We start from the raw sequence: 115343 nt of genomic DNA, 5'->3' as shown, positions 1-115343 counted from the left end.
GTTAAACCGACCATAGGTAAGAGCATAATAACCGCAGTTACTAAGCCGTTTTTCTTTCCATATCGTTTAGAAAAGTATTCTGGGACAGTTTTAACAAGGGCTTTCCGTAAGTGGGGAGCAATAAACGATAAAATGATAAAAGCTACCGCCATCGCAGTTACATACCAGAACGCCGAAAATCCCCAATCCCCATAGGCCATCTCTACAACTCCAAGTGAAGATCCTCCCCCAACTTCAGTTGCTGCTAAACTTCCAGCTAGTAGCCAAGGTCCCATTTTTCTACCTGCAACTAAGAAATCCTCATTATTTTTGATTTTCTTAGAAGCTACAACACCAATTAATACCATAATGGCTAGATAAACCACTACGATGCTGATAACCGTTGTATTTACACCCATTTTTGTTCCTCCTCAAAAGTTTAGGCTGATTGGCGGTTACGAATTAACATTAACTACTGTGGTAGGATGAGAACGGCGGAAAACATGACCTGCTGGCTTCCGATAAGCTCTTTCCTCATCGATAATTACTTGACCATTGACTATGACTCTTTGGATCCCTCTATTAAATTGGCGAGGGCTTTCATATGTAGCCTGGTCAATGATTAGATCAGGATCAAACACAACAATATCTGCAGCCATCCCTTCACGAAGTACACCCCGATCCTGAAGACCAATAATTCTTGCCGGTTGAGATGTCATGCGACGGATCATATCTTCTAGTGGCAGAACATTTTCTTCTCTTACATACTTTCCTAGTATTCTAGGGAAAGATCCATAGGCACGAGGGTGAGGTTCTCCTCCAAGCAAGCCGTCACTTCCAATCGTTCCTGACGGATGTGCGAGTATCATTTTCACAGACTCCTCATCCATTACGAAATCAATCATACCTACAGCATTCTTTTCTTCTAGTATTAGATCCAGTGCAAGTTCAGCATAATCATGTCGTCCCTTCATAGCACCGATCTGTTCAATAGTTTTACCTACAAACGAGTGATTTTCGGGTGAATTGACTGAAGTAATGACTATACCATTCCAACCTGCCCATTTCGACATACTGTCCCAACCTTTTAAAGCATTAGCCATTTCCTCCACGATACGCTTTCTTAGCTGTGAATCTTCTAGCCGCTCTAACATCTTTTCTGTGCCTCCATCATGAGCCCATGGTGGCAATATTGCACTTAGCATCGTACTTCCAGCTGTATATGGATATTGATCAAATGTGACTTCTAAACCATCTGAGCGTGCTTGATCGATTTTAGCTAGTACATCAGGTGTTTTATGCCAATTATCTTTTCCGCAGTTCTTTAAATGGGAAAAATGAAGGTGAGCTCCACAACGTTTCATCATATCAATCAATTCCTGCATTGATTCTAGAATCTCATCACCTTCACTGCGTTGGTGAATGACAAGTGGCACCCCATACTCAGCAATCACCTGACATAAAGCTTCTAATTCATCCATTTCAGCAAAACAGCATGGGGGATAGATTAGTCCGGTAGATAGACCAACAGCCCCTTCATTCAGCGACCGCCTCAGAACCTCCTGCATTCGTTTAATTTCTTCAGATGTTGCGGGCCTGTTTTCTAATCCCATTACTTTCATCCTAATATTGCCATGAGGAGCAAGCGTTGCTATATTATAACTCGGTTCATTGCGTTCGATTTTATCTAAGTAGTCTTGTACTGTGTTCCAGTCCCATTCTATTGGTGGTGTACCATCCAGTCCCGCCAGATTCTTCCTCCAAGGAGAAACATAGTTATCAGGTAAAGGCGCTGCTGCAATACCATCCTGGCCCAACAGGTCAGTCGTAATTCCTTGTCGTACTTTCGCTTCGATTAACGGTTCGTCAAGAATGACAAGATCTGAATGGGTATGCATATCAATAAACCCAGGACTTACTACCTTGTGATCTACATCAATCACTTCACGCGCTTCAATATTGTTAAGCTTACCGATTCTTGCGATCTTTCCATCTTTAATAGCAATATCACCGTAATACCACGGTGAACCTGTACCATCGATAACTTTTCCGTTAGTAATTAGCAGATCATACATATTTAGATTCCTCCTTATTAGTTTCTATCTGACTTAAAGCTTTCATAATAGACGAGTAACCAGCAGTGGCTTTCACTAACTGATCAATTTCAATGTACTCATCATCAATATGAGCAAGTGATTCCGGGGATGGACCAAAACCAATCGTTGGAATGCCCGCCTCTCCAGCAAAATGACTTCCATTGGTACAGAAAGAATAGTGAGAAAGCTGAGAATCTAAACCAAGTGACACCAATTCTTGATGAGAAGTTTTTACAAATTCTTCCTGCTCATCATATAACCACCCTGGAAAAAACCGTTCATCACCAATAATCTCTCCTGTATAGCAACGCTCTTCTCCTGTGGCATAACTCACCTTCGCCTTAAATGTCGAGTCTTCTTGCTGAAGTTTCTCTATCAAATCATTTATAGGAGATAACACTGTTTCTTTAGTTTCATCGACTAGTAATCTACGATCAAATGTTGCCACACAATGTGATGGAACTACAGAAGCTCCTGGATAAGGAGAAGATTTAATATCCGTCAACTCTAAAATTCCTTCTCCCATAATTTCATGAGTGGCAACTGGAAGCTCTCGAATTGCTGATATTAATTTATTCATCTGATACACAGCATTTAAGCCTTTGTCAGGGTTGGAGGAATGTGCAGACTTTCCAAATGTTTCAACTACTATTTCAGCTCGTCCCCGTTGTCCACGGTTTAAGTTCAAATTAGATGCTTCACCAATCACGACGTAATCTGGATTCACTTTTTCACTGACTAGTCGAGTAGCTACTCCTTCAAAGCATTCCTCATGAACACTACAAGAGACAACAATCCTACCCGGAAAAGATTGATTAGTATCTTGTGCAAAATTTAATGCAGCTGAAATCATTGCACTAACGGCACCTTTCATATCAGAAGTTCCACGCCCGTATATTTTCCCGTCCTTTATCTCTGCAGAAAGAGGTTTAACCGACCACTCTTCCTCCTGGATAGGAACCGTATCAATGTGTCCATCAAACAAAACAGTTGGACCAGGGCGGTCACCATTCCAAATAAGCAAAACATTTCCGTAGTAATCTGTGATGACTTCATCTGCACCATGTTCAGTGGCGTACTCTCGAATCGCATCTGCTACATTCTTTTCTTCTCCGGAATAGCTTTGAGTTTTCACTAATGACTGACATAATTCAATAACATCTTGTTTTCGCTGATTTCCTAACATATAAAATTCCTCCTTCATTTTTAATTCGGATAATGTCCCTTCCATACGATATCGCGATAATGTTGAGCATCTGTATCTCCTTCAGTACTAATGAGTAGAACTCGTGCATTCTCACCTAATCCAAGCTCTTCAGTTATTGATGTATAGGTGGAATCCTTTTTTAAATAATGGAGCAATCCGAGTGTTACTGCCCCTGACTCTCCTGAAATGACACGCGGGTCATCTCCCAATGGATTTCCGTAAATTCGCATACCAAGTGCCGAAACCTCATTGGAACAAGAAATAGCGGCACCTGCATATTGCCTTAGAACTCGGAATGCTCGAGTATTAGGTTCACCACAAGCAAGCCCTGCCATAATAGTGTCCATATCTCCAGTAACCAATTCTCTATCGCCATCCGCTGTTGAAAATGAACGGTAATAACAATCTGCTTCATGAGGCTCTACCACTACTATAGTTGGAGCATCTTCTCTATAGTGCTCAACCATATAGGCAGCAATAGCACCTGCAAAGGAACCAACACCGGCTTGAAGAAAAAGATGAGTAGGTGGTTTTTCTTCATGACTTACAAGTTGACCGGTGATTTCCTTGGCCATCGCTGCGTAACCTTGCATAATCCACAATGGAATCTCGTCGTATCCGTCCCAAGCAGTATCTTGTACCATTATCCAGTTATTCTTTTCAGCCAGATTGGCACAATAACGAACGGCATTATCATAATTCATGTCGGATATATAAGCTTCTGCTCCTTCATTACGTATGGCTTCTAAACGTGCTTCAGAAGAACCTTTTGGCATATAAATCACAGATTGATATCCGAGTTCCTTTGCTGCCCAAGCTACTCCACGACCATGGTTGCCATCCGTAGCTGATATAAAAGTAAGGTCACCTAACTGTTCTTTAACTCTTTTTGAATTCAAAACATCAAAAGATAGATTTTCAATTTCCTCACCAATTTTTTCAGCTATACACTTAGCCATAGCATAAATACCCCCCATTACTTTGAAAGCATTTAATCCAAAACGTTGGGATTCATCTTTCACATATATTTCACCAACGTTTAGTTCTTTAGCGAGATTGTTTAATTGGTATAATGGCGTTTCTGTAAAGCTGCTATGGGATTTTTGAAGATCATGTACTTTAGCTATTTCTTTTTGGTGAAAAAAAGATAATTCTTGAAAATTATACTCACTTGAATAAAATTTGTTTTTCGTGTAATTAATTACTTTCAAGTCTGTCTTTTGCATCACTTTACCTCCTAATTCAATTGAGCTATTACTTCGATTTCTATTAGAGCGCCTTTAGGTATTGCCGAAACCTCGACACAGCTCCTAGCAGGTTTATGATTCGAGAAGTAATCTCCATAAATATCATTGACTTGCTGGAAGTCATTCATTGAGTCTAAAAATATGGTTGTCTTTATCACATCAGTTAAATGAAGATTTATTTCTTCAAGTAAGCCAGTGATATTATCTAATATTTGCTTTGTTTGTTCTGCAACAGTGTCACCAGTGATTTCACCACTATCTGAATTTAGAGGTAACATACCGGAAAGATATACTTGTCCGTTAGATATAACTGCCTGAGAATATGGACCAACTGCAGATGGTGCTTTTTTTGTTTTTACTTGCTTGATCATGGTCAACCTCCTTTATTAGCTTTCATCTATATAACATGCAATTTCCATGCCAAAGTTTAGAATATTGAGAAAATAACAATCACAAAAAAATACCAGTGACTGATATCTCAAAATGAGACCAAAGCCACTGATATTCCCTTATACCTTAAAGGTATCAAAATGAGACGAAGTATCAATATGGTACTTCTTAATCTTCCTAAACAGAGTAGCTCGTCCTATATTTAATAATTCACTTGCTTGTTCAATTGGCAGCTCATTTTTTTTGACATAAATAAGTGCTTTTTCAATAGTTTCTTTCTCCATTTTTTCAAGAGAGAATGAAGGAGAGGGTGACTGCCCCTGTTTTTCGATGTCCAACTTTCGAGAAATGATTGATTCTGCTTCTTCTAAAGTAATCCACCCATTTTGAATAAAGTTAAACAAATATTCAATGAAGTTTTTCAATTCTCTGACGTTACCTTTCCAACGATGATTAAGCATTAATTCTTTTACTTCTTTACCAAAGCCGAGAACATTAGCATTGAATTGTTCATTAAATTGTTCTATAAAATAATCGCTCAAAGCAAGAATATCTTCCTTACGGCTGCGGAGTGCTGGAATCATCATAGGAATTACGTTTAGCCGGAAGTATAAATCTTCACGGAACATTCCATCTTCAACCATACCTTGTAAGTTCCGATTTGTAGCTGCAATTACTCTAATGTCCACCGGTTTTGTTTTAGTACTCCCAAGCCGCTCTACTTCCATCTGTTGGAGCACTCGTAATAGTTTCACTTGTAATTGAGTGGGCATCTCCCCTATTTCATCTAAAAATATTGTTCCTTTATTAGCTAATTCAAATTTCCCTGGTTTACCTGTTTGATTAGCACCTGTAAAGGCTCCCTTTTCATAACCGAATAATTCACTCTCTAATAAATGGTCAGGAATCGCACCACAATTCACTGTTATGAAAGGTTGATCGTTTCTTGGACTCGCTCGATGAATAGCTTTAGCAAATTCCTCTTTACCTGTTCCACTTTCACCTTGAATCAATATACTCGAATGTGATTGAGAAGCTTTAAAGGCATACTCTTTTACTTCCTTTTGCTGAGGACTAATTCCGATAATCGATTCGAAGGATTTTTTCTTCTCTTCCACAGCCTTGTCCGCAAGATGTTGAATTTCCTCGACAGCTTGAATGATTAAAAGATACTCGCTAGCACGCTGGGATGTAACTAAGTTTTGTAAAGTGACTAATAGCTGCTGCTCTTGACCATTTATCGTGAGACTTACGGTTTGACGTTTATTCTGATATGTAAAATCTATCTTTTTTAAAAACTTGCAAACTTTTTTTTGAAATTCAGAAGTTGTCTTTTCATTAATTCCAAGTAGCATTTTAGCCTTTACGTTCATTTCAGCTAAGTTTCCTTGTTCGTCCACCATGATGATTCCTTGTTCTACCAAGTTCATCATTTTTGTCATCTTTAAAGAGTTATTAGTCACCTGCTCAAGCATTTCATGCTCATGCAATTTACTTGCCAATAAATTAGCCATTTTTTCAAGAAATTTTAAGATATCATCAGTATTCTCAAATAAACGGATACGCTGATCCTCATTAAAAGCAAGAAGTCCTATAACTCCTATTGGATCACCCTTATATGTAATAGGAGAGCATATTTCACCTGTCTCTGAACAATCCTGATAAAACAAACATCTTTTACACACAGATTCAAATCCAGGATTCTCTATAATTACCGGAGAGCCAGTACGTACCGCTGATTGATAAACTAAATCGCCTTCCATTTGATGAAGGACACCGCTTTTCTGCTCTCCAGTTCCTGCTACTCTAATAAAGTTATGGTTAGCAATTTCCACTTCTATCTTTAGTACGGAAGCAATTGCATCTGCAATATTTTGAACGGTTGGTTGGATATCCATCAAGTCCACTCTAATCCCCCCTCAATTTATTACAGTATAGCATGAGGGGGTTTTGAATTTTCTAATAATTAGTCAGAAAATCTAACAATAATTCTTTATATACGTTTATATATGCTCAATACAAAATATGGACAAAGTTTGCATTAATTAAAGCATTAAAACTGTTAATAGGGGTTTGCGTAGTTTTGAGGACTGTCATAGATAAAGAGTCATAATTATTAAAAGTTGAGAAATAAGAAGAGTACAAAAATAAGAGCACCTAATTAATTTTAGGTGCTTTTTTCTTCTGGACATTTCGATTACGGTCAACAATTCGTCTACATATAGCTTAGAAGGCTGTTGGAGTGGGGGTATGGTTGCACAAGAGAAAATATAACTAAATACTATTAAATCAACGTTTTTCTTGATTAATAATGATGAAGACAAATAAAACCGGGGCAGTAATAAAGAAATTCTGCCCCATTTTCTGCCCCAATTCTGCCCCATTATCTAAAGTAAATCGGAGCAATTATAGTTACTCTTTTTAATCAGATTGACACTGGTGAGCTTGGCACTAAACAATAGTAACTTTCGTGAGGATAGAAGAGAGGATGACTTCTTCCAGGTAACAGATGGGAGCCTAGAATTCACAAACGAGTAAATCTTGAAGAAGGACGTAAAACGAATGGGGACAATGGTTGCTCCAGAGAGCAAATAATGACGGTACAGACAAGCCAAAAAAGGATCAGCTGTAAAACAGCTGATTCCTTAGATGTATTGCTTACGAAAGTTTAAACCCATCGGTTTGTGATGGTTAGATACCTGAAAGAGCATACCACTCTACTCCCTCATTACAGTTGGGATATTTTAAAAAGCGGATAATATTTAAGGTTTAGGTAACATTATAAATATATTTATCCATTTATAGGAGGTAGCTGTTGTTGAATTCACCTGAAACACGTTCCATAAATCAAGCTGTTCATACACCAATAATTAATTCCGAGAGAGTAGGTAATCATATTGAGGGTTTTAAACCTCAAATGCCATTTGTTAAAAATGTATTGCTAAGTTATGCTTTTCAAGATCAAAAAACCTCATTGTATACATTAAACCAATTAAACGAAACAGATAACCAAGATGTAATCTTCTCTGCAATTAAAAAGATATGGGAAGGTGATATGTATGCTGCAACTTCACTTCTTAGCAGCATTGAGATGGAAGAAATTGTTCAATTCTCCAAGAAAGTTTTAAGGGAAAGTATTTCTTTGTTGGACAAAGCTAAACAAGATGTAGAAGAAACAATCACACATATCGCTAAAAATAATGGGGTTACTTCTGAAACCATTAGTGAAATTCGCAAAGAGATAGCAAACTTAAGTAACACTTTACTTACAGAAATCCATAGCATCGGTAACCCCGTGTGGAATAATAATTTTCACAATCAACCATTAGAAGCAGTTGATCTTAACGGCTTAAATGAAGCAACCTTAGGTAGTCGACCTTTAGATAATATTAATACTTTAAGTTCACCCGCTAAGATAGAACTCAGTAAAATTAATAAAGAAATTTTGCATAGTGAGCTAAAAAAACGTTTTCCACAAACAGCCACATTTCTTAGTGAAATTAACTTTCTGTCTGTACCCTCAATAGCTAACGCAGCTGATGGCCTTCACCTAGCTACATTTACAGAACATAATAAACACATTTTTTCCAATTTAACAAAGATGATCGATAGTTTGGCTGAAATCCAAAAAGTAGAGCCCGTTGGATATTTGCATCTCGAACGTTTACAATTCACTCCAATAGGTTATGAGCGTGGTGAACTTGTGTACTCAGTTCCTTTAATACCAGGTGAAAAGATTCGTCTCTCCCATCGTGAATGGAGCCGAACAGAGAAAGAATTTACTGAACTGATTAGCACATCATTGGAAACAACTTCGGAAGAAGCTCTTAGCGAAAAATCTGAATTAACTGAATCGTTTAATACACAGAAACAGCACAACTCTTCACTCAATGCATCATTTTCAGCTAGTGGTGGATATGGTCCCGTTAACATTGCTTCAAGTGTTGGTTATAATTCTCGGGAAGCTGTGAGCAGTTCAGAAAAAAATTCTGCTGAACGTTCTAAAGAAATCACTAAAAGGGCCTCATCACGCTCTAAACAAGAACACAAAATATCTTTTAAAGTCACTAATGAATACGAAGTTGAAGAGCAATCATATCGAGAGTTTACTAATACTACAACCGACGCGGTACGTTGGGACTTTCATCGTTTAATGCAAAAATGGAAAATTGATCTTTATAGGTATGGCATACGAATGACCTACGACTTAGTTTTACCAGAACCAGGAAGTTATTTGTTGCGCAAACATCTTCAACTTAAGCAACTTGAAGATGAATTGAATAAGCCTAATCCCTTCGATATGAACCCTTCTAGTATAGACAAGGATAATTGGATGAGGTTGTCTGCAAAATATGACACTGCACTTGAAGCACCACCTAAAGAACCTATCTATGTCAGCACTCATGCAGAAAAAACTTTTACCGACAGAATTGTAGGATTCGACTACCTAGAAATAGCTATGCCTAATGGGTATGAAATTGTTGGTGTGGAAGCGAAAGGATCTAAAATCTTTAGAAAAAATGGTGATACTGATAATTATGAAGATAATGAAGATTTTAGTGAAAAAAGAGTATCAGGATATATTGAACCTAAAAAATCTTACAATATAGATAAAATTAGAGAATCCCCTTCCAATCGTTACATGTGGCGTTATTATTACGATTGGAGTGAAAATAGAAAAGCAAAACGAGGTGACACACTGACCATTACTCTGAATGCAATAGGAAAACCATCTGAGAGTCTATACAAAGAATGGCAAATGAGATGTTTTAAACGATTAGCAGATGCCGCGAAAGTGAATTATCAAAATAAGATAATGCGTTTGACCAAGATGCGTGATGACTTAATAGATGATCTGGATCGTGAAGATTCTCTTATGTTAAGAAAGATAGAGAAAGAAGAAATAATGAAAGGTGTTTTAAGGTGGGTTCTAGGACCACGCTTTTCTTTCTACCCATTGAATTTACCATCACTTTCTGATGATGAAACGGAGGATGATCTTGAATTTTACTTTCCCAGGACTCAGCAAGTTAAAGATCAGTACTATGAACCGGCAATTGAGCATGGGGAAATAATAAAATTCCTACACCAAGCTATTGAATGGGAAAATGTTAATTACGTACTTTACCCATATTTTTGGACAGATACGCGCAGATGGGATTTAAAACAATTTCTGTTTCATGATGAATCTATCCACCGTAACTTCCTCCGTGCAGGAGCAGCAAGGGTTGTACTTACAATACGTCCCGGCTATGAACAATCATTTCTTAGCTTCATGGAAACAGGTAAACTAGGAGAACTATTGAACGACCATCCATATATGACTATTGCTGAAGAAATGCAACAAATGTCAGAAGAAAAATACCCTTATACTCCGGGAGCGAATGAAGAAAATCCTGATAATCTTGTAGATACTTGGTATGAATATACACCAACTGGTGCTTTGGACGTTAGGAAGGGAGAACCCCTGTAAAAAAACACATCTTAAAAAGGGAATCATATCCAACAAGCTCTTACTCAATTAGTTAATTCTACTTTGAGTACAAAGGTTTATATCTATATGAGTAAAGATATAAATGTGCTCCATCAGTATCGGGGCATTAAAAAATCCTTGGCCTTTATTACTCAAAGGAGGTATGATGCAATGGGATTACGTCTCTATGATATAGGTCAACTTAATATATATGAACCACCACAACCACAATATGATAGTAGGTATGTGTCTTTTAATGTTTATCTACCTGGATTCAGTATTGATATGACCGTTGTCTATCACAAAGATTACAGAACACCTAAAGACCCAAACAAACCTCAAAAGTGGAAAATCGGTATAGTTCAGAATGTCCTCTTTGAACATATGCTGTTTGAGTATCACGACCAACAACCAATTTTTAAGACTTGGGCTCGCCCAATACTGGATCTCGGTAACAATGATTACAGACCTTTCTATAATGGTCCCGGTGAAGTGACAATTAAAAAAAGACATAGAGATACCAGAAGAAATTATACAGAAGAATCTAAATTTATGCTACCAATCCATCAAGTCAACTATGGGCCAAAGGGTTTTGAGGCAAGTGAGCCACCAACTGAGCTAATACATCCTTGGTCTTCTGAAGGAGATTCTTTTAGAAGCGAACTAATAGATCCTTTTGAGACTGACCCAATCAGGGACCTGATATTAGTAGACCAGCCCTCGCATACAGTACGCTTTTTGATGAACGGCAAAAAGTTGAAATGGCATCTTAGGTTAATGGTCTTTCGTTTTTGGGTAATAGCTATGGGTCCAAACACAAGCCGAAAAATTTTAGGTTTTTCAGAACCTTTTACTCTGTTCACTAACATAAAGTACCATGAAACCTTTACCCGAACACTCCGTATGCCACATTCGTTGACACATTTTTCTAAATTAATTCCCGGTAACCATGCGAAAAGGATATATACAGAGGGGGACTTTACAAGATGGTGGGGTGAAATCAACCAAAAAATCCAAAAAGGAAATATTAATGGTGGTCAAGTTTGGTCTACCAACAGATTTAAAGAAATAAATAGAAATAAAAAAATACCGGAGCCCGTCATTACCGATAATACAGCAATCCAGAGAGGCCACTGCTGGATGAAAGATCAGGGACTTTACACGAAAAAAAAATTAGAATCATTTAATGAAATAGATTTTTTTAGAAATTTGGATTGTTGACAGTATAAACTTTTAGGAAAGCCTAAGTGGATAAAACAGGGTTGATGGAGTAACAAACTGCAGTTATCATCATCTGGGATAGGGAGATGTTTGACTGGACATTGCTACGCGCGGTTACGGGATCTTCACGATCAGTAAAGAGAATTAACTGGTCACCATTCAGTTTCTAGTATAGATCCTGATCTTGATAGAAGGACTTTGTTAAGTTAATGTCTCAAACATCTCTGCTAAAGTCATTAACATTAAAACCGATAAGAATGTTTCCACTGATTAATCTCCCCTTATTTAGTTTTAAATATCTAATACTATTATATATCATGTCTAATGCCATGCTTTTCCAATAAATGCGTGTTATTTAAACTTTTTTAACCAGAAGAACTCTTTGACCGCCAAAATCTTCTTCTTCACTTCAAATTGCAGATATTCATTGGTTGCAGGTCCTCTCAAGGTCCTAAACTTAAACGAGCAAATGCCGTAGGGACAATTCAATTAGTTTCTGTTTGTTCTATTTCTTTAACATCAGGAGTTGATTCAAACAAAACAATGGAGGATAAAAAAATGAAAATGATGGATTTTTGGGAGGATGAATATCAAGAGTATCTTTACCACCTATCAGGACCCTTATTAACTACACCATAACCTAAATTTGGGTTACGCTATTTAAAGGTTAGCCCTCTATAATGTAATAAAATTCCATTCCCACCCTATGATCAAGATTCACACATATCTCGGTTCCATATCCACATACAAAAAGGTAGCAAAACCCTTCTTTTTTTCCAGGTTATGGTTCCCATTTAGATCGAGATGGTGATGGAGTTGCATGCGAATAATTTTTATAAACCGTCCTATTCTTGGACGGTTATTTTTTGTAGGAAACGAGTTCTATAACTATTAAACGGACGCTTATTCCTAGGCATTATAATATTGCTTGTAAAAATAATCTAATAAAATATAGGGCATTGTCATTGTATATAACCAGGAAATATCCACCAGGAGGCTATCGTAAAAGAAATTCAAATGCATAATCTAACTAATCTACTTGGTTTAATCCTGAAAACTTTGATATAAAACCATTAATCGAATTAACTATGGGGTAAAATCGGATAAGAAAGAATACTTGCAGACGAATTCGGTCAACAATTCGTCTACATATAGCTTAGAAGGCTGTTGGAGTAAGTAGGGACAGTTACAGATAGGTAGTATAAAGCCCTGTTAGATCAACATCTTCTAGGACTGTATATGATATAATCAAATAAAATTGGGGCAATAATAATGAAATTCTGCCCCATTTCTGCCCCAGGTCTTTATCTTTGCTTGAAAGGAGTTTCAGCCATCTTTGAATCAGGAAGAACTCTATTTATAACTAACTATTAATACAGTTTTAGAAAAGGATAGAGGGGTGTAGGAACCTCCTGCATCATACCTACATAACACTTATTGTCATATAAGTACATAGATAGCAAAAACCACATAAAATCACTTTTCTTTATAAGGAAATCATAAAACTCTCAAATTATAGATTATATCCAGTCATAAAAGAATTGATGTCATAAGGGATATAGAAGATGTTGCAGCTTTTCAGATTTCATCTTACCATTTACCCTCTATTTGTTTTGCCATGATCTAGCCAAGGAACCAGTTGTTAATCAACAATTGCACCCTCATGTTGAACAGGGTAATAATTTTCTCAGAGGTACCAAGTTAATTTAAACCTACACTTTATACTTTTGTTAGCGCTTTGCCCCTCAGATCATAGTTGAAACACTCCTCCAACTTCATTCTTAATAGGTGTACTTAAAGGAATTCTGCCATTGTTTTTTATGTACTCATAAATGAAGAGCTTGGAAATCCAAGCTCTTCATCAGTTAATATTACGATGTTAAGAAATACTAAGATGTCGCTTTGCCATTAATACCGTAAAGGGTTATGATCCGTTTCACAGATTCCTTTCGAAGAAAGGGTCTTTTTGATAATCACCAGCTATACCTTAATCTCGTCGAAAGCGAGGTAAATAAACCAAAAGTTATGCTTCCTGTTTTTCCGCCTTTGCAATCAAACGATCCAAACTCACAATAGAAGGTGACCTGGGGGTAGAAACCAACGGAAGCAAACGCGTACGTAATTCTTCTAGCTCTGACACAACCTCTTGATTTCCTAGCTTGACCGACACTCTTGCCGCCGCCAAAGCCACATCAGGTCGCGTATGAGGGTCACGTATCAATGCCCGAATCTGTGCGGGAAAAGGGGTCGAACGCCAGCGGCCAACTGCACGCAATGCGCGGAGTTGGAGGGGAGGCTCCTCTGTTTGTATAAGCTTTTGCAAAACCTCCAACGATGATTCATCTTCCATCCATCCTAATGCTAGAATGGCATTCCCACGAAGTTTGATATGCTCTACGGGCTGTTCTCCCTCGGCAATCCTATGCAAAACCTTTTTTCCTGCTGGCTCCAACTCTTTTAACTCTTCGCGTTGCTGCTGCACGGAGCAGACACCACTCTTTAAAAGCCTCATCACTTTTTGATCCACTCTACTTGCCATACGTGATTTCCTCCTTATAAATTGTGCCACAAACGGGCAACTCGACGGGCAATTCGTGCTTCTTCTTCTGTTAAGGTATTCCCCTTATTTTCAAAAATCCGAGTTATCAAACTGGTTGTCGGATACATCAGGTAATTGGCATCAGTTTCTTCATTACATACACGTCCAAAGGTCCCATCAGATTCATCTCCACAAACATGCGGCAAGCCAAATACATGCCCCAACTCATGGGCAGCCACGTGAGCTTCTTCCCAATCGTTTAAAAGTGGCGTATCTTCAAAAATCACAAATTCCGAACGCCAAGGCTCTATACCGGCGCAATTTCTTGTACCACAATAGGTATAAGCATGAGTCGTCCAATCATCAATATCATCGACAAAGTAAAAGTTGACCGCACCCTCTTCAAAGTGCAGAAAATTTCCATCCTCATCGACTGCTTTGATAATTTCTTCATTTTCTGCGTGCGTCACTCCCTCACGCGGCCAACTTGCTGCCCAATCTGCGGGAACGCCAGCCACCCCAATTTCAGGTTCAAATTGTAGAATTATGTGGTGGTCAATCCAAACTTCACGTGGCATCGGACTATTGGTAAACAACTCCTGAATATCGTCATTGTCGCGCCACGGTCCCGGTCCGCCAAAACCTCCGCCACCTCCAACCCAAATATCTGGGAAAACACGCCATGCCTTCACGCGCACCACCATATCTAACGTTAAATCAAACGTGAGCGTATTCGATTCACGCCCATCTGGATTAATCACTTCCACCTCTTTTTCCCCTGCATCAGTAGCAATATTTTCATGATCGGGCAATGTAAAACCAATTACCGTTGGGGTAACAAACGTAGGTTCATAGGTCGTTCCTGCAAATCGGATTTGCGCCTCTTCCATAAATGAGTTTCCATGCAAACTAATCGGCGTGCCAGGAACTCCTTCACGAGGAGAAAGCTCATCTAACCTTGGCAAGGCGCGGAAATGAACGGTATTGCTGTAAACATATCCATTCACACCCGAAATCCTTAATTGAATAGCATGACTTCCTCCTGTCGCATCGGTCGGGATCACAAAATCGATTTGTCCTGTTGTAACATCCAAAGAAGAAGGACGTAAATCCAAACCATCATACAATATCATGGTATCTGTGGTAAGATTGCGTGCTACCAGTTGAATCGTATCGCCAGCATACCCTTCCCATGGCTCCAGCCGCATAATCCAAGGCATGTTAAAGACCGCATTCCAGTCTGACAAGGAAAGAGGCTGTAATGTGAATATTCCATCATTTCCTTTCCCCCCATCCTCACCATAATTGCCCTCGGACCCACGGGACCCAATTCTTCCGACACGGCTCGGTTCTTGCTCACACCATGGCCAAGAATCATCGCCTGGTGCTCCTCCGCTGCCTGCTTCCCCTGCTGCTCCTGGAGAACCACCATTTCCGCCTGCTCCTCCTGACATATTGACAAAATATGGGCGCTCTGTAGTTAAACGGGTAATGTTGGTATCTAGTGTATAAATGGTTAGATTACCACCCGTTCCACCTGCACCACCACCACCGCCATCACCGCCTTTTCCTCCATCGCCACCATGTCCGCCATGACCTACTTCACGATGACAATAGCAAGCCCCGCTGCTGGCTTCTCTTCCACGTGCCCCATCACTTCCATTTCCTCCATGCTGTCCCTGCTGTCCACGCCCTCCTCGTCGACCACCAATATTAATATCTGGAAGTCCTTCTGGCGTTCGTTGCACATAAATGGTGACCTCAGGAGCCGCCCCCTGTTCATCTCCATTAATTCCAGTATTCCCATCCAGACCATCCGCTCCTCTACCGCCAAGACGTCCCCTATTTCCTTCACCCGGAGCATAAACATTACGATCATTGTGAGGCTGGCCTGTTGCTGCCCGTTGCGGACTGATCGAAGGACGAGTAGGTGGGACAATATCGTGATTTTCATAAACAATTTGATTCACATCGCTATAACGAATTTCCTCTGTAATAATCGTCAACGAAGTCACTTCTTTTCCAATCACCAAACGCCCATCTTCTACAAAATCAACAAGCGACCCAATAATCACCGCATCCGTTACGGGGTTCTCCACAAATCGAATCGCATCAGGAAAAGCTTCTATTCGTTTAAAATGATCACCATGGCTGAATAGCGTGGCAATTAAGCCTTCCGAAGCCAGGCGCGTTAAATTATTTCGGAAAGGGCGTGCCACATAAAAGCCAGGATGAATCACACGAGTCCCTTTGACCTCAAAGGTTCCCAACTCTGATAAATTATGAACGCCTGCCGTTTCCATCAGCGCCCGAACCTTTCCCATCGCTTGCAAACGATTAAACGGATTGAGCAGACCTGCCACGTTAATAATATCTATCCCTGGATTATATTTCTTGATTGCTTCTGACACCAGATTGGCATCACGGAGTACACTCCTTATATTGAAAGGATTGGCAAACAAAGTAGGGTCAAACCCCTTTGCAGCCCCTATCCACCCATACACCATAGACGTAGAAAACTCGCGACTCGGATCAATGACCTTCTCCTTTTGAGCCTGCTTGATGGCACGCATCAATTGAAAAGGCTGAGCGACAGTCATTTCCTCACGGGTTTTAACCCCTGCATAAGCGACAAAAGCACGCGCCACTCCGAGTTCAAAATCTTTCACATACGCCAGTTCAGCATGTAAACGAAACGCCTCCAGACGCTGCACCGATATGTTTCCCTTTTCTGCAATTAGCTCCAAATCTGCTTCAAACAACCGATCTCGCGTGGTAATCCCTGTTTTATATAAAATGGCGATTTCCTCTTTATAGGATTCTCGCAATACTTTAAACGGATTTTGTATCGGCGGTCCCTGTGGACGCTGTTGTTCAGGATGAATGTCTACATCTATCGCCATTTCCACAATCGGATCGGCATCGACCTTTAACTCTGTCACTTTCACTTCATGCCCAAAACGGTTCACCACCGTCAAAACAAGGTCAGGCCGCCCCTCTTCATTCACCTGTTCCCGCTTCGACTGCACAAAATCCTCTTTATCAAAGGCAATCAAGAACTCTCCATTCAAACGCGTCACAGTTTTTCCTAAAAAATCCGACGCATCTTGTTTGTCCATATCTATCGCCGTCACATGATACCCAGATAACCCACGTTTGGTTTTTGCATCACGCACCACACCACGAATCTCATAATCATGATCGGAATCACCTGGAAAACAGTCATTCTTTTTCTCCATCATCATCCTCCTCATCTAAACTCATCTACTTCCTGTCCAGTATTAACTTCAATATAAACAACTATACAACGAATGGATTCAGGGCATCCTTTTAATTAATAAATATTAAAATAGACTTCTCTTTCTTTATCTCCTTTTCCTTCTACAATAACCGATCTTGCCGAAAAATAAATATCCCCTCTATCAGCTTTACTAACTCCCAATACGTCATTACAGTTGAATAAAAAATTCGAATAGAGCCCTTTCTAAGGTTGTTAAGCATGAATCCCAAAGTTACTCAACTTCCATCTCCTTAAGAAACTTAGAGGTTCTTTTAATTTAATCGCTGGATTATCATTGCTAGCGCCTTGTTCAGCCACTTGAATAAAGACAGAAGGAAGCGAACCTTGTGTCCAAGACTAGTAGGTTTTAAATGTTCTCACGCACTGTTTGTTATAAACACAATTATCAATATATACGCGCACATTACTGAAAACATGGAAGAAATAGCCCCCCAAAAGTTCAGTGAACTTATGAGAGGCTTATTAGATCTATAGTGTTATTCCCGCCAGGTCTTTTAAGAGTATGTCAATTTGACTTTTGGGGTGAAGCAAGCTAAATCCTTGATATCAAATTAACATATTTCTTAAATGGAAATACTCTCCCCTGGTCCGATATTGTAATATTTCGGAATCCTATCTTCTTTCCCCCATATACGTAAAGTAAACTTATGGGTGGATTCTAAATGGCTTGCTAAAAGTGCTCGATTATTTGGAGAATATTCTGTTCCAAAGCTTTGGTTAAATCTTTGTACCCATTGGTGGCTGACACAATAGATCATATGTTGATTACAACCTGTAAGTCTGATGATAATTTCTTCATACGGCTGAATCGTACCTGTATTTAAATTTACCAACCACACCGTCAAAGTGTGTAACACTTTACTAATAAATATAGGTGGTTTAGAGAATACACTAGAAGAAGAGGAAAGAGCCTCTAAGATTCTGGCTAGTATACTCGACAGTGAAATCGATTAAGTAATTATGAAAAAATCGGTTTTAAAACGCTTAGATGTTTCTAAGCGTTTTTTTATGCAAATATAAGTGGGATCTTTATTTTATTTGGAACCAAGTCTTGTACAATCCTGCCCGTCAGCTAAAAGGGGATTGCTCATATTTAACAATTGCCCCTGATACAAGAAGACTTGATTTCAAGATATGTTGCGAGTAATTTTTCATAAAGTGAAACAAAAATCCTCATATATTACAAACAAACTTCATTAAATTAAGTGAGGTGGTCCTATGAGGAAAAGAAGCATTTACATCATTATTATTTTTTCATCTTTAATTACTGTGGCTATTGTCCTTGGAAATAGTAAGTCTTTTTATATCGGTGAGAACAATAATTGGAAAGCACAATTTAAATCAGAATTAAACTATCTAAACGTAAATCTTGCTATAAAGGTCACCCCAAAGATACGAAACGATGAACTTCCTAGCAATATAGAATACGTTATATATGAACGTGAGAAAGTGATAAGTCAGGGCACTTTACAATATAAGCAGCAATATACCTCTCTTCTCCCTAATTGTCCTGGTTGTAAGCACTTTAAAGTAGATAATATTGATTTACTTTTGACATACGAGGGCCATTTACCTGAAAAAATTAGCTTAAAGAAGCAATAAAATATTAATGTGCTTTATGGTTCTTATCTGCAATAAAGCCCCCTTTTCTATAAGACTCAGTTTCAAGATAATTATTCTTAAACTACATCAATCTATGGATAAATGGAGTATTTCATTAGCGTCAGGTGTTTTTAACAATATGGTCTTGTAAGTTCTCAACAAGTCCCCAATAAACGCTTCTTCATCTTCAGTGTTATTAGATTTAAGCACTAACTTCTCAGGCAAAAACACAAGGTATGAACCCAACAAATCATACCAGAGCATTTCTAAGTATTTTAAATCCCCTTTAGTAATTGTTTTCTGCTGTATGGTTGAGTTGAAAGGATAACTAATAAAATTATCAGAACAATTAAAATCGAGTTAAACCAAAATAAATGAAGAGCTGTTACTCTTTTATTGAAGGTTCGGGTAGAAATTTCAAATAAGTCATCTAGAACCGAATATTTCGGATTACCACCAGGAATTTTCCTAATTACATTAAGCACTGCCAACCTTCTTTCTTTTTCTGTTAATCCTATAATGTCTAAAAAGTCCTCCCAAGTTCCATCCTCCATAAATCAATCCCTCTTTTGACATACTTAAGTTAAGCCACCTATTCTTGAAGATAAGAGCTCAATTTATCTTGTACTAGATCTTTGATAAACGCTCCCTATTAGTTCAAAAATTAAGAGTCTAAGCCAGGATATATTCTCGCTGAAGAAGAAGGTGAAAAACTTACCATGTATCTTGCACCAAGTTCCTTCTTAACTTTCTCTGTGAGTACTTGACCAAGTTTATTATGTTCGCTTTCTAGTTCAATGACATTTGTACGCAACTTATCTTTACTCCATTCAATCCATTTACCATACTGCATTGCCCACTTCATCAGTTCATCTTTTAAATCCTCTGATATGGGAACTTCTTCAATATCTAAGTTACATCCACATTGGTTACACCAAATTGGGTCTATATCAACGTCACCTTCTACCTTTAAATCGAATGTTTCATTATTCTCACATAAACAACGCATAAGCACACTCCTTATCCATACTTATGATTAATTTTTACACTTCCTCTTTCGCTATCCTCCTCTATCAGATATACATTGATTACAGACCCTATTTCTATGTAATAAGGGCTAATACTTTTTTAGCAATCGCCACCCGTTTGTTTAAGACTCGAAACTGAAATAAATACTCATGGTCATCTGTGTTGAACTTCCCACTTTTTAAACTTACTCTTTTGACGTCCATTGTTATTAATAGACTAACGGGAAGTGTGTGTATCATCGTTAATAACAATATTTCCTACATATTGAGCAGCGTTACTTTCATTTTTAAAAGTAGCTTCTAAAATATAGTTCCCTTCTTCAGTCGGGAACCGAAATTCTCTATGCTGATTTAAATCGAGTTTGATTTTTTCTCCATTTTTCCATAGAACAGCTGTGATGGTTGGGTCGGTCCAAATATCTCCACCATTTTCTTTATTCTCTTTAAAATCTAAAGAAGCATCTTGACCTGGAAAAACCTTTATTTCATCTCGTGATTGTCCATATTCTTCGATATCATCTATTGTCTCTTCTACTTTCCCATTTGAGGAATACCAACTGATATTCGCTTCTGTTAATTGTACAGATTGACTAAGCACGTGAGCATCTATATTTAAATGAGCAGTTGGAACTCCAACATCATAATCTTCACCAAAACATCCTGCCAGTACTGAAATAAAAAACAATCCTGCAAATAATTTCAGAGTTTTGTTCATAACCATACTCCACTCCTTATATCGTTACTGCCAAACCTCTAATTTTCACACACATTGTTCAAGGTTCTGTTCTATCAGTCAAATAGCTCAATGCCTCGATATACTTCGCGCTTATGTAATTAAAGGGCTAAAGCTCTATTGAACAATAGCCCCCTTATCTTGAAGACTTGAAATTGAGATAATAAAAATTTTGATATATATTAGTGGATTTTTGTTTAATAATTTTGTAGCTTTGTGAAGTAGTTTTGTTTTCTGTAGGGGCCTTATTCTACAACCTTTTTCCATCTTTATACCAAATAAAACTTGGCAGTTTAGGCTTTAAAACACCAGTTTCAAATTCAATAAACAGACCAAATTTATATTTAAGACTATTTGGAGTAGAGTTTTCTGTGTAACATTGTAATTTCTTATGGTCATAAGAAAAGTCTAAGTTATTTGATGATTTCTTAATTTCAATTATTAGAAGGTTATTATCATTTCCTCCTCTTTTATGAATTACAATGTCTGGATAAATAGATATAACTGTGTATTCAATATCATCAAATTCTGTTTCCTGCTTTATTTTTCTTTTTAGTTCTTCTGCTTCATTTTTTACTATATATATGTTTTTAGCGCCATTATCTTCGTCTACGTTTTTGTTATATTCACAGTCAACATCATAATTATCAAACTCTACTTGAAGATAAGAGGCAAATTTATGAGCAATAGTTCTTTCATTTAAATTATTTATAAGCAAGTACTCATCCCTAGAATAAAACTTGCTAATGGCCTTATTTATTTTATTCAATATTAAATCATTCATTTGTTTTTTCCCTTCATTTCCATATAGAAGTATGACACCCGAAAATATTTAATTGATAATTGATATGAAATAAAGCATAAGCTTAAGATCTTCTTTCTATGTGTTCTTTACTTTTGCCCCCTTTACATGAAGACTTGAAACTGAGTTATCTAGAAGGAACGGTTACTTTAAATCGAGTGTTCCATCCAAACATTCGGTTCAATGTACTCCCAATAGTGTGTGTGAGGTTTTACGGTTCATTTTCTACCCTCACTCAACTGAAAGTCTATAATGGAACAAATTTACCTGAAAGCCTCTAATATAAGACTCCAGCCTTAACTCATAGTCTGGAATAATTGAAGATTGGAACGCTGAGAGTATGTTCTTTTTCGCATCCTTTGGCAAATTGTCTATAACTTCAGGAGAAAAATAGACATTCTCACTATACTCTGCCAGACAAAATGTGAGGTAACTAAAAAGAAGATCCACATCTGAATTCGAATGCAGCTTTTCAATTACTTGTTTATAACACTCATCTTCTTTAAATCTAGAGACAATGATCAATGTTGTATATTCTCTCGGGATTACAGAAATGTAAAGAGCCGAAATAAAAGTTTCTTTTTTATAGTCAAAGATATCTAATGCTTCATTACCACTTATATCCCACTTCACTGCCACAGCTGTTGTCCCAGTGAAACCCACTCTGTACGGTAGAACTTTAGTAAAAGACTCCAATTCAGAATAAGACCCCGATAAGTATGTCTGTTTAAAACGTTCATACTCTCTTGCCTTATCTCTTAAATCCAGCTGACACGTTCTGTAATTCATCTGTATATAAGGTAACCTCGTAGCATAAGGAAACTTAGCGAATAGTTTTGGGAAATGATTACCTAACCTTTTCTTTCTATGGTACTCAAAACTAAAAGCCCTAAAAGCATACCAAAAATTTTGTTCATCTGTTCCAGTATAGACAATGTCCTCGATATTAGAGAAATACACTTCGTCATGATATTTACAAAACCCATTGAATCTACTGGCTTGTTTTTTACCCTTCTTCTCAAATTCAAGAATGGGGGACTGTTCTGTCATTTCTACACTTAATTTATATACATGGTTGTCTGTAGCTATCTTATCCAAGACGCCGTTGTTCTGAAGAGAATGGGCTCCTATAATACCGCCCTTACATTCTTTAGTATCGAACCCAAAGCAAGTTTTGAAATCTGTCCCGTTGAAAATTTTATTCGCTTCAGCTTTAATTCTTTTCGGGTGGTGTTTCTCCTTTTCATTCTTGGGAAATGATTTACTTTTCTCAAAGCAACAGAATTTATATTTTTTCCCACTCTCACAAGGACATTTTTCATACGGTTCAAATGTATATCTTTTAGCCTCTTTTTTTGTAATAAACACTTGAAAGCACCTCGTTTTTTAGTTCATATGATTTGTTACACTTTGTAAGTTACCACATATCACCATACACCATAGCACAAACAAACGTTCTCATTATGTGAATTACTTATTAACTATTATTCCTTTGTATTTTTTAAAAGCTTAGTGTTTGAGGAGAAGATGCTTATATTAGTCATATTACAAATTATGTTAGAATTGTGGGTAGAAGTACTTCAGGAAAAAAGGTGGCTTATAAATGAGTGAGATAAGGTTGAATGGTGTCTAGTTGCTAATTACAGATCATTTGGTGAACAGAAACGGATAGTTTTTCCGGAAGAAGGATATAACAAACCTATTGCAATAGTTGGTTACAACAATGCTGGGAAGACTAATTTGCTAAATGCAATTTTATACGGAATTACGGAGAGATATGTCAATAAAAACACCTTTTCTATTGATGATTTTCATAATAGAGATTACAACAACATACCTTACATAGTTGCTGGAATTAAGAGTAGTTCTGAGACGAAATCAAATGGTAAGACTGCTGACTTAACTGGATATCACTTTTTAAATATCAAACTTGATGGAGAAGAAATTGAAAGTGCCAACATCGATTCTTATACTACTTTCGAAAAAGAAACTAAACTTTACACCTCTTTTGGGGCAGCTAAATTATATAAGATATTTTATATTAATTTTCATGAAATTAAAAAAGAAATCTCAACAAAAAAAAACAAGTTGGGGAAATTTGACTTCTTTTTTAGCTAAGCACATTCAGAGTATTGTTGAAACTGATGAAAATATGATTCAGAAAAAAGGTATCTTTAAAGATGAAATTAAAGAATCGACTGAAGAGGTTCTGAAGGATTCAGAACTTGATAGTTTCATTGATAGCATTAGAACTAATTATTCTAGAAATCTTAGAGATAATAATTGTTACATAGAATTTGGGTTGCCCGAGTATGAAGATATCTTTTTAGAAATGATGTTTAAAGTTGGCTTGAATGGTGATAATTCGAATTTAGTTCCTATAGAACAGTTTGGAGACGGATATATTTCGATGTTTGTTATGGCAGTAATCCAAGCAATAGCTGAGACCAACAATGATGATAAGTGCTTATTTCTGTTTGAAGAGCCAGAGAGTTTTTTGCATGAAAATCATCAAGAATATTTTTATAGTACTGTATTATGCGGATTGGCCGAGAGAGGGCATCAAGTGATATACACTACACACTCAGATAAAATGTTAGACATCTTCAATACTGAAGGCCTAGTGCGCTTGGAATATGATGAACAAAATAAGCAAACAGAAGTCAAATATAATAAGCCTAGAGATCATTTTGATCCTACAGTTGAAGTAACGAAAGTTCATGAGGGAGAGCTATTAAACGAACATAAAGACTATAATAATTATATCAAGATAATCGAACCCAACTTGAATAAAATAATCTTCAGTAAAAAAGTATTACTTGTAGAAGGACCGAACGATATGCTGGTATACAAAGAGTTAATTAGGAGGAAAGTGTATGAAAAAACCGATAATGAAAAATATGCAGAAACTTTCCTGAACTTTAACAATATTGCTGTCATACCTCACCATGGTAAAATTACTGCTCTTGTACTGATTAAATTGTGTAAGCATCTTGGTGTGGATTATTACGTTATTAATGATTTTGATTTTAGCAATGACTTCGTTAACGAGTTGAACTTTGATAGTGAAGAGGAGTACAAAAATAGTCACTTTTATCGTAATCAGATCAAGGACATTGAGGAGTATAATTCTAAAGGTGAGAGACTAAGTGAGCGAACCATGAAAGCTATGGTAACAACCAATTGGAGAATAGTAACTGAGTCTCAAGAAAGTCGAATACACTTTAACGTACCTAAATTAGAGAATGTAATTGGGTACGAAAGAAACGATAAAGACAGTATTGGGATTTGGGAGTCCCTAGGTAACATGGAAGACATAAGTGATACCGTTTTTCCGCAAAGTTTAAATCAGTTCCTTGAGATAGACAACTTATCTAATTGATTATTAAAATACATTAAGACCTATGAAGAAATCCGGTTAATATCTAACCGGATTTCTTCATACATAATCATATTTAATCGTTAATCCTAGTGGAGAAAATATAGTCAAGTCTTCTTTCATAATTCACCCTCCTAATGATATTACCTAAATCTTAAATCCAACACAAAAAACTGCAATCCTCTTACAAAATTATATTTCATGGATGTAATTATCTCGAAACTGAGTCTTCAACTAACCTGCCATTATCTTGAAGACTCAGTTTCGAGATTACTGTCCTTATATGGAATAAAGCCACTCAAAATACTAGAATAAATATATACCTATGTTCACTAAATAGCGTGTTTATTTATACCACTTCTTTTAGAAAACATGCTGCTAATTCCTACATAGAATAAATACCATATACATAACCAAAAGAGTTTTTGGTCTCATTTTACTTTATTACTTAATAATTAATTATTAAATCTATTTATTAGCATGATTCATTTCATTCCAGTAACTGCAAATATCACCTCTAAAATTGCAGTCTAACTTATAGAGTTGAAAACAAGAACTCTTGTTCGTATAATGAGTTCTAGAGGTGATAGGATGAATTTTCCACAATACACGACAACTGCATTAGAAGACTGGGTATCCAATTGGTACATAAAGCGCAAGTTCCAATACCCATTGGATCTAAAACTTAGAAAAATAGCGATGCAATATGAAATCTTTATTCATTACAAGCCTTTTGAATCAAGGTATGCCCGGTTTGGAAAATACCGAGAAATTGTTCTTAACTCCACATTAGATAGAGTTACCCAACGTGAACAGTTCTTCCATGAACTATGTCACGCTATTCGCCATGTTGGAAAACAGACAATGATGCCTGAGGCTTTTAGAGAGCTTCAGGAACGTGATGCACAGCATTTTACGCTTTATGCTGCCCTCCCCTTTCACATGGTTAAGAAATACGACCTTGATGATCCAGAGTTACTTGATCGGTGGTCGTATGACTTTAAGGTGTCTTATGAGCTTTGCGATGAAAGACTGGAGCAAATTAAAAGGCGTGCAGATTGTACCAAGATGTATACCTGAAATCATTAAGCTAGATTTAGGAGGTGCAACATGGGTAGTATAGAAAAGCGTGGAAAAGGATCATTTAGGCTGTCTGTGGTAACAGGATACGATGCTAAAGGAAAGGCTATTCGAGAACGAAGAAACGTTAGAGTTAAAAATAAAACACAAGCGAGACAAGAGTTAGCAAAATTTGAGGCAGAGGTTTTATCTGGAGATTACTCAAGACCCACATACACAAGGTTGGAGGACTTCTATAAAGAATGGAAGCAGAAGTTTGCTGAAGATCATTTTGCTCCGAGAACATTGCAAGAATATATCGGCATTATCGAAAAAAGAATCATTCCTCAATATGGTCACATGAAACTAAATGATATTAAGCCGATGCATATAGTTGACTTTTTAGACGGAATGAAGCGAGGTGAAGGAAGGTTAGACGGTAAATCAGTTCCTCTCTCACCTTCTACAATTAGAAACTGTTACAAGGCTTTTAACAGTCTACTTTCTGTCGCAACTGACTTCGGGTTAATTAAGAACAACCCAGCTCAGCATATTAAGCTTCCCGCCGCTCAGAGGAAGAAATCTGTAGCATATACAAAAGAGAACATTGATAAGATGATCAGCAGTATTTCAAATGAACCGTATATAAAGCAAGTCATGTTCTGGATAGCTTTTGTAACAGGATGCCGAGAAGGTGAACTAGTGGCATTAGAAGATAAACATATTCTTGAAGATAAAGGCACAGTTAGATTTGAACAATCTCTTACTCAGTTATCTGGAGGTGAACTTAGAGTAAAGTCTATAAAAAATGGAATGGATGGTACAGCTGCGATACCTAACGAGTTAATGGAAATGATACTTAAGATTAAACGTGAACGTAAAAGAGAATTTATGATGCTGAGAGATCGATGGTATGACCCTAACCGCATTTTCCTATTTGCTGACGAGGAAGGAAAACCCATGAGACCCGATAGTGTGAGTCAATGGTGGGCATGCTTCAGGAAACGTAATGAAATCGGGGATATTCGCTTTCATGATTTACGGCACTACTCGGTAACTTATCTGATCCAACAGAACGTACCTACAAAATCCATTAGTCAACGTGTACGTCATAGGAAGATTGGAACGACTATGGATATTTACGGTCATCATATTGAAGAAGTTGACCAACTAGCTGCCGACCATTTCAGTGTCTTCTTTAGTAATCAGAATTCATCCTAATCAAATAAGCAGGTCATTATTCATGACCTGCTTTTATAGAGTGATGCATGGACACCTTTTTAGGTTATACCGTATCTGGAAAAGGACTTGAAGAAATTCTGCCCCAATTCTGCCCCAATTGGAGTTATATCGCCCAAATAATTACAGTTTTACAGAAAAAACAAAACGCTGAATCCCTTGTCTGTCAAAGGTTTCAGCGTTAAATTAGTTAGCGTCCCAGGCAGGATTCGAACCTGCGACCCACAGCTTAGAAGGCTGTTGCTCTATCCTGCTGAGCTACTGGGACATCATATAAGATTTCATACAGCGTACAAACATTATACCATAATAATACTGTTTTGGTTCCAAAAATAGATGCAATCGAATCAGTACATTGAAGAGATCTCTTCGCAGCGGATTCAGTTATGCTCTATAAGGCTGATCTGAATTAATATGAGTAATGTTTGCATTTTGTACACATCGTTATATTCACTGTATGATGTGTCATTCGAAAATATGTATGGAGCGGGTGAAGGGAATCGAACCCTCATCATCAGCTTGGAAGGCTGAGGTTTTACCACTAAACTACACCCGCGTATGTAAGATTTCATTAGCGAAGTTCGGATGATTTCCAAACCATGCCTCTTCCTCTCCCCAGCTTATCCTTCGATACAAATCCGTCGAGGCAACTCGTAGCAGATTCGGTAGAAGTTACGCTCGTGGCTGAGGTATACCACTAAATTACACCCGCATGAAACAACAAAATCTTTGTTGAAATAATTGCTTTCGTTTGAAGCGGACAAGAATCATTATAGTAAGGAATGCGAACTTTGTCAACACTTAGCAGCAAAGAATTTATTCCTTTGCTGCTAAAGTTGTTTCAAGCATCAAATCAGCCATTGGCTCCCCATTCACATGGTAAAATTGCAGTTGAACGTCATCCTTTGTATCCCATTCCAGGATCGCATACGTCGGTTCTTCACGATCTCTTGGGAGTCTTAGACTTCCTGGGTTAATAAACAAGGTGCCATTTACTGTCTCCGCTCCTGCAATATGAGAATGACCAAAGCAGGCCACTTGGGCCCCTACTTCTTCTGCACGGTAAGATAAGGGCATCAGTGTTGACTTAATTTGGTATAGGTGGCCATGTGTGACTAAGAACGTAACGTCACCAACGGTTACTACCTGGTCATTTTCCATTTCTGGTTGGAAATCACAATTACCTTTGGCGTAGTGAAAATCCTGCAACTCAATCGAGTCATAAGAAAGTTCAGAGTCACCGCAATGAAGCATGGCATCTACTTCATCTCTGTGTCGCTCTTTTACTTCTGTTACTTCTTCTGTGAGTCCGTGACTATCGCTCATAATCAATACTTTTGGCATTCTATCACCTCTTTACGATTGATGTTTAAGCCACTCTTCGATTTGCTGTATGGCATGATGGCGATGACTGATTTCATTCTTTTCGTCAGAGGAGTGTTCGGCCATGGTCCGTTCTGATCCCTCAGGTATAAAAATTGGATCGTAGCCAAAGCCGTTTGTACCGGATGGCTCTTCTGCGATTAATCCTTCGCAATACCCTTTTTTAACAAACGTCTCTTCCCCAGGTCGAGCAACAGCTACCGCACATACGAAACGGGCTGTTCTTTCCTCCATAGGTACCCCCTCTAACTTTTGCATAACCTTCTGAAGATTCTTTTCATCATCTTTCTCTTCTCCTGCATAACGCGCTGAATAAACGCCTGGAGCTCCATCAAGAGCATCAATAACTAAACCTGAGTCATCAGCTACTACTGGCAGCTGGAACTGCTTAGAGATCGCCTCAGCTTTAATCGTTGCATTCTCTGAGAAAGTGGTTCCTGTTTCTTCGATATCTTCCATCTCTTCTTCAAAGTCAAGTAGAGATTTTACAGAAATGTTATACTTCGAAAACATTTGGCGGAATTCTCGGACTTTCCCTTCATTCTTCGTTGCAACAATTAATTCTTTCATAACTCTTTGGCAGCTCCTGATACTTGTTTTCCCGTAATGACGTCTGACCAATCTCCAATTGCTTCTTTTTGCAGCTTCACGAGATCATTGACGCCTTCTTGAGCCAAGGAAAGCATTTTTTGCAACTGAGGCATAGAGAAGGTTGCTTCTTCCCCTGTTCCCTGCAGCTCAACGAATTCACCTTGGCCAGTCATAACGACGTTCATATCTACCTGTGCTCGGCTATCTTCTTCATAGCACAAGTCAAGAATCTCTTCGCCTTCAGGAAGTACGCCGACAGAAATTGCTGTTAAGAAGTCCGTAACAGGGAGCTCTTTCAATGTGCCCTTCTCCACAAGCTTACCGAAGGCAATCACAACGGCTACAAACGCGCCTGTAATGGATGCTGTTCGTGTGCCGCCATCGGCCTGGATGACATCACAGTCTACCCACAAGGTGCGCTCGCCAATCTTGTCCAAATCAACAACCGCTCTTAGGGCACGTCCAATTAGACGTTGGATTTCCATCGTTCTTCCGGAAACTTTTCCTTTTGACGATTCACGGATATTTCTTTGCTCTGTCGCTCTTGGAAGCATGGCATATTCAGCTGTAATCCAGCCTTTTCCCTGCCCTCGTAAAAAAGGAGGTACGCGATCCTCTACACTGGCATTGCAAATAACTTTGGTATCCCCAAAGCTTATTAATACAGATCCTTCTGGATGTTTTACATAATCTGTTTCTATCTTAACTGTTCTTAATTCATTGACTTTTCGATGATCATTTCTCACCGACAATGACCTCCTTTTTCGTTCACCTTTATCCTAGCCCATCTTAACACAATTTATATGTCCTCGGTAGTGAACGCAACTTAAAAAAGGCACCTCAAGAGCAAGATCTTTGAGATGCCTTTTAGCACATGATATCTTATAAACTTTCTGCTTCAACAATATCCGAACGAGTCACTGGCTCAACGAGTGGATCACCCGATTCATTCATTACGTGTTCGACCCCTTCGACTTCTACGGAAACAGATTCAACATCAGCTAGATCTGTCAGACTCATAACGAGGCTGGATAAAGCTTCATCAGATAATGCTTTTTGCTCGTCCTGCCCTGTTAAGATCGCTTCATTGAACGATAGGGTTAGAACGCCTGAATCTAACTTTGTACTTACAACCTCAGCTCCTTCATTGAAAGGCTGCAATAAGGATGTCCCAAGCGCCGGTCCATTCAGAAGCGCTTGGACAACTGCAGAGTAAAGATCTTCTCCTTTTGCCACACGCGTTGTTACAGGGACCTGGTACACTTCTTCTCCATTTTGAGAAGGAAAATAGACAGTTACGGCCTGGCTATTCATGACGTCTGTTTCGTCGCCTACGTGATTATTAATCCCGTCTGAACGGGAAACCCCATTAGCGATAGGGGTTCCGTCCACGGGCATGACGTTTTGTTCGTGACCGTTAATCCATAGCTTAATTCTTTTCACATTATCATATTGTGTTAGCGTATAGGTCATTGCCTGAAGGATCTTTTCTTCATCCTTCGCATCGTAGTTTTTAAAGTCTTCGGACACATCCACGACCATCGTGCCATCCTCCTGAAGGTTTAACCCAAGGATCTCTGTGCCTGCCGGCAGGACAGCTTGGAATCCATTTGGAAGAAGCTCGGTAACTGGTCCATCCTTCACTAAGTACTCCAAAGATTGCTTGGCAACTTCTTCAGAAGCTGGAAGCTCAAGCGTTTGGGGCACAACCATCCCGCTTTCATCCATCAAATAAAGTTCACGAGTCACGGTTTCCGTAGATGCTTCACCTTCTGTGCCCTCTGGTGCTTCCCCAGATTGTTCACCTTCCGCACCAGGTTCCGGTTCTTCGGTTTCATCTAGCGGATCTGACGTTGCAGCCTGATCAGGTTCATCCATTTTTTCTAAGGACTGCTCCCCTTCAAATAAGCATCCCGAAAGAAGCCCTGTACTTAATAATAATAAAACCGCAAGTAAAATGGGTTTAACACCGAGCGTTTTCATACGATTCCCTCCTGAAGATAGATTGTACTACCATATATACGAGCCTCAGAAAGGATTAGACCAACGAATGAAATTTTGACAAATGTGGAAGCGCCTTTGGAGCCCCGACAAGCATAAGACAAGCGATTGAGTGTGAGGGCTTTTTTTCCACGAAGTCGATTGACTTATGACCTCGAGGGGCCAGACGCTTTTATTTCGTAAACAAAGAAAAAAGCCCTGCTTTACATAGCAGAGCTTTGAACGTGATGAAGTTCCACAGGTCTCAATATTTTGACAGGCTCATCGAACCAGCTGTTGGCTACAAGACGGAACTTCTCCATATCTCCCGTCGTGTAAAACTCATGGACAGGAGCTTTTGTATTCTTCTCGAGGAGGTTGTTGTAAGCTAAAATCAGACTTGCCTCTCTTGCCGTCTCTTCACCAGAGCTGATGACCTGGATATGGCTGCCCATTTCATTCTGCACCAGATCTTTAATAAGCGGATAATGGGTGCAACCGAGGATCAAGGTATCAATATGATTCATTTTCTTGAGCGGATTTAATGTGCGTTCAACGACTCCTTCTGCTTCAGGTCCAGACAGCATTCCTTCTTCTACCATCGGAACAAAAGGTGGACAAGCCAAGTCATTTACGCGAATACTGTTATCGATCGACATTAGCGCATTTGGATAAGCACGGCTGCGTATGGTTCCTTCTGTGCCTATGACGCCAATCCGTTTATTCTGACTCACCTTGATGGCTGCTCTTGCTCCAGGTTCAATGACTCCGATAACAGGAATCGATAATTTTTCCTGAAGTTCGTTCAATGTATAAGCTGTAGCTGTATTGCAGGCCACAACAAGCATCTTAATATTTTTTTCTAAAAGATAATTAACCATTTGCCACGTAAAAGCCCTGACCTCTTGTTCAGATCTTGGACCGTATGGACAGCGGAGGGTATCTCCTAAATAGATGAATGTTTCTTGTGGCAGCTGTCGCATAAGTTCCCGTGCTACGGTTAAACCGCCTACGCCCGAATCAATGACTCCAATCGGCTTTGTCACAATGCATCCCTCATTTTTCCTAGTTGATTTTTTCTTTATCCGCTTCACGCATTTTTTCATGAAGGACATGCAGCAACTGATTCAACGTGTTTACATCATCTACTGGAACGTCCTTTAATACTTCTTCTAAATAATCCTGGCGTTTCTCGATCACTTCATGAATGATCTGTTCTCCCTTTTCCAATACATGGATCCGTACCACTCGCCGGTCTTTGGGATCTCGGACTCTCTCCACCAATTCATTCTTTTCCATGCGGTCGACAAGGTCTGTAGTCGTGCTGCAGGCTAGGTGAATGTAATTGGAGAGTTCACCAATCGTCATGTCCCCTTTATCCATTAACCACTGTAATGCGACAAATTGCGGCGCCGTAATGGGGTAATTATTTAAGATTACTCGTCCTCTTTGTTTGATGATGCCAGATATGTATCGTAACTCTTTTTCTACATCTGCGATCATCGACGTCTGGTGTGATTTCGTCACATCAAGCACTCCTCACAAAAATACTCTGTAACCACCATTCTCACTGTTTACGAAAAAAAATTCAAGGTAAACGTTTGTTTGGTGACAAAAAACCCTTTCAGGTATTGCTTGCTTTTCCCAACACCTGAAAGGACCTTCATCTCAAAATTACAATCCATTTACTGATCTATGGAGATTATAATTCCAGTTCACCCATACGTAGCAGTTCTACAACTGCCTGCGAACGTCCTTTTACTCCCAGCTTTTGCATTGCATTTGAGATGTGATTCCGCACAGTCTTCTCTGAAATGAAAAGCTCTTTGGCGATCTCTTTTGTCGTTTTGTCTTGCACCAGAAGCTCGAAAACTTCTCGCTCCCGCTTGGTAAGAATTTGTGTTGGCCTATAGCCGTCCTCCTTCACAAGCGTACCCCTCCTTGTTGTCCTGAGCATCATCGAGGGGAATTATTTAGTCAATGTATCGTATGACTAGAAACTGAGCACTGTGCCAGTGTATTAAGATTTAGACACAAGCCCGAGTTCCTGTGCTTTAAATAATGCCTCCGTCCTCGACCTTACATTTAGTTTATTGAAGATCCCTGTAAGTGTGTACTCCACACTTCTTTGCGACATGTGAAGGCTCTGGGCAATTTCACGGTTCGTGAAGCCGGAAGCGACTTCCTTCAGAATCGATTGTTCTTTTTCGTTAAGCGACAAACTTGTGCCTTTCTCTGTTTCATTTTGCTGGCTGACACTTGCTTCTGCTCTTCTTAGCTGTTTAAACAAATGGAGAGGGATAACGACTTCGTCACGAAGGGCACATCGAATAACGGTAAGAAGTTCTTCACTCGTTGCTGTTTTACTGACAAACCCATTGATATCCGCTTCGACCAGCATATTGAAATGAGTACTCAAGTCAAAGCCGGTATAGATGAGCAAAATGAGGTCTGGGTAAGTTTTCCTGAGATTCTTGGCCAGCTCAATTCCGTTCATTCCAGGCATATACAAATCTAGTAAAAGAATATCATACTCATTTTCTTCTAAATGAGTTTCTACTTGATCACTTCGTTCGATGACATCAACTTTCGTATCAGACTCTTGTTCCAACATCGATTTTGTGCCAGCTCCGACGGCTGGGTGGTCATCAACAATTAATATTTTCGTCATACGTAAACCTCCTTCTTAACCGTAACGGGAAACGTAATCACTGCTTTAAAGCCCTCCCCTGGAGCTGTATCAATCTTCAAATGTCCATTTAATCCGTTCACACGCTGCTCGATTCCAGACAAGCCTATATGGGAAAACAAATCACGCTGAAATGAAAAGTCCATCCCTTTTCCGTTATCTGAATAAAGTAATACGACTTGGTCATCTTCCTCAGAAAGAGAAAGTTTAACTATTTTTGCCTGCGAATGCTTCATGGCATTCGTCAGCAACTCCTGGACAATCCGGAAGATTGCAAGAATATGCTCCTGATCCAGCTCTGCTTCAAACTTTTCCTCAGAAAAATAGACAGTAAAGTTGGAACGAAGCTGATATTGCTGAATTAGGTTTTTCAACGATTGCACGAGTCCTAATTCCTCAATAAAGGCTGGACGCAGTTCATTACAAGTTTCTCGAATTAAATGAATGCTGTCCAAGAGCGATTCCTTATACATAACAAGTTCGGCGTGCAAGGTAGGAGGCAGATCATTTCTATGACCGATTAAATCGTCCATTTTCCTGTACAGGTAAAGTTGTTCTTGAAGCACAGTGTCATGCAAATCAATCGACAGCTGCTTACGCTGGTTTTCAGCAATGGTAAACAGCAGCCTTGATAGCCAGGTCGGATATTTCTGAGTTTGATTATTTTTCAAACGGCGCAGTTCCTTAACAAGATCCTCAATGAGATTCATATTTTCTATCGCAATGTTGGCATTGTGAGAGATGGTTTGCAAATACGTTTTCTCATCACGATTCAAATTTGTATAGTCTTTCTTCCCTTCACACCACAACATGGTAAGCTTCTGTAAGGAAAATCCAACTATGACACCAAACCCCTTGTCTGTTTCAATAATAGAGCCTATATCATAACTGTGATCTGTCAGCTTTTCATCAAGTTCCATGAGAATATCATCAGGGACCTGATCATACACACAGTACATGTTCCGTTTATTGTGTTTAGAGAAAATATACATGTCGCGCACGTTCAGTACATTATTAATTTCACTTCTCATTACTTTCATCAAATCTACGGCATTCGATTGGTCTTTCATATCTTTAGCCATACGGTGCATGCTTTCCTGATAGCTGTATCTGGCAGAAAACAAGAATCGCTGCAACCGGGAGTCCAGCACTTCTTTTATGGACAGAAAAGCGATCAAGAAAAGATGCACAAGCAGGTAGACTTGAATATAAGAGATCATAGATTGTGGTGTAGACACTAGCCATGCAAAGACAACTGTCAAAAGAATGCTTGGCACGATCGATAAGAAAATATAATAGCGCACCCGGCTCATTACAAAATCGATATCGATCAAACGCTCTCTCGTTACTAAATACATAAACGTTATAGGAAGAGCTATTAAAAATACCGCTCCAACTTCCAGCGTAATGATTTTCTTTCCGATCGTAAGTGCAGGAATGAGATATAGCCACGTGTAAGGGAAAAAAGCTACAGTCATACCCACACTGACATATTTGAAAATAGAGCCTTGAGGCGTGTCTTTGAATATATAAAGTCCTCTATAAATAACGTAAAATAAAATAATATAAAGGCCTAAAAGCAACCATGGTGGTACAGGATTGAACAACTCAGGGTAATTTTGAGTGCTCAAAAAGTAACTTTCCAAAAGGGAGACGATTATGGTAAGACCATACAAAAAATATGGCAGCTTTTTAGAAAACCAATACGTATTTAACTCACGGAAATAGTTGTAAAGAAAGTGAATCAATATAACTGGAGCAATCAGAAAAAGCGATGTATTCAAAAATAAACTGTAAAGATCGTCCCGAATGGCGCCACTGTTGCTCATATAACCTGTAGCGATCGCAAGGAAGAACAAAATTAACTGGTTAGCTGAGTATCTTTTTGGCACCCTCTTATGCACTAGGTGTGAGATAGCTAGAATGGAAAGAAAGAACAAACTAGGAAATATGACGTACAGCGTCCAGTGCTGAGGACTGGACTGATGAAGATCATCATAGAAAATTTCCTGTCCAGATGCTCCAATAGTAAAAGAATCAGCCTTTTCAAGCTCGTTAAACATTGAAACAGAGTAATGGTCCTCTGGGGGAGCCCCTTCAACAGAGATTAACTCTGCATTTAAAGGAATACCGTGTCTTTCTGCCCAACTATCTTGATCGATGTTTGTAATCACCCATTGGTCCGACTGCTTTTTTAAATCAATCCCTATAAAGGGCTGAGTTATCCCAATAATGACTAAGTAAATTGATGATACTATAAAAAATAGTAATACGAATATATGAGACCATTTAAAATTATGCATGAAATCATCCTTACTAAATTGCAATCAAATCTATTATACTACGCACAGCAAGCCCTACAACCCCCTACCATCCAATAATTAATAGTTCTTTCCTTAACTGAGGCTAGCAATTTTATTAGAGAGTCCAATAAAAAATCCCCAGTGCATTTAGCATGCACTGGGGATTTTTTCATAGATTTACACTCGCTGGTCGCTTCCGAAGAAGCTCTTGAAGGATTCAATCGCTGTATCACGGTTTAATGCCGCGATAGAAGTTGTCAATGGTATGCCTTTAGGACAAGCTTGCACACAGTTTTGTGCGTTTCCGCAACCCATCAAGCCTTCTTCGTCCATGATTGTTTGCAGGCGTTCACTCTTGTTCAGTTCACCCGTCGGGTGGGAGTTGAACAGACGAACCTGAGAAAGCGCAGCAGGACCAATGAAATCAGATTTGCTGTTCACATTTGGACATGCTTCCAAACAAACTCCGCAAGTCATACATTTTGATAATTCATAAGCCCATTGGCGTTTACTTTCAGCCATACGCGGCCCTGGTCCAAGATCATAGGTTCCATCAATCGGAATCCATGCTTTTACTTTCTTCAGTGAATCGAACATGCGGTTTCTGTCTACCGCCAGGTCACGATTGACAGGGAAAGTTTTCATAGGTGCCAGGCGGATTGGCTGTTCAAGTTGGTCAACAAGGGCTGTACACGATTGACGCGGCGTTCCGTTGATCACCATTGAACAGGCTCCACACACTTCTTCAAGACAACCCATATCCCAGTAAACCGGAGTAGTTGATTCTCCGTTAGCGTTGACCGGGTTACGGCGGATTTCCATCAATGCAGAGATAACATTCATATTTTCACGATATGGAATTTCGAAAGTTTCTTCATAAGACGGTTCATCCGGGTGGTCTTGACGTGTAATTATAAACGTAATCGTCTTGTTTTCGCTCATCATCAATGACCTCCTTTATTTACTCTTCGAGTAGTCACGTTTACGCGGCTCGATGAATGATGTATCGACATCATCGTATCTAAAGACTGGCTTATTATTTTCTTTATCGTACGTTGCAACAGTAGTCTTCAACCAGTCTTCATCGTTACGATCAGGGAACTCAGGCTTGTAATGAGCGCCACGGCTTTCATTACGGTTATAAGCTCCTTGAGTAATAACGCGAGCAAGCTGAAGCATGTTCCAAAGTTGTCTAGTAAACATAGCTCCCTGATTGCTCCAACGGGAAGTATCGTTGATATTGATTCGTTCATAACGCTCCATTAATTCTACGATCTTCTCATCCGTTTTCAGAAGTTTCTCATTCTCACGTACAACGGTTACGTTATCCGTCATCCACTCTCCAAGTTCTTTATGGATTTGGTACGCATTCTCATCGCCGTCCATGGCCATGATCTTATCAAACTTCTCTTGCTCTTCTTTTACCCTTGCTTCAAATAAAGTAGATGACATTTCATCAGAGATTTTGTCCAGACCTTCTGTGTATTTAACAGCGTTTGGTCCAGCGACCATTCCACCGTAAATAGATGAAAGTAAGGAGTTGGCACCTAAGCGGTTCGCTCCGTGCTGAGTATAGTCACACTCACCCGCTGCGAAAATACCAGGGATAGCAGTCATCTGATCAAAATCTACGTGCATGCCGCCCATGGAATAGTGAACAGCAGGGAATATCTTCATCGGTACTTTACGAGGGTCATCACCTACGAATTTCTCATAGATCTCGATGATTCCTCCAAGTTTAACGTCAAGCTCTTTTGGATCTTTATGAGAAAGGTCGAGGTAGACCATATTCTCACCATTAATCCCTAGCTTTTGATTCACACACACATCAAAAATTTCACGTGTGGCGATATCACGAGGAACTAAGTTTCCGTAAGCAGGATATTTTTCCTCAAGGAAATACCATGGCTCACCATCTTTATACGTCCAGACTCTTCCACCCTCACCACGGGCAGATTCACTCATAAGACGAAGTTTGTCGTCTCCTGGAATAGCGGTTGGATGGATTTGAATAAATTCACCATTTGCATAGGCGACGCCTTGCTGGTAAAGAGCTCCGGCAGCAGACCCTGTATTGATTACTGAGTTTGTAGACTTACCAAAAATGATTCCCGGTCCGCCTGTTGCCATGATTACGGCATCAGCTGGGAAGGCTTTGATTTCGTGGTTACTCAGGTTTTGACCCATGACACCACGGCCAACACCTTCATCATCTACAATGGCAGATAAGAATTCCCAGTTTTCATATTTCGTTACAAGTCCATTCACCTCGTGGCGTCGTACTTGTTCATCTAGTGCATAAAGGAGCTGCTGTCCAGTCGTAGCACCTGCGAAGGCAGTACGGTGGTGCTGCGTCCCGCCGAACCGTCGGAAGTCCAATAGACCTTCAGGTGTACGGTTGAACATTACTCCCATACGGTCCAGCAAGTGAATGATTCCAGGTGCTGCCTCACACATCGCTTTTACAGGAGGCTGGTTCGCTAGGAAGTCTCCCCCGTAAACGGTGTCATCAAAGTGTTCCCAAGGTGAGTCACCCTCACCTTTCGTATTAACAGCTCCATTTATACCTCCTTGAGCGCAGACAGAGTGAGAGCGCTTAACGGGTACAATGGAGAGCAAATCTACGTGAACCCCTTGTTCTGCTGCTTTGATTGTTGCCATTAGGCCGGCAAGACCGCCACCGACAACAACGATGTTTCGATTAGTCATGATTGAAGCTCACTCCCTTAATTTCTATATATCTACAACGTTCATACAATTACTATTTATATGCCGTACGCGAATTGAATCAATGTACGTACACCAATGTAAGAAATAGCAACGAAAATAATAATACTCGCGTACGTCATGATCAATTGTGAGCGCGGAGAAACTGTAATTCCCCAGCTTACAAAGAAAGACCATAGACCGTTTGAGAAGTGGAAAGTAGTGGATATAACCCCTACTATGTAGAACCAGAAGAAAAATGGCTCCGTCAGGATACTTTCCATTAGCTGATAATTCAATTCAGCCCAGCCAAATCCGATGGCAATACGGGTTTCCCAAACGTGCCAAGCAACGAAAATCAATGTAATGATTCCAGTGACACGCTGAAGCATGAACATCCAATTCCTAAAATATCCGAAATTAGATAAGTTGCTTTTTGCTGTGAATGCAATATAAACCCCGTAAATGGAGTGAAATAGAAGTGGTAAAAAGATAATAAAAATCTCCAGAACATAACGATATGGCAAGCTCTCCATAAAATGAGCTGCATCGTTGAATGCTTCTGGACCACGTGTTGCAAAAAAGTTCACAGTCAAGTGCTGGATCAAAAAGATCCCAATAGGAACGACCCCTAGTAATGAATGTAGTCTTCGATTAACGTATCCGCGTGTTCCCGCCATATTTACCCCCCTCAAGATGATAACAGTTTAAATTATGTACATTATTCAGACAGTTAAGCGCTTTTATAAAACATTAAAATAATAGGAAAATCCCCTTTATTTTCCTAGCTAATCCTGCTGAATGTACAAATTGTGACATGTTTATTGTACTCCTACCCAGTTAGAGCGTCAAGAAACCACGTTCATAAAATGCTCAAAAATACACATTTATTTCCTATCTCTAAAATGTAACAATTATTATTGCGCCAAGTTCCATTTCAGGTGATAATAAAGGTGGAGAAAGGAATGAGCGTTATGCAACAATCTACTAAGTTAAACACCAACAACATCTCTTCGGTGGTTGGGACCGGGGCAGGGTTTGACCTCATGCGCTACTATACTTTACCCGACTTCCTTGGTAAGGATGCTCCTTATATGCTTTACTATATGGGGAAAAACATAGCACGCCAAACGGACATTTATGATTTTGATGATCTTTATGAATTCTTTCAATACATGGGATGGGGAGAACTGTCCCTAATTAAAGAAAAGAAAAAAGAATTGATTTTCCACCTTACTGGACATATCATTGAAAAGCGGCTGAACCAAAACCTCTTTACCGTAGATTTTCGATTGGAATGCGGCTTTTTAGCTGAAACCGTACAAAAGCTAACCGATGATACTTATGAATGCTTTGAAGAGATAAATGAAAAAGAAAATTACATAGAAATGAAAGCGATGAAAGGTTAAATCGCATTTTCATTAGGAAAAGAACCAGCTGTTATCCTTCAGCTGGTTCTTCTTCTTCCTCCTGATTCAAATGAATCAATATCGTATTGGCAACAGGTTCAGGTATTCCCAATTTCGTTATATCCTGAAGCTGTGCACTTTTAATCTCAGGTACGGACTTAAAATGACGAAGCAATAAACGTCGACGTTTTTGTCCTACTCCTGGAATTTTATCAAGCTCAGATTGGATAGCTCCTTTTCCACGTAGCTGTCTGTGGAAAGAAATCGCAAACCGGTGGACTTCGTCTTGAATGCGCTGTACGAGATAGAATTCTTGCGATTTGCGGTTTAGATCCATAGGTACAGCCGGATCCCCATAAAGCAACTCACTCGTCTTGTGTTTATCATCTTTAGCCAGGCCACAAAGAGGTATATCTAACCCAAGCTCATTTTCAATCACATCCAAAGCGGCTGACATCTGCCCTTTCCCTCCATCGATGACAATTAAATCTGGGAGCGGCAGTTCTTCCTTCAGCACTCGTTTATACCTTCGACGAATGACCTCTCTCATTGTTTCGTAATCATCCGGTCCTTCAACATCACGGATTTTATACTTACGGTATTCCTTTTTATTTGGTTTACCGTCTATAAAAACAACCATCGCAGATACCGGATCAGCTCCCTGGATGTTAGAGTTATCAAAAGCTTCAATTCGGTGAGGCGTTTCAATATTCATATGCTCCCCGAGTGACTCAACAGCTTTTATCGTCCGTTCTTCATCCCGTTCAATCAGCGCGAACTTCTCTTCAAGCGCTATTTCTGCATTTTTCATAGCAAGTTCGACAAGTTCTTTTTTACGTCCACGCATCGGAATATGAACTTTTGTATCCAGTGCTCCTTCTAATACTTCTACATTCGTCGCCACTGGCACGAGCACTTGCTTTGGATAAGGATGGTTCTGATGGAGATAAAAACGTCCAATATAGCTAATGAAGGTCTCTTCCGGGTCATCGAAAAATGGAAAGAGGGCTACGTCTCGTTCAATCAGTTTGCCGCGCCTTACGAAAAAGACCTGGACACACATCCATCCTTTATTGTAAGAATAGCCAAAGACATCACGGTCCATTTGATCGTTCATGGTCATCTTCTGCTGCTCCATTACTGACTCAATATGCTCGATCTGATCACGCAGCTCTTTTGCCCGTTCGAAATCCAACTCTTCCGATGCTTCATACATGCGATTTTTCAGATCTTTTTTAATCGCTGCATGACCTCCATTTAAAAAGGAGGTTATATTTTGTACGATTTCCTGATTTGTCTCTTTAGACACTGGAAACTCACAAGGCCCTAAACACTGGTGCATATGATAGTACAAGCAAACTCGATCCGGCATCGTATTGCATTTACGTAATGGATATAACCGATCCAATAACTTTTTAGTTTCTCTTGCTGCGATAACGTTTGGGTAAGGTCCAAAGTACTTTCCTTTATCTTTTTTCACATTCCTAGTAACAATCAACCGGGGATGACGTTCGGCTGTGACTTTCAGGTATGGATACGTTTTGTCATCCTTAAGAAGTACATTATATTTAGGATCGTATTTTTTTATGAGATTCATTTCCAGAATAAGAGCTTCAATCTCAGAAGTCGTTACTATATATTCAAAATCGACGATCTCTCTGACGAGGCGCTGTGTTTTTCCATCATGCGCTCCGTTGAAGTAAGAGCGGACACGATTTTTAAGCACTTTCGACTTTCCAACATAAATGATCGTACCATTTTTATCTTTCATCAAATAACAGCCAGGCTGATCCGGTAAAACAGCTAACTTCTCTTTAATTTTAGAATTCATCTGTTTCACTCCATTGTTTGAAGTCTATATAAAAAATTTACCATAAGTGGTGCCTCTTATACAGCAAAAAACCGCGCTGCGAGGCAACGCGGTTCTCTGCTCATGATTACTTCTATTCATTAGGAATGTTTTGTAATCAATTCAGCTAGCGCTTCTTTAGGTTGGAAACCGATCACTTGATCAACGACTTTGCCGTCTTTGAAAAGAAGGAGTGTTGGAATACTCATAACTCCGAACTTTCCAGCTGTTTCTTGGTTTTCGTCTACATCAAGTTTAACGATTTTCACTTGGTCGCTCATTTCATCATCAAGTTCTTCAAGAACCGGAGCGATCATTTTACAAGGTCCGCACCAAGGCGCCCAGAAATCCGCCAGTACTAAACCTTCATTTGTTTCTTCTGTAAAGTTTTGATCAGTAGCTTTTACAATTGCCATTTCGATAATTCCTCCTCGAACTCTAATCTGTTTAGAGTATATCACTCTTTTATTTTGAGTGACTAATAATTTGTTTATACCCTATTTAAACATGTTAAAAAGCCGAAGCCAAATAATTGGCTTCGGCTTTAAAGCAATTAAGCATTCACTTTCATTTCTTTTACTTCTTCGATAAGCTTAGGTACGACGTCAAACAAATCACCGACTATCCCGTAATCAGCAACATTAAAAATGTTGGCTTCAGGGTCTTTATTAATGGCTACGATTACTTTAGAGTTGGACATTCCAGCTAAGTGCTGAATGGCACCAGATATACCGCAGGCGATATAAAGATCCGGAGTTACAACTTTACCTGTCTGACCAATTTGTAAGGAGTAATCACAGTATCCAGCATCACATGCTCCGCGTGATGCACCTACTGTCCCTCCCAGTACATCAGCAAGTTCCTCTAATGGCCCGAAGCCTTCAGAACTTTTCACTCCACGTCCTCCGGCTACAATTACTTTTGCTTCAGATAAGTCTACACCATCAGAAGACTTACGGATAATATCCTTAATAATTGTGCGGATGTTACTAATTTCAACTTCCTTCTCTGTCACTTCTCCCGCTAAAGAATCATCACGATTTAGTGCAGGAATGTTATTTGGACGAATCGTTGCAAAGACCAATCCGTCAGTGATTTGTTTCTTTTCAAAAGCTTTACCAGAGTAGATCGGGCGAGTGAACACGATGTCCCCGCCTTCTGCTACAACTTCTGTCGCATCTGAAATAAGGCCAGATTCTAATTTACTCGCTAATTTCGGTGTCAAATCTTTTCCGATCGCTGTGTGGCCCATGATAATTCCCTCAGGGGATTCTTCTTCAATGACCTTGTAAACAGCTTGACCGTATCCGTCGGATGTATACGTTTTCAATTCTTCGTTTGAAACAGTGATGACTCGCGTCGCTCCATGGTAAACCATCTCTTGACCCATTTCACTCAAGTCCCCTGCTCCGCACAGTACTCCAACCACTTCACCGCCATCACTTACGATGTTAGCTGCAGCAATGGCCTCAAACGTAACATTACGTAATGATCCTTCTCTAGCTTCCCCGATCACTAATACTTTTTTACTCATAACGATTCTCCTTTCCCTTATCTATTTACAGTACTTTCGCTTCCGTTTTAAGTAAAGAAACAAGTTCTTTCACTTGATCGTCGACTTCACCCTCAAGCACTTTGCCGGCTTGTTTTTCAGGCGGTAGGAAAATTTCTGTTGTTTTTGTTTTTGGTTCAACATCGTCTTCATCTAAATCTAAATCATCGATTTCAAGCTCATCTAAAGGCTTTTTCTTCGCTTTCATAATTCCTGGAAGTGAAGGGTAGCGAGGTTCGTTCAGTCCTTGCTGACAAGTGACAAGCACTGGAAGGGAAGTATCGACTTTTTCGACATCTCCTTCAACATCGCGTTCGATATGAACATTTTCTCCATCAATTTCAATGCTTGTAATCGTCGTTACACAAGGAATGTTCAGACGCTCTGCTAATCTTGGTCCGACTTGTCCGCTTGCTTCGTCAATAGCTACATTTCCACCCAAGATAATATCTACGTCACGGTCTTCGAAGAAAGCTTCTAAGATCTTAACCGTTGTGAATTGGTCCCCTTCTTCAAGGTCATCTTCTGTGTTAATTAACACAGCTTTGTCAGCTCCCATGGCAAGAGCTGTGCGTAATTGTTTCTCAGATTCTTCTTCACCAATGGTTACAACTGTTACTTCACCGCCGTGCTCATCGCGAAGGTTAATTGCTTCTTCCACTGCATATTCATCGTATGGATTGATGATATACTCAGCACCATCATCTTCAATTCTTCCATTACTTACTGAAATTTTCTCCTCTGTGTCAAAAGTTCTTTTTAATAAAACGTAAATGTTCATGTCCAATCCCTCCTGAACTATTGATCGTTAAAATTAGGTTTTCTTTTCTCGATAAACGCTTGGATACCTTCTTTGGCATCTTCATTGCCAAATACTTGCCCAAAGGCTTCTGCCTCAGCATTGATCCCTTCATTAAACTGTGGCGTGTGCGCATAAGGAACAAGCTTCATAACATGCTGAATTGTCGGTCCGCTCTTGGATGCAATGGCATGAGCCAGCTTTACAGCTTCCTGGAAAAGTTCTTCAGAAGGAAAGCTTCTGTTCGCCAAGCCAGCTGTTACGGCCTCAGCTCCACTAATCGGAACTCCCGTCAGAATCATCTCATACGCCTTTGCTGAACCAACATATCGAGGTAAGCGCTGCGTACCGGCAAAGCCCGGAATAATTCCTAGATTAAGTTCTGGAAGACCAAGTTTTGCATCTTCAGCAACGTAACGGATGTGACATGCCATCGCTAGCTCCAATCCCCCTCCAAGCGCAGCTCCATGAATAGCGGCAATTACAGGGATATGGAAATTTTCTATACGATTGAATAGTTGCTGCCCTTTGCTTGCCAGACTTTGATAATCTGAAGCATCCTGTAGAGAAGTAAACTCCTTAATATCTGCTCCCGCAGAGAAGAACTTTCCTTCCCCTTTTAGCAAAATTGCTTTAATGGAAGGGTCTTGTTCCACCCTGTCCAGATCTTCAGATAAATCTTTTAAAATGTGAGTGGAAAGAGCATTAGCTGGGGGGCTTTCAATCGTAATTTCAGCGACATGTTCTTTCACTTGCATAGTTAACGTTGACAATGGCTCTCTCTCCTTTTTACTTATCAGAATGGGCTAATCCGTGAACGATCAAGCTATGGACTTCTTTCGCCTGGTCTACTATGTTATAGCGCTGATCTTTCATGACCCAATTGGTCACCGTCTCATCCATCGTTCCGAAAATCATTTGCCGAACGAGACGGCGATCCATGCCACTACGGAACAACTTTTCTTCCACACCCTCATCGACGATATGATCAATAACGTTCAAATATCGTTTAAGAACTTCATTGATCTTCTGCCTCAATTCTTTATTCGATTGACGAAGCTCCAATTGAGTAACAATCGCCAAATGATGGTCAGCAGCCAGCTGGGTGAAATGCGTTTCTATTAACGTAAGAAGCTTCTCCTCAGCTGTCTGCCTGGAAGTTGTTTCTTGCTCAATCTTTTCAATGAACTGCCCCATTTTTTCTTGAAAAAGTGATACGAGGATATCTTCTTTATTTTTGAAGTAAAGGTAAATTGTACCATCAGCCACTCCAGCTTTTTTTGCAATTTTAGACACTTGAGAGGAGTGGTATCCATTTTCCGCGATTACTTCAACCGCTGCTTCTATAATCTGTTTGTACTTTGGTTTGTTTTTTTTCAATAAAATCTCCTGCCTTATGAATCGTGAAAATGAATGAACGGTCATTCACCTATTATATTACAGCCCAAAAAATATTCTGTCAACTTTTCTTTAACAATCTTTTTTTACGTATTACACACTCTCTGACTCTTCTAATTTCCTCTTTTCCTCCTCTACGAGCGTACGGCGAAGAATTTTACCGACGGCTGTCTTAGGAAGTTCATCACGGAATTCATAGATTCTAGGAACTTTAAAAGCCGCCATGTGTTTCCTGCAGTATTCATTCAACTCATCTTCTGTAATATCGCTTCCTTGTTTTTTCACAATAAAAGCTTTGACCGTTTCTCCACGATAAGGGTCAGGAATTCCAACTACGACAGCTTCCTGAATCTCAGAGTGTTCATAAAGTACTTCTTCGACTTCTCTTGGATAGATGTTGTAACCTCCGGCAATGATCATATCTTTCTTACGGTCTACGACGAAGAAATATCCATCTTCATTCATATACCCCATATCCCCTGTACGGAACCAGCCATCATCACTGAGCACCTGTGCCGTTTCCTCTGGTCGATTCCAATATCCTCTCATTACTTGAGGTCCTTTAACAACGATTTCACCAATTTCTCCAAAACCGGCTTCTCCTTCACCATCCATATTAACGATTTTCGCATCTGTATTTGGCCAAGGAATGCCCACACTTCCACTCACCCGTTTTCCCCACACTAGATTGGAGTGGGTCACGGGAGAGGTTTCAGTCAGACCATAGCCCTCTACCAGTTTTCCTCCTGTCACTTTTTCGAACTCCTCTTGTACTTCCACTGGAAGAGGAGCCGAGCCACTTAGGCAAGCTTCAATCGATGATAAATCGTACTTATTTAAGTTTGGATGGTTCAATAAAGCAATATAGATGGTAGGAGCACCAGGGAATAACGTTGGTTTTTGTTTATCTATAACCTTTAAAACATCTTCAGCATCAAATTTAGGCATAAGAATCATTTTACTTCCCATCATGACGGAAAGGTTCATCACAGAAGTCATTCCGTAAACATGGAAAAACGGTAACACTCCAAGAACTATATCATTACCATCCTTAGATTTATACAACCAACGCTTAGACATTTGCGTATTAACGACAAGATTATAATGCGTGAGCATAACACCTTTGGGAAATCCAGTCGTACCTCCTGTGTACTGAAGTAGCGCCAGATCCTCAACAGGATCAATTTCAACAGGATCAAACTCACCCATGCTTTGATCGAGGATATGCGGCCAGAGGTGTGTATCGCTAGATTGCTCAGGTCTAACGAGTACTTGATATTGCCGCCTTTGTATAAAAGGATAGATTTTATTTTTGGGGAACGGAAGATAATCTTTAATGCCCGTTACGATGATATGCTCAAGAGAGGTTTCAGGCTTAACGTTTGCTGCCTTAGGGTAAAGGATATCAAGACAAATAATCATTTTTGCTCCAGAGTCCTTAAGCTGATATTCCAATTCGCGCTCCATATAAAGAGGATTCGTTTGAACGACAATTCCCCCAATAAGTAAGACCGCGTAGTAGGAAATAACAGATTGAGGACAATTTGGAAGCATGATAGAGACTCTGTCACCTTTTTCCAACCCTAAATCCTGCAAATAGTTGGCTAAAGCTTTGGACTGATCATAAACTTCTTTGTAAGACAATTCCTTACCCATAAAATAAAGCGCTTTCTTTTCGCCGTGTTTTTTTGCACTATTTTCTAAATAATAGTGCAGCGGGTGTTTATCGTATTCGATTGTAGCAGGGACTTCTGGTGGATAATGTGCATGCCAAGGACGATGAAAGGTTGCCATTCCAAAACGCCTCCCCTTTTAGTCTTATATAACTATTATAACGATAAAGGAAGGATATTTGAATTACAATTTATAATTTTGAGAAAATTACCACCTGAGACAAGTTCGAAAAAGTAAGAGAATAGGAGACAAGTGATGTAGAGGTGAAACGATTACAGGACAAGCGGAGCCAAGGATCCTGCAGGTAAACGGTCTTTCTGGACGGTGCTCGTAGAAATCAAAGAGTTTTACAGAGCGACTATTGAACCCCTTTCTTGATACAAAAAATCCGAACTGATTTCAGCAAAATCAGTTCGGAATTATTGTGTGTCATTCAGTTTGGTCCCAACTTATTCTTTTACAAAATAAAAAATAAGACACCTACAATTAAAAAGACCGCAGCCACAACTAATAATATTTTTGCTAAGGTTTCCATAAACGTTCTCCTTAAATGATATTCGCTCCGATAACATAAGAGAGGCCAACAGAAATGACTAAAGAGATAAATCCAACGGCACGGTTATCGGCCTCAATTTCTTCGTCAATTTTAAAGGAAGGAGTTAAAAATTCAAATATAAAATAACCGGACAACAAGAGAACAAATCCAAAAATACCCCACCCCATTGTTTGAAGAAGAGAATCATTATGTTCAATGGAAAAACGGAAAATATTAGCGATACCGAAGATCTTTCCGCCGGTCGCCATCGCTACCGCTAAATTTCCTCGTTTTATCTCTTTCCAATTATTGTAGGAGGTAACGATCTCGAAAACGGCCATAAATACGATCAGGCATAAAACAACGACACTATATCTTGCGGCAGTTTCGACTAAAGTGTATTCCCAAAAACCATCCATGTCTGTCCGCTCCCTTTACTCTATACTTAGTTAAGTTCTAAAACGGTGACACCGCTACCGCCTTCGTTCATGCCGCCCGCACGGTAATCCGATATGTTCCGATGATTCTTAGCATAGTTTTGAACAGCTGTCCTTAGTGCTCCAGTCCCTTTTCCGTGAATAATAGAGACTCTCGGGTACCCTGCCAAGACAGCATCATCGATATATTTTTCCAATCGATTCAAGGCATCTTCATAGCGCTCTCCTCGCAAATCCAGTTCTGTCTTCACGTGAAAAGCCTTTCCTTTCACTTTTGCCATCGGTTTCTCTTTGTATGGCTGTTCCGCTTTTATGAACTCCAGTTCCTTCCGCTTTGCCTTAACTTTCATAACGCCGACTTGGACCTGGTACTCATTTTTCCCTGTTTGCTCCACAATCGTTCCGTTCTGATTTAAGGTAAGGAGTTTCACTTCATCGCCTGCTTTCAGTTCGCGCATTTCTTTATTAGGTTTAGGGGCAGGCGCTTCCTTCTTTTTCTTCGCAAGCTCCGGTTTTGCTTCATCAAACATTTTCCGAGCTTCGATCCATTCGTGTTCCTTCATTTGCGCTTCTGATTTCATATTGCGAATTTGATTTACAATCTCTTCCGCTTCTTCTCTTGCCTGTTGGATTGCTTTTTCCGCTTTTTCCTCTGCTTTTGCATAAAGCTTCTCACGCTTGTCCTCGAATTGATTCCACTTTTCTTCCAGCTGTTTCTTCAATTCTTCTGCTTCTTGCAAAATTTGTTCCGCTTTTTCGTAATCCTGCTCTGCCCCCCGCTTGGACTCTTCAAGGGAAGCAATCATATTTTCTACACTTCGAGAGTCGACTCCAATTTGCTGTTTAGCTGATTCAATTATGGTCTCCTCTAAGCCTAACCGTCTTGAAATCTCAAAAGCATTACTTCTGCCTGGTACACCGATCAATAATCGGTAGGTTGGTCTCAAAGTTTGAATATCGAACTCCACAGATGCATTTACGACCCCTTCTCGATTATAGCCGTACGCTTTCAGCTCAGGGTAATGAGTTGTAGCGATTACTCTCGCCTGTCTTTGCACAACTTCATCTAAAATGGACATAGCAAGAGCAGCGCCTTCCTGTGGATCGGTGCCTGCTCCTAGTTCATCAAAAAGGACTAAAGATTTTTCATCTACATGCTTTAAAATGTTTACAATGTTTGTCATGTGAGAAGAAAAGGTGGATAGGCTTTGCTCAATGGACTGTTCATCTCCAATATCTGCATAAACCTCTTGGAAGACAGCCAGTTCACAACCATCCATAGCTGGAATCTGCAATCCAGACTGCGCCATGAGTGTACATAACCCTACAAGTTTCAATGTGACGGTTTTACCGCCGGTATTAGGTCCAGTAATGACAATGGATGTAAATTCTTCGCCAATTTCAACGTCATTCGGAACCACTTCATCTTCAGGAATCAGCGGATGACGCGCCTGACGCATTTTTATACGGCCTTCATCATTCATCTCAGGCATAGACGCTTTCATCAGTTTTCCTAATTTAGCCCGAGCAAACATGAAATCCACATGCCCAAGAATTCCAACATTGTCATATAACAGCGGCTGGTCTTCAGCAATCGCTTCAGATAGCTCTTTCAAGATTTTCTCAATCTCATGCTTTTCCTGTACCCGTGCTTCTTGCAGCTGATTATTCAAATCTACGACAGATTGAGGTTCAATAAATAAAGTGGCGCCAGAGGAAGACTGATCGTGAACAATTCCGCCAATAGATCCGCGGTATTCCTGCTTTACTGGCAGGACATATCTCTCGTTTCTTATCGTTACAATCGCATCAGATAACATTTTTGACTTCGATTTCGTGAATGTGTCCATTTTCTCCCGCACGCGGCTTTCATTTGTACGGATTTTAGAACGGATAGTCCGTAATTTATCTGAGGCACCGTCCATCACTGCCCCATGATCGTCGATACAGCTTCGGATCTGCCTCTCAAGATCTCGAAGCGGCTCAATTCCTGAAACAAGATCACGTAAAATAGTCATTTCCGGTTCTTCCATATCTTCAATAAAACGGCGAAGCTGCCTGCCTCCATAAATCGTGCTTGCGATATCAAGACATTCAAGTGCGCTTAACACGCCGCCTATAGTGGTTCGCTTCAAACTTGGTTTAATATCAAATATTCCACCAAGAGGAACATGGCCTTTTAATCGAAGCACTTGAGCAGCTTCATCTGTTTCTTTTTGTAAAAAGCGAACTTCTTCAAGGTCTGTAGAAGGCTTTAATGCGGCCACCTTTTCTTTACCTAGTGAGGAAGCTGCCTGCTCACTCAGCTGATCGATTATTTTTTTATATTCTAATACATGAAGGATTCGCTGATTCATTATGTCCGTCTCCTTTTACTGCTACTCACTTATTCCGAATTTCTTCATTAATTGTTCTTTTGTCCACGTATTGATTACATTCCCTTTTCTTAGCCATCCTTTTCTTGCTGTCCCTACACCGATTTTCATATGGTCGAGCATCCTGTAACTGTGGGCATCGGTGTTGATGGCAACATTCACGCCTTCTTCCTGAGCTTTCATCAACCACTCCCAGTTCAAGTCGAGACGATTTGGGTTGGCATTCAGCTCAAGAATGGTCCCTGTTTCTTTAGCTTTTTCTATCAACTGCTCAAGATTCACAGCATATCCTTCCCTACGACCGATCAGACGACCTGTTGGATGGGCAATCATATCCACATGAGGATTTTCAAGCGCATTGATTAATCGTTCCATAATTTTCTCTTCCGATTGGCTGAAGCTTGAGTGGATAGAGGCGATGACAAAGTCCATCTCTTGGAGAAAATCATCATCAAAGTCGAGTCTTCCATCTGGCAGAATATCCATTTCGATACCTGCAAAAATATGAAAGTCATTCATAGAGTTGTTTATTTTATCTATTTCCGCCCGCTGTAACCGTAAGCGTTCCTCATTGAGACCATTGGCCACTCTTAAATATTTTGAGTGATCCGTAATAGCGATATAATCATAACCTAGTGATTTGGCTTCTTCTGCCATTTCTTTAATCGATTGTGCCCCATCACTCCACGTCGAGTGCATATGGAGATCTCCGCGAATATCCGAATAATTAACCAAATCAACAGGCTCTTTGAACTTTTCTACTTCTCCGTAATTTTCCCTCACTTCTGGAGGGATAAAATGAAGATTGAAATGTTTGAAGAATTCCTCTTCCGTTTCAAAAGTTTTGACTTCTCCCGTATCTATGTTTTCAATTCCATATTCGCTGATTTTCTCATTTTGTTGTTTTGCCAGTTGTCGCATAGCTACATTGTGATCTTTTGAACCCGTGAAATGATGGAGGGTCGATGCAAACTCATTAGGGGCAACGATGCGAAAATCAATATTGATGTCATAGCCTTCACTGACAACTACAGAGACTTTTGTTTCTCCTGAAGCAATCACTTCTTTAATGTCAGGCAGCGCCAAAAGCTCATCTCTAGTTGCGGACGCGTTTTCTGATGCAATGATAAAATCAAGGTCTTTGATTGTCTCTCTCATTCTTCTCAAACTTCCCGCTCTGGAATATCGGGTGAAGGTTTTCGCTTCGCTTAAATAGCCTTCGATTTTTTCTGCCAGAGGGAGCATAAGTGCAATGGGTAAACGCTCAGGCCGGGTATGGGCCTCTTCTAACGCTTTAAACATTTTCTCGGCAGATTTTTTACCAAAACCTTCGAGTCCTTCTACCTTGCCAGTTTCCAGTGCCGTCTTTAAGCTTTCGGCATCCGTAACGCCCAACTGTTGATATAGTTTGGCCAGCTTTTTCCCGCCTAGGCCTGGTAAGTTCAGCAAAGGAACAAGACCTTCGGGAACTTCAGCTTGCAGCTGTTTTAATGTGTCAGATTCCCCATTTTCGATAAATTCGTCAATCACCGTTGCCGTACCTTTTCCGATTCCCTTCATTTTTGTAAAGTCATCGATTTCATTCAGTGACCGATCGTCTCGTTCAAGAGCCTGGGCTGCTTTTCTGTATGCAGAAATTTTAAACGGATTCTCTCCTTTTAACTCTAAATAAACAGCAATTTTCTCTAATAACTTGATTACTTGTTTTTTATCTACAGTCATCTTTATCGACTCCTCATTCTTATTCATTCCGAAAAAGCGCATAAGCCAGGCGATTAAATGGATGGTTTTTTATATCCATAACAGTCGATTGACTTATGACCCTCAAAGACCAGGTGTTAAAGCTAGATGTAAGCTTGCATCTTAAAAAGTAAGAAGCTTATCATTTCTTGACAATAAAAATGCCGCCATGATCGAAATCATAGCGGCTCATAATCTCACTATCCACACTTCACACTAGCCAGCTACATGTTCGATCCATAATGTCTTCAATTGCTCAGAAAACATTGGTGTATGTTCAATGATTAGTTGAGCAAGTATCGATCCATCCAATGCATTCTGTACCATTTCCAGTGGAACAAGTGCAGCTATATATAAAAGCACAAACAAAATGACGTAGTTTTCAACAAATCCAAGGGCACCGCCTAAGATCTTGTTTAAAGAGTTTAAGATCGGCAATTCAGCTACGAAGTCCAACATAGAAGCGATGATATGTAGGATGATTTTCACTCCGAAGAACAGGATCGCAAAAGCAACAGCATTATAAAAGGCTTGCTCTAATGGCAAGCTGTTCGTAAAAACTGCCCAGGAAGAGTCTTCCGGAAGTTCGGGGTAAGGTACCCAAAGCGTCAATTTCGGAGATAGATCGTCGTAATACATTACGGCTACAACGAAAGCCACTATAAACCCAATTAGGTGGAACAATTGAAGGATGAATCCACGTCTCAGGCCGGTAAATATTCCAATTATCAAAATGAGCAGCAACAGTAAATCAATCATTTTTCTTTTCGTCCTCTTCCTCTTTCTTTTCAATATAGTTCATTAATTCCGTGCATTCTTCTTTTAATTTTATATATTCATTCATAGTGTTCACAGCGGTCAAAACAGCGAGCTTAGCTGTATCCAGACTTGGATTCGCTTCATGGATTTCACGCATTTTCTGATCAACAAGGCTGGATACCATACGGATATGATGGGGCTCTTCATGACCAACTATAGTGTAAGAACGTTTATTGATCTCCACTGTAATTCTTTTTTTCTCTTGGTCTGATTGCGACACGTCCATACCCCCTAGTTTCTCAATCCTAAACATAATAGTAACACGACTGAGTTCAATTAGGAAACCAATATGGACGTTTTTAGGAAATGTTCTATTTTTTCCGTGACTTTGCTATACTGGATAGAAAATCAATACTTCATCAAACCTACATATATTTTAGTTTTTTAATAGAAAGGACACCATTATGCCACAAGTTGTATTAAAAGTGACACCTTCACGCGTCCACCAAATGAAGGATTATTACGATAAACAATTGAAAGCTACGCCGCAAAACGCGGTCTTTGCTGCAAAAACGAACAACTGCACGATTACCGCCTACAAGTCCGGAAAAGTTCTATTTCAAGGTAAAAACCCTGATGCAGAAGCGGCCCGCTGGGGTAGTGCAGAGCAAACCACATCACAGCCAAAAGCAAAATCAAAGAAACATCATGCCTTTCACCCGGATTCATCTTTATTCACCCGTTCCCATATCGGATCTGATGAGGCGGGCACAGGCGATTATTTCGGCCCGATCACTGTAGCAGCCGCTTACGTAACTGAAGACCAAATCCCCGTCCTGAAATCCTTAGGGGTAAGAGACTCTAAAAACCTTTCCGACTCCCAAATAACGGAGCTTGCAAAAGATATAGTCGCATTAAAAATTCCGTACAGTCTATTACGATTGAATAATAAAAAGTATAATCAATGGCAAAGAAAAGGATGGTCTCAAGGGAAGATAAAAACGCTTCTGCACCATCAAGCGCTTGACCGTCTCTTGGAAAAAATTTCTCCAGAAAGGCCAGAAGGCATTTTAATCGACCAATTCTCTCAGCCCGAGGTTTACCAGAAGCACCTGAGAAGTGAAAAGTTAAAGCTTCAAGAAAATGTTTACTTTATGACGAAAGCAGAAAGTTATTCGATTGCTGTCGCTGCAGGTTCTATTATCGCCCGCTCAGCTTTTGTTAAAGCGATGAATCAGATGGAATTTGATACAGGGCTTCCTATTCCTAAAGGAGCCTCTGGAAAAGTCGATCAAGCTGCCGCCGAAATCATCAAAGCGTACGGAGAAGAAAAGCTTGAAGAACTTGCGAAAGTTCATTTTGCGAATACGAAAAAAGCTAAAGCTCTTGTCCGTTGAATTTGAGATGATTTTTAAAAACTCAGCCATCTTTAAATATTCGCTCGTATTATAAAATAAGAATACTTAAATATAACTGTTTCATCTATAAAAAAGGATGCTCCGATTAAATCGGAGCATCCTTTTCATTTATCCGCGCAGTTCAGCTTCATGCTGGTCCTTAACGGCAGTTAAAATTTTATCATGCGCCTCTTCTACTTCTTCGTCCTTCAACGTACGTTGCGGATCTAGATATAGAAGGTTGAAGGCAAGAGACTTTTTACCTTCTGGCAAATGTTCGCCTTGATAAACATCAAAGACCTGAACATCTTTGACTAGTGGTGAGCCAGCTTCAGAAATCGTAGAAGCAATAGCCCCCGCTGAAATGGATTCGTCTACAACAAGGGCGACATCACGGGAAACAGAAGGGAAACGCGGAATCGCCTGGAACGCCTCTTCCTTAGTATATTGGCTGAACAATTCTTCTGCGTTCAAATCAAATACGTAGGTTTCTTTGAGACCTAATTCTTTTTGAAGCTTCGGATGCACTTGGCCGATAAAGCCGATTTCTTTTCCTCCGGCTTTAACAATGGCTGTTCTACCTGGATGCATTTGTGGAAGCTTTGCTTTTTCGTAAGTGAAGGATATATCAAGCTGATCGCTCAGCCCTTCTACAATCCCTTTAACGACAAAGAAGTCGACATTTTTCTTCTCTTGCTGCCACAAATGAGCGAGCCATGTTCCTGTTAAAGCTCCAGAAGCGCGCAAAATTTCCCTGGGCTGAGTTGTCACCTCTTCTTCTTGACTGACAAAGACTGTTCCTACTTCATAATAAGCGAGGTCCGTTTGTTTGCGAGCAACATTGTAAGAAAGAGATGTCAGCAATTCCGGTAGTAAGCTAAGACGAAGGTGGCTGTGATCTTCACTCATCGGCATAGCCAGCCCTACTGGGGACTTTGCCTGACGTTCTATTTCTGGACTAACAAGCATAGGCGCTTTTGATTCATGGGTTAGAGAATAAGTGATTGTCTCATGTAGTCCAGCGCCTTCAAAATAAGCTTTCATTTTACGCTTCAACTGCTGGTTTAATGATAAACCACCTGCTTGAGAGGCTCCCCCAGGTAATGTGAATGGAAGGTTATCGTACCCGTAAATGCGGGCAACTTCTTCAAGCATGTCTTCAAAAAGTTCAATATCTCCACGGCGAGTCGGTACGCTGACCGTGAACTTCTCTCCTTTTTCTTTATAGGAAAACTGGAGTCGGCGTAGAATATCTTTAATTTCTTCGTTAGAAATATCCGTTCCTAAGCGATCGTTGATGACCCCTGTTTCAATCGTTACTTGCTTTTCTGAACGATTCAATTTATCGAAGCTTACAACACCCTCTAATACTGTGCCATTTGCATATTTGGCAAGCAATTCACTGGCACGCTTCCCAGCACGTTCCACTCGATTAGGATCGATGCCTTTTTCAAAGCGAGTACTTGATTCACTTCGCAAGCCATGATCTTTGGAGGATTGACGCACAACAGCAGGATTGAAAAAGGCCGCTTCTAGAATAATGTTCTTCGTATCATCCTGAACTTCGGACTCTGCTCCCCCCATGACACCAGCAATGGCATGAGGTTGTTCACCATTTGTAATAACTAAATGTTCTGAAGTAAGCGTCCGCTCCTGATCATCCAGAGTTTTTATTGTTTCTCCATCTTTGGCACGTCGAGTTACAACTTTATTGCTTCCAAATCGGTCATAGTCAAAAGCGTGCAGCGGCTGCCCATATTCCATGAGCACATAGTTAGTAATATCAACAACATTATTAATCGGTCGAATGCCAGCAGCTGTAAGACGGTTCTGCATCCAAAGTGGTGAAGGACCGACTTCAATGTCTTTAATTACAAAAGCTCCATAATAAGGGTTTGCTTCAGGATCCACAACTTCCACAGCTATCGCGTCTTCAGCCTTTTCTTCTGCTGAAGGAACCTTCTCTTCTGCTAACTCATATTTACCATCAATGGCTGCCGCTACTTCATAAGCGACACCAGCCATACTCATTGCGTCCGCACGGTTTGGTGTAAGACCAAGTTCAATGATGATGTCATCTAAGTTAAGAAGAGAGATGGCATCTGCTCCAGTTTCAACATCCTCAGGGAAAACGTAAATGCCATCTGCATATTCTTTCGGCACATCTTTTTCATCTACTCCTAGTTCTTGAAGAGAGCAGATCATTCCATTCGATTCTTCTCCGCGCAGTTTAGTTTTCTTAATTTTAAAGTTCCCCGGAAGAACAGCCCCAGGTGTAGCTACAGCAACTTTTTGTCCCTGAGCTATGTTCGGAGCTCCACATACAATCTGTAATGTTTCTTCTCCTACATCTACTTGGCAAAGAGATAATTTATCTGCGTTTGGGTGTTGTTCACAGGATTTTACATAGCCCACAACGACACCTGTCACTTTTTCAGCAACAGGTTCAACACTTTCTACTTCAATTCCTGTTTTTGTAATGATTTCTGCTAACTCTTCCGGTGTATATTCGCTTACGTCAATATATTGTTGTAACCAATTTAAAGATACGAGCATAGGTTTTTATCCTCCTTTACGCCTTATGATACTGTTCTAAGAATCGGATATCGTTTGTGTAGAAGTTACGGATATCATCTACACCATACTTCAACATCGCAATACGCTCTGGACCCATTCCGAAGGCAAAGCCAGAATATTCTTTTGGATCATATCCGGCCATTTCCAACACGTTCGGATGCACCATACCTGCGCCTAGAATTTCAATCCAGCCTGTACCTTTACATACAGAGCAGCCTTCTCCACCGCAGACCTTACAGGAAATATCCATCTCTACGGAAGGTTCAGTGAATGGGAAGAAACTTGGACGAAGACGGATCTTCCTTTCTTCTCCAAACATTTGCTTAGCAAAAGCATTTAGAACCCCTTTCAGATCACTCATTCGAACATGCTTATCAACCAACAATCCCTCGATTTGCGTGAACTGGTGAGAGTGTGTCGCATCATCGGTGTCCCTGCGATACACTTTCCCAGGACAAATCATTTTTACGGGCTCGCTACCATTTTTAGCATTCATTGTTCTGGCCTGAACAGGGGATGTATGGGTACGCAGAAGAAGTTCTTCTGTAATATAGAAAGAGTCTTGCATATCACGCGCTGGGTGGCCTTTCGGAAGGTTCAGCGCTTCAAAATTGTAGTAATCTGTTTCAACTTCTGGACCTTCTTTGATTTCGAAGCCCATTCCGATGAAAAGATCTTCGATTTCTTCCACAATGCTTGTCAGAAGATGCGGGCCTCCGACTTGAACAGGACGGCCGGGAAGTGTTACATCGACACTCTCTTCTTCCAACTGCTTCTCTAGCGCTTCATCCTCCAGACGTGTCTGCTTGGATTCAATCGCTTCAGCAACTTGTTCTCTGACTTCATTTGCCAGTTGGCCGATAACCGGGCGTTCTTCCTTGGATAACTTGCCCATTCCTTTCAATACTTCTGTAATGGGTCCTTTTTTCCCTAAATATTCAACGCGAACATCTTTTAAGCCTTGCACATCATTCGCTTGCTCCACTTTTTGCAGCGCTTCTTGTTTCAGCTGCTCTAAACGTTCCTTCATGGAAAGACTCCTCCTTTTAATTGAAAATAAAAAAAGCCCCATCCCTAAAAAGGGACGAGACTTGTCTGGTTGTTTCGCGGTACCACCCTTGTTGACATACATACGTATGCCCACTTCAGTTTTAATAACGGAAATAAATCCGGATCACCGTTGTGATCAGCTCCAGAGTGAATATTCAATAACTGCCACGATAGAAACATTTCCAGTCTAAGATGCTTCTTCCCTTGATCGATTTACAATTATCTACTTAGCTCTATCCAAGCTTTTTTCATGTATAAAAAGTTTTTATCACTATTTTTAAATTATAGAGAAAGAATAAGGAGAATGCAAGCCTATCCTTTCATGTGATACATCAGAACAGCAGCTGCAATAGCAACGTTCAAGGATTCTGCCTGGCCGTAGATGGGGATGTGAACTCGTTTATCAGCTAAACCAGTGATCTCCTCTTGAATTCCTTGCCCTTCATTTCCCACGATAAGGGCTGCTTTTTCAGGTGAATTCAGTTGTTTGAATGACACGGAGTCATCCAAAGTGGAAGCCCAGACCTCAACTCCTTCATTTTTCAACTCAGAGATAAAGGCTGCAAGATCTCCTTGAATAAAGGGTGTGTGAAATAAAGACCCTTGTGTAGCGCGTACCACTTTATCATTATATGGATCAACGGTTCCTTCACCAAGAATGATCTGGTCAAAACCAGCGGCATCGGCTGTACGAATCAATGTACCGAGATTGCCTGGATCCTGGACAGCATCAATCATCAGGGTTAAAGGAGCTTGAGTGAATGTAAATTGTTTTTGTTCTACTACAGCTGCGATCCCTTGTGGAGTTTCTGTTTCTGAGATTGCTGCAAAGACTTGCCGGCTTACTTCTGTGGTTGGGATCTTGTCTGGCAATGGGAATTCAACGCCTTCTTGAACGATAAACTCCTGAATATCCCAATTGCTTTTTATGACTTCTTCGACTAAATGGTGCCCTTCTACTAAAAAGCGGCGGTTCAGGTTTCGATGTTTTCTTTTATGTAATTTTTTCCATTCTTTTACTTTTTGATTTTGTAATGAAGTTAACATACTCGTCCCTCTTCTATTTGGTTGATTTCTCACTTATCATACATAGCTTTCTGCCCATTGGTCAAACTAAGTGTGAAAATTTTTATGAGTTGACCTAAATGTAAAGGAGGACATCTGAAATGAATTTAAACCTTAGAAACGCGATTCTTTCCAACGTAAGCGGTCATAATGCTCAGCAATTAGAAGCTACTATTGATGATGCCTTGCAAAAAGGTGAAGAAAAAATGCTTCCTGGATTAGGAGTATTTTTTGAATTACTATGGGAAAATTCTGATGAGCAAGAACATCAAGAGATTTTAAACACTCTTGAGCAAAGCCTAAAACAACAGAATGCTCAATAACGGATAAGTAAAAAAGCCAACCCGCACTACATGCGAGATGGCTTTTTTATTTTTTACTGAAAAGTGATCTTCTGTACTTTATCTGCATCAAGGTCTTTGATACATGCAACAATCAAGTTCACTGCATTTTCGAAATCATCACGATGAAGCATCGCTGCATGAGAGTGGATATAACGGGTCGCAATCGTAATGGACAGTGCTGGTACCCCGTCATGACTCAAATGAATGGAACCTGAGTCTGTTCCGCCTCCAGCAAGGGAATCGAATTGATACGGGATGTCATTTTCTTCTGCTGTATCCGTTACAAAATCACGCAAGCCTTTATGAGACACCATGGACGCGTCATAAAGAATGATCTGCGGACCTTTACCCATCTTGCTTGAAGCATCTTTGTCTGACACACCTGGAGTGTCGCCAGCAATTCCGACGTCGACACCAAAGGCGATATCCGGGTTAATTAGGTTGGCAGAAGTACGTGCTCCGCGAAGCCCAACTTCTTCCTGAACTGTCCCTACACCATAAACAATGTTCGGGTGTTTTTCCCCTTTTAAGCGCTTCAGCACTTCAATGGCAATCGCACAACCAATGCGGTTATCCCATGCTTTAGCAAGAAGCATTTTCTCGTTTTTCATTTGTGTGAACTCAAAATACGGTACGACCGAATCCCCAGGCTTAACCCCGAACTCTTCTGCTTCTTCTCTGCTGGAAGCACCGATATCAATAAACATGTCTTTAATTTCTACTGCTTTCTTACGTTGGTCAGGCGGCAGAATATGAGGCGGCTTCGAGCCAATGATTCCTGTTATATCACCACTACGAGTCATAATCGTCACTCGCTGGGCAAGCATAACCTGACTCCACCATCCACCAACAGGCTGGAAGTATAGATAACCGTGATCGTCAATACGAGTTACCATAAAACCAACTTCATCAAGGTGACCGGCAACCATAATGCTCGGTCCTTTTTTGTTTCCTGTTTTCTTGGCGATTAAGCTGCCAAGGTTATCAGTAAATACTTCCTCCGCATAAGGTGAAATGTACTGCTTCATGACTTCTCTTGCTTCTTTTTCATTACCTGGTACGCCTTTAGCGTCTGTAAGATCTTTCAACATCATCAGAGTTTCATCTTTTTTCGCCATATGTATCATTTCCTCCTTTTTATCTCCACCTGCTATTATATAACTTTTGAAGCGATTTCACAAAGGTAGAGGTACGATTAATACCCCTTGTCTTGTCGTTCATAATTCACGATATTTTTGGAGTGATAAGCATCCATCAGTTCTTCTTCCTTAAGTCCCAGCGTTTCTCCTAATTTTAAATAACTATGAAAAGCATTTGAATAGGTTGCTTCATTTGTTGCATTCCGAAGCTGCTCAATGTGACTGTACACTTTGAGAAAAGCCTCAGTTTTTGTATTGCAGGGATGAACAGTTTGCGGAGAATATCGATAGCCGAGATCAAGCCCCAATGAAAGTAAGAAATGCAGGCCGTCTACATATTCTTCAAGGATCACGTGTTTTTCGCTAGCTGATTTTGTACTCCAGAATTTGAAGCAGCGCGTTTCATTAGCAAGCTCTCCCAGTTCAACAAGCAGGGCCAAGATTTTTTCGTCAACGACGTTCACATCCGTTAATTGGTGATTTTCCTCAATGTATTGATCTAGTGTTTTTTGCATTTGATAGAGCTTTTCCCAATTCACAGTAATATCTCCTTTAATAAATTTTTCATCATAAATGTATCATTTTTTGAAACGTAAAGACACTCTCACACGTATGTAAATTATCAAGCCATATGCAGGGAGACGATCCTATGATAATCATTTTGTTTCGCTTATTATTGTTAATTGCGATCGCTTTTATCTTATATACGGCCTACAAATTCATCATTAATCCCAGAAGAAAACTTGACCTTGCCCGTGATAAAAAAGAATTTTATTTCCACGACAACAAAGAAAATACGAAACAGAATTTTCTCATGACCTATAAAGGACTAGTATTCGAAGGAGAAAAATACTTAGGGACCACCGATCATTCATTTGAAGTTGTAAACATCAGCGTAAGCGCCCACACACCTGAAAAGCTGCAAGGACTTACAAGAGAAGATCTCTATTTCCTTGAGCAGGAGATTCTGATTCGTTATCCATATGCTTCGATTGAATGGAAATATCCCGTCAACAGGCTGATCATTCATCCTTTAAAAGATGAACAGCATGATTAAAAAGCTACCTTACAAGGATTGATCCTCAAAAGGTAGCTTTAGCTTTAAGCGCTTGTTTGAAAAAAATCTCTCCAAAGAAATACTTCATATTTTTTACGAATAAAGAAGCATAAAGCGATGAGCAGTGAAGAAAACAAGACCATTAATGGAATCGATAATAACGTGATCCACTGCCCGAGAGAGGTGTAAATAACAGCTAAAGGAAAATTAGCAAACAATGAAGACTTCGTGTAATCTTTAAAATCTGCACTGATTTCAATCAGACAATAAGACAGCAGATGAAAATGGATGAATGGAATCAAACGTAAAACGGCTACTTGCTTAACGGTCAATGTTGCATTCTTTTTCATCCACTTTTCTTTTAGAGACCGCAGCCTCTTCAAACCTGAAGGTACTAATCGAATGGTTCGATAGAACAATAAACTAGAAAGCATCGTCCCGATTACAGAATACGCCGTACCTGCAATTGGTCCAAACAATACACCACCTGTAATGCATACAAGCATGACAGGCAAAAATAAAAATGGACGTAATAAATGAATACCTATAAATAAGAGCGGTGCCCAGGCTTCCTGATGTTCTAACCAAGCTATTACAGCTGCTGATGTCTCGCCCATCCCATCCCCCTCCCTGTCTACATATTATGACAGAGCGGTCAGAGATAGAACCGGTTTAGAAGATACCCCCAAGCAAGAAGATGCATAATAGTTAGGACAGGGAGGCCCCTCTTGAATGAGCGATGCTTTGTCTTATGCCTAAACACGATCATCCCAAGCCATCCGCCTAAAGCTCCTCCTAGAAAAGCAAAGGTCCATAGCGTTTTTTCCTTGATTCGCCATTTTTCTCTCCGCGACCTGCGCTTATCCATCCCCATTAAAGTAAACAACCATAGGTTGATCAGCAGAATGTATGTAATGATGAACCCCGATACGATCTCCAAGATACGACCTCCAAATCCTAAGTAAAAAAAGTCATTTCCTGGCGATCGGAAATGACTTTTTCTCAAAAATATTTATACAGTTCTTATTTAAGAGCTGACTTAGCTTGTTCTGCTAGGCTTGCGAAACCTTGCTGATCATTTACAGCAAGATCAGCTAGCATTTTACGGTTCACTTCTACACCAGCTAGCTTAAGACCGTGCATCATACGGCTGTAGGAAATGTCGTTCATACGTGCCGCAGCGTTGATACGTGCAATCCAAAGTTTACGGAAGTCACGTTTTTTCTGACGGCGGTCACGGTATGCATACTGACCTGATTTCATTACTTGTTGTTTAGCTGTTTTGAATAGAGCGTGTTTTGAACCATAATAACCTTTTGCTAGTTTAAGGACACGGTTACGACGTTTACGTGTCACTGTTCCACCTTTTACTCGTGGCATTGGAATCCCTCCTATATGTTTCGTTCTTGATTAGTCTTTTGGAAGCATGTGCTTGATGCGGCGGTAGTCTCCAGCAGAAACTAGCGCATCTTTACGCAATTTACGCTTTTGTTTTGTAGATTTGTTAGCGAACAAGTGGCTTGTGAAAGCGTGGGAACGTTTCACCTTACCTGTTCCAGTCTTTTTGAAGCGTTTTTGAGAACCTTTATGGGTTTTCATTTTTGGCATGTGAATTTCCTCCTTTTACTTGGTTCAGAGACTTACTTCTCGGCAAGAGGAGCAAGCATTAAGAACATACTGCGACCTTCCATTTTAGGCTTGGTCTCAATTTGGGCGATGTCTTTACATTCTTCAGCCATACGCTCAAGAACTTCCTGCCCTAGTTCTTTGTGAGTGATCGCACGACCGCGGAAACGGACTGATGCTTTCACTTTATCGCCTTTAGACAAGAACTTGCGAGCATTACGCAGCTTCGTATTGAAGTCATGCTCTTCAATGTTCGGACTTAGACGAACTTCTTTAACCTTAATGACCGTTTGTTTCTTGCGAGCTTCTTTTTCTTTCTTCTGCTGCTCGAAACGGTATTTACCGTAGTCCATCACTCGGCAGACTGGAGGCTTAGCATTTGGCGCCACCATAACGAGGTCAAGATTTGCATTCGCTGCAATATCAAGTGCTTCATTACGGGATTTGATACCAAGTTGCTCCCCATTTACATCGATTAGACGAACTTCGCGGGCACGGATTTTTTCATTAACGTTCATGTTATCCTTGCTAATATTGAGCCACCTCCATCGTATTTTAGAAAACCTTATAGAGATCTGTCATCGACAAGATTTTTAAACATTAAAAAAGTGTCGGTACACATACTGCACCCACACGTATCCCATCGTTTAAAAAGGATTTATGACCTGCCAACTGCTTTTTGCGTCGATCAGGTGAGAAGCGGGTGCTTCTACTTGTCTCTAGATCCGTTCATTCAGTTACCTAATATATAGTAGCATGCCTTATGATTCCTGTCAACAATCAATTGACCATATCGAAGACTACTTTTAAAAGGATAAGGGATTAAAGCGGGAATTTCAAGAGATTTTCAGAGACAACTTCTTCCTCCTTTGATTTTTGGAGATCGGTTCATCAGTATGGTACGTGATTGATTAACTGGTGCGCCACCTTGCACCAAGCCAAAGCCAGCAAATATAAAAATGGCGCGAGAACAATCTCCCGCGCCAATTCTTACTTATTTTCTTAATAGCTTTTGATCAATTTCATTACGGATTTCTTCAATGAATTTCTCCACTGACTTCGTTTCCGAATCCTGTTCGCCATAGCGTCGTACGTTAACGCCGTGATCCTCGATTTCGCGATCTCCGACTACAAGCTGGAAAGGTACTTTTTGCATTTGAGCTTCACGGATCTTGTATCCGATTTTCTCATTACGCTCATCCAGCTCAACGCGTACGCCAGCTTGACGAAGTTCGTCTTCAAGCTTTTTAGCGTAATCTAAGTGGGCATCTGCGGAGACAGGGATAATTTTTGCCTGAACCGGGGCGAGCCAAGTCGGGAAGGCTCCTTTGTACTCTTCAATAAGGAATGCTACAAAGCGTTCCATTGTTGAAACGACTCCACGGTGGATAACCACCGGACGATGGTCATTCCCGTCTTCACCGACATAAGTCAGGTCAAAGCGTTCCGGTAAGTGGAAGTCCAATTGGACAGTGGAAAGAGTCTCGTCTTTTCCTAGGGCTGTTTTGACTTGGACATCGAGCTTCGGACCGTAGAAGGCCGCTTCGCCTTCCGCTTCCACATATTCAAGCTCCATATCTTCCATTGTCTCTTTCAGCATAGCTTGAGCTTTGTTCCACATATCATCGTTATCTACATACTTCTCTTTGTCTTCTGGATCACGATAGGAAAGACGGAAATAATAATCGTTGATCCCGAAATCATGGTAGACCTCTTGAACTAGACGGACTACTCGTTTGAACTCATCTTTCAGTTGGTCCGGGCGTGCAAAAATGTGGGCATCATTCAATGTCATGGCACGTACACGCTGAAGTCCTGCAAGCGCTCCGGACATTTCATGGCGGTGCATCGTACCTAACTCAGCAATACGTACTGGCAGGTTGCGGTAGCTATGCAGTTGATTTTTGTAAACCATCATGTGGTGCGGGCAGTTCATTGGACGAAGCACAAGATCCTCATTGTCCATTTCCATTGTCGGGAACATGTCATCTTGATAGTGGTCCCAGTGTCCACTTGTCTTGTAAAGGTCTACGCTTCCTAGCACAGGTGTATAAACGTGATCGTATCCAAGCCGCTCCTCAGTGTCGACGATATACCGCTCAATTGTACGGCGGATTGTCGCGCCCTTCGGCAGCCATAGCGGCAGACCTTGTCCAACTTTTTGATTTACTGTGAAAATGTCCAGCTCTTTTCCTAGCTTACGGTGATCCCGCTCTTTGGCTTCTTCTAGAAGATGTAGGTACTCTTCTAATCCGGCCTTCTTCTCAAAAGCTGTACCGTAAATTCGTTGAAGCATTTTGTTGTCGCTGTTACCGCGCCAGTAGGCACCGGAAATACTCAACAACTTGAACACTTTGATTTTGCTAGTTTGTGGAACGTGTACACCACGGCAAAGATCGAAAAATTCACCTTGCTTGTAGATTGTCACTTGTTCCCCTTCAGGAATATCATCAATAAGCTCAAGCTTCAAATCATCTCCGATTTCACGGAATTTCTCTTTCGCTTCTTCACGAGATAATTCAATACGCTCGATTTCATGATTTTCATCGACGATTTTTTGCATTTCTTTTTCAATTTTCGGCAAGTCTTCTGGAGTCAGAGACTCTTCCATATCAATGTCATAATAAAAACCATTTTCAATAACAGGGCCAACACCAAGTTTCACTTCGCCATAAAGGCGTTTAATTGCCTGGGCCATCAAGTGAGCTGTTGAATGACGAAGCACCTCGATCCCTTCTGGGTTTTTATATGTCAAAATTTCAATGGCTCCATCTTTTTCAATAGGACGTCTCAGATCATAAGGCTGTCCATCCAGCTTGATTGCTAGAGCTTGCTTTTTCAAGCCTGGTGAAATGGAATGAGCTATTTCTTCGCCAGTCGTGCCTTGTTCAAACTCCTTTGCATTACCATCTGGAAATGTGATTTGAATCGCATTCGCCACTTTCATACACTCCTTTTCTAATAAAATTAAAAAACGCCCGTCCCTTAGCATCAAAACTAAGGGACGAGCGTTGTCACTCGTGGTTCCACCCAAATTCCCGCATTACATGCGGCTTCGTTCATCCTTAACGCGGACCAGTCGCTACTCAATACTAGTAATCGTTCATAAGTAGAGCTCAAAGGTGGTAAACTGCTAAGTCGTCAAGAAGGAGCTTTCAGCCGATGACTCCTCTCTCTAATCATGCGTCTCTCAGAGTTCGTGTCCTTTTCATAGCCATGTATATGAATATGTAGGTTATTATATCCATTTATCTACGTTAAATCAAGACATTTTAAATGGAAATTCAGACTGGGCTTTCCAAGTAGCTTTTTCTTCAAAAATATTGCGTATTAATTCAAGATGTGGATCATCTGGTTTGTTTGTGTAAATGACCAGTTGATCAGGGGCGTGAACAAGCGCTGGAGTGATACACCAATGAAGTGGCAGATCTTTGATCGACTCATCTGGATACTGTTTCATATACAATAAAGTCTCCGACTCACTAATCGGGTTGCCTTCATCATGAAAATACGTGAGTCCATTGTTTTGATACAAGTGAAGAAGCGAGACCCCTGTATCCCGATTTTGTACTCGGTATCTCCATGAATCAAGCAAAAGCTGGTAAGCTTCCTCCTGTTTATACTCATCAATGATAAACCCTGTATATTCCACAATTAGACGGTGGCTATCCTTTAAACAGTCTACACACATATCATCAAAATTAATCACCGAATGGAGAGTCACGTAATTTTCCAAAAAGGATTGTATATTTCTATAGACAGGTGGCATGGCAAGCCCGGACGGCGGTTCTCCTTCAAACTCACGACCGATCTCCAGAATTCTCTCAATTTCTCGACGATCTTCGTAATAATAAGTATGCCGGAGCACACCTTCCATCCAGCCTAGCCACTTCCCCGCTCGTATGACCTGCAGGCAAGCTTGAACGATTTCACGATAGGTGGACTGGCTCTTATTTTCATTTTCTAAAGTAACTTCATAGTGTTCCAATTCATCCTTCAAAAGCCAAAGCTCTTGCTCTTTTACAACTGAATTATAGAACAAATCAGCTTCACGCCGTTTTGAAAATTGTAAGCAAATCACAGTGTTTCCCCCTCATCCCGACTTTCCTCTCCTGATTTATCCGAAGTGTGTTCCTGTATAAATCAACGATCAGAAACGCAATAAAATGAACTCTGGATGTCCACGTATAAGGTTGTCTTTTCCATCTTATATTTATGAAAAGGATGGGGGAAACATGCTTTTAAAGAATTAAAAGTTTTGCAATTAACTTCTACGGTTACGTCCTTTGACTTGAATCAACTCGCTCAGCTGCTTAATACGTTCGGTAATACGTTTTGCTTTCACTTGCTCTATATCTCCTCGATTACTTGTCATTAGTACTTTCTCGAGTTCTTCAAGGTTATAGTTTGAAGTGAAAAATACAGGCAGGCGCTCCATCATTCGGTACTGGAGAATGGATCCTAGAATCTCATCTCTGAACCAAGCGGATTGCGATTCAGCTCCAATATCATCCAGCATTAAAACAGGAATCTCTTTGAAAGCTTCAATCTTTTCATTCATTGAATCATCTTTTATGGAAGATTTGATTTCTCTCACTAATTCCGGCATGTAGATGATCATGGATGGAATGTTTTTAGAGCTTAGTTCATTAGCGATTGCCCCAAGAAAGTACGTCTTACCAACCCCAAAAGGTCCGTGAAAATATAGACCTTTACTTGGAAGCTCATCGCCGAGGTTTTCTATATAATTAACTGTGGCTTCTACAGCCTGTCCTCGTTCAGGATCTTGTAAATCGAGTCGATCTAAACTCGCTTCCAGAATTTCTCTAGGCATATGCAAACTTTTCACAAGAGACTTCTGGTGTTGGTGGTGCTCTTGTTTACGTTGACGGCGGCATTTATCGTAAGCCAATTTCACTTCCGTCCCGTTCTCCACTTCTAAACGCGGAACATATCCCGGTAGAATATTAATGCATTCTTCACGAGAGGGACATTTTTCACAGTTTTTTGACTGAGTTTGATATTCATAAAGTTTGATCAGTTGTTTTTCAAGCTCTTTTTCTGTTAAGGAGGGGTGTTCATTCATGAGGTTGATGACCTCTTTTGACTTAAAAACTTCTTCTTTCATTCGATTCATACGTTCTTGAAAAAGCTTATTTTCCCTCATCCACTTTTGCAGTGATTTTTGAATCGGCTCCATGATGTTCACCACCTTTTTTCATCAATTTCCTTTATTCGTCAACCGCTTAATCCGTTCAGCGATATCGCTTGTGTTCACAGGTGTTTCTGTCGCGTGCTCGTCAGAAGAAGCTTTTTTCTGTTCGTGGAACCATGCTGGAATCACTTCTTCCTTCTTACTTCGTTTTTGTGATTTCTGCTTACCCCACTGCTGGTATTTCTGATGTTCAGCTTTTGCTAAGTTCATAGCCTGTCTAACCGTGGTTACATTTTTTCTCGTCCAATGACTGGCGATTTTTTCAAGGTAGGCTTTCGATAATTTCATGTCCGTTTTTAATAAGACATAATGAACCAGAACGTTCATAACACCTGGAGTAAGTCCTTGCTCAGTCATCACATCACGAATCAGTTTGAGATCCTGGTCTGATGCACGATTGCCTCCAGACAGGTCCTCAAGCAGTTCTCGTGGTGAAATCTGCTCTAACATATCGACAAACTGCTCTTCCTTGCTCTGGGCTGCAGAGTCCGATGTTTCTTTTACTTTTTGTCGCTGATCCAAAGTATTGGTTTGATCCTTCGAAGGTTTTTCCTTCATAAAATCATGGCAGGCCGCTTTTAATTCTTCAGCTACTAGTTGGTGATTTTCATCAATCGCCCATGTGACAGCTTTTTCAAGTTCTAATGTTGTCAAATTATAGAGAGAAGCCAACTGAGCAATCAGCTTTTTGTTAGGACCAGTTAATATCCGTTCACTTTGGTACATCCTGTTTTTCAGAGACTGGTGCAGCCAATCAAAATCAACACGACTGAAATTAAGTACAGGACCACGTTCTTTCCTATCCTTCAAATCTTCTCGCTTCAGCTGGACCTCTGGAGGAATCCCTTCCGTAAAAGTAGAATGGAACACTTCATCAAATGTTACCGTTACTTCTTCGTATTCATCCATGGACACATATTCAGTCGTTAAGCGTTCCTTGATTTGTTTATATTTGTCTGCTCCCAGTTCATGAAAGAGAAGCAATGACAGCATATCATCCATAAAGAATTCATTCGGAGAAAAAGGCGGATAAACTTTGTATAAGTAAATGGATTGCTGGTCTTCACCACTTTTCTTATAGGTGCTTATCAATCCAATCGCTTCTAGCTTTCTCCTTGCATCGTACACTTTATCCAAAGGAGCCGAAAGGTAGGTCATCAGCGTGTGGTGAGACTGTACACTCTGTACATCCGTCAACTCTGATTCTGAAACCAAGATTTGGTATAAAGAAACGGCTAATTGACCAATGATTGGCTGATAAAGATGAGTAAGTGAATGATGAGCATTCGTAGGAAGTGCCCCACACTTCAGTATTCGAAACCCATCTACAGGAAGTAGTTTCCCTACAGAATGATTCACTCCTCTCCCCCCTTTTCGTAAAGTCTTGCTTCTTACTTTTAATTCTATAACGTATGCGTAAAAAAGAAAATGAGCCACGTCAGGCTCATTCATCATCCTCGTGTTTAATTAATTCTTTTAACTCATCAATGAAAACATTAATATCTTTGAATTGTCTATAAACAGAAGCAAAGCGAACATAAGCGACTTCATCTATAGAGGATAATCGTTCCATGACCATTTCCCCTATTTCTTTGCTCAGCACCTCAGATACGCCTCTGTTTCTTAACTCTTTCTCAATATCTAGCGTGACACTCTCTAATTCTTCAACAGCGACCGGGCGTTTTTCACAGGCACGAATAAGCCCACGCATCAATTTTTCACGACTGAACTCTTCTCGTGTTCCTTCTTTCTTTACAACAATTAAAGGAACTTCTTCGATTCTCTCAAATGTCGTAAAACGAAAATCACACTGTTCGCATTCTCTGCGCCGCCTTATCGACTGGCCTTCCTCAATGGGTCTGGAATCCAACACTTTCGTGCTCTTATAATGGCAATTTGGACATTTCACCTTGGATCAACTCCGCATCGTCTCATTTCTATCACTTCCTATGATCGATCGATAGTCGTGTACTGACTATCCAACTTTTCATAAAATTGCACAATGAGATTTCGGCTGAATCCAAAATCCACAGGTCCACCTGATTCGGTTGTAACCGAAAAATCTACGGCTGTTCGGAAAGGTCTTACCATAATTACAGTAGCAACAACGAATGCACGACGCTTCCCTTTATATTTGACCGTAATTTCTCCGCGTTCTTTCGACGAAGCGACTATCTTTGACGGATTGGAGAACATCTCCTCGATCGATTTAAATAATTCGTCATGTTTTGCCTTGTAATAATGAGTTACAAGCTGCGGATCTTTATGTTCTTCGCTTGATTCAGCATGATTACTGAAATATCTAGAAATAAAAGCCTTCACTTACCTAACCCCTTCAGTTCATTCGACATATACTTCCTACATTTTAACACGATTCAACAAAATAGGAAATGGTAATAGAAAGGTGGAAGTGAGCGTTTAAACCCCGTACGCATAAGACAAGCGATGATGTAGGGGCTTTTTTCCCTACAACAGCGATTGACTTATGTCGATAGGGGCTGCGAACTGGAACTAGATCCAGAAATAATGAAATGTGAAGTCCTCCTGGGAGACACGACATGCATAAGACAACCACCAGCGTGGAGCGCTCTTCTCCACGAGGGTGGTTGACTTATGTCACGAGTGTCTGGGGGACGGAGCTGGATCTAGAAAGAGAAAGGTGGAAGTGAGCGTTTAGCCCCGTACGCATAAGACAAGCGATGACATTGGCTAAATCACGATAATTAAAAAAGCCGCACAGGAACCCTGTGCGGTCTTGATATTTCATATTATAAAGCACGAGACTGTTGAACCTCAACAGGTCCCATTCCTCTCGGTACTTCAACCGTTTCATTACGGCCAGCTTCCAAAGCATTTACGATATATTCTGCAGCCACATTCGGATCAATTCGATCTCCGCATGTGTAAACATCGATACTTGCATATCCATGTTCAGGGAAACTGTGAATCGTCAAATGCGATTCGGAAATAATGACGACCCCGCTGACACCGTGGGGAGCAAACTTGTGAAATGCGACCTCTCTCACTTCCGCTCCTGCTTTTAGTGCAGCATCGACAAAAACTTGTTCTATATACGACATATCGTTCAATTTTCCTTCATTACAATCCCATAGTTCGGCAATTACATGTCTTCCCATTGTATCCATTGCTAGGATCCCCCTTTGTACATTAACTTCTTTATCTTCTAAATAACAGTCATGAGCTACCACGGGGGAAAGTTAGTCCTGAGAGGTCCTAACCCTTTGAGTAGACATGAAACCTTACGTAATTCAGAAGTTCAAAAAGAAGTATATACGGTTTACCCCCATTTTGCAAGATATATTTTTCCAGACTGGCTGGGGTTATATAAGTCTTGCACGTTGGTTCCTATTATAAGATACAAATGGGTGACTTTTCCACCTATGAGACTCTCGCAGTTGTTTCTTGTTTCATTAGATTACCGACATACTTAGCCAAATCAACGACGCGACAAGAGTATCCCCATTCATTGTCGTACCAGGCAAGCACTTTAACCTTCCGATCCTCTATGACTTGCGTCGACAAACTGTCAATGATCGCTGAAGATGGAGAAGTTGTGTAGTCAATAGAAACAAGAGGCTCATCATTGAACTCTAAAATCCCTTTCATTTCCCTGCGCGCTACTTTTGCAAAGGCTTGATTGACCTCTTCAACTGTAACATCTTTCTTAAGATCGACAACAAGATCGACTAAGGATACATTTGGTGTTGGAACTCTCAATGCCATTCCATTCAACTTCCCTTTCATACTAGGTATGACCTCTCCAAGAGCTTTTGCAGCGCCTGTGGAGGTAGGAATGATGGATTGAGTACATCCACGAGCTCTTCGTAAATCCTTATGAGGATTATCTAAATTCTTCTGATCATTTGTGAAGGCATGAACAGTGGTCATTAATCCATTTTCGATTCCGAATTCGTCTTCTAGCACTTTAACCACTGGTGCTAAGCAATTCGTTGTGCAGGAGGCGTTGGAAATAACGTGATGTTCATTCGGTTCATACGTTTCTTCATTTACTCCCATTACAATGGTTGCATCGACCTGTTTTCCAGGAGCCGTAATAATGACTTTTTTCGCTCCTGCTTCCATATGCAAGGAAGCTTCCTCTTTCGTTCTGAATTTCCCAGTTGCCTCTATGACAATATCTATATCTAATGTGTTCCAAGGTAATTCCAACGGGTTTCTTGTTGAACATAATTTAACTTTCTTTCCGTTCACAAGCAATCCGTCATCCGAAGCTTTGATTTCGCCTTCAAAGCGTCCATGAACGCTGTCATACTTCAACATATGAGCAATAGTTTCTGCTGGATAGCTCGCATTAACGGCTACAAGTTCTATCGACTCATCTACAGCCGCTTTTCTAAAAACCATTCTTCCTATTCTCCCCAAGCCATTAATGGCGATCTTTGTTTTCCCCATGATCCAGCCCCCTATATGTGATATACTTTTGAATCGTTTTTTCACGATTAGTATAACATATTGTAAGCGCTTTTTCAGTTTTGTTCATAACTTTTTATAAAAAAATAAAAAACACGCCAAAAACTAAAAAGTCCTGACGTGTTAATATACGATATTCCATTCGTGAAGTATGTCTTTTAATTGTTGAAAACTTTCATCAATCGTTCCGTTGTTGTCAATGACGGCGTCTGCCATTGCTGCTTTTTGTTTCACAGGAATTTGTGCTTTGATACGCTGTTCGGCATCTTCGCGACTAGATCGATCACGTTCCATCAGACGCTCAAGCTGAGTCTCTTCACTTACGTATACGACCACAACGCGGTCCACGTAATGACTGAGTTTACTTTCGAAAAGCAGCGGGATATCCAGAACCATTGCAGAATAATGTTCAGAAACATAATAATCACGTTTGGCAAGCATTTCTTTTCTTACTTGAGGATGAACAATTGAGTTTAGCTGCTTCCTTTTTTCTTCATCAGAAAAGACGACCTTTCCCAATTGCTTTCGATCGAGCGTTTTATCCTCTTGTAAAATGCTGTCTCCAAAGGTATCAACGATTTGTTCGTAAGCAGGCTCTCCTGGCTTTACAACTTCCCGAGAGATGTTGTCGGCGTCAATAACAGGAATGTTCAATTCTGTAAACATTTTGGATACTGTACTTTTTCCACTGGCAATACTGCCTGTCAAACCGATGACAAGTGTCATTCTACACATCCTTTACGCAAGCTTAATCATACCAATAATTATTAATAAAACCCCTGGAAGAATGGAAATACTTTCTGCTTTTTCACTAAATCTAGCCCCTCCTTTGATGCCCGCAAAAAGCATAAGGAAGGTAGCTAAGAAAATAAATAAGGATGTTATAAAAGGAGAAACCCCGATAAATGCCCCACTCACTCCTGCACCGATCGTGTCTAGAGATAAAGCTGTACCAAGCAGCCAAACCTCTTTACCTCTGATGCCTCCGGAACGATCGACATCTGCCGATTGCGGGTCATTGAGCACCCTCGAAGGCTTCAGCCAGGGCTCTCCGTTATCTTCAGCAGTATCGTGTTTCCTGAAATACTGCCATAAGAAATAAATGCCGATACAAATTAAAGCAATCGCTCCAAGTCGATCTGCGTACTCTGCAGAAACAAAAGGGAGCAGGAAATGCCCAACGTAAGAGGAAAGTAAGAACCCAATACCAGAGAAGAAAGCGATAAATAATACACCGGGAAGCGCGAGTCCAATACGCTTCATTCCGAGGACACATCCGATCCCAAAACTATCAATGCTAACTGCAGTGACAAACAAGATTGTAAATGTAACGATGCCCATACCATCCACCTCTGTTTTTAGCTGTGGATTAGTATATGGGCTCCTTACATTTTGGTGATTATTTCTGACATTCTGGACAGATATGCGTCCCTCTTCCACTCACTTTCAGCTTCACAATTGGAGAGCCGCATCCTATGCAAGGGGCGTCCTGTTTTCCGTAAACTCGGAGTTGTTGTTGGAACATGCCAATCTCACCCTGACTGTTCAAATAGGAGCGAATCGTTGTGCCACCTTGTTCAACAGCTTCCAGAATAACCTCGATACTAGCTTCTCTTAAACGTTTGACTTCATTTTTAGTTAATTCCCTGGCTATTCGCTCAGGGTGAACCTGCGCCCGGTATAAGGCTTCGTCCACGTAGATGTTTCCAAGTCCAGCTACAATGGTTTGGTCTAGAAGCACTGCCTTAATGTTTCTCGTAGTTTTCTGAAGCTTTTCAAAGAAATAATCTAAAGTAAACGCCTCATCAAAAGGATCCGGGCCAAGCTGGATTAGCGGCTTGTTTTTCCACTCTTCTCCCTTTTGAAACACATGCATCGTTCCGAATTTTCGTACGTCGTTGTACCTGAGCTCAGTACCATCTGTGAAGTGAAAAATAACATGGGTATGCTTTGGTTTTTCTACAGAAGCTTCATAAACCCCAAATTTCCCTTCCATCCTTAAATGAGAAACCATAGCAAAGTCATCCAAATAAAAGATCATAAATTTCCCGCGGCGATCAATATCCCTTATGGATTGGCCTTTCAACATGTGTGCAAATTCCTCGGGATCTTTAGGCTCTTTGATGATGTTTCCCCACAATACAGATACATCTTCGATTGTTTTATTTAATACTAAATTTTTTAATGTCTTTCTGACCGTTTCTACTTCTGGTAGTTCCGGCATGGTGTCATTCTCCTCACTTACTTTGCATCGTACCAGGTTGGACCGTACGAGTAATCCACCTCAAGAGGAACATTCAAATCGACGGTCTGTTCCATAACTGATGCTACGACATCTTTTAATTTTTCTATTTCATCTTCTGGAGCCTCTAGTATAAGTTCATCGTGTACCTGAAGCAACATCCTTGCTTCCAGTTTTTCTTCTTCCAGGCGATGCTCAAGATCGATCATTGCTTTCTTAATGATATCAGCGGCACTTCCTTGAATAGGAGTGTTCATTGCTGTACGTTCAGCAAAGCTTCGTTTATTAAAATTACGGCTGGTAATGTCCGGCAGGTAGCGGCGCCGGTTCATGAAAGTGGATACGTACCCCTTCCTCTTTGCTTCTTGTACGGTCTCATCCATATACTCCTTCACACCCGGGTAGCTTTCAAAGTATTTGTCGATAAATGCTTTTGCCTCTTTTCGAGTAATTCCCAGGCTTTGAGACAATCCAAAGTCACTAATTCCGTAAACAATTCCAAAGTTCACCGCTTTAGCTTGTCGTCTCATTTCACTTGTGACTTCATCGCTTTCCACACCAAACACTTCACTTGCGGTCTGAGTATGAATATCCTGTCCTTCCTTAAAGGCTGCCATCAACTTCTTATCTCCAGCAATATGAGCAAGGACTCGGAGTTCAATTTGCGAATAGTCACTGGCAAACATGACCCAGTTTTCCTTTGAAGGGATAAACGCCTGTCTAATTTTTCGACCTTCTTCAAGACGGATTGGAATGTTTTGGAGATTAGGGTCTGTAGAACTTAATCGTCCGGTCTGAGTCAATGCCTGATTAAAGCGTGTATGGATCTTCTGAGTGTCTTCATGAACAACCTTCAGCAATCCCTCAATATATGTTGACTTCAGTTTACCTAATTGACGATATAACAAAATCTTAGGAATGATTTCATGTTCATCTTCAAGTTGTTCTAGTACATCGGCTGAAGTAGAATAGCCAGTCTTCGTCTTTTTGATGACGGGAAGCTCCAGTTTTTCAAACAGGATCGGTCCTAACTGCTTTGGAGAGTTTAAATTGAATGACTCCCCTGCAAGCTCGAAAATTTCTTTCTGTACCGTTTCTAAACGACCTTCCAATTCATCGCCCATCTTCTTCAGGCGTTCTACGTCCACCTGGACTCCGTGGTGCTCCATACGCCCTAGAATCAACGCCAGAGGCATTTCTAAATCATTATATAGATCATATTGTTCATTGTCTTTCAATTGCTTTTCCGCTGCTTCTTTCAGCTCATAAACCATGGCAGCTTTCCTGCTTATATGATCATGAAACACTTCATCGTCATCAGGGCGCTTCATTTTTGCCCCTTTTCCGTAAACTTCTTCATCATACTTCACTGCATTTGATCCCATACGGTGAGAAATTGCAGGTATATCATGATTATTTTCAGACGGATTGATTAAATAAGAAGCAAGCAGCAAATCAAAAGTAATCCCTTTAATATGGATACCATGGCGAAGCAAAGCAACGAGTGTGCCTTTTGCATCAAACACCCATTTTTCCTTTGAACCATCTTCAGCCCATTTTTTGAAAGCTTTAGAATCCTTCACAACTTCTATATCTGCCACATATTTTTTATCTTGATTGACGATAGCAATACCTTCTATAGGGGACTGATGGTAATTATCGTAGAGCATTTCAACGACCAGCGATTCCTGCCCCGTGAAAAGATCTTCACTGAACTCCTCTACTTCTTCTACTTCAATCTCAGGAAGCTGAGAAGATGCGTCCTCACTATCAGATTCTCCGCCTTCCTGTACACGTGAAAGCAAGGATTGGAATCCTAAATCTTTGAAAATTTGACTTACGGGATGGGTCTGATAGCCTTCATAGGCTAAGTCTTGCAGCTTAATTTCAATTGGAGCCTCTCTCTCAATCGTGACAAGCTCTTTACTCATGAACGCAGCTTCTTTATTATCTTCAAGCTTTTCCTTAAGCTTTTTACCACTAACGTCATCAAGGTTTTCATATAGATTTTCAAGAGTATCGAACTGTTTTAAAAGTTTAACAGCTGTTTTTTCACCCACACCCGGTACACCTGGAATGTTATCAGAGCTATCTCCCATAAGAGCTTTTAAATCAATAATCTGATCAGGGCGTACCTCCATTTTTTCTTTTAAAAAGGACGGATCGTATGTATCCACATTTGTAATTCCTTTTTTAGTCAAGGTAACGCTGATCTGTTCAGAAACGAGTTGCAGCAAATCCTTATCCCCGGAAATCACTTTCACATCAAAGTCTTGTTCTCCAGCTTGAGTAGCTAATGTGCCGATAATGTCATCCGCTTCATACTGTTCCAATTGGTAATATTTCACACCAAAAGCATCCAGTAGTTCCTTAAGAACGGGAAACTGTTCAGATAATTCAGGAGGGGTTTTCTGCCGCCCGCCTTTGTATTCTTCATAAGTTTTATGCCTAAATGTTGTTTTTCCAGCGTCAAACGCGACCAGCAAATGGTCCGGCTGGTCTTCTTCTAATATTTTCAGCAGCATTGTTGTAAATCCGTAGACTGCATTGGTATAGACACCTTTATCATTATTAAGTAAAGGCAATGCAAAAAAAGCACGGTAGGCAATACTGTTTCCATCAATTAATACAACTTTCTCAGCCATGAACTCACTCCTATCTATATAAAAAACGTCTTTTCCTTCATTCTACCACGTTTGCGGTTAAGAAGGAAAAGACGCACTGGAGCTTATTCAAAATAGCCTAACAGCAGTTCCGTGTAAGGAGAATCTTGCGGGAGAATGATTGTCGTTTCACCATCTATCGTTTGTTTATAGGATTCTAGTGTACGGTATAACTGATAGAAATCTGGATCCTTGGTGAAAGCTTCATTGTATATCTGAGCCGCTTCCTTTTCTCCTTCTGCCCGTATTTTTTCTGCTTCTGCACGCGCAGTTGAAAGCATTTCCTGTACTTCCCTGTCAGCTGTAGCCATCGTTCTGTTTTTCTCTGCTTCCCCTTGAGACAAGTACTCCTGAGCAATCTTCTCCCTATCTGTGATCATTTGGGTAAAAACAGCCTCTTCATTTGCTTCTGGTAAATCAGAGCGCTTTATTCGTACATCATCTACCACGATCCCATAGTTATCTCTCGTCAGATACTCATTGACACGTGAAGTGATTTCATCATTCAAAGTCCCTCGGGAGCTTTCTTCTTCGTTAATGATTTCTGAGAAATTCATCTTTCCTAGTTCTGTTCGAACAATGGAAAAGATAAACTCGCCCATTCTTGCCTCCGCGTTAGCCATCGTCCTGGCATTTGAGATCATATTTTCCGGCTCAGAGATACTCCAGATCGCATAATTATCAATAATCATTCTTTTTTTATCGAGCGTAGTAATCTCTTTTTCATCTACATCATAGACCATTTTCTTTTTAGATAAGGTAGACACCTCCTGAATAAGAGGGATTTTAAACTTCAAACCTGGTTCGTCATGGATTTTGATTACATCACCAAACTGGCGAACCACCTTATATTCTCCTTCTTTTACAATAATCATTGAGTTGATCGCAATCAATATCAGAGCCGCAATGACCACTATTGTTACTCCTGCTCTAATGTAGTTTCTCATATCTTTTGGCTTTTTTTCATTGATATCAATCGTGTCACTCACTCTTTTCACTCTCCTCGCTGTCCTCACCGGCTGGAGGGGTTACTTTCTGTACATTGCCTTGGTTCAAAGGCAAGTATTTCATCGTATTGCCATCATCATTCATGATGTAGACATTAGCTTGGGGAAGGACCTCTTCCAGTGTCTCCATGACTAAACGCTCGCGAGTGACATCCTGATTATTTTCGTACTCACTTAACAGCGCATTGAAGCGAGAGACCGCTCCATTTGCGTCCTGAATTCTTTCTACTTTATCCCCTTCTGCTCGTTGGATAATCGCATCTTTTTCCCCTAGCGCTTCTTCTCGTTTTTGATTAGCGTACTTATCAGCCTCATTGACTTTACTTTGCTTCTGCTCTCTAGCGTCTGTCACTTTAGTAAAGGCTTTACGTACTTCTTGATTCGGAAGATCTACTTCCTGCAGTTTGACATCAATAATTGAAATCCCTACTTCATAGCCCTCAATAAGGGATACGAGCATCTCTCTAACTTCGTTTTCAATTTCTGCTTTTCCAGAAGTCAGAGCTTCATCAATTTCACTGCTTCCGATTACGCCTCGCAAGGATGAGGAGGTTGCATTAAACAGGACTTGTTCTGGGTCCTCTGAGGCGAATAGATATCCTCTAGGATCGGTGATTTTCCATTGAACGACGAGATCAGCTTGAACGATTTTATCATCACCAGTGATCATGGTTACTTTATCTGCTTCGTCCTCTCCATCATTAAAACCGAAATCAAGACTGAACGTTTCTTTAGACATCTTCTCTACTTCCTGAATCGGCCACGGCATCTTGAAGTGCAGCCCCGGCTCAGTAACTCCGTCTTCAGCTTTACCAAAGGTTAAAACAACGGCTTGCTCAGACTCATCCACTGTGTACCAAGTCGTTATTAAAACGAATATTAATACAATAGCTGCTATAGCCAGGCCGCCCCACTTGTATATTTGCCTTAAGCTCATAAGCACTTCCCCTTTTTATATGTATTGATAGTACATATACGGAGAGTATTACAAAAAAGTTTCATAGGCTTTACATTTTATTAAAAGTGGAAAGGAGTGAGGGAGAAAAGTAAGTTTATATTTCCACTTAATAACGTAAAAAAAGGCAGAAGCGAGGGAAGCTTCTGCCTAAAAAGAGAAAACACCTTGGATGAAAGGGTTTCAATGAGTATCGTATCAAAGAAATATAAATGTTAATTTAATGTAAGATTAAGTTTTTGTAAACTTCTTTGGGATACTGACATGGAATGTTGTGCCTTCGTTGACAACACTCTCCACATCAACCTTCCCATGATGAGCTTCCACAATGTGTTTAACAATGGCAAGGCCCAGCCCTGTTCCACCTGAATTTCTGCTTCGTGCTTTATCTACTCGATAGAATCGTTCAAAGATCCGGGAGATCTCTTCTTCCGGAATACCGACACCATTATCTGCAATAGATATTACGATGTCATCATCCTTTTCTTTAAAGTTGAGGGTTACCTCTCCCTCCGAACCCGTGTAGTTAATAGCATTCGTTAATAAATTCATAAACACTTGCTTCAGACGGCTAGAATCACCCTGAATAATCGTTTCTCCATCGATCTCTGTACGAAGATTGACTTCTTTTTTATCTGCATGCTGTTTAACAATCGGGAGCAAATCATGAAGCAGACGTTGGATTTCTACTTGCTCAATATTTAAATAAAAATCTTCCCGTTCTAATTTAGAGAGTTCAAGCAGGTCTTGTATCAATGATTGAAGTCTGCCGCTTTCCTTCAAGATAATGTGTAGAAACTGCTCAAGCATTGCTTCATCTTTCATCGCACCGTCAAGAAGAGTTTCAGAAAAACCACGGATCGACGTAATTGGTGTTTTCAACTCATGAGAAACATTAGCAACGAAATCCTTACGCATCTGCTCCAATTGCTTGAGCTCCGTAATATCATGAAAAACAAGAACTGTTCCTTTCCACTTCTGATCTTCACTTAAAATCGGTGCCCCCGTCACTTCTAGGTGTTTGCGAGCAATATTCACAGGCAGCACAAAAGTTTCACTGATCGTCTCTTCGAACATATAAATTTTTTGCACCGTCTCATGCACGGCCGTTTGAGGAATGGCATCGTGATACAAATAACTGATGTAATTCTCTTTCTCTCCGCCAAAGGTATCGAGAAAAGCACGATTAACCAACAGGATATAGCCTTTCTCATCAATTAGGACAAGTCCATTACCCATATTGTTAATAACTGCTTCCAGTTGGTTCTCCTGCATTCCTTTTGTACTCGTCATATCTTGAAGGTTTCTAGCTAATATGTTGATGGATTGGCTTAACTGCCCTGCTTCACCAAAGTGACCTTCATACGTTCTAGCCTTATAATTACCTTTAGCAAGTTCGTTTGCTACATTTGAAGCGGCCCGAATGGGTCGTATATATTTTGAAAAAACGTTATAACCGATAAAGAAAATGACTATTAATCCAAGCAATAGTACGAATCCAATCAGAAGCCAAATATTTTTTGTAATATTGGTCAAAGATTTAACAGGAGAAATTAGAATAAGAGTTCCTTCTGTATCTTCCACTTGGATTTCTATCGGAAAATAGAAAGTGTTATCCATCAGCTTACCTTCTCTAATCTCGCTGCTTCCTGCTGTTACTTTTGAGAGCACTCCCTGTTTTTCACTTTCAGATATGATTTGGATAGCTTCTACCGTATCAATAAGCACTTCTCCATCATCCGAAATAAAAACCATTCCCGTATTCAGCTGTTCACTGAATTCATAAAGTTCATCCTCATTTACATCTTCATTTGCTGTGTACCTTTCTAAATAAGAAGCAAAATATTGGCTCTCTACTTCCACACGTTCTTCAAATATGTTGATAAAGTAACTCCTGGTCAGCTGGGCTAATAATATGCCAAGACCCACCATCACGATGACAACAAGAATCGTGTAGGTAAATAGTGGTCTTGTATTAGAGGACATCTACTTCGGCTCCTCCATTTTATAGCCAAGACCACGAATCGTTTTTATATAGACTGGCTTCTTCGTGTCAGGCTCTATTTTTTCTCGCAAATGACTGACGTGGACGTCGACAATTCTCGTGTCACCTGCAAAATCATAATTCCAGACCGCACTTAAAAGCTGGTCTCTAGACATCACTCTTCCTATGTTTTGAGCAAGGTAAAGCAAAAGCTCAAACTCTTTAGGAGTGAACGTCAGCGGTTCCTCTTTGATGGTCGCTTCATACTGATCGGGATAAATAGACAGATCAGCTATTTGGATATGTTTTTCTTCCACTTCCGCAGGTTCACGGACCATACGTCGTAGAATAGCTTTTATTCTAGCCACGACTTCCCGTGGGCTGAACGGTTTTGTTAAATAATCGTCAGCACCAAGCTCCAGACCAAGTACTTTATCAAACTCATCATCTTTTGCCGTAAGCATCAAGATCGGTGTACTCACTTGCATTTGCCTTAACTGCTTACAAACGTCCATCCCATCCATACCTGGAAGCATGACGTCAAGGACAATGAGATCAAAGGAGGTGGAAGATGCTTTGTCCAATGCATCCGTTCCATTATAAGCAACTTCTGTTTCAAACCCAGCTTGTTCGATATTATATTTAAGTAGTGTTACGATTGATTCTTCATCATCAACGATTAGAATTTTCTGTTCCATCTGCCATCACCTCTACCATCAAGTTACCCTCATCATACAATGAAGTTTACAATTTGAATACGGAAGATAAACAAATTTACCTAATTTTAATAAAACGTTAGTAATAGGATGCGACAAGGATAGGATTTAATATGCAAAAACAAAAAAAGAACCCTTATCAGGCTCTTTCCATCCCATAGAATCATTGTTCTTCAATAAAATCAGCAGGTTAGTGGAAGACTTGTTTTAGAAAGAGGTGTCCGTTATCATAGATGGAACTTTGGAGGTCCGGGAAATGACTCGCTTTCAGTGGGAGTTCGGTGAGCTTCCTGAGGCTTTGCCTTGCGGGATCTCACCATGACCTCTATTCCCACAGGAATCTCCCGCGGGAGAAGGAGATAGGCGAGACCCCACAAAGAGCGCAGCGAACGAGGAGGCTTGCCAGTTCCCCCGCAGGAAAGCGAGTTGTTTTCCTGCCGCCCCTAACACTCATGACGCAACGGGCCGAGAAGGCCCAAGAGTGAGGCTCCAGGTATGGGAGGGCTTATATGGAACAAGTAAGCTTTCTAATTAATAGAAGTTTTCCAGGGAATTGGCGTTCATTGAAGCTGGTTCGTATGGAGGCTGAACTGTCAAGTGACCTTTGACTACTTCGTCTCCCTCCTCATCATAACCGACTACATATAAAGTGAGCAGATGATCATCCACATTGATATCTGTGACCTCTACATTAAACCGTACTTCGGCATAATGATAGACAGGCTTCGGATAATCTAACTCCTGGTGTGTAATATGACTTCCTGGTCCAGGCAAGTGCATAGATACAATGGAAGAAACCATTCCAAACACCATGACTGTTGGAACAATTGGACGTTTATAAGGGGTTTGAGAAGCATAATCATGCTGAATATATAAAGGGTTTGCATCATCTGTAAGACCCAGGTACATAAGCAAGTCACGATCTTCAATGGTCGATGAAGTTGTAAATGACTCCCCTACTTTTATGTCCTTGATCTTTTTTCCGAGTTTGCGTTTTTTCCCTAACATAAACCCACCTCCGTGAAAGCGTTTTCTATTTTTGTTAAAAAAGGATTCGAGGTTCAGACCTCGAATCCCTCTCTACTTATTGTAATACAGCTAGAACATTTTTAACAGAATCAGCTGATTTATCAAGTTGTTTTCTTTCCTCTTCGGTCAGTTCAAGCTCGATAATTTCCTCAATACCGTTACCACCTAGAATGGTTGGTACACCAAGGTAAATGCCATCATAGCCGTACTCACCTTCAAGGTAAGCAATCGCTGGCAGAATACGACGCTGGTCTTTTAAAATCGCCTCTGCCATTTGAACTAGAGAAGCTGCAGGGGCATAGTAAGCACTACCGTTTCCTAGCAGGCCGACAATTTCTCCGCCGCCTTTCCGTGTACGCTCAACAATTGCGTCAAGACGGTCTTTGGAGATCAGTTTTTCAAGTGGAATTCCACCTGCAAAAGAATAACGGGTCAGTGGGACCATGTCATCACCGTGACCACCAAGAACAAAGCCAGTGACATCCTTGATGGATACATTCAACTCTTCAGCAACAAAGGTACGGAAGCGAGCTGTATCCAGGACACCGGATTGACCAATCACGCGATTCTTCGGAAGACCAGCTTCCTGGAATACACTGTATGTCATGGCGTCGACTGGGTTTGTCAGAACGATGATATAGCAATCTGGAGAATACTTGACGATTTCCTTCGTCACACTTTTCATGATTTTAGAGTTGGTGTTTACAAGGTCATCCCGGCTCATTCCCGGCTTACGGGCGATACCTGCTGTAATGATCACAAGGTCGGAGTCTTTAGTATCTTCATAATTAGAAGTCCCTTTCACTTGTGCATCAAAGCCTTGTACAGGGCTAGCTTCCAACATGTCTAAAGCTTTACCTTTTGTTGGATCTTCCATATCTGGAATATCAACAAGTACAACGTCACCAAGCTCTTTCTGCGCTGCCATAAGAGCTGTTGTAGCTCCTGTAAAGCCAGCACCGATTACTGAAATTTTATTTCTGCGAATTGCCATAATGATCCCCTTTCCCTATTCATTATTCCATGTTATTAATTAACGCATCTCCAAACTCAGAACATTTTACTTCAGTCGCGCCTTCCATCATACGAGCGAAGTCATAAGTTACTGTCTTGCTTCCAATCGTTTTATCCATGGATTTGGAAATTAAGTCAGCTGCTTCTCTCCAGCCTAAGTGTTCAAGCATAAGAACACCGGAAAGAATGACAGAAGATGGATTTACTTTGTCCATTCCTGCATATTTAGGTGCAGTACCGTGTGTGGCTTCAAAAATAGCATGTCCAGTTTCGAAGTTGATATTAGCTCCCGGTGCAATACCAATTCCACCAACTTGAGCTGCAAGCGCGTCAGAGATATAATCACCATTCAAGTTCATTGTTGCAACTACGTCAAACTCTTTTGGACGAGTCAAGATCTGTTGCAGGAAGATATCGGCAATCGCATCTTTTACAATTAGCTTACCTTCTGCTTCAGCAGCGTCCTGCGCTTTGTTCGCTGCTTCTTTTCCTTCTTTTTCTACGATGCGGTCATATTCTGCCCATGTGAATACTTTGTCCGCATACTCTTCTTCAGCTACTTCATATCCCCATGCTTTAAAGGAACCTTCAGTAAACTTCATGATATTTCCTTTGTGCACAAGTGTCACGTTTTTACGCCCTTCGTTTAGCGCGTAGTCAATAGCAGCGCGTACAAGACGTTTTGTTCCTTCTTCAGACACAGGTTTAATACCGATTCCAGAAGTTTCAGGGAAGCGGATGTTATGTACACCCATTTCGTTTTGCAAGAAGTCGATCACTTTTTTCACTTCAGGTGTGCCTTTTTGCCATTCGATACCGGCGTAAATATCTTCAGTATTTTCACGGAAGATAGCCATATCTGTATCTTCAGGTCGTTTTACAGGGGAAGGTACACCCTCGAAATAACGAACAGGGCGAAGACAAGTAAATAAGTCAAGTTCCTGACGAAGGGCAACGTTCAGGGAACGAATTCCTCCACCAATTGGAGTCGTTAAAGGACCTTTTATTGCAATTTTGTAATCGCGAATTGTATCAAGAGTCTCTGCCGGAAGCCATTCACCAGTTTGGTCGTAAGCTTTTTGACCAGCTAATACTTCTTTCCATTCGATGGACTTTTCACCATTGTAGGCTTTATCGACAGCTGCTTCGATTACACGGCTTGCTGCTGCCCAAATATCTGGTCCAATTCCGTCCCCCTCGATGAAAGGAATAATTGGGCGGTCAGGTGTATTCAGTTCTCCGTTTTGTTCTACTGTGATTTTCTGTGCTTGTGTCAACATTAACCCTCCTAAAATTTTTGCATTCAATGATTTAAGGGATTGATCATCCTCTACTATCATACGTTATATTAAATGAATTAAAAAGTGAAGAGGAGACGAGCCTCCATCCATTGTCATTTATCGTTCTTCGATTGGAGTATAAGTCTGTCCTTTAGGTCCTACGTATTCAGCACGAGGACGGATCAAACGGTTGTCCGCATACTGTTCAAGAATGTGTGCCAGCCATCCGGATACACGGCTTACCGCAAAGATTGGTGTGAAAATGTCGTGATCGATTCCAAGGCTGTGGTAAACCGAAGCAGAATAAAAGTCCACGTTAGCTGGGAGACCTTTATTTTCTTTAATATAATCTTCGATTTTAATAGACATTTCGTAGTATTTAGATTGACCTGTTAATTCAGTTAGCTGACGAGACATTTCTTTCAAATGTTTCGCACGCGGATCACCTTTGCGATAGACGCGGTGGCCCATACCCATGATCTTTTCTTTATTTTCTAGTTTTTTCTCAATTGCCGGAATAGCATTGTCTACAGAACCGATCTCTGTAAGCATCTTCATCACACGCTCATTCGCTCCACCGTGAAGAGGACCTTTCAACGCTCCGATGGCAGCTGTCACACCAGAATAGATATCTGATAGAGTAGCTACACATACGCGGGCTGTAAATGTTGAGGCATTCAATTCATGGTCTGCATGTAGTACAAGTGCTTTATTGAATGCTTTTTCCTCTACGCCTTCTGGATCCTTACCATTCAGCATATATAGGAAGTTCGCAGCAAAACTCAAATCCTCTTTAGGAGAAACTGGTTCTTCTCCATTACGAATTCGTGCGAATGCTGTCACAACCGTAGGAATTTTCGCTTGCAAACGGATTGCTTTTCGCTTGTTCGCATCTTCTTCCATTACGTCGGATTCTGGATCATGGAGACCTAACATAGAAACAGCTGTTCTTAGAGCTGCCATTGGGTGAACAGTGGATAGATCATATGATTTCAAATGATCTATCACTTCTTTAGGGATGTCCATATTGGAGATTAACTCTTTTTTGAATTGGTTCAGTTCATCTGAATTTGGTAGCTTTTGATTCCAAAGAAGGTAGACAACTTCTTCAAAGCTTGAGTTATTTGCTAAATCATCGATATCGTATCCAACATACGTCAATTTATCGTCAATAATTGAGCTTATCGATGATTCAGTTGCGGTAATTCCTTCAAGACCTTTAGTTGATGACATACAATCTCTCCTTTTGAAATAATTCCAATGCTTCTCACCCAGTCGGTGAGAAAACGCTTTACTTATTCTGTATGAAATATTTAGGAAGTGAACCCCACACACAATTATAAAGTATTCTGAAGAGAATGTGAATTGAAACCGGTTAATTTCACTAGGATTTATCAAAATTCCCCATCCAAATTTGGCTGATCTTGTAAATCGATAAGTGATAAAGTCCTGTATTTCTGCATTTCTACAATTTTTTATGTGTTAAAGGAGATTTTTCACATGGATCATCTTCACATTCATCAATTGTTACGCTTTGGTTTTGTTTGTCTATCTTTTGCTATAATTGTTTTCATTGTATTTACATCCATACCTTATCTCTATCCGTTTTATATTGCCTTTCTTTTGGCATGGTTCATACAACCTTTTATTAAACTCATAGAAAAAAGGTTTCGACTTCCACGTGTAGTTGCCGTTTTATTCATTATGCTTCTGCTTAGCCTGTTAGGTCTATCCCTTATTACGCTTCTAATTGCTGAATTTGTAAGGGGTCTTGCTCACCTGTCTCACGGTCTTCCTGGCCATGCCGAGAACTTAATTGCTTATACGATGGACAGAGTAACTGAGATCTTCACCCCTCTCATTGCTAAAATAGAGAGCGTGGTTGGACGATTGACTCAGCAGCAACAGCATTCTCTTTTGGATTACCTTGAAGTAGTAAAAATCAAAGCAAGTAATACAGGAGCAGAGGTATTAAATAATATTTTCACAGGCTTGACTTCCCTTCTTGCAAGTCTGCCTGGTTCACTGGCAACCATCTTGTTCGGTGTCCTCGCTACATTTTTCTTTGCTAAAGATTGGGACAAGATTATGAATGGCCTTACAATGCTTGTTCCTGACAAGATTTTTAGTAAAGCAAAGCAAGTTCCCGCAGCGATCAAGCAAACGATTGGCGGGGTAGTTAGAGCCCAGCTGATCATGGTTTCAATTTCCACTGCCATCATCGGTATTGGATTAAGTATTATCCAAGTTCCCTATGCCGTCACTATTACTTTATTTGCTGCATTAGTGGATTTTATTCCATATATCGGAACAGGTGTGATCTTCCTCCCCTGGGGCATCTATCAGTTTCTAAGCGGAGAGATTGAAATGGCCCTATCACTCATAACGATCTATGTAATTGTTCTTATTACTCGCCAAGTATTAGAACCAAAGTTATTATCCGTCCAATTTGGAGTGCCACCGATTTTACTGCTAATCAGTCTGTTTGCGGGTTTTCAATTGTTTGGGCTATATGGAATAATTATTAGTCCATTTCTTCTAGTCCTAATCAAAACCATGTATGAGAGCGGCATTTTATCTATGATTTGGTTTTTTATAAAAGGCACAAATTAAGCTCCTTCCCAAATGTAGAAGGAGCTTTTTTGTCATCTTCGATATATCGTTACCGAACCATTATTCATCATTTTAGTAATGGCTTTTCTTATCACACGCTTCAAAGGAGACCGCGTAGCTGGAATGAGGAGTAAGAACCCTATTGCGTCCGTAATAAACCCAGGAGTCAATAGCACTGCTCCGCCTACTAAAATACATGCCCCATCTAAAAGAGCATCCTGTGGAACTTGGCCCATGGACATAGAATTTTGAACGTTCCTAATCGTTTCCAACCCTTGCTGCTTAGCAAGCCAAGCCCCAAGAACACCTGTAGATATGATCAGTAAAATTACCCACCATGGTCCCAGCCAGTTCCCAGCCCATATGAGTAACCCGATTTCTAATGCAGGTACGATCAAGATAAATAATAATAACCAGCGAAACATGATGATCGTTCCTTTCTGATGCCAATTTTCCTTAGTATAACTTGAAATTGGATGTATATAAAGAAAAGTACCCTATCAAACAGTATAAAAAAGACAGGAGAGGTCTTTTTACTCTCCTGTCTTAAGAAACTCTTTATAGAACACTTGCATGTCCCTCGTAGATGTCTCCACGAGAACTATCGATGGTGATGTCTGAACCGTCTTTAATAATGTTCATTGCATCTTGTACACCTACGACTACAGGAATACCAAGACTTAAGCCAACGACTGCAGCGTGGGAAGTCAAGCCTGCTTCGATTGTAACAATACCAGCAGCTCTCTCGATTGCTTCCATCATATCTCGGTCTGTACCATGCGTGACTAGAATATCTCCATCCTCTACACGAGCAAGGGCATCCTTGGCATCTTTAGCTACAATCGCACGGCCATACGCACTCTTCTGGCCAACTCCTTGTCCTTTTACAAGAACATCGCCGATCACGTGAACTTTCATCAAGTTTGTCGTGCCGCTTTCACCTACAGGTACTCCACCTGTAATAATAATACGGTCTCCACGTGAAGCTAATCCAGATGCAAGACTTCTTTCCACAGCTACATCCAACATATCATCAGTAGAATATGCACGTGGTCCCATTACTGCATAGACACCCCAAACAAGGGACAATTTTCGGTTTACTTTTTCACTCGAAGTAATCGCAACAATCGGAGCTCTTGGACGATATTTAGAAATCATGCGGGCCGTATGACCACTTTCTGTAGGGGTTACAACCGCATTGGCGTCCAAGTTAATCGCTGTGTGAGTAACAGACTGGCTGATTGCATCGGTAATTGTCATATCACTATGCTTAGAACGATCTTCAAGAATGGCTTTATAGTTTAAACCTGTCTCTGTCTTGCTTGCAATGTTATGCATCGTCTGTACAGCTTCTACAGGATAATCACCTGCTGCTGTTTCGCCAGAAAGCATGATCGCATCTGTGCCATCGAAAATAGCGTTCGCAACATCAGAAGCCTCTGCACGAGTCGGGCGAGGATTACGTTGCATCGAATCAAGCATCTGCGTAGCTGTAATTACTGGCTTACCAGCTTTATTGCATTTACGGATCAATTGTTTCTGAACAAGCGGTACATCCTCGGCAGGAATTTCTACACCAAGGTCGCCACGGGCTACCATTAATCCGTCACTTACTTCAAGGATCTCATCGATGTTATCGACGCCTTCTTGGTTTTCGATCTTAGGAATGATCTGAATATCCAATGCATCGTGCTTTTCAAGCAATTCTTTAATTTCGAGCACGTCGGAAGCACGACGCACGAAGGACGCCGCAATAAAGTCGATTCCTTGTTCAATTCCAAATTCAATATCAGCCGCATCTTTATCAGTGATACCCGGGAGATTAACGCTCACATTTGGTACGTTTACGCCCTTTTTATTTTTCAAAGGTCCATTGTTTAATACGGTCGTTTTAATTTCATTTTTATCTTTAAGAATTTCTTCTACCTGAAGTTCAACTAATCCATCATCCAGAAGAATTTTAGAGCCAGGGTGTACATCATTGATCAATCCTGGATAAGTAACAGAAAAGCGCTCTGCATCTCCTTCAATATCTTCCATGGTTACGTAGGCTGTAGAACCCTTTTCAAGATAAACCTCACCATCTTTTAACGTACCTGTGCGAATTTCCGGACCTTTTGTATCAAGAAGAATCGCTACCGTTTTTCCTGTAGAAGATGCAGCCTCACGGATGTTTTTAATACGTGCACCGTGCTCTTCAAAATCTCCATGAGAAAAATTCAATCGAGCTACATTCATACCCGCTTGAATAAGCTCAGTAAGTTTTTCTACGGACTCCGATGCAGGCCCAATCGTGCTTACAATTTTTGTTTTTCTGAACATACTTCTTCCTCCTCTTGTATCTCTTACGTTTATATGGACAATTCTTTTGAAAGACGATACATGTCAAGGTCTACTTCATGCTTCGTGCTAAGAATTTCTACGATATCATGATCTACTAATTTATTTTGCAATATACCTACCATACGGCCAGCTTTACCATCAAGAAGAAGATCGACAGCATGAGCCCCTAAGCGACTTGCAAGAACTCGGTCTGACGCTGAAGGTGAGCCGCCTCGCTGAGTGTGGCCGAGTACAGTTACACGTGTTTCAAGATTCACAGCTTCTTTGATTTTTCTACCAAAATCAACACCGCTTCCGACACCTTCAGCCACAATAATGATACTGTGTTTTTTACCACGGTCATGACCACGCTTCAGTCGATCGATTACATCTTCAAATTCATCTTCAGCTTCAGGGATCAATACTGACTCTGCACCATCGGCAAGGCCAGCCCACAAGGCTAAGTCACCCGCGTCACGTCCCATAACCTCGATGACATACGTCCGCTCATGTGAAGTAGCTGTGTCACGAATTTTATCAATTGCATCAATAATGGTGTTTAATGCTGTGTCAAAACCAATTGTGAAATCAGTTCCAGGAATATCATTATCGATAGTACCTGGCACTCCAATGCATGGATATCCTTTTTCAGTCAATTTCTTGGCACCCATGAAGGAACCATCGCCACCGATAACGATTAATCCTTCAATTCCGTGTTTTTTTAACTGCTCGATTCCTTTTAATTGGCCTTCTTCTGTTTTGAATTCTTCACAGCGAGCAGAGTAAAGCTTTGTCCCTCCACGCTGGATTATATCACCAACAGAACCTAGTTCCATTTTTTCTATGTTTCCATCAATTAAACCTTGAAAGCCATATTTGACTCCATAGACTTCCAGACCATGAAAGATCGCTTTACGTACGACTGCACGAATGGCAGCATTCATACCAGGTGCGTCGCCACCACTTGTAAGTACGCCTATTTTCTTCATCCTCATCACCTCAAAAAATATACTAGTTATTTTGTCCCCAGTCAAAGAATATTTGAAACCTTTTCGCGTTCACTCTTCTTTTTAGTGTGTACCAAAAGAGTGCTTTGTAAAAGGGGGGTTTGCATAAATAAACTGTAATGATAGCGTTACCATCCTCTTAAGATGCGAAAAGCCGCACCTGGTTGTGCGACTTCTCCTTCTTAGGTTGAGTATTATTATTTTTACCGACTATTATTATAAATCAAGATAGGTATAATCGCCAATGTTTTTATACTTAACGAAACGCCCTTCCAATAACTGGTTTTCGTTCAATTCGTCCAGTTCATCTAATGATCTTGAAAGCACTTTTTCTATCTCTTTGGCCTGGGCCGGGATATCTCGATGAGCCCCTCCTCTTATTTCAGGAATAACCTCATCAATGACTTCTAAAGCTTTCAAATCATAAGAAGTGATCTTCATGGATTCCGCAGCCTTTTGCGCAAGGCTTGAATCTTTCCAAAGAATGGATGATGCTCCTTCTGGTGAAATTACGGAGTACGTAGAGTTTTCTAACATAAAAATACGGTCTCCGATTCCCAGACCTAAAGCTCCACCACTCCCTCCTTCTCCGATTACAACACAAATGATAGGTACAGTAAGCCCGCCCATTTCTAAAAGATTTCGAGCAATAGCTTCACTCTGTCCACGTTCCTCTGCAGCCTTTCCTGGATAGGCTCCTTTTGTATCAATGAATGTAACGATTGGTCTTTTGAATTTCTCAGCCTGCTTCATTAAACGCAAGGCTTTACGATATCCCTCTGGATGAGGCATACCAAAATTTCTGCGGATATTCTCTTTTGTATCTTTTCCTCTTTGATGTCCGATAACCGTTACAGGTTTGCCATTGAACTTTGCGATTCCAGAAACAATCGCTTCGTCATCACCATATACACGATCTCCATGGAGTTCTAAGAAGTCAGTGAAGAGATGTTCAATATAATCCAGCGTGGTCGGTCTTTCCGGATGTCTGGCCATTTGAACGCGATCCCATGGCTGCATACGGTCATATACATCGGTTTCTAGTTTTTCTAGCCTTTTCTCTAGTGTTTTGATTTCTTCGCTTAAATCCATCTCACTATTTTCTGTCATCTTTTTCAGATCAGCAATTTTTTCACGAAGTTCAATTACAGGTTTTTCAAAGTCAAGGACATGCTTCACGCTTCTTCACCTCCTGGAGAATGAATGTCGAGTACTGTTGTTAGAGTTTTCTTCAACTCATGACGATGGACAACACGATCAAGCTGGCCGTGTTCTAATAAAAATTCGGCTGTTTGGAAATCTTCAGGCAGCTTTTCACGAATCGTTTGTTCAATAATTCTGCGCCCTGCAAACCCGATGAGAGCTCCAGGCTCAGCGAAATTATAATCTCCCAACGATGCAAAACTCGCTGAGACCCCTCCAGTTGTTGGGTGAGTCATCACAGAGATGAACAAACCCCCATCAGCATGCAGGCGTTGTAAGGCAACGGATGTTTTGCCCATCTGCATTAAACTGAGAACGCCTTCCTGCATTCGTGCTCCACCTGAAGCCGTGAAAATGATAAACGGGATTTGTTCTTTTCTAGCATTTTCAATAGCGTTCGTTATTTTTTCACCTACCACAGAGCCCATGCTGCCCATTCGAAAACGGGCGTCCATGACAGCAACCGCTGCAGGCATGCCTGATAATGATGCTTTCCCTGTGACAACAGCCTCATTTAAGTCTGATTTAATACGATCTTTTTCAAGCTTCTCCTCATACTCTGGAAATTCAAGAGGGTTGCTTGAGATCATCTGCTTGTCCCACTCTTCAAAGGAGCCTTCATCAAAGAGGTGTTGAATTCTTTCGTATGCGCTCAATCGATGATGGTGATCGCAATGTGGGCAGACGTTCATATTTCTATTTAGTTCTTTTCTGTAGAAGATCTTTTGACAATTTGGGCATTTTTGCATCAGACCTTCAGGTACATCCTGCTTTGCTTCCTGTCTAGGAATGGATGCATATCTTTTTTTCTTGCTGAAAAAGTCTCTTAGCAAGGTGATTCCTCCTTTGGGACAAAGCTTCCTTTCTGTCCAATATACAAAAAAGTAGTTACATAATCTCGGTGAACGTGTCGAATGATTTCGACGGACTAAGAATAAAATAATTGAAGAACCTTAATCTGGTCTCCTGTTTTCAATACTTTAGCCACTTTCTGATACCAAGATCTTTCATACTGAATGTCATGGACTGTATGAGTAAAGCCATAAATGAACTGCCACATCGACAGTAAGAGAGGCTGTCCACTCCGTTCAAATAAAAATTGAAAGAATTCTTCATGGAGCTTCTCTTTTTCTTTATTTTCTATGATTTTTTCGATCATATCCAAATCTTTATCATTAAGCTTTTCTAACAATCTCATGACTACTTCTTTTTCAAGCATCTGCTTAGCTGTGAAGAGTTCTTCCCTCGTCCTCGACTCGTTCAATAAAAAATTTGATAAAAGCTCAACCATATGGTGAGGACGATAAGCTCTCATAAACGTCCCTTCTCCTCGTCTCGTTTCGATAAGACCGAGAAGTTCCATTGCACGTAAAGCTTCTCTTATTGAAGACCTCCCTACATTCAATTGCTCGCTAAGCTCCCGCTCAGAGGGTAATTTGTCGCCAGGTTTTAAATGGTGATATTCAATATAAGACTTTAATTGATCTAATACGCCTTCATAGACTTTCCCTTTTTGCGCACGGGTCACAACCTATGGTCACTCCTTTTAATTGAAAAATGTTTCCTACTTATGTAAGGAGAAAAGCTGTAACAGCTTTTCTCCTTACCCATCACCAAACGGTTTACTCATCAATTAAAGTCATTTGACGCGTTTTTTCTGCTACTTCCTCTGGATCCACGTGGTGTCTCGCAACACCCGATTCCATGGCAGCTTTTGCAACGCTGGCTGCGACAGCAGGGGCTACGCGAGAATCAAATGGAGCAGGAATGACATAATCTTCGCTTAGTTCGTCTTCACTTACGAGAGAAGCAATTGCTTCAGCCGCAGCTATTTTCATTTTTTCATTGATACGGGTAGCCCGCACGTCCAGGGCTCCCCGGAAGATCCCAGGAAAAGCAAGGACATTATTCACTTGGTTTGGAAAATCTGAACGTCCTGTACCAATAACACGAGCGCCTGCTTCTTTGGCATCATCAGGCATAATTTCCGGTTCAGGGTTAGCCATTGCAAAAATGATAGAATCATCATTCATACGAGAGACCATTTCCTTGGAAAGGAGGCCTCCAACGGACACACCAATGAATACGTCAGCACCTTCCATAACTTCCTCCAAATTACCTTCAACACGGTCTTTATTGGTAATCTTAGCAATTTCATCTTTAACGTCATTCATTCCATAGTCGCGCCCCTCAAAGACGGCACCTTTAGAGTCACACATAATAATATCTCGCACACCGAAATGATAAAGTAATTTTATGATAGCAATTCCAGCCGCGCCTGCACCATTTGCTACGACTTTGATCTCAGAGAAAGATTTTCCAGTAATCTTCAGTGCGTTCATTAACCCCGCAACAGTTACAATAGCTGTCCCATGCTGATCATCATGAAAGATGGGTATGTTTGTTTCCTTCTTCAAGCGATCTTCTATGATAAAACAATTTGGAGCAGCAATGTCTTCTAAGTTCACGCCTCCAAAGGTAGGTTCCATCAGCTTGACGGTTTGGACAATTTGGTCAATGTCTCTTGTATTTAAGCAAATTGGAAAGGCATCCACCCCAGCGAAACTTTTAAACAAGGCTGCTTTCCCTTCCATTACAGGCAGGGCAGCTTCAGGACCAATATTTCCAAGTCCAAGAACAGCTGATCCGTCACTGACAACCGCTACCATGTTTCCTTTCATGGTATAGTCATAAACGGTTTCTTTGTGGTCATAAATTTCCTTACATGGCTCGGCAACGCCAGGAGAATAAGCCAGACTTAAATCTCTAGCATTCCTTACCGGAACTTTGGAATGAGTTTCTAGTTTACCTTTGTTAACGCGGTGTATATGCAGTGCTTCATCTCGCAAATTTGACACGACTACTCGCTCCTTTAACTAATAAAATAAAGCCGTTCCGGGTGGTCAGACCACCATCAACTCCTTAATTATAACAGATGAATATATCGTGTAAAGAATTACAAAAATACGGGCTAAGAATCTGTAATAGGTACTATTTTCTAAAGGCTCGCAATGCCACAGACTCCTTGCCAAAATATTGATTTAACTGACGCAAACAGTCCCTGGAAGAATCCATGGCATAGGTTTCGCCTAATTGATAAGTTTTTCGATCCTCGGAGCGGACAATTACCACTGGGGTATTCCCCGGGAAATACGCTGCAGTCTCTTTGATCTTGGAGATGGCCTCATTCTCATGCACTCTGTCGACTTTAATAAATAATCTTTGGGCTGGTGGCTGAACTAGATCCTGCTCATGAAATTCTGTCATTTCAGAAACGATGATTTGCAACGTATTTCGTCGCTCTTCTACTTTTCCTTCAAGCAAAACGAGCATCTGTTCACTGAGCCAAGGTTTTACACTACGGTACAACTCGGGAAAGATCACGACATCGATTTCCGATGTTTCATCACTAATTGTTAAAAATGCCATGGGGTCTCCCCGCTTTGTGCGGATCTCTTTGATCGTTTCAATCACTGCAGCTAATTTCAGTTTACGGTGATGTTGAACCTTATAAGAATGCATGACAGATACAAACCCGTTTGTCCTCAACTTCTTTCTATGAATTTCGAGTGGATGCTCTGATAAATATGTGCCGAGAACTTCTTTCTCCATTGCCAACCTTTTTAACACTGGGAATGGCTCAACCTCGATTGTTTGATCACCTAAATCCAGATCTGCTTCAAAAAGGCCAGGCTGATCATGAAACTCTTTAAACAATTCACCTTGTTCAAGAGCTTGATCTATGCTTGCAAGTAGACCGGCTCTGTTTGTTTCGATCTCATCGAAGGCACCAGCCAATATTAAGGATTCGATCACTGACCTGTTTACCGCTTTGGATCCGACTCTAAGACAGAAATCGTTCAAATGCTTGAATTTACCATTCTTTCTTTCTTCAACAACTGCCTCCACTGCTTGAAAACCTACACCTTTAATGGCTAGCAGTCCCATCCGAATGGAACCCCCTTCATCCTGGCAAAAGGCGTGACTGTTGTTAATAGAAGGAGCTTTCACCTCTGAGTTAAAATCCTTAGCCTCTCTTATATAAACTGCCAACTTCTCCCGGTCTCCCATGTGAGCATTGAGTAGTTCTGCTAAAAAGTAGGATGGGTAATGAGCCTTCATATAGGCTAGCCAATAGGAAATAAAACTGTAAGCTACTGCATGGCTTCGGTTAAAGCCGTAATTGGAGAATTTAACAATCCATTCAAATAATTGGTTGGCTACAGTATCTGTGTAACCGTTCTCTTTAGCTTTTTGGATGAAGTGGTCTTTTTGTTCCTGTAAAACATTTGCTTGCTTTTTACTTACCGCTCTTCTTAACAGATCTGCCTCTCCGAGCTTGTACCCAGCTATTGTTTGAGCAACTTCCATAATCTGCTCTTGATAAATGAGCACCCCATACGTGTGTCTTAAAATCGGTTCGATGTCAGGATGAGGATAATGTACTTCTTCGCGCTTTTGCTTACGATCGATATAGGTTTGAATATATTCCATTGGGCCAGGACGATAAAGGGCGTTAACAGCAACGATGTCCTCAAAGTGTGAGGGTTTTAAACGAGTGAGGACACTTTTCATCCCCTGGGATTCCAACTGGAAGACGCCATTTGTTTTACCCTCTTTTAATAACGAAAATGTATCTCTATCTGTAAATGGCACATGCCCTATGGAAAAGTTTGAATCCTCAAACCTCCTGATCTTGTTCTCGATTCTTTCAATGAACGATAGATTTCTCAAACCTAAAAAGTCTATTTTTAAGAGACCTATCCTTTCCAACTCCCCCATGGCGAGTTGAGTCAAATTGACATTACCCTGACCTTTCATTAAAGCCGTGTATTGAACCAAAGGTTGTTCACTTATGACTACCCCTGCCGCATGAGTTGAAACATGACGCGGAAGGCCTTCCAACTTTGCGGCCACTTTAAAAAGACGTCTTAGGCGGTCAGAATTTCGAATATACTCTCTCAAGGGTTCAGATTTTTGCACAATGTTAACGAGCGAATCACTTGGCCCCTTAGGTATTTGCTTCAAGATAAAGGCAGCATCGCTTTCGTCGATCGCCATCACTTTGAACAAATCTCTCAAAACACTTCTTGCTGCAAACGTTCCAAATGTACAAATTTGGGCCACATGTCGTTTCCCATATTTCTCTGCTACATACTCAATCACTTCATCTCTTCGGTGATCAGGAAAATCGATGTCAATATCCGGCATTGTAATACGCTCAGGATTAAGAAATCTTTCAAAAAGCAACCCGTATGCAATAGGATCCACCTGAGTGATATCTAAAAGATAGGCTACAATCGATCCCGCAGCTGAACCACGACCTGGGCCTGCTTGTATTCCGTTCTCTCTCGCATAAGCAATAAAATCCCAAACAATTAAGAAATAGTCGTTAAAACCCATTGAATTGATAATGTTCAACTCGTGTTCTAAGCGTTTATGGGCAGATTGCTGATGATTCTTATATTTGGATTCAAGGGCTTCTTCGCATAAATTTCGTAAATAGCTTGCAGCATCCTGCCCTTCAGGTGTGGGATATGAAGGGAGCAGCTGCTGGTCAAGGTCCAGTTCCAGCTTACATTTCCCTTCAATATTTTCTGTTGCTTTAAGGACCTCCGGCCACCAATCTTTAAAATAAGCTATCATCTCTTCAGGGGGCTTCAAGTATTGATGATAGTTATTCGTATCAATAGCAGGAGGCAGTCTATTCCCTTCATCCAAAGCTCTCAGAGATAGATAGGCTTCTGCATCTTCCTGCTCTATATATCGGACATCGCCGACAGCTGTCACTTGTATGCTATCCTGTTCGGACCATTCTTTTAATGGTTTGTGCAGCTGCTTTTCAGAGCGTAAGTCACTATCTTGAATACTTAAATACACTTGTTTCTTTTGAAAAAGATCAAAAAAGGACTGCAACGCTGCTTGCGCTTCTGAAAAATTCCGTCCTGTTAATAACTCCGCTACCGAACTCATAGAAGTCAGAATGATCGCAATCAACCCTGTTGAAAAGCTGGACATCTGGTCAATATGAATCTTGTCCTCTTTTGTATGAATCCAAGAACTGATCTTCATTAAATTCTGGTAACCAAAGTGATCCATTGCCAAGAAAAGCGTTGGCATTGGACCGGAATCAGTTTGCACGTCCACCTTCAGCCCAATGATCGGTTTGAGCCCGTGCCGTTTACATGCTTGATAAAAAGCAACAGAACCACTCATGATATCTTTATCCGTCAAGGCAATAGATTGATATCCTAGCTCTTTGGCACGGGAAGCCAGCTGCTCAACATTGATCGTGCTGTTCATTAAACTGTAACCACTTTGTATATGTAAATGTGTAAAAGTCATGTCGTTCACCTTCTTTCACTGTAGATTATAGCGAAGTCCCTAGTAGAGAAGAAAGCCTTCTGCATAAATACCTCTAAGGAGGAATACTTTCTAGTAAAGAGAGTAAATCCCCTTAGCGAAAAGAGGGACAAGATGGATGATCGTTTAGTAATCTCAATGATTCAATGTTTCTTTATCGCGTTCGGAGTGATTTTAGGGGGGACAATTATTGGCAGTATCGGTAGTTATATTACTGGAGAAGCACCGCTTACAGCAATGTTTCGAATCGCTAAGAGCTTAAGAATTTGGGCAATTGTTGCAGCTATTGGCGGCACATTTGATGCAATCAGTAATTTTGAAAAAGGAATCTTTGACGGTTCGACATTTGATGTCTTTAAACAAATTATGATGATTGTCTCCGCTATGGGAGGCGTTAAAACTGCTCTGCTCCTGTTTGAGTGGCTGCTGGGAGAGGAAGTCACCTAATGCATATTCCTCCTTACTACCAGAGGACCGAATGGAAACGTTTTTTTGCAGGGCTAGCATTTGGCGCTATTATCGGTTACCTGTTTTTTCTGTTCATCCATGGCCAGCTTCAAGAACAGTACACGAAGGAGCACATCGAACTTTCATCTAAATTAAACGAAGTCGAAGACAAATATGAAGCCCTTTTAAAAAATCAACAAAGCGGAAGCGATACAAAACCCTTATCGGTTACAGATATCAAAGTAGCTTATACAAATGCTAAAAAGCTTGAAGTCGATTTGCTTACCCAACATCAGCTGACTAGCATGGTCAAAGACCAGCTTTCCTCAATTCCAGGCAAAGACTTGGTAACCGTAGCAAGCCAGTCGGACCTAATCGTTACAACCATTGAAAGTAAAAACTATGTAGTAGACGATTTATCCTATGAATTAAAAGTATCCAAGCTAATCATTTCAGAAGTCATTCAATTTGAATTGGAGATCAAGATCTTACGATAAAAGCAGGTGATCGCTCACCTGCTTGTTTTATGTTCCTTGCAGACTTGCTCTAATTCTTTGGCAATCTGTTCAGTTTCTTCCCAACTCTCTGCTTTAGCCCCAGATGCCATTGGATGACCACCGCCATTATGATTAGCAGCTATTCCATTAATAACTGGCCCTTTGGAACGAAGTCGGACACGAATGCTGTCTTCCTCCTCTACAAAGAAGACCCACGCCAGAATTCCTTCTATATCTCCCAATAACCCTACAAGCTGACTTGTTTCGTTAGCGGTCACTCCGTGTTTGTCTAGGATTTCCTTGGAAAGACGAATCGTAGAATACCCCTCTTCATGAACCGTGAAATTCTGTAGGATGTATCCTTTCAATTTCGCTACGTGTAAAGGCGTCTTATACATTTCATTATATAATAGCCTGCGATCGAACTCATAATTGACTAGTTCTGCTGCATAGGAGAGTGTTTTTTCTGTTGTACTTGGAAATAAAAAACGCCCTGTATCGCCTACGATACCTGCATACAACAGCCTTGCAGCTTTTTCATTCATAGCAAAACCTTGATCCCTACTATTCAAATAAAAACTGTAAATCATCTCACAAGTTGAACTGGAAGACGTATCTACCCACTGAATGTCTCCATAACGATCCACTTCTGGATGATGATCAATTTTAATCAGTTTTTTTCCTTTTTTATACCTCTGATCATCAATTCTTGCTTGATTCGCAGTATCACAGACAATCACAAGAGCATCTTCATAAGCCTCATCTGGAATCTCATCCATCTTTGCCAGAAAAGACAAACTCGGTTCACTTTCACCAGTGACCAACACCTGCTTATCCGGAAAGCTTCCTTTTATAATCTCAGCAAGGCCACCCTGAGACCCATATGCATCAGGGTCTGGACGGACATGACGATGAATGATAATGGTAGAAAAATCTTTGATTGATTGAGCTATTGATTCGGTAGACATACACAAAACCTTCCTTTTTCCTCTTTGTCCCTTCATTAAACCATATATTTTTATCCACAGGTAGCCATTTAAAAGAAAACAAGCTACAATTAAATAGAAAAAAATCTACTGCAGGAGTCGATACTACGTGTTTATTTTTCCTCTTCTTATCGTTATTTCCTTTGTACTGTACATTTATTACAAAGTAATGATCGTACGTACACGTGATCCCTTAACACAGGAATATTTAAATAGTAAATCTAAAATCTTTCTTGGAAGCTTTATTTTATTTTTCGGGGTCAACCAATATGTGTTTTATCAAACGAAACTGTCCTTATTCATAGGGCTAATATTTATCGCCTTGGGAATTTTTCAAGCTCAGTCAGGATGGAAAGCAAGCAAACATTATCGTAACGAATACCAAAAACATCAAACCCAACCTTAAATGAAAAGTCGCTGCTTAAGGCAGCGACTTTTCCTATGTCAGCGGTCAATTAATTGAGCCATCAACAACGCTTTCCCAACGATGGCACCATCATGGTGTACTTCCACATCTACCTTAGCGAACTTTCGGCCTACCTCAAGGATTTGAGGTTTTATAGTAATTTCACTTTCTATTTGGACCGGTTTTATAAAATACACGGATATGTTTTCTACAACGAGGTCACCTTTTTTATATTTTCTCAGCAAACCACTCGAAGACTCTGTAATTAAGGATACGAAAACTCCATAGGACATCGTTCCAAGCTGGTTGGTCATTTGCGGAGTCACTCTTGTTGTCAAAACGTGAGATTGATCATCAGTTTCAACAACTTCTAATTGATTTGTCGCTAAGTCATCGATGGTCTCCCCCACTTGAGGCTGACGCTGAATATGCTGCAACGCTTTTAACACGTCTTGTCTAGAGATGATTCCTTGAAGCTTATGTGATGGATCGACGACAGGCATCAGTTCAATTCCTTCCCACACCATTACATGAGCGGCATTAGCCAGAGAAGTTTTTGTATGAACCGTCATCGGATTTTTTGTCATGACTTTGTCAATTCTTACCGATGAATCATAGCCAATCACATCACGAGAAGTGACAATACCGACGACTCTATTTTGTTTATCCACCACAGGATAACGGCTATGATTTGTTTCTTTATTAAATTCATGCCATCGTTCAACGTTGTCACTGACTTTTAAGAATTCCGTCTGATCAAGTGCCTTATAAATGTCATCAACAAGCACAATCTCTTTTTTAATCAATTGATCATAAATCGCACGGTTTATCATTGTAGCTACTGTGAATGTATCATAGCTTGTAGAAATTACAGGGAGTTGTTTTTCGTCAGCAAGCTTTTTGACCGTGTCACTTGTATCAAAACCTCCGGTAATCAAAACCGCTGCCCCGGCTTCAACCGCTAATTCATGTGCGTTCGTCCTGTTTCCGACAATTAGCAGTGATCCAGCTTCTGTGTACCGCATCATCGCTTCAAGCTTCATGGCTCCAATGACAAATTTACTTAAGGTTTTGTATAGACCTTCTCTTCCCCCAAGCACTTGGCCATCTACAATATTGATAATTTCTGCGAAAGTTAACCGTTCAATATTTTCTTTTTTCTTCTTCTCTATCCTAATCGTACCTACCCGTTCCATCGTGCTTACCAAGTCTTGATTTTCAGCTTCCTTAATTGCACGATATGCTGTCCCTTCACTTACATTTAGCGCTTTCGCAATACTTCGAACTGAAATCTTGCTCCCGACAGAGAGCGATTCAATGTGTTCTAAGATTTGTTCATGTTTTGTTGCCATCCGTCCACCAAACTTTCTAACTGTACTAATCAATTGGGTTATTATTGTTATTATACAATTGATACAGTTTCTCTGCAATTTCTTCCAAAATTCTTTGAAGACGGATATAAAAAAAGCCTTCTGCCTATAAATGACAGAAGGCTTACTTCTTATAAATTAAAGCTCTAATGTGTCTCCAGGTTCCATAACCAATCCTTTTCCGGGTTTTACTTTGTTCGCAAAACCCTTGCCATCCTGATTGATTAGGTCAAAGGTGTTGTAATGAATCGGAACAACCTGTTTTGCATTGATCCATTCTGCAGCAACAAGGGCATCCTCTGGCCCCATTGTGAAATTGTCACCGATTGGCAAGAAGGCTAAATCGATGTCATTTCTTTCTCCAATCATTTTCATATCTGAGAATAATCCAGTATCTCCAGCATGATAGATTGTTTTTCCATCAATCGTCAAAAGAATGCCTGTAGGCATACCAGTGTATACGATTGTACCATCCTCTTCTGTGTAAGAAGAACCATGAAAAGCTTGTGTGAATTTTACGTGGCCGAAATCGAACTCATGCCCTCCGCCAATGTACATAGGATGTGCGTTTAAGTCTTTATTCCCTAAATAAGTGGCCAATTCAAAGGGAGCGACAATTTGCGATCCATTGCGTGCAGCAATATTAAAAGTGTCTCCTACGTGATCATTATGTCCATGGGTAAGCAAAATCACATCTGCCTTTACATCATCCGCGTTCAGGTCGGTGTTTCCATTCTCTGAAATGAAGGGGTCAAATAAAATCGTTTTTCCGTTTGCTTCCACTTTTACAACTGAATGTCCGTGATAAGATACTTTCACAATTAACACTCCTTTTAAAAATTCCACACTCATCTCATTAATAATGCTGCCATGCACTTTCATACTTCTGTATCAGATGAGGATCGATCAGTGTGTTGGGTTTAAGTGAGATGATTTCACCTTCAGTGTTTACGATTTCCCTGTCTTCATCTTTTCCAAACACTGTCATTGAACGCAAAACCTCTTTTGTTAGAAATTTTGTTTCCGCCTCTATCTCTAGTTCGTTTAAGTCCATAGGCTCTCTGCTAGCCATAACAAAGCCCCAGTTACCGAAACTGGGAATGTCGACGTGAAAATTTTCGGTATGCATCCCCGTAGCAGCCACTGTTTCATTGATCGTCCAATAAACATCTGTAGCAAATACCGGACTCGTAGCTTGTATCATTGCTACCCCCTCTGGTGAAAGATGGTTCCGAACTAATGAATAGAACTCTTTCGTATAGAGTTTGTTTAAACTTTCATTATTTGGATCAGGCAAATCAACAATAATCACATCATACATATCTTTTGATTGTTCCAGAAATTCGAAGGCGTCTTGGTTTAGAACGTGGGCACGTTCATCACTCAAGGCTCCCTTATTCAGTTGCAAAAGGTGATAATTTGTTTTAGCTAACTTTGTGATTGCAGGATCCAGGTCTACTAACATAATGTCCTGAAGCTGTTTATATTTCAGTAGTTCTTTTACAGCAATTCCATCTCCGCCACCTAGAACAAGGGCATTCCTAGGAGATGCTGCTAATGAGACCGGGGGGTGAACGAGCGTCTCGTGGTAGCGGTATTCATCTGAAGAGCTGAATTGAAGAGAGCCATTTAAAAACAATCGAGTATCTCCTTGCTCTTTAGTCAAAACAATCTTCTGATAAGCACTCTCTTCCATATGTATAATCGGATCTTTATACAGCTTCTGCTCGAATGAAAAGGCCATCTCTTCACCGAAAAACAACCCTGCGATAAGCAAACACCCAATTACTGATGCACCAGACATATGCATAGCAAATCTTTTGATATCAGAACGAAAAAGATAAAGGATAATCACGGCTACCATTAAATTAATACAAGCTACAAAAAAAGCACTTTTCACCATGCCCATTTGAGGGCGTAAATAAAATGCGAACAACAACCCACCGATTAAACCTCCAGCATAATCAGAAAATAAAACTCGTGCTGTGCTCCTGTTAAGTTCTTCACCAATGTCATTGGCTTTTCGAATCAAAATTGGAAGTTCAAGACCGGTTAATGCCCCTATTGTAAAAGTGATTAAATACAAAAATAGAGCATCCGTTCCATCAGGTGCAAAAGCGGTCATCCCAAACATCGTAAAACTTGAGAAGCCACCGATCAAGGCGACCATCAGTTCAATCCAAACAAAGGTAATAATCAGGTTTTTCATGACTTTTTCACTGATACTTGCTCCAATGCCCATCCCTGTCAAAAACAAACTGATTGTTAACGTGTACTGTTTTACACCATCCCCAAGAATGTAAGAACCAAGTGCACCAAATAACACCTCAAAAATGATCCCGCATATGGAAACAATACCTGATGCCCAATAAATAAAGTGAGTCTTTTTCACGTTATGTGCTTCCAAAATGTTCACTCCACCTAAATAAATTCTTTTAAAGCCTTTGTCAGCTTATGGATTCTAAAATTAACATCTATCGTTTAAAGAAACTCTTTGACTCCTTCTTTGTTAAAGAGAAGAGAAAAAGCCACTAGAAGATAGTGGCTTTCAAACACTTATGTAATCGACGCACCGATAACAAAAGCAAGACCAATGGAAACCCCCATAGAAATGATCCCCACCGCAGTATTATTTTCTTTTAGCTTCGTTTCTACTGAGAACTTGCGAGTGAGTAGTTCAAACAATACATAAGCAACCATTTGAAGAATGACTCCATACGCACCCCAAATCAAGGTATCCCATACAGTGAAGGAATGGTAAATAGCAAATGCCAAGATGATACATATGCCAATAATCTTACCAGAAATCGACATAGCAACTGCCTGATTTCCACGCTTAACCTCTTCCCAATCTTTATATTGTCTAGTCATCCATTCAAAAACTAATAGTCCAATGAATACAACTATAATTGCAATAACAAAATAACCTAATGTTGCTAAAAATGGTCCCATTCGTAATGCCTCCTTTATTTTCCTGCTCCAGGTCCTCCACCTCGATTAGAAGACCCTCTTAATGATCCAGATCCTGAATTATAGTTCCCATACATGCCATAGCCACTATAACAGTCTCCTGTCTGCTTACATCTGGAATTTCTTTTCTTATGCCAGTCATCTACATCCAATACTTCATCTAAAATGTAGTAAGCAAGCATTCCCTGAAAGAAGCTTGGATGATAATTGTTTCTGACAAACTGATCGCTGGCAAGCTCAATGGTTATTACTCCAGGTTCTTCATCGCTTTCTTGTATGATTACAAAATGCTCGGGGTAAATCAGGACTTGCTTGCTTTCTTGACGTTCACTAATCTCTTCTGGGTTTATCTTATCCGATAACGCTTCTGATACTTCCGGCAGGCTTAATTCTCGAGTCATGTAAATACGTGACATCCCTTGATCCGATTGGATTGTATCCAGAAGAGGAAAATTATTCTTCACTAGTTCTTCAATAGAGTTTGCATTCGAATTCCGAATGTTGTCCAGTATTTCTGAACGATCTGGTTCACTCGGTAATTCATTATATGTATCTTCTGTATAGGAACCAGATATTCCTCTTGAAGCTTCATCATTACCAAAAACATTGAATAATAAAACAATCGCTATGATTCCTACAACAATGATTCCTCCAAATTCTCTCACTTCAACCGTTCCTCCTTCCCTGAAAAATAACCGTGCCCGACATAACGTCAGGCACGTATTCTCTTAACAAATGCTGTTATTCTTTGTTCATTTTCTTTTTAAGAGCTGCAAGCTCATCATCAACATCATCTTTTTTATTTAACTCTTCAAACTCATCATCAAGCGAACGACTTTCTGAAGACATATCTTCACTTGTTTCCGCTTCCGCTTCATAACGCATAACTTTTTCCTCCATGCGTTCAAATCCCTGGAGTGACTCGTCCCCACCAATGTTGGACATTGTGCGGTTCATCTTCGTACGTGTTTTGGCAGATTCGGCACGTGCTTTTAGTGAATCTTTTTTCAGTTTCATTTCTTGGTATTCTTTTTTCATTTCGTCAAGCTTTTTACGCAGATTGTTGGAATCCTGTTGAGCACGCTCCCATGATTCCTTCAGCTGATCCGCTTGCTCTTGATGATTTTTCTTATCTTCTAGTGCACGGCGAGCTAAATCATCATTTCCTGATTCAATCGCCTGCTCCGCTTGTTTCATACGTTTATCTACGAGGGCTTGAGCATCATCATACTTACGCTTGAGCATTTTTTCATTGGCAATTTGCTTGGCAACAGCACTTTCAGCATCGCGGATATCGCTCTCCATGTCACGCATGAATTGATCTAACATTTTCACTGGATCCTCTGCTTTATCAAGCATCGCATTCATTTCTGAACCAACGACAGTTTTTACACGTTTGAAAAATTTAAACATTTTATTTCCTCCTTATTATTTAGAACCAGCAATAATTTTAATCTCGTAGGGTTCAATATCACGACCATAACTGACTTCGACTTCACTGCCCCAAGATTCTAAACTTATATAGGTCTCTTCATCCTCGGAAATGTAATCGGCATACCGCGTTAATCGTCCATTAATATTCTGGCTTCTTCCTTCGCCTGATACACGCGCTTCGCCCTCTTCATCCTTATAATACGTCATTCCTTCATATTCTAATTGTTTAGGAAATGGCTCTGTGACCGGAAGCTTGATCGTCTCATACACACCAAGCTCTAGTTCATCGTCCATTTCAGCCGATAACCATTTTGTATGACTTCCTTCCAGAAGCTGATAGGCAAACCACTCATAGGAACCATCCCTGTAGGTAATTTTACCAACGACTTCATAGTCCACAAGATCGAACGTGACGATATCTCCTATCTGGATATTCAAAACCGTTCGTTCCTTAACCTCTGGTGTTTGCTTTTTATTTGAAAACAATTTTGAAAAGAACCCCAAATCTTCACCTCTCCTTCAACTATGATCTTGTGTACCTTTATGTACGGAACAACTACCTTTTAGGTTTCACATTTTTTATTTTTTTGATTTAAAGACCATGATTCATTTAAAAAACGTCGAACCCTGTATTTTTTTCATTTTTTTCCCTGCAGACAAGCTTTGAAAATTCAGAAATCCTAGTATAATCAAAAATCAATCAACTAGAAAAAGGAGTGTAAAAAATGAAAGCATTGGAAAGAGCAAGTAACTTTGTAGGGAGCACCTTCGCCATTTGGGTCTTACTTTTTGCGGTCTTATCTTTTATTATACCATCTGGATTTACCTGGATCGCCCCTTATATCGTACCATTACTTGGAATTATCATGTTCGGAATGGGATTAACTTTGTCTAAAGAGGATTTCAAAGAGGTCTTCAAGCGTCCAAAAGATGTTGCTATTGGAGTCGGAGCTCAATATACTTTAATGCCGCTTCTCGCATTTTTACTTGTAACTATTTTGCCTGTATCACCAGAGGTAGCTGTAGGGGTGATATTAGTTGGCTGCTGCCCAGGAGGAACCTCATCCAATGTAATGACTTATTTATCTAAAGGAGACACTGCCCTTTCGGTATCGATAACGGCTGTTTCTACGTTATTAGCACCGCTATTAACCCCAGTGCTTGTTTTATTGTTCGCAAGTCAGTGGCTGCCGGTTTCAGCTAGTGCCTTATTTTTATCGATTGTTAAGATCGTACTCGTGCCCATTTTATTAGGATTAACGGTGAAAGCCATTTTTCGCCAGAAAATTCAGGCAGGGGTTAAAGCTTTACCTCTTGTTTCTGTAATAGCCATTGTGGCGATCGTCGCTGCTGTAGTGAGTGTGAATAAAGCGCAGATCGCTGAAACGGGGGCAACCATCTTTGCCATTGTCGTTTTACATAACGCTCTTGGGTATGCTGCTGGTTATGGTTTAGGAAAGCTGTTTAAAATGGACCCTACCAAAAAACGAGCCGTCTCTATCGAAGTCGGCATGCAAAACTCTGGCCTTGGTGCTTCCTTAGCTGCTGTGCATTTCAGCCCGCTGGCAGCTGTACCTAGCGCGATCTTCAGTGTCTGGCATAACATCTCAGGCCCAGTTATTGCTACAATCTTTCGTAAGCAAAAAGAAAAGGAAAATGCAAAAGAAAGCTCAGACATTCACCAAGCTTCCTGAGAAGTTAAGTGCACTGGGGTCAATTGACTATAGCTAAGGTTTTTTTCAGGTATCGTACTGAGTTAGACAAAAACAACCCAGCAGAACTCTGAGCTCTGCTGGGTGAATTATTATCGGTTAATTAAATCTCTCGCATCGGCATATTCGAGTCCCTGTGCTTCCGCAACCGCCCGATAAGTAACATAACCTTCTAGCGTATTGATCCCTTTAAATAATGCCTCGTTATCCTTACAAGCTTGCACATAACCTTTATTGGCAAGCTGAAGAGCGTATGGTACTGTTACGTTCGTCAAACCTATAGTAGAGGTCCGAGGAACTGCACCAGGCATATTCGCTACTGCGTAATGAAGTACCCCATGTCTTTCATAAGTGGGATTATCATGGGTAGTGATTCGGTCAGTTGTTTCGAAAATGCCACCCTGATCAATCGCTACATCAACGATAACAGATCCTTCCTTCATAGCTTTCACCATTTCTTCCGTCACCAACTTCGGTGCTTTAGCTCCCGGAATGAGCACAGCCCCAATGACCAGATCGGATTCAGCTAAAGCTTCCTGGATATTCAAAGGGTTCGACATCAAGGTATTGATATCTGAACCGAATATATCATCCAGTTGACGTAAACGCTCAGGATTCAAATCAATAATCGTAACATCAGCCCCTAGTCCCATTGCAATTTTTGCTGCATTGGTACCTACAACACCGCCGCCAATTACGGTTACACGCCCTCTCCTCACACCAGGTATACCACCTAATAGAATACCTTTGCCTCCGTGAGACTTTTCAAGAAACTGTGCGCCAATTTGAGACGCCATTCGACCCGCCACTTCACTCATAGGAGTTAATAAAGGCAGAGACCCATTGTCGAGCTGTACAGTTTCGTAAGCAATCGCGACTACATTATTCTCAACCAACGCTTTAGTGAGTGCTGGTTCTGGAGCTAAATGTAAATAAGTAAACAAGATCAGTCCGTTATAAAAATACCCATATTCCTCTGGAAGGGGCTCCTTTACTTTCATCACCATTTCTTGACTCCAGGCTTCTTTAGCAGATGGGACGATGACTGCTCCCGCTTCTTCATATTGGGCATCTGTAAAACTGGAACCTGCTCCTGCATTCGTTTCTACAAAAACTTCATGCCCTGCATTGGTTAATGTAATAACTCCCGCTGGTGTCATGGCTACACGGTTTTCATTATTTTTTATTTCACGTGGTACTCCGATCTTCATAACCATCCAACCTCCCATTCCATTCTTTCCATTCTCTAATTCCACACTTCCGTTTCAACTATAACATGATTCTTTTCTAGTGAGTAGTTCCCTATGTAAGCCTTTTCATTATGGCGAAGGCAATCGATAAACTACATCAAAGAAAATTATCTATACCGATGAATGACATCCATTCCACCAGTTACTTCGTATATGGTTCCAGTAATCATATCGGAATCTTCATGACATAGGAATTCAATTGTTCGCGCAATGTCTTCTCCTGTGCCCGGACGGCCAATCGGAGTTTCCTTATCGACGAATTGCCTTCCATCATTAATGGAAGACTCTTTCCAGTCTCCTTGAATATGTCCGGGGCAAATCATATTTGAAGTAATTCCGTTCTCCGCCTCTTCAAATGCAATGGATTTAGTCAAAGAAACGAGCCCTACCTTTGCTGCAGCGAATGCCGAACGATAGATCCAGCCTGAAGCTCCTCCAGCTCCTTGAAAGCCATAATTAATGATACGCCCAAATTTTTGTTTTCTCATATAGGGAACCGTTAATTTCAGAAGATGAAAAACCGCGTCTAGATTCCCTCTGATCATAGCGTCCCACTCTTCCGTAGAATAATCCATCAATTTTTTCCTCTCGAAAATATATGGCCCAGCGTTATTCACCAGGTAATCTACACGACCAAATCTTTCAATAGTCTTTTCTACAAGATTCTGTAGATCCTTAGTAGAAGTCACATCTATTTGTAAGATTTGAATATCCTGTTGTCTGCCCGGGAATTTATTCAGTAGCTCCATGGCTTTATCTTTATCGGAACGATAAGTAACCGTTACCGACACTCCTTTATTTAACAATTGTTCGGTAACTTTTCTGCCTAGCCCTTTTGTGCCGGCTGTAATGATTGCATGTCGCATAACTTTTCCTCCTCGTTCTACATCACATATCGTTTTGTTTACAATAGATCGCTCCTTCTGTAAAATAAGTGCGGCAGAAGGGAAGTGGAGCCTGATGAGGACTACAGCCTCACGTAAGGAAATGATCGAAACTTTTGGATTAGAATCTGTACCTAAGGAAAAGCAATCCACTCCTTGGTACAGATTCGCTTTTATACAATTCTCTATAGCTGCAAATGCGGGTAATTTTATCGTACCTGCGCTATCCGTAATAGATGGTGGATTGTCTTTTTGGAGTGGAGTACTGGCAACCAGTTTAGGCGCCTTAGTGGGATTTCTATTTGTCTCCTATCTATCTTTACCTGGTTCCCGTTTGGGGATTCCTGCTCAGTACGCTATTCGCACCATTTTAGGAGTCCAGGGCGCTCGATATCTTTCCTCCCCGATTCGCAGTCTGACTTCGCTATACTGGTTTAGTGTGCAAACCATTGGCGGTACATATGTGATTCAGCAATTGTTTATTCGACTGACAGGTTATGACCTGCCGTTTCTAATTTTCTCAATTCCATTATCCATATTAATGGTGACTCTAGCTATTATTGGGTTTGATGCCGTTAAACAAGCGACTACCTACTTTCTCCCTTTCCTACTTTTAGGAGAACTGACGATCCTCTACATTTACTTTACTACAAATAATGGCCAAGGTTCATGGGAAAAGCTTCAGCAAGGTGCTCTAGATGGTAGTCTATCCAACATGTTTTTCTATGCGAGTCTTGCTTTTGTCCAATATGTATCCGGTGTTAGCGCTGCTGCCGACATGACACGCTACTCCAAGACACCAGTCCACGGTTTCTGGGGTCTTTTCATCGGAAATGGTGCCGGCTTCTTACTAACTGCACTGATCGGTTGTTCATCCGCCTATCTATTCCGAGATATCAATCCGTATGTATCTGCGAGTGAACAGACAAGTTCTCCTATCTTTATAACGATCATCACTTTAACCGCTGTTATTTCCATGATCTCAATAAATATCAGTAATGCATATACGGGAGGCTATAGTCTTCTCAATACCTTCAGTCGGCTCACGCGAGTACAAAGTGCTTTCGTTTTTGGCTTTCTCGGTGTGCTGCTAAGCGGCTTTCCTGCCCTAGTTAATGAAGCAGAGTCTTATATTTCCTTATTGGGCGGTCTCATCATCCCTATATCGGCGATTCTTTGCAGTGATTACTTGATTGTCAAACGCCGCCATCTAAATAAACAGGCACTTGCTCAGCTGACTAAGACATCAAGTATAAATCCTTGGGCAATGATTATGATTATATTTGGTTGTATCCTATACTTTTTATTACCCGGGCAATGGTCACCTGGATTCATCACTTTCATCGTTCTTATGGTTTCCTATCCATTTATAATAAGAGATAAGACTTGGGGCTAGCCCCAAGTCTTATTTTATTTCTCAGTAGTTCTAGGTTCCTTTTCGGAACGGTAGCTCTCATTCAAAGAACTCAACATTTCTTTTTCTGCATCTTGTTCGACTTGCAAAGTGTTTTTTGGATCATTCATTATAACCACCTCTGTCTTAATGTTCACAAAACTTACTAAAATATGAAGGAGACATTGGTCTATACCGTAAAGGAACATGTTATAATAGTAGTAACAAAATGGAAGGGGGCATGCAACATGACATTCGAATATAAGGACATAGTCGTTGCGGTGGATGGATCTGAAACAGCTGAGGGTGCTTTTAAAAAGGCGATTGATATCGCCAATCGAAATGATGCCACACTGATACTGTCTCATGTTGTGGATACTCGAGCTTTCGCTACGGTTGAAGCGTATGATCGTTCACTTGCAATAAGAGCTGAACAATATGCAAGCGATTTATTGAAGGATTACAAAGAAAAGGCGGAAAATGAAGGAGTGAAAAACGTCGTCATCGACATTGAATACGGATCTCCAAAAGTTAAAATTGCTAAAGACGTAGCTCCAAAACATAATGCCGACCTCATCATATGTGGTGCTACAGGTCTGAACGCAATGGAACGTTTTTTCATCGGAAGTGTATCTGAACATATTACGCGTTATGCCAATTGCGATGTCTTGGTTGTACGCCCTGAACAGACAATGGAATGATAAAAGAAAAAATGCCCTGCTTATGAGCAGGGCATTTTTTATAGGTCTTTCTTCAATTCACGCACAACATGACTAAGCTCTGGTAAAATTAATCGTTCCATTGCAAGCTTAACAGCTCCACTGGAACCTGGCGTAGAAAATACTGCAGTGTTTCCACTGACACCGCCAATTGCTCTGGATAATAGAGCAGCTGATCCAATATCCTCCGTATAGCTCAACATACGAAATAGCTCACCAAAACCTGGAATTTCTTTATTTATAAGGGATTCGACTACTTCAATCGTAACATCCCTTGCAGCAATCCCTGTGCCTCCGTTTGTAAGAACAACTTCCACTTCAGCTTGTTGAATTCCTACTTCCAAAGCTTCCCTAATCTCAGATTCTTCGTCGTGAACAATTCTATAATCTTTAATGTAATGCCCTTTCTGCTTTAAGAATTCCATCATAAGTCGTCCGCTTTTATCAGATTCTTTTGTACGAGTATCACTGATTGTAACGACCATACAAGAAACGGAAGCAGGTGCCTGCTTTTTATGCTCTTCGACTGACATCTCAGGCCTCCCTTTCTTCTTGTTTTAAATGACGATATTGATAAAACTTCAAGGCAAAGTCCGTCACTTGTCTGGTCAGGTGATAATTTGAGTAAGCCCCGATCGCAATACTAATAAACGGAAGCCCTTGAAAAACTTTTTTTCTAAAGGTGAGAATAAAAAGTGATTTGAAAGCTTGCTTTAACGGTTGTTCGATCCAGGATTCATTAGTGAGTCTGTCTTCCCCTTCGAAAATGTACGGGTGATTTTTATCATTTACTTCATTTATAAGGTCTTTCCAAGCAGCACCCTGGAGCCGCTTTGGCAAAGTCGCTGCGTGAAAAACCTTCAGAGAAATCATCATTTCATAAGGATGATTCATTTCATGACCGAAGGTGAGCCCCACCAGTTGAACAGCCCTAATATTCATAACCATCATCAAGGGATAATCCAGTCCAAGCAGCAGCCAGCCACCCGTTCCAGTCAAGCCTCCTTGAGCAAACGAATAAAGACGCCCACGCGCGATTTGTTGTTCTGCTATGTAAGTGAGTTGGTCAACACTCAGCTCTTTTCGCATATCTGTAATGTTCTCAATATTCTCAGCCAGCACACGTCCAACAGTCAATATACGGCCCCTGGCCTCATTTTGAAAAGAAGTACCTTGTAAAAAGGCGTGAGTATGGAAAAACCAATCATCTAACTTTGAAAAAAACTTTTCTTTTATTCCTGGGTCTACTTTATAAAAGCTCTGCTGAATCCAGTCATCGTAAATCATCTCAAAATCGTTAGGCTGGTAATTCCTGAATTGTGCGAGCCAATTATCCACTTCCATCGCTACTCGTTCTTTTGACAAAACGATCACTCCCTGCCCGTTAGTCCTATCTTCATTGTAGCTCTTTTACCAAAAAAAAAGCAATTGCCACTCCGCGGCAATTGCTTCTCTAACTATATTACATCCCTTTTTCTACC

107 protein-coding genes, 2 tRNA genes, 1 pseudogene and 2 other annotated features (2 of these 112 cut by a window edge) are annotated in these 115343 nt (G+C 40.5%); of the genes and pseudogenes, 19 read left to right on the top strand and 91 right to left on the bottom strand.

All coding sequences use genetic code 11. From position 1 onward, the window contains the following. The 6 genes from ACRYKC_RS17455 to ACRYKC_RS17430 form a co-directional block, all read right to left on the bottom strand. Positions 1–398: the start of a sodium:solute symporter family protein gene (locus tag ACRYKC_RS17455; RefSeq protein WP_433808659.1), read on the bottom strand. It extends 1060 nt beyond the left edge of the window; 398 of the gene's 1458 nt are visible here — the first part of the coding sequence; it begins with the start codon at positions 396–398; the stop codon falls past the left edge of the window. Positions 399–434: 36 nt separating this feature from the next. Beyond that, positions 435–2054, bottom strand: a complete 1620-nt coding sequence (locus ACRYKC_RS17450) for an N-acyl-D-amino-acid deacylase family protein (RefSeq protein ID WP_433808657.1) — start codon at positions 2052–2054, stop codon at positions 435–437. Continuing rightward, on the bottom strand, positions 2047–3261 hold the full coding sequence (locus ACRYKC_RS17445; RefSeq protein ID WP_433808655.1) for a YgeY family selenium metabolism-linked hydrolase: 1215 nt from the start codon (positions 3259–3261) through the stop codon (positions 2047–2049). Before ACRYKC_RS17445 ends, ACRYKC_RS17450 begins: the two co-directional genes overlap by 8 nt. A 20-nt stretch (positions 3262–3281) precedes the next feature. After that, complete coding sequence (gene dpaL, locus ACRYKC_RS17440; protein WP_433808653.1) at positions 3282–4508, bottom strand: diaminopropionate ammonia-lyase; 1227 nt, start codon at positions 4506–4508, stop codon at positions 3282–3284. Positions 4509–4519: 11 nt separating this feature from the next. Then, on the bottom strand, positions 4520–4900 hold the full coding sequence (locus tag ACRYKC_RS17435) for a RidA family protein (protein ID WP_433808651.1): 381 nt from the start codon (positions 4898–4900) through the stop codon (positions 4520–4522). A gap of 138 nt (positions 4901–5038) precedes the next feature. Further along, positions 5039–6817: a sigma-54-dependent Fis family transcriptional regulator gene (locus ACRYKC_RS17430; protein ID WP_433808671.1), complete on the bottom strand. Its 1779-nt coding sequence runs from the start codon at positions 6815–6817 to the stop codon at positions 5039–5041. Positions 6818–7737: 920 nt separating this feature from the next. Here ACRYKC_RS17430 and ACRYKC_RS17425 point away from each other — a divergent pair. The 3 genes and pseudogenes from ACRYKC_RS17425 to ACRYKC_RS17415 all read left to right on the top strand — a co-directional run. Continuing rightward, complete coding sequence (locus ACRYKC_RS17425; RefSeq protein WP_433808649.1) at positions 7738–10392, top strand: hypothetical protein; 2655 nt, start codon at positions 7738–7740, stop codon at positions 10390–10392. A gap of 171 nt (positions 10393–10563) precedes the next feature. After that, positions 10564–11613 carry a hypothetical protein gene (locus ACRYKC_RS17420; RefSeq protein ID WP_433808647.1) on the top strand — a complete coding sequence of 350 codons (1050 nt, stop codon included), beginning with the start codon at positions 10564–10566 and terminating at the stop codon, positions 11611–11613. 776 nt (positions 11614–12389) lie between these two features. Then, positions 12390–12443 (top strand): annotated as a pseudogene (locus ACRYKC_RS17415) (excalibur calcium-binding domain-containing protein); the annotation flags it as partial. A 1193-nt stretch (positions 12444–13636) separates the two neighbouring features. On the opposite strand, the gene ACRYKC_RS17410 reads toward ACRYKC_RS17415, so the two are convergent. From ACRYKC_RS17410 to ACRYKC_RS17400, 3 genes are all read right to left on the bottom strand, one after another. Then, positions 13637–14152 (bottom strand): HEAT repeat domain-containing protein, encoded by a 516-nt coding sequence (locus ACRYKC_RS17410; protein ID WP_433808645.1) that lies wholly within the window; start codon positions 14150–14152, stop codon positions 13637–13639. Between the two features lie 14 nt (positions 14153–14166). Next, complete coding sequence (locus tag ACRYKC_RS17405) at positions 14167–17391, bottom strand: DUF4332 domain-containing protein (RefSeq protein WP_433808643.1); 3225 nt, start codon at positions 17389–17391, stop codon at positions 14167–14169. Between the two features lie 625 nt (positions 17392–18016). Further along, positions 18017–18292 (bottom strand): hypothetical protein, encoded by a 276-nt coding sequence (locus ACRYKC_RS17400; RefSeq protein ID WP_433808641.1) that lies wholly within the window; start codon positions 18290–18292, stop codon positions 18017–18019. 379 nt (positions 18293–18671) lie between these two features. On the opposite strand from ACRYKC_RS17400, the gene ACRYKC_RS17395 reads away from it, so the two are divergent. Continuing rightward, on the top strand, positions 18672–19055 hold the full coding sequence (locus ACRYKC_RS17395) for a hypothetical protein (protein ID WP_433808639.1): 384 nt from the start codon (positions 18672–18674) through the stop codon (positions 19053–19055). A 275-nt stretch (positions 19056–19330) separates the two neighbouring features. On the opposite strand, the gene ACRYKC_RS17390 is transcribed toward ACRYKC_RS17395, so the two are convergent. The 5 genes from ACRYKC_RS17390 to ACRYKC_RS17370 form a co-directional block, all read right to left on the bottom strand. After that, complete coding sequence (locus ACRYKC_RS17390) at positions 19331–19609, bottom strand: hypothetical protein (RefSeq protein ID WP_433808637.1); 279 nt, start codon at positions 19607–19609, stop codon at positions 19331–19333. Positions 19610–19719: 110 nt separating this feature from the next. Further along, the gene (locus ACRYKC_RS17385; protein WP_433808635.1) at positions 19720–20064 is read right to left on the bottom strand and encodes a hypothetical protein; all 345 of its coding nucleotides are present in this window, start codon (positions 20062–20064) and stop codon (positions 19720–19722) included. Between the two features lie 236 nt (positions 20065–20300). Next, entirely contained in the window at positions 20301–20798 is a 498-nt protein-coding gene (locus ACRYKC_RS17380; RefSeq protein ID WP_433808633.1) for a hypothetical protein, read from the bottom strand. A gap of 268 nt (positions 20799–21066) precedes the next feature. Further along, on the bottom strand, positions 21067–21600 hold the full coding sequence (locus ACRYKC_RS17375) for a hypothetical protein (protein WP_433808631.1): 534 nt from the start codon (positions 21598–21600) through the stop codon (positions 21067–21069). A 249-nt stretch (positions 21601–21849) separates the two neighbouring features. Beyond that, positions 21850–22986, bottom strand: a complete 1137-nt coding sequence (locus ACRYKC_RS17370; protein ID WP_433808629.1) for an SEC-C domain-containing protein — start codon at positions 22984–22986, stop codon at positions 21850–21852. A gap of 300 nt (positions 22987–23286) precedes the next feature. Between ACRYKC_RS17370 and ACRYKC_RS17365 the strand changes: the two genes are divergently transcribed. From ACRYKC_RS17365 to ACRYKC_RS17350, 4 genes are all read left to right on the top strand, one after another. Beyond that, positions 23287–23736 carry an AAA family ATPase gene (locus ACRYKC_RS17365; RefSeq protein ID WP_433808669.1) on the top strand — a complete coding sequence of 150 codons (450 nt, stop codon included), beginning with the start codon at positions 23287–23289 and terminating at the stop codon, positions 23734–23736. Then, the gene (locus tag ACRYKC_RS17360) at positions 23669–25000 is read left to right on the top strand and encodes an ATP-dependent nuclease (RefSeq protein ID WP_433808627.1); all 1332 of its coding nucleotides are present in this window, start codon (positions 23669–23671) and stop codon (positions 24998–25000) included. Before ACRYKC_RS17365 ends, ACRYKC_RS17360 begins: the two co-directional genes overlap by 68 nt. Before the next feature lie 588 nt (positions 25001–25588). Continuing rightward, positions 25589–26077 (top strand): ImmA/IrrE family metallo-endopeptidase, encoded by a 489-nt coding sequence (locus ACRYKC_RS17355; RefSeq protein ID WP_433808625.1) that lies wholly within the window; start codon positions 25589–25591, stop codon positions 26075–26077. Positions 26078–26107: 30 nt separating this feature from the next. After that, entirely contained in the window at positions 26108–27277 is a 1170-nt protein-coding gene (locus ACRYKC_RS17350; protein WP_433808623.1) for a tyrosine-type recombinase/integrase, read from the top strand. Between the two features lie 212 nt (positions 27278–27489). Here ACRYKC_RS17350 and ACRYKC_RS17345 read toward each other — a convergent pair. The 14 genes from ACRYKC_RS17345 to ACRYKC_RS17280 all read right to left on the bottom strand — a co-directional run bounded on the left by ACRYKC_RS17345 (position 27490) and on the right by ACRYKC_RS17280 (position 39627). Continuing rightward, positions 27490–27563 (bottom strand) — tRNA-Arg (locus ACRYKC_RS17345). 214 nt (positions 27564–27777) lie between these two features. Beyond that, positions 27778–27851 (bottom strand) — tRNA-Gly (locus ACRYKC_RS17340). A gap of 260 nt (positions 27852–28111) precedes the next feature. After that, on the bottom strand, positions 28112–28639 hold the full coding sequence (locus ACRYKC_RS17335; protein WP_433808621.1) for a metallophosphoesterase family protein: 528 nt from the start codon (positions 28637–28639) through the stop codon (positions 28112–28114). Positions 28640–28651: 12 nt separating this feature from the next. Beyond that, positions 28652–29248 carry an XTP/dITP diphosphatase gene (locus tag ACRYKC_RS17330; protein ID WP_433808619.1) on the bottom strand — a complete coding sequence of 199 codons (597 nt, stop codon included), beginning with the start codon at positions 29246–29248 and terminating at the stop codon, positions 28652–28654. After that, positions 29245–30015, bottom strand: a complete 771-nt coding sequence (gene rph, locus ACRYKC_RS17325; protein WP_433808618.1) for a ribonuclease PH — start codon at positions 30013–30015, stop codon at positions 29245–29247. Before rph ends, ACRYKC_RS17330 begins: the two co-directional genes overlap by 4 nt. A 136-nt stretch (positions 30016–30151) precedes the next feature. Beyond that, complete coding sequence (locus ACRYKC_RS17320; RefSeq protein WP_433808617.1) at positions 30152–31252, bottom strand: GerMN domain-containing protein; 1101 nt, start codon at positions 31250–31252, stop codon at positions 30152–30154. Between the two features lie 221 nt (positions 31253–31473). After that, complete coding sequence (racE, locus tag ACRYKC_RS17315) at positions 31474–32295, bottom strand: glutamate racemase (protein WP_433808615.1); 822 nt, start codon at positions 32293–32295, stop codon at positions 31474–31476. A gap of 19 nt (positions 32296–32314) precedes the next feature. Continuing rightward, complete coding sequence (locus ACRYKC_RS17310) at positions 32315–32752, bottom strand: MarR family winged helix-turn-helix transcriptional regulator (RefSeq protein ID WP_085031879.1); 438 nt, start codon at positions 32750–32752, stop codon at positions 32315–32317. Between the two features lie 199 nt (positions 32753–32951). After that, positions 32952–33206, bottom strand: coding sequence for a helix-turn-helix domain-containing protein (locus tag ACRYKC_RS17305; RefSeq protein WP_408607130.1), 255 nt, complete (start codon positions 33204–33206; stop codon positions 32952–32954). 63 nt (positions 33207–33269) lie between these two features. After that, complete coding sequence (locus ACRYKC_RS17300; RefSeq protein WP_433808613.1) at positions 33270–33920, bottom strand: response regulator transcription factor; 651 nt, start codon at positions 33918–33920, stop codon at positions 33270–33272. Continuing rightward, the gene (locus ACRYKC_RS17295; RefSeq protein WP_433808611.1) at positions 33917–36241 is read right to left on the bottom strand and encodes a sensor histidine kinase; all 2325 of its coding nucleotides are present in this window, start codon (positions 36239–36241) and stop codon (positions 33917–33919) included. Before ACRYKC_RS17295 ends, ACRYKC_RS17300 begins: the two co-directional genes overlap by 4 nt. A gap of 177 nt (positions 36242–36418) precedes the next feature. Then, positions 36419–37183: a succinate dehydrogenase iron-sulfur subunit gene (sdhB, locus tag ACRYKC_RS17290; RefSeq protein WP_433808609.1), complete on the bottom strand. Its 765-nt coding sequence runs from the start codon at positions 37181–37183 to the stop codon at positions 36419–36421. Between the two features lie 15 nt (positions 37184–37198). Next, positions 37199–38950: a succinate dehydrogenase flavoprotein subunit gene (gene sdhA, locus ACRYKC_RS17285; RefSeq protein WP_433808607.1), complete on the bottom strand. Its 1752-nt coding sequence runs from the start codon at positions 38948–38950 to the stop codon at positions 37199–37201. 56 nt (positions 38951–39006) lie between these two features. Next, entirely contained in the window at positions 39007–39627 is a 621-nt protein-coding gene (locus ACRYKC_RS17280) for a succinate dehydrogenase cytochrome b558 subunit (protein WP_433808605.1), read from the bottom strand. A 285-nt stretch (positions 39628–39912) separates the two neighbouring features. Here ACRYKC_RS17280 and ACRYKC_RS17275 point away from each other — a divergent pair, with 285 nt between their 5' ends. Next, positions 39913–40356, top strand: a complete 444-nt coding sequence (locus tag ACRYKC_RS17275) for a YslB family protein (RefSeq protein ID WP_433808603.1) — start codon at positions 39913–39915, stop codon at positions 40354–40356. Between the two features lie 31 nt (positions 40357–40387). Here the strand turns inward: ACRYKC_RS17275 and uvrC are convergent, their stop codons facing one another. From uvrC to zapA, 12 genes are all read right to left on the bottom strand, one after another. After that, the gene (uvrC, locus tag ACRYKC_RS17270; protein ID WP_433808601.1) at positions 40388–42187 is read right to left on the bottom strand and encodes an excinuclease ABC subunit UvrC; all 1800 of its coding nucleotides are present in this window, start codon (positions 42185–42187) and stop codon (positions 40388–40390) included. Between the two features lie 119 nt (positions 42188–42306). Then, positions 42307–42621 carry a thioredoxin gene (gene trxA, locus ACRYKC_RS17265; RefSeq protein WP_085029340.1) on the bottom strand — a complete coding sequence of 105 codons (315 nt, stop codon included), beginning with the start codon at positions 42619–42621 and terminating at the stop codon, positions 42307–42309. A 137-nt stretch (positions 42622–42758) separates the two neighbouring features. Further along, positions 42759–43739 (bottom strand): electron transfer flavoprotein subunit alpha/FixB family protein, encoded by a 981-nt coding sequence (locus ACRYKC_RS17260; RefSeq protein WP_433808598.1) that lies wholly within the window; start codon positions 43737–43739, stop codon positions 42759–42761. A 25-nt stretch (positions 43740–43764) separates the two neighbouring features. Beyond that, the gene (locus ACRYKC_RS17255) at positions 43765–44538 is read right to left on the bottom strand and encodes an electron transfer flavoprotein subunit beta/FixA family protein (protein ID WP_085029338.1); all 774 of its coding nucleotides are present in this window, start codon (positions 44536–44538) and stop codon (positions 43765–43767) included. Positions 44539–44555: 17 nt separating this feature from the next. Then, entirely contained in the window at positions 44556–45329 is a 774-nt protein-coding gene (locus tag ACRYKC_RS17250) for an enoyl-CoA hydratase (RefSeq protein ID WP_433808596.1), read from the bottom strand. Between the two features lie 16 nt (positions 45330–45345). Beyond that, positions 45346–45936 carry a fatty acid metabolism transcriptional regulator FadR gene (fadR, locus tag ACRYKC_RS17245; protein WP_433808594.1) on the bottom strand — a complete coding sequence of 197 codons (591 nt, stop codon included), beginning with the start codon at positions 45934–45936 and terminating at the stop codon, positions 45346–45348. A gap of 111 nt (positions 45937–46047) precedes the next feature. Then, entirely contained in the window at positions 46048–47748 is a 1701-nt protein-coding gene (locus ACRYKC_RS17240) for a long-chain-fatty-acid--CoA ligase (RefSeq protein WP_433808592.1), read from the bottom strand. A gap of 426 nt (positions 47749–48174) precedes the next feature. Beyond that, a complete protein-coding gene (locus ACRYKC_RS17235) occupies positions 48175–48582 on the bottom strand; it encodes a DUF350 domain-containing protein (RefSeq protein WP_433808590.1) in 408 nt (135 codons plus the stop codon). Between the two features lie 26 nt (positions 48583–48608). Continuing rightward, a complete protein-coding gene (locus tag ACRYKC_RS17230; RefSeq protein ID WP_433808588.1) occupies positions 48609–50957 on the bottom strand; it encodes an endonuclease MutS2 in 2349 nt (782 codons plus the stop codon). Positions 50958–50978: 21 nt separating this feature from the next. Then, a complete protein-coding gene (polX, locus tag ACRYKC_RS17225; protein WP_433808586.1) occupies positions 50979–52697 on the bottom strand; it encodes a DNA polymerase/3'-5' exonuclease PolX in 1719 nt (572 codons plus the stop codon). 234 nt (positions 52698–52931) lie between these two features. Continuing rightward, positions 52932–53474: a CvpA family protein gene (locus ACRYKC_RS17220; protein ID WP_433808584.1), complete on the bottom strand. Its 543-nt coding sequence runs from the start codon at positions 53472–53474 to the stop codon at positions 52932–52934. Then, entirely contained in the window at positions 53467–53760 is a 294-nt protein-coding gene (gene zapA / locus ACRYKC_RS17215) for a cell division protein ZapA (protein ID WP_433808582.1), read from the bottom strand. Before zapA ends, ACRYKC_RS17220 begins: the two co-directional genes overlap by 8 nt. Before the next feature lie 178 nt (positions 53761–53938). Here zapA and rnhC point away from each other — a divergent pair, with 178 nt between their 5' ends. Continuing rightward, entirely contained in the window at positions 53939–54871 is a 933-nt protein-coding gene (gene rnhC, locus ACRYKC_RS17210) for a ribonuclease HIII (RefSeq protein WP_433808580.1), read from the top strand. A gap of 129 nt (positions 54872–55000) precedes the next feature. On the opposite strand, the gene pheT is transcribed toward rnhC, so the two are convergent. The 3 genes from pheT to ACRYKC_RS17195 form a co-directional block, all read right to left on the bottom strand. Next, on the bottom strand, positions 55001–57427 hold the full coding sequence (gene pheT / locus ACRYKC_RS17205; protein WP_433808578.1) for a phenylalanine--tRNA ligase subunit beta: 2427 nt from the start codon (positions 57425–57427) through the stop codon (positions 55001–55003). 16 nt (positions 57428–57443) lie between these two features. Beyond that, on the bottom strand, positions 57444–58478 hold the full coding sequence (gene pheS, locus ACRYKC_RS17200; protein ID WP_433808576.1) for a phenylalanine--tRNA ligase subunit alpha: 1035 nt from the start codon (positions 58476–58478) through the stop codon (positions 57444–57446). 47 nt (positions 58479–58525) lie between these two features. Next, positions 58526–58747, bottom strand: a binding site (T-box leader). Positions 58748–58810: 63 nt separating this feature from the next. Then, positions 58811–59545, bottom strand: a complete 735-nt coding sequence (locus ACRYKC_RS17195; protein ID WP_433808574.1) for a TrmH family RNA methyltransferase — start codon at positions 59543–59545, stop codon at positions 58811–58813. A 119-nt stretch (positions 59546–59664) separates the two neighbouring features. Between ACRYKC_RS17195 and sspI the strand changes: the two genes are divergently transcribed. Then, positions 59665–59886, top strand: coding sequence for a small acid-soluble spore protein SspI (gene sspI / locus ACRYKC_RS17190; RefSeq protein WP_433808572.1), 222 nt, complete (start codon positions 59665–59667; stop codon positions 59884–59886). 53 nt (positions 59887–59939) lie between these two features. On the opposite strand, the gene ACRYKC_RS17185 is transcribed toward sspI, so the two are convergent. Together ACRYKC_RS17185 and ACRYKC_RS17180 are read right to left on the bottom strand one after the other, a co-directional pair. Further along, a complete protein-coding gene (locus ACRYKC_RS17185; protein WP_433808570.1) occupies positions 59940–61025 on the bottom strand; it encodes a M42 family metallopeptidase in 1086 nt (361 codons plus the stop codon). 77 nt (positions 61026–61102) lie between these two features. Continuing rightward, positions 61103–61585 carry a dUTP diphosphatase gene (locus ACRYKC_RS17180; RefSeq protein WP_433808568.1) on the bottom strand — a complete coding sequence of 161 codons (483 nt, stop codon included), beginning with the start codon at positions 61583–61585 and terminating at the stop codon, positions 61103–61105. A 110-nt stretch (positions 61586–61695) separates the two neighbouring features. Between ACRYKC_RS17180 and ACRYKC_RS17175 the strand changes: the two genes are divergently transcribed. Beyond that, positions 61696–62103 carry a sigma-w pathway protein ysdB gene (locus ACRYKC_RS17175; RefSeq protein WP_433808566.1) on the top strand — a complete coding sequence of 136 codons (408 nt, stop codon included), beginning with the start codon at positions 61696–61698 and terminating at the stop codon, positions 62101–62103. A 44-nt stretch (positions 62104–62147) separates the two neighbouring features. On the opposite strand, the gene ACRYKC_RS17170 is transcribed toward ACRYKC_RS17175, so the two are convergent. From ACRYKC_RS17170 to citZ, 25 genes are all read right to left on the bottom strand, one after another. After that, entirely contained in the window at positions 62148–62720 is a 573-nt protein-coding gene (locus ACRYKC_RS17170) for a TVP38/TMEM64 family protein (protein WP_433808564.1), read from the bottom strand. Between the two features lie 38 nt (positions 62721–62758). After that, the gene (locus ACRYKC_RS17165; protein WP_433808562.1) at positions 62759–63043 is read right to left on the bottom strand and encodes a DUF1294 domain-containing protein; all 285 of its coding nucleotides are present in this window, start codon (positions 63041–63043) and stop codon (positions 62759–62761) included. 83 nt (positions 63044–63126) lie between these two features. Further along, positions 63127–63483, bottom strand: coding sequence for a 50S ribosomal protein L20 (gene rplT / locus ACRYKC_RS17160; protein WP_433808560.1), 357 nt, complete (start codon positions 63481–63483; stop codon positions 63127–63129). 30 nt (positions 63484–63513) lie between these two features. Further along, the gene (rpmI, locus tag ACRYKC_RS17155; RefSeq protein WP_035509568.1) at positions 63514–63711 is read right to left on the bottom strand and encodes a 50S ribosomal protein L35; all 198 of its coding nucleotides are present in this window, start codon (positions 63709–63711) and stop codon (positions 63514–63516) included. Between the two features lie 32 nt (positions 63712–63743). Further along, the gene (infC, locus tag ACRYKC_RS17150; RefSeq protein ID WP_079479459.1) at positions 63744–64247 is read right to left on the bottom strand and encodes a translation initiation factor IF-3; all 504 of its coding nucleotides are present in this window, start codon (positions 64245–64247) and stop codon (positions 63744–63746) included. 78 nt (positions 64248–64325) lie between these two features. Further along, positions 64326–64450 (bottom strand) — a sequence feature (ribosomal protein L20 leader region). 273 nt (positions 64451–64723) lie between these two features. Further along, positions 64724–66676, bottom strand: coding sequence for a threonine--tRNA ligase (thrS, locus tag ACRYKC_RS17145; RefSeq protein WP_433808557.1), 1953 nt, complete (start codon positions 66674–66676; stop codon positions 64724–64726). Between the two features lie 315 nt (positions 66677–66991). Then, entirely contained in the window at positions 66992–67810 is an 819-nt protein-coding gene (gene ytxC / locus ACRYKC_RS17140) for a sporulation protein YtxC (RefSeq protein WP_433808555.1), read from the bottom strand. Positions 67811–67993: 183 nt separating this feature from the next. After that, a complete protein-coding gene (gene dnaI / locus ACRYKC_RS17135) occupies positions 67994–68929 on the bottom strand; it encodes a primosomal protein DnaI (RefSeq protein WP_433808553.1) in 936 nt (311 codons plus the stop codon). A 21-nt stretch (positions 68930–68950) separates the two neighbouring features. Then, positions 68951–70303, bottom strand: a complete 1353-nt coding sequence (locus ACRYKC_RS17130) for a replication initiation and membrane attachment family protein (protein WP_433808551.1) — start codon at positions 70301–70303, stop codon at positions 68951–68953. A gap of 85 nt (positions 70304–70388) precedes the next feature. Then, on the bottom strand, positions 70389–70853 hold the full coding sequence (gene nrdR / locus ACRYKC_RS17125) for a transcriptional regulator NrdR (protein ID WP_085029313.1): 465 nt from the start codon (positions 70851–70853) through the stop codon (positions 70389–70391). A gap of 38 nt (positions 70854–70891) precedes the next feature. After that, positions 70892–71266 (bottom strand): cytosolic protein, encoded by a 375-nt coding sequence (locus tag ACRYKC_RS17120; protein WP_433808548.1) that lies wholly within the window; start codon positions 71264–71266, stop codon positions 70892–70894. Between the two features lie 446 nt (positions 71267–71712). After that, a complete protein-coding gene (gene speD, locus ACRYKC_RS17115) occupies positions 71713–72090 on the bottom strand; it encodes an adenosylmethionine decarboxylase (RefSeq protein WP_085029311.1) in 378 nt (125 codons plus the stop codon). Between the two features lie 253 nt (positions 72091–72343). Continuing rightward, positions 72344–73378: a glyceraldehyde-3-phosphate dehydrogenase gene (locus ACRYKC_RS17110; protein WP_433808546.1), complete on the bottom strand. Its 1035-nt coding sequence runs from the start codon at positions 73376–73378 to the stop codon at positions 72344–72346. 141 nt (positions 73379–73519) lie between these two features. Beyond that, a complete protein-coding gene (gene coaE / locus ACRYKC_RS17105) occupies positions 73520–74122 on the bottom strand; it encodes a dephospho-CoA kinase (RefSeq protein WP_433808544.1) in 603 nt (200 codons plus the stop codon). Between the two features lie 12 nt (positions 74123–74134). Beyond that, entirely contained in the window at positions 74135–74737 is a 603-nt protein-coding gene (gene ytaF / locus ACRYKC_RS17100; protein WP_433808542.1) for a sporulation membrane protein YtaF, read from the bottom strand. Positions 74738–74795: 58 nt separating this feature from the next. Then, on the bottom strand, positions 74796–75620 hold the full coding sequence (gene mutM / locus ACRYKC_RS17095) for a DNA-formamidopyrimidine glycosylase (RefSeq protein WP_433808540.1): 825 nt from the start codon (positions 75618–75620) through the stop codon (positions 74796–74798). Positions 75621–75637: 17 nt separating this feature from the next. Next, positions 75638–78283, bottom strand: coding sequence for a DNA polymerase I (gene polA / locus ACRYKC_RS17090; protein ID WP_433808538.1), 2646 nt, complete (start codon positions 78281–78283; stop codon positions 75638–75640). Between the two features lie 83 nt (positions 78284–78366). Then, positions 78367–79290, bottom strand: coding sequence for a protease modulator HflC (gene hflC / locus ACRYKC_RS17085; protein ID WP_433808536.1), 924 nt, complete (start codon positions 79288–79290; stop codon positions 78367–78369). Continuing rightward, positions 79283–80245: an FtsH protease activity modulator HflK gene (gene hflK / locus ACRYKC_RS17080; protein WP_433808534.1), complete on the bottom strand. Its 963-nt coding sequence runs from the start codon at positions 80243–80245 to the stop codon at positions 79283–79285. The genes hflC and hflK overlap by 8 nt, the downstream gene beginning before the upstream one ends. A gap of 249 nt (positions 80246–80494) precedes the next feature. Next, positions 80495–82249 (bottom strand): two-component system histidine kinase PnpS, encoded by a 1755-nt coding sequence (gene pnpS, locus ACRYKC_RS17075; RefSeq protein WP_433808532.1) that lies wholly within the window; start codon positions 82247–82249, stop codon positions 80495–80497. Continuing rightward, positions 82250–82945, bottom strand: coding sequence for a response regulator transcription factor (locus ACRYKC_RS17070; RefSeq protein ID WP_433808530.1), 696 nt, complete (start codon positions 82943–82945; stop codon positions 82250–82252). 549 nt (positions 82946–83494) lie between these two features. Then, a complete protein-coding gene (locus tag ACRYKC_RS17065) occupies positions 83495–83971 on the bottom strand; it encodes a MaoC family dehydratase (protein WP_433808528.1) in 477 nt (158 codons plus the stop codon). 76 nt (positions 83972–84047) lie between these two features. Beyond that, positions 84048–84986 carry a malate dehydrogenase gene (mdh, locus tag ACRYKC_RS17060; RefSeq protein ID WP_433808526.1) on the bottom strand — a complete coding sequence of 313 codons (939 nt, stop codon included), beginning with the start codon at positions 84984–84986 and terminating at the stop codon, positions 84048–84050. A gap of 22 nt (positions 84987–85008) precedes the next feature. Beyond that, the gene (gene icd, locus ACRYKC_RS17055) at positions 85009–86283 is read right to left on the bottom strand and encodes an NADP-dependent isocitrate dehydrogenase (RefSeq protein ID WP_433808524.1); all 1275 of its coding nucleotides are present in this window, start codon (positions 86281–86283) and stop codon (positions 85009–85011) included. 120 nt (positions 86284–86403) lie between these two features. Further along, a complete protein-coding gene (citZ, locus tag ACRYKC_RS17050; protein ID WP_433808522.1) occupies positions 86404–87519 on the bottom strand; it encodes a citrate synthase in 1116 nt (371 codons plus the stop codon). A 267-nt stretch (positions 87520–87786) separates the two neighbouring features. On the opposite strand from citZ, the gene ytvI reads away from it, so the two are divergent. Beyond that, entirely contained in the window at positions 87787–88899 is a 1113-nt protein-coding gene (gene ytvI, locus ACRYKC_RS17045; RefSeq protein ID WP_433808520.1) for a sporulation integral membrane protein YtvI, read from the top strand. 32 nt (positions 88900–88931) lie between these two features. On the opposite strand, the gene ACRYKC_RS17040 is transcribed toward ytvI, so the two are convergent. From ACRYKC_RS17040 to dnaE, 8 genes are all read right to left on the bottom strand, one after another. Further along, positions 88932–89324 (bottom strand): FxsA family protein, encoded by a 393-nt coding sequence (locus ACRYKC_RS17040; RefSeq protein WP_433808518.1) that lies wholly within the window; start codon positions 89322–89324, stop codon positions 88932–88934. A gap of 133 nt (positions 89325–89457) precedes the next feature. Next, complete coding sequence (pyk, locus tag ACRYKC_RS17035) at positions 89458–91221, bottom strand: pyruvate kinase (protein WP_433808516.1); 1764 nt, start codon at positions 91219–91221, stop codon at positions 89458–89460. A gap of 29 nt (positions 91222–91250) precedes the next feature. Further along, complete coding sequence (gene pfkA / locus ACRYKC_RS17030; protein ID WP_433808514.1) at positions 91251–92210, bottom strand: 6-phosphofructokinase; 960 nt, start codon at positions 92208–92210, stop codon at positions 91251–91253. A 234-nt stretch (positions 92211–92444) separates the two neighbouring features. Next, positions 92445–93407, bottom strand: coding sequence for an acetyl-CoA carboxylase carboxyl transferase subunit alpha (gene accA / locus ACRYKC_RS17025; RefSeq protein ID WP_433808512.1), 963 nt, complete (start codon positions 93405–93407; stop codon positions 92445–92447). Next, complete coding sequence (gene accD, locus ACRYKC_RS17020) at positions 93404–94264, bottom strand: acetyl-CoA carboxylase, carboxyltransferase subunit beta (protein WP_433808510.1); 861 nt, start codon at positions 94262–94264, stop codon at positions 93404–93406. Before accD ends, accA begins: the two co-directional genes overlap by 4 nt. A 95-nt stretch (positions 94265–94359) precedes the next feature. Continuing rightward, entirely contained in the window at positions 94360–94959 is a 600-nt protein-coding gene (locus ACRYKC_RS17015; protein WP_433808508.1) for a FadR/GntR family transcriptional regulator, read from the bottom strand. Between the two features lie 94 nt (positions 94960–95053). Further along, positions 95054–96289: an NADP-dependent malic enzyme gene (gene ystJ, locus ACRYKC_RS17010; RefSeq protein WP_433808506.1), complete on the bottom strand. Its 1236-nt coding sequence runs from the start codon at positions 96287–96289 to the stop codon at positions 95054–95056. A gap of 133 nt (positions 96290–96422) precedes the next feature. Continuing rightward, positions 96423–99776 (bottom strand): DNA polymerase III subunit alpha, encoded by a 3354-nt coding sequence (gene dnaE / locus ACRYKC_RS17005; RefSeq protein ID WP_433808504.1) that lies wholly within the window; start codon positions 99774–99776, stop codon positions 96423–96425. A gap of 132 nt (positions 99777–99908) precedes the next feature. On the opposite strand from dnaE, the gene ytrH reads away from it, so the two are divergent. Further along, a complete protein-coding gene (gene ytrH, locus ACRYKC_RS17000) occupies positions 99909–100241 on the top strand; it encodes a sporulation membrane protein YtrH (protein WP_433808502.1) in 333 nt (110 codons plus the stop codon). Beyond that, complete coding sequence (gene ytrI / locus ACRYKC_RS16995) at positions 100241–100738, top strand: sporulation membrane protein YtrI (RefSeq protein WP_433808500.1); 498 nt, start codon at positions 100241–100243, stop codon at positions 100736–100738. Before ytrH ends, ytrI begins: the two co-directional genes overlap by 1 nt. Before the next feature lie 14 nt (positions 100739–100752). On the opposite strand, the gene ACRYKC_RS16990 is transcribed toward ytrI, so the two are convergent. Beyond that, on the bottom strand, positions 100753–101706 hold the full coding sequence (locus tag ACRYKC_RS16990; RefSeq protein WP_433808498.1) for a DHH family phosphoesterase: 954 nt from the start codon (positions 101704–101706) through the stop codon (positions 100753–100755). Between the two features lie 127 nt (positions 101707–101833). On the opposite strand from ACRYKC_RS16990, the gene ACRYKC_RS16985 reads away from it, so the two are divergent. Beyond that, positions 101834–102130 (top strand): YtpI family protein, encoded by a 297-nt coding sequence (locus ACRYKC_RS16985; protein WP_433808496.1) that lies wholly within the window; start codon positions 101834–101836, stop codon positions 102128–102130. Between the two features lie 38 nt (positions 102131–102168). Here ACRYKC_RS16985 and ACRYKC_RS16980 read toward each other — a convergent pair whose 3' ends face one another. From ACRYKC_RS16980 to ACRYKC_RS16950, 7 genes are all read right to left on the bottom strand, one after another. After that, positions 102169–103482 carry a DRTGG domain-containing protein gene (locus ACRYKC_RS16980; RefSeq protein WP_433808667.1) on the bottom strand — a complete coding sequence of 438 codons (1314 nt, stop codon included), beginning with the start codon at positions 103480–103482 and terminating at the stop codon, positions 102169–102171. A gap of 156 nt (positions 103483–103638) precedes the next feature. Further along, positions 103639–104319: a metal-dependent hydrolase gene (locus ACRYKC_RS16975; protein ID WP_433808494.1), complete on the bottom strand. Its 681-nt coding sequence runs from the start codon at positions 104317–104319 to the stop codon at positions 103639–103641. 37 nt (positions 104320–104356) lie between these two features. Further along, positions 104357–105910, bottom strand: a complete 1554-nt coding sequence (locus ACRYKC_RS16970; RefSeq protein ID WP_433808665.1) for a polyamine aminopropyltransferase — start codon at positions 105908–105910, stop codon at positions 104357–104359. A gap of 146 nt (positions 105911–106056) precedes the next feature. Next, on the bottom strand, positions 106057–106452 hold the full coding sequence (locus tag ACRYKC_RS16965; protein ID WP_433808492.1) for a DUF350 domain-containing protein: 396 nt from the start codon (positions 106450–106452) through the stop codon (positions 106057–106059). A gap of 14 nt (positions 106453–106466) precedes the next feature. Then, the gene (locus ACRYKC_RS16960; protein ID WP_433808490.1) at positions 106467–107135 is read right to left on the bottom strand and encodes a DUF4247 domain-containing protein; all 669 of its coding nucleotides are present in this window, start codon (positions 107133–107135) and stop codon (positions 106467–106469) included. A gap of 76 nt (positions 107136–107211) precedes the next feature. Then, a complete protein-coding gene (locus tag ACRYKC_RS16955) occupies positions 107212–107883 on the bottom strand; it encodes a PspA/IM30 family protein (protein WP_433808488.1) in 672 nt (223 codons plus the stop codon). A gap of 15 nt (positions 107884–107898) precedes the next feature. Beyond that, positions 107899–108408, bottom strand: coding sequence for a DUF4178 domain-containing protein (locus ACRYKC_RS16950; protein ID WP_433808486.1), 510 nt, complete (start codon positions 108406–108408; stop codon positions 107899–107901). Positions 108409–108629: 221 nt separating this feature from the next. Between ACRYKC_RS16950 and ACRYKC_RS16945 the strand changes: the two genes are divergently transcribed. Continuing rightward, positions 108630–109598: a bile acid:sodium symporter family protein gene (locus ACRYKC_RS16945; RefSeq protein ID WP_433808484.1), complete on the top strand. Its 969-nt coding sequence runs from the start codon at positions 108630–108632 to the stop codon at positions 109596–109598. A gap of 110 nt (positions 109599–109708) precedes the next feature. Here the strand turns inward: ACRYKC_RS16945 and ald are convergent, their stop codons facing one another. Next, on the bottom strand, positions 109709–110827 hold the full coding sequence (ald, locus tag ACRYKC_RS16940) for an alanine dehydrogenase (protein WP_433808482.1): 1119 nt from the start codon (positions 110825–110827) through the stop codon (positions 109709–109711). Between the two features lie 146 nt (positions 110828–110973). Continuing rightward, positions 110974–111732, bottom strand: coding sequence for an SDR family oxidoreductase (locus ACRYKC_RS16935; RefSeq protein ID WP_433808480.1), 759 nt, complete (start codon positions 111730–111732; stop codon positions 110974–110976). A 94-nt stretch (positions 111733–111826) separates the two neighbouring features. Here ACRYKC_RS16935 and ACRYKC_RS16930 point away from each other — a divergent pair, with 94 nt between their 5' ends. After that, the gene (locus ACRYKC_RS16930) at positions 111827–113146 is read left to right on the top strand and encodes a purine-cytosine permease family protein (protein ID WP_433808478.1); all 1320 of its coding nucleotides are present in this window, start codon (positions 111827–111829) and stop codon (positions 113144–113146) included. A gap of 245 nt (positions 113147–113391) precedes the next feature. Beyond that, complete coding sequence (locus ACRYKC_RS16925; protein WP_433808476.1) at positions 113392–113844, top strand: universal stress protein; 453 nt, start codon at positions 113392–113394, stop codon at positions 113842–113844. A gap of 38 nt (positions 113845–113882) precedes the next feature. On the opposite strand, the gene ACRYKC_RS16920 is transcribed toward ACRYKC_RS16925, so the two are convergent. The 3 genes from ACRYKC_RS16920 to ACRYKC_RS16910 all read right to left on the bottom strand — a co-directional run. Then, positions 113883–114395 (bottom strand): MogA/MoaB family molybdenum cofactor biosynthesis protein, encoded by a 513-nt coding sequence (locus ACRYKC_RS16920; RefSeq protein WP_433808474.1) that lies wholly within the window; start codon positions 114393–114395, stop codon positions 113883–113885. A gap of 1 nt (position 114396) precedes the next feature. Then, positions 114397–115227: an EcsC family protein gene (locus tag ACRYKC_RS16915; protein WP_433808472.1), complete on the bottom strand. Its 831-nt coding sequence runs from the start codon at positions 115225–115227 to the stop codon at positions 114397–114399. A 97-nt stretch (positions 115228–115324) separates the two neighbouring features. Then, positions 115325–115343 carry the final stretch of an acetate kinase gene (locus tag ACRYKC_RS16910; protein ID WP_433808470.1) on the bottom strand. The gene runs 1172 nt beyond the window's last position, so only the last 19 of its 1191 coding nucleotides appear in the window; the start codon falls outside the window, past its right edge — the gene reads right to left on this strand; the stop codon is at positions 115325–115327.

This window comes from Halobacillus sp. A1-3 (genome assembly GCF_050971765.1).
Taxonomy (GTDB): Bacteria; Bacillota; Bacilli; order Bacillales; family Halobacillaceae; genus Halobacillus; species Halobacillus mangrovi_B.
Note: the sequence above shows the minus strand (reverse complement) of the source record. Positions and strands in the feature narration are given on the sequence as shown.

What these genes read in the sequence shown, in the direction of transcription:
- sdhA (WP_433808607.1), bottom strand. Translation starts at nt 38,950, where the DNA reads ATGACTAATCGAAACATCGTTGTTGTCGGTGGCGGTCTTGCCGGCCTA.
- ACRYKC_RS17395 (WP_433808639.1), top strand. Translation starts at nt 18,672, where the DNA reads ATGAGGAAAAGAAGCATTTACATCATTATTATTTTTTCATCTTTAATT.
- ACRYKC_RS17385 (WP_433808635.1), bottom strand. Translation starts at nt 20,064, where the DNA reads ATGCGTTGTTTATGTGAGAATAATGAAACATTCGATTTAAAGGTAGAA.
- ACRYKC_RS17255 (WP_085029338.1), bottom strand. Translation starts at nt 44,538, where the DNA reads ATGAACATTTACGTTTTATTAAAAAGAACTTTTGACACAGAGGAGAAA.
- ACRYKC_RS17360 (WP_433808627.1), top strand. Translation starts at nt 23,669, where the DNA reads ATGAAATTAAAAAAGAAATCTCAACAAAAAAAAACAAGTTGGGGAAAT.
- citZ (WP_433808522.1), bottom strand. Translation starts at nt 87,519, where the DNA reads ATGTCATCAACTAAAGGTCTTGAAGGAATTACCGCAACTGAATCATCG.
- dpaL (WP_433808653.1), bottom strand. Translation starts at nt 4,508, where the DNA reads ATGCAAAAGACAGACTTGAAAGTAATTAATTACACGAAAAACAAATTT.
- dnaI (WP_433808553.1), bottom strand. Translation starts at nt 68,929, where the DNA reads ATGGAGCCGATTCAAAAATCACTGCAAAAGTGGATGAGGGAAAATAAG.
- coaE (WP_433808544.1), bottom strand. Translation starts at nt 74,122, where the DNA reads ATGACACTTGTCATCGGTTTGACAGGCAGTATTGCCAGTGGAAAAAGT.
- polA (WP_433808538.1), bottom strand. Translation starts at nt 78,283, where the DNA reads ATGGCTGAGAAAGTTGTATTAATTGATGGAAACAGTATTGCCTACCGT.
- uvrC (WP_433808601.1), bottom strand. Translation starts at nt 42,187, where the DNA reads ATGAATTCTAAAATTAAAGAGAAGTTAGCTGTTTTACCGGATCAGCCT.
- ACRYKC_RS17350 (WP_433808623.1), top strand. Translation starts at nt 26,108, where the DNA reads ATGGGTAGTATAGAAAAGCGTGGAAAAGGATCATTTAGGCTGTCTGTG.
- ACRYKC_RS17305 (WP_408607130.1), bottom strand. Translation starts at nt 33,206, where the DNA reads ATGCTCAGGACAACAAGGAGGGGTACGCTTGTGAAGGAGGACGGCTAT.
- ACRYKC_RS17220 (WP_433808584.1), bottom strand. Translation starts at nt 53,474, where the DNA reads ATGATTGATTTACTGTTGCTGCTCATTTTGATAATTGGAATATTTACC.
- ACRYKC_RS17280 (WP_433808605.1), bottom strand. Translation starts at nt 39,627, where the DNA reads ATGGCGGGAACACGCGGATACGTTAATCGAAGACTACATTCATTACTA.
- ACRYKC_RS17410 (WP_433808645.1), bottom strand. Translation starts at nt 14,152, where the DNA reads ATGGCAAGTAGAGTGGATCAAAAAGTGATGAGGCTTTTAAAGAGTGGT.
- ACRYKC_RS17420 (WP_433808647.1), top strand. Translation starts at nt 10,564, where the DNA reads ATGGGATTACGTCTCTATGATATAGGTCAACTTAATATATATGAACCA.
- sspI (WP_433808572.1), top strand. Translation starts at nt 59,665, where the DNA reads ATGAATTTAAACCTTAGAAACGCGATTCTTTCCAACGTAAGCGGTCAT.
- rnhC (WP_433808580.1), top strand. Translation starts at nt 53,939, where the DNA reads ATGCCACAAGTTGTATTAAAAGTGACACCTTCACGCGTCCACCAAATG.
- ACRYKC_RS17170 (WP_433808564.1), bottom strand. Translation starts at nt 62,720, where the DNA reads ATGGGCGAGACATCAGCAGCTGTAATAGCTTGGTTAGAACATCAGGAA.
- mdh (WP_433808526.1), bottom strand. Translation starts at nt 84,986, where the DNA reads ATGGCAATTCGCAGAAATAAAATTTCAGTAATCGGTGCTGGCTTTACA.
- rpmI (WP_035509568.1), bottom strand. Translation starts at nt 63,711, where the DNA reads ATGCCAAAAATGAAAACCCATAAAGGTTCTCAAAAACGCTTCAAAAAG.
- ACRYKC_RS17445 (WP_433808655.1), bottom strand. Translation starts at nt 3,261, where the DNA reads ATGTTAGGAAATCAGCGAAAACAAGATGTTATTGAATTATGTCAGTCA.
- ACRYKC_RS17300 (WP_433808613.1), bottom strand. Translation starts at nt 33,920, where the DNA reads ATGACGAAAATATTAATTGTTGATGACCACCCAGCCGTCGGAGCTGGC.
- hflK (WP_433808534.1), bottom strand. Translation starts at nt 80,245, where the DNA reads ATGAGCTTAAGGCAAATATACAAGTGGGGCGGCCTGGCTATAGCAGCT.
- rplT (WP_433808560.1), bottom strand. Translation starts at nt 63,483, where the DNA reads ATGCCACGAGTAAAAGGTGGAACAGTGACACGTAAACGTCGTAACCGT.
- ACRYKC_RS17405 (WP_433808643.1), bottom strand. Translation starts at nt 17,391, where the DNA reads ATGGAGAAAAAGAATGACTGTTTTCCAGGTGATTCCGATCATGATTAT.
- polX (WP_433808586.1), bottom strand. Translation starts at nt 52,697, where the DNA reads ATGACTGTAGATAAAAAACAAGTAATCAAGTTATTAGAGAAAATTGCT.
- ACRYKC_RS16955 (WP_433808488.1), bottom strand. Translation starts at nt 107,883, where the DNA reads ATGTTTAAATTTTTCAAACGTGTAAAAACTGTCGTTGGTTCAGAAATG.
- pyk (WP_433808516.1), bottom strand. Translation starts at nt 91,221, where the DNA reads ATGTTCAGAAAAACAAAAATTGTAAGCACGATTGGGCCTGCATCGGAG.
- ACRYKC_RS17450 (WP_433808657.1), bottom strand. Translation starts at nt 2,054, where the DNA reads ATGTATGATCTGCTAATTACTAACGGAAAAGTTATCGATGGTACAGGT.
- infC (WP_079479459.1), bottom strand. Translation starts at nt 64,247, where the DNA reads ATGAACGTTAATGAAAAAATCCGTGCCCGCGAAGTTCGTCTAATCGAT.
- ACRYKC_RS17195 (WP_433808574.1), bottom strand. Translation starts at nt 59,545, where the DNA reads ATGTTAACTTCATTACAAAATCAAAAAGTAAAAGAATGGAAAAAATTA.
- ytrH (WP_433808502.1), top strand. Translation starts at nt 99,909, where the DNA reads ATGGATGATCGTTTAGTAATCTCAATGATTCAATGTTTCTTTATCGCG.
- ACRYKC_RS17260 (WP_433808598.1), bottom strand. Translation starts at nt 43,739, where the DNA reads ATGAGTAAAAAAGTATTAGTGATCGGGGAAGCTAGAGAAGGATCATTA.
- ACRYKC_RS17295 (WP_433808611.1), bottom strand. Translation starts at nt 36,241, where the DNA reads ATGCATAATTTTAAATGGTCTCATATATTCGTATTACTATTTTTTATA.
- zapA (WP_433808582.1), bottom strand. Translation starts at nt 53,760, where the DNA reads ATGGACGTGTCGCAATCAGACCAAGAGAAAAAAAGAATTACAGTGGAG.
- trxA (WP_085029340.1), bottom strand. Translation starts at nt 42,621, where the DNA reads ATGGCAATTGTAAAAGCTACTGATCAAAACTTTACAGAAGAAACAAAT.
- mutM (WP_433808540.1), bottom strand. Translation starts at nt 75,620, where the DNA reads ATGCCGGAACTACCAGAAGTAGAAACGGTCAGAAAGACATTAAAAAAT.
- ACRYKC_RS17380 (WP_433808633.1), bottom strand. Translation starts at nt 20,798, where the DNA reads ATGAACAAAACTCTGAAATTATTTGCAGGATTGTTTTTTATTTCAGTA.
- ACRYKC_RS17275 (WP_433808603.1), top strand. Translation starts at nt 39,913, where the DNA reads ATGAGCGTTATGCAACAATCTACTAAGTTAAACACCAACAACATCTCT.
- pnpS (WP_433808532.1), bottom strand. Translation starts at nt 82,249, where the DNA reads ATGTCCTCTAATACAAGACCACTATTTACCTACACGATTCTTGTTGTC.
- ACRYKC_RS17230 (WP_433808588.1), bottom strand. Translation starts at nt 50,957, where the DNA reads ATGAATCAGCGAATCCTTCATGTATTAGAATATAAAAAAATAATCGAT.
- ACRYKC_RS17320 (WP_433808617.1), bottom strand. Translation starts at nt 31,252, where the DNA reads ATGAAAACGCTCGGTGTTAAACCCATTTTACTTGCGGTTTTATTATTA.
- ytaF (WP_433808542.1), bottom strand. Translation starts at nt 74,737, where the DNA reads ATGGGCATCGTTACATTTACAATCTTGTTTGTCACTGCAGTTAGCATT.
- ACRYKC_RS16925 (WP_433808476.1), top strand. Translation starts at nt 113,392, where the DNA reads ATGACATTCGAATATAAGGACATAGTCGTTGCGGTGGATGGATCTGAA.
- ACRYKC_RS16945 (WP_433808484.1), top strand. Translation starts at nt 108,630, where the DNA reads ATGAAAGCATTGGAAAGAGCAAGTAACTTTGTAGGGAGCACCTTCGCC.
- ACRYKC_RS17330 (WP_433808619.1), bottom strand. Translation starts at nt 29,248, where the DNA reads ATGAAAGAATTAATTGTTGCAACGAAGAATGAAGGGAAAGTCCGAGAA.
- ACRYKC_RS17185 (WP_433808570.1), bottom strand. Translation starts at nt 61,025, where the DNA reads ATGGCGAAAAAAGATGAAACTCTGATGATGTTGAAAGATCTTACAGAC.
- ytvI (WP_433808520.1), top strand. Translation starts at nt 87,787, where the DNA reads ATGGATCATCTTCACATTCATCAATTGTTACGCTTTGGTTTTGTTTGT.
- pheS (WP_433808576.1), bottom strand. Translation starts at nt 58,478, where the DNA reads ATGAAGGAACGTTTAGAGCAGCTGAAACAAGAAGCGCTGCAAAAAGTG.
- thrS (WP_433808557.1), bottom strand. Translation starts at nt 66,676, where the DNA reads ATGAAAGTGGCGAATGCGATTCAAATCACATTTCCAGATGGTAATGCA.
- ACRYKC_RS17240 (WP_433808592.1), bottom strand. Translation starts at nt 47,748, where the DNA reads ATGGCAACCTTTCATCGTCCTTGGCATGCACATTATCCACCAGAAGTC.
- ACRYKC_RS16930 (WP_433808478.1), top strand. Translation starts at nt 111,827, where the DNA reads ATGAGGACTACAGCCTCACGTAAGGAAATGATCGAAACTTTTGGATTA.
- ACRYKC_RS17040 (WP_433808518.1), bottom strand. Translation starts at nt 89,324, where the DNA reads ATGTTTCGCTGGTTATTATTATTTATCTTGATCGTACCTGCATTAGAA.
- ACRYKC_RS16920 (WP_433808474.1), bottom strand. Translation starts at nt 114,395, where the DNA reads ATGTCAGTCGAAGAGCATAAAAAGCAGGCACCTGCTTCCGTTTCTTGT.
- ACRYKC_RS17355 (WP_433808625.1), top strand. Translation starts at nt 25,589, where the DNA reads ATGAATTTTCCACAATACACGACAACTGCATTAGAAGACTGGGTATCC.
- ACRYKC_RS17335 (WP_433808621.1), bottom strand. Translation starts at nt 28,639, where the DNA reads ATGCCAAAAGTATTGATTATGAGCGATAGTCACGGACTCACAGAAGAA.
- pfkA (WP_433808514.1), bottom strand. Translation starts at nt 92,210, where the DNA reads ATGAAGAAAATAGGCGTACTTACAAGTGGTGGCGACGCACCTGGTATG.
- ACRYKC_RS17070 (WP_433808530.1), bottom strand. Translation starts at nt 82,945, where the DNA reads ATGGAACAGAAAATTCTAATCGTTGATGATGAAGAATCAATCGTAACA.
- ACRYKC_RS17175 (WP_433808566.1), top strand. Translation starts at nt 61,696, where the DNA reads ATGATAATCATTTTGTTTCGCTTATTATTGTTAATTGCGATCGCTTTT.
- ACRYKC_RS17310 (WP_085031879.1), bottom strand. Translation starts at nt 32,752, where the DNA reads ATGATCGCAGATGTAGAAAAAGAGTTACGATACATATCTGGCATCATC.
- ACRYKC_RS17375 (WP_433808631.1), bottom strand. Translation starts at nt 21,600, where the DNA reads ATGAATGATTTAATATTGAATAAAATAAATAAGGCCATTAGCAAGTTT.
- ACRYKC_RS16980 (WP_433808667.1), bottom strand. Translation starts at nt 103,482, where the DNA reads ATGGCAACAAAACATGAACAAATCTTAGAACACATTGAATCGCTCTCT.
- sdhB (WP_433808609.1), bottom strand. Translation starts at nt 37,183, where the DNA reads ATGAGCGAAAACAAGACGATTACGTTTATAATTACACGTCAAGACCAC.
- ald (WP_433808482.1), bottom strand. Translation starts at nt 110,827, where the DNA reads ATGAAGATCGGAGTACCACGTGAAATAAAAAATAATGAAAACCGTGTA.
- ACRYKC_RS16990 (WP_433808498.1), bottom strand. Translation starts at nt 101,706, where the DNA reads ATGTCTACCGAATCAATAGCTCAATCAATCAAAGATTTTTCTACCATT.
- ACRYKC_RS16935 (WP_433808480.1), bottom strand. Translation starts at nt 111,732, where the DNA reads ATGCGACATGCAATCATTACAGCCGGCACAAAAGGGCTAGGCAGAAAA.
- dnaE (WP_433808504.1), bottom strand. Translation starts at nt 99,776, where the DNA reads ATGACTTTTACACATTTACATATACAAAGTGGTTACAGTTTAATGAAC.
- ACRYKC_RS16965 (WP_433808492.1), bottom strand. Translation starts at nt 106,452, where the DNA reads ATGGGACCATTTTTAGCAACATTAGGTTATTTTGTTATTGCAATTATA.
- ACRYKC_RS17110 (WP_433808546.1), bottom strand. Translation starts at nt 73,378, where the DNA reads ATGGGGAAAACAAAGATCGCCATTAATGGCTTGGGGAGAATAGGAAGA.
- ytrI (WP_433808500.1), top strand. Translation starts at nt 100,241, where the DNA reads ATGCATATTCCTCCTTACTACCAGAGGACCGAATGGAAACGTTTTTTT.
- speD (WP_085029311.1), bottom strand. Translation starts at nt 72,090, where the DNA reads ATGGATACAATGGGAAGACATGTAATTGCCGAACTATGGGATTGTAAT.
- pheT (WP_433808578.1), bottom strand. Translation starts at nt 57,427, where the DNA reads ATGCTCGTATCTTTAAATTGGTTACAACAATATATTGACGTAAGCGAA.
- ACRYKC_RS17235 (WP_433808590.1), bottom strand. Translation starts at nt 48,582, where the DNA reads ATGGATGGTTTTTGGGAATACACTTTAGTCGAAACTGCCGCAAGATAT.
- ACRYKC_RS17435 (WP_433808651.1), bottom strand. Translation starts at nt 4,900, where the DNA reads ATGATCAAGCAAGTAAAAACAAAAAAAGCACCATCTGCAGTTGGTCCA.
- ACRYKC_RS17390 (WP_433808637.1), bottom strand. Translation starts at nt 19,609, where the DNA reads ATGGAGGATGGAACTTGGGAGGACTTTTTAGACATTATAGGATTAACA.
- ACRYKC_RS17065 (WP_433808528.1), bottom strand. Translation starts at nt 83,971, where the DNA reads ATGTTAGGGAAAAAACGCAAACTCGGAAAAAAGATCAAGGACATAAAA.
- ACRYKC_RS17430 (WP_433808671.1), bottom strand. Translation starts at nt 6,817, where the DNA reads ATGGATATCCAACCAACCGTTCAAAATATTGCAGATGCAATTGCTTCC.